Origin of the sequence: Streptomyces luteireticuli (assembly GCF_041519305.1) — a bacterium.
GTDB classification, from domain to species: Bacteria; Actinomycetota; Actinomycetes; order Streptomycetales; family Streptomycetaceae; genus Streptomyces; species Streptomyces luteireticuli.
In genome coordinates, this window is the sequence record NZ_CP167927.1 from 517,964 (window position 1) to 633,306 (window position 115,343).

Annotated in this window: 99 protein-coding genes and 2 pseudogenes (2 of these 101 running past the window's edge); 61 read left to right on the top strand and 40 right to left on the bottom strand. The window is 71.0% G+C overall.

What is annotated here, in order from left to right:
• The 5 genes in view from AB8735_RS02280 to AB8735_RS02300 are tightly spaced (at most 54 nt apart) and all read right to left on the bottom strand, a layout consistent with a single transcriptional unit that may run on beyond the window.
• Positions 1–1,571, bottom strand: partial view of an amino acid adenylation domain-containing protein gene (locus AB8735_RS02280; protein ID WP_372404835.1) — the start only. The gene continues 1,816 nt to the left of window position 1, outside the view; the window shows 1,571 of its 3,387 coding nt (coding positions 1–1,571); the start codon lies at positions 1,569–1,571; its stop codon lies beyond the left edge, outside the window.
• Positions 1,568–6,073 (bottom strand): beta-ketoacyl synthase N-terminal-like domain-containing protein, encoded by a 4,506-nt coding sequence (locus AB8735_RS02285; RefSeq protein ID WP_372404837.1) that lies wholly within the window; start codon positions 6,071–6,073, stop codon positions 1,568–1,570. The genes AB8735_RS02280 and AB8735_RS02285 overlap by 4 nt, the downstream gene beginning before the upstream one ends.
• Complete coding sequence (locus tag AB8735_RS02290; protein WP_372404839.1) at positions 6,070–9,309, bottom strand: amino acid adenylation domain-containing protein; 3,240 nt, start codon at positions 9,307–9,309, stop codon at positions 6,070–6,072. The genes AB8735_RS02285 and AB8735_RS02290 overlap by 4 nt, the downstream gene beginning before the upstream one ends.
• An 8-nt stretch (positions 9,310–9,317) precedes the next feature.
• Complete coding sequence (locus AB8735_RS02295) at positions 9,318–15,731, bottom strand: amino acid adenylation domain-containing protein (RefSeq protein WP_372404840.1); 6,414 nt, start codon at positions 15,729–15,731, stop codon at positions 9,318–9,320.
• Positions 15,732–15,785: 54 nt separating this feature from the next.
• Positions 15,786–18,119, bottom strand: coding sequence for a penicillin acylase family protein (locus AB8735_RS02300; protein ID WP_372404842.1), 2,334 nt, complete (start codon positions 18,117–18,119; stop codon positions 15,786–15,788).
• 1,083 nt (positions 18,120–19,202) lie between these two features.
• Here AB8735_RS02300 and AB8735_RS02305 point away from each other — a divergent pair.
• Entirely contained in the window at positions 19,203–20,087 is an 885-nt protein-coding gene (locus tag AB8735_RS02305) for a replication-relaxation family protein (RefSeq protein ID WP_372404844.1), read from the top strand.
• A 77-nt stretch (positions 20,088–20,164) separates the two neighbouring features.
• On the opposite strand, the gene AB8735_RS02310 is transcribed toward AB8735_RS02305, so the two are convergent.
• On the bottom strand, positions 20,165–20,365 hold the full coding sequence (locus AB8735_RS02310; protein ID WP_372404845.1) for a hypothetical protein: 201 nt from the start codon (positions 20,363–20,365) through the stop codon (positions 20,165–20,167).
• An 883-nt stretch (positions 20,366–21,248) separates the two neighbouring features.
• Between AB8735_RS02310 and AB8735_RS02315 the strand changes: the two genes are divergently transcribed.
• From AB8735_RS02315 to AB8735_RS02360, 10 genes are all read left to right on the top strand, one after another.
• Positions 21,249–21,734, top strand: a complete 486-nt coding sequence (locus AB8735_RS02315) for a hypothetical protein (protein WP_372404846.1) — start codon at positions 21,249–21,251, stop codon at positions 21,732–21,734.
• The gene (locus tag AB8735_RS02320) at positions 21,731–22,042 is read left to right on the top strand and encodes a hypothetical protein (protein ID WP_372404847.1); all 312 of its coding nucleotides are present in this window, start codon (positions 21,731–21,733) and stop codon (positions 22,040–22,042) included. The genes AB8735_RS02315 and AB8735_RS02320 overlap by 4 nt, the downstream gene beginning before the upstream one ends.
• Positions 22,039–22,548 (top strand): hypothetical protein, encoded by a 510-nt coding sequence (locus AB8735_RS02325; RefSeq protein ID WP_372404849.1) that lies wholly within the window; start codon positions 22,039–22,041, stop codon positions 22,546–22,548. The genes AB8735_RS02320 and AB8735_RS02325 overlap by 4 nt, the downstream gene beginning before the upstream one ends.
• Complete coding sequence (locus AB8735_RS02330) at positions 22,548–25,145, top strand: ATP-binding protein (protein WP_372404851.1); 2,598 nt, start codon at positions 22,548–22,550, stop codon at positions 25,143–25,145. Before AB8735_RS02325 ends, AB8735_RS02330 begins: the two co-directional genes overlap by 1 nt.
• Positions 25,142–27,538: a hypothetical protein gene (locus AB8735_RS02335; RefSeq protein ID WP_372404853.1), complete on the top strand. Its 2,397-nt coding sequence runs from the start codon at positions 25,142–25,144 to the stop codon at positions 27,536–27,538. Before AB8735_RS02330 ends, AB8735_RS02335 begins: the two co-directional genes overlap by 4 nt.
• On the top strand, positions 27,535–28,644 hold the full coding sequence (locus AB8735_RS02340; RefSeq protein ID WP_372404855.1) for an NlpC/P60 family protein: 1,110 nt from the start codon (positions 27,535–27,537) through the stop codon (positions 28,642–28,644). The genes AB8735_RS02335 and AB8735_RS02340 overlap by 4 nt, the downstream gene beginning before the upstream one ends.
• A complete protein-coding gene (locus tag AB8735_RS02345; protein ID WP_372404857.1) occupies positions 28,641–29,234 on the top strand; it encodes a hypothetical protein in 594 nt (197 codons plus the stop codon). Before AB8735_RS02340 ends, AB8735_RS02345 begins: the two co-directional genes overlap by 4 nt.
• Complete coding sequence (locus AB8735_RS02350; protein WP_372404859.1) at positions 29,231–31,786, top strand: ATP/GTP-binding protein; 2,556 nt, start codon at positions 29,231–29,233, stop codon at positions 31,784–31,786. Before AB8735_RS02345 ends, AB8735_RS02350 begins: the two co-directional genes overlap by 4 nt.
• A 239-nt stretch (positions 31,787–32,025) precedes the next feature.
• Positions 32,026–32,832, top strand: a complete 807-nt coding sequence (locus AB8735_RS02355) for a methyltransferase domain-containing protein (protein ID WP_372404861.1) — start codon at positions 32,026–32,028, stop codon at positions 32,830–32,832.
• Between the two features lie 151 nt (positions 32,833–32,983).
• Positions 32,984–33,526 (top strand): HIT family protein, encoded by a 543-nt coding sequence (locus tag AB8735_RS02360; protein WP_372404864.1) that lies wholly within the window; start codon positions 32,984–32,986, stop codon positions 33,524–33,526.
• Between the two features lie 7 nt (positions 33,527–33,533).
• Here AB8735_RS02360 and AB8735_RS02365 read toward each other — a convergent pair whose 3' ends face one another.
• The 8 genes from AB8735_RS02365 to AB8735_RS02400 all read right to left on the bottom strand — a co-directional run bounded on the left by AB8735_RS02365 (position 33,534) and on the right by AB8735_RS02400 (position 39,878).
• Positions 33,534–34,172 (bottom strand): HAD family hydrolase, encoded by a 639-nt coding sequence (locus tag AB8735_RS02365; RefSeq protein WP_372404867.1) that lies wholly within the window; start codon positions 34,170–34,172, stop codon positions 33,534–33,536.
• Between the two features lie 43 nt (positions 34,173–34,215).
• Positions 34,216–35,760, bottom strand: coding sequence for a glycosyltransferase family 4 protein (locus tag AB8735_RS02370; RefSeq protein ID WP_372404869.1), 1,545 nt, complete (start codon positions 35,758–35,760; stop codon positions 34,216–34,218).
• Between the two features lie 54 nt (positions 35,761–35,814).
• The gene (locus AB8735_RS02375; RefSeq protein ID WP_372404872.1) at positions 35,815–36,732 is read right to left on the bottom strand and encodes a UTP--glucose-1-phosphate uridylyltransferase; all 918 of its coding nucleotides are present in this window, start codon (positions 36,730–36,732) and stop codon (positions 35,815–35,817) included.
• 100 nt (positions 36,733–36,832) lie between these two features.
• Positions 36,833–37,738, bottom strand: coding sequence for a methyltransferase domain-containing protein (locus AB8735_RS02380; protein ID WP_372404874.1), 906 nt, complete (start codon positions 37,736–37,738; stop codon positions 36,833–36,835).
• Between the two features lie 22 nt (positions 37,739–37,760).
• Complete coding sequence (locus AB8735_RS02385) at positions 37,761–38,231, bottom strand: hypothetical protein (protein ID WP_372404877.1); 471 nt, start codon at positions 38,229–38,231, stop codon at positions 37,761–37,763.
• A complete protein-coding gene (locus AB8735_RS02390) occupies positions 38,228–38,758 on the bottom strand; it encodes a dCTP deaminase (protein ID WP_372404878.1) in 531 nt (176 codons plus the stop codon). The genes AB8735_RS02385 and AB8735_RS02390 overlap by 4 nt, the downstream gene beginning before the upstream one ends.
• Positions 38,755–39,324: a deoxycytidine deaminase gene (locus tag AB8735_RS02395; RefSeq protein ID WP_372404881.1), complete on the bottom strand. Its 570-nt coding sequence runs from the start codon at positions 39,322–39,324 to the stop codon at positions 38,755–38,757. Before AB8735_RS02395 ends, AB8735_RS02390 begins: the two co-directional genes overlap by 4 nt.
• Positions 39,321–39,878, bottom strand: coding sequence for a hypothetical protein (locus AB8735_RS02400; RefSeq protein WP_372404883.1), 558 nt, complete (start codon positions 39,876–39,878; stop codon positions 39,321–39,323). Before AB8735_RS02400 ends, AB8735_RS02395 begins: the two co-directional genes overlap by 4 nt.
• 311 nt (positions 39,879–40,189) lie before the next feature.
• On the opposite strand from AB8735_RS02400, the gene AB8735_RS02405 reads away from it, so the two are divergent.
• The 4 genes from AB8735_RS02405 to AB8735_RS02420 all read left to right on the top strand — a co-directional run bounded on the left by AB8735_RS02405 (position 40,190) and on the right by AB8735_RS02420 (position 43,462).
• A complete protein-coding gene (locus AB8735_RS02405; RefSeq protein WP_372404885.1) occupies positions 40,190–41,533 on the top strand; it encodes an XRE family transcriptional regulator in 1,344 nt (447 codons plus the stop codon).
• Positions 41,534–42,134: 601 nt separating this feature from the next.
• Complete coding sequence (locus AB8735_RS02410; protein WP_372404888.1) at positions 42,135–42,581, top strand: SRPBCC domain-containing protein; 447 nt, start codon at positions 42,135–42,137, stop codon at positions 42,579–42,581.
• A complete protein-coding gene (locus tag AB8735_RS02415) occupies positions 42,578–42,943 on the top strand; it encodes an ArsR/SmtB family transcription factor (protein WP_372404891.1) in 366 nt (121 codons plus the stop codon). Before AB8735_RS02410 ends, AB8735_RS02415 begins: the two co-directional genes overlap by 4 nt.
• Before the next feature lie 45 nt (positions 42,944–42,988).
• Positions 42,989–43,462 (top strand): SRPBCC family protein, encoded by a 474-nt coding sequence (locus AB8735_RS02420; protein ID WP_359595234.1) that lies wholly within the window; start codon positions 42,989–42,991, stop codon positions 43,460–43,462.
• Between the two features lie 67 nt (positions 43,463–43,529).
• Here AB8735_RS02420 and AB8735_RS02425 read toward each other — a convergent pair.
• The 6 genes and pseudogenes from AB8735_RS02425 to AB8735_RS02450 form a co-directional block, all read right to left on the bottom strand.
• Positions 43,530–44,535 (bottom strand): annotated as a pseudogene (locus AB8735_RS02425) (IS5 family transposase).
• Complete coding sequence (locus AB8735_RS02430) at positions 44,532–44,954, bottom strand: hypothetical protein (protein ID WP_372404894.1); 423 nt, start codon at positions 44,952–44,954, stop codon at positions 44,532–44,534. The pseudogene AB8735_RS02425 and the gene AB8735_RS02430 overlap by 4 nt, the downstream one beginning before the upstream one ends.
• Before the next feature lie 2 nt (positions 44,955–44,956).
• Complete coding sequence (locus AB8735_RS02435) at positions 44,957–45,883, bottom strand: DUF6192 family protein (protein WP_372411758.1); 927 nt, start codon at positions 45,881–45,883, stop codon at positions 44,957–44,959.
• 417 nt (positions 45,884–46,300) lie between these two features.
• Complete coding sequence (locus tag AB8735_RS02440; RefSeq protein WP_372404897.1) at positions 46,301–46,669, bottom strand: hypothetical protein; 369 nt, start codon at positions 46,667–46,669, stop codon at positions 46,301–46,303.
• A complete protein-coding gene (locus AB8735_RS02445) occupies positions 46,659–46,919 on the bottom strand; it encodes a hypothetical protein (protein ID WP_372404900.1) in 261 nt (86 codons plus the stop codon). The genes AB8735_RS02440 and AB8735_RS02445 overlap by 11 nt, the downstream gene beginning before the upstream one ends.
• Positions 46,916–47,368 (bottom strand): ATP-binding protein, encoded by a 453-nt coding sequence (locus AB8735_RS02450; RefSeq protein WP_372404903.1) that lies wholly within the window; start codon positions 47,366–47,368, stop codon positions 46,916–46,918. The genes AB8735_RS02445 and AB8735_RS02450 overlap by 4 nt, the downstream gene beginning before the upstream one ends.
• Positions 47,369–47,609: 241 nt before the next feature.
• Here AB8735_RS02450 and AB8735_RS02455 point away from each other — a divergent pair, with 241 nt between their 5' ends.
• From AB8735_RS02455 to AB8735_RS02520, 14 genes are all read left to right on the top strand, one after another.
• Entirely contained in the window at positions 47,610–48,461 is an 852-nt protein-coding gene (locus tag AB8735_RS02455) for a Scr1 family TA system antitoxin-like transcriptional regulator (RefSeq protein WP_372404906.1), read from the top strand.
• 20 nt (positions 48,462–48,481) lie between these two features.
• Positions 48,482–48,673 carry a DUF397 domain-containing protein gene (locus AB8735_RS02460; protein ID WP_372411759.1) on the top strand — a complete coding sequence of 64 codons (192 nt, stop codon included), beginning with the start codon at positions 48,482–48,484 and terminating at the stop codon, positions 48,671–48,673.
• A gap of 637 nt (positions 48,674–49,310) precedes the next feature.
• Positions 49,311–49,844, top strand: coding sequence for a hypothetical protein (locus AB8735_RS02465; RefSeq protein ID WP_372404908.1), 534 nt, complete (start codon positions 49,311–49,313; stop codon positions 49,842–49,844).
• A 536-nt stretch (positions 49,845–50,380) separates the two neighbouring features.
• Complete coding sequence (locus AB8735_RS02470) at positions 50,381–50,743, top strand: ATP/GTP-binding protein (protein ID WP_372404910.1); 363 nt, start codon at positions 50,381–50,383, stop codon at positions 50,741–50,743.
• A gap of 33 nt (positions 50,744–50,776) precedes the next feature.
• Positions 50,777–51,481, top strand: coding sequence for an SAF domain-containing protein (locus tag AB8735_RS02475; protein ID WP_372404912.1), 705 nt, complete (start codon positions 50,777–50,779; stop codon positions 51,479–51,481).
• Positions 51,481–52,302 carry a hypothetical protein gene (locus AB8735_RS02480; RefSeq protein WP_372404913.1) on the top strand — a complete coding sequence of 274 codons (822 nt, stop codon included), beginning with the start codon at positions 51,481–51,483 and terminating at the stop codon, positions 52,300–52,302. The genes AB8735_RS02475 and AB8735_RS02480 overlap by 1 nt, the downstream gene beginning before the upstream one ends.
• Positions 52,289–53,833 carry a CpaF family protein gene (locus AB8735_RS02485; protein ID WP_372404915.1) on the top strand — a complete coding sequence of 515 codons (1,545 nt, stop codon included), beginning with the start codon at positions 52,289–52,291 and terminating at the stop codon, positions 53,831–53,833. Before AB8735_RS02480 ends, AB8735_RS02485 begins: the two co-directional genes overlap by 14 nt.
• Positions 53,830–54,777, top strand: a complete 948-nt coding sequence (locus AB8735_RS02490) for a type II secretion system F family protein (protein WP_372404917.1) — start codon at positions 53,830–53,832, stop codon at positions 54,775–54,777. The genes AB8735_RS02485 and AB8735_RS02490 overlap by 4 nt, the downstream gene beginning before the upstream one ends.
• Positions 54,777–55,664: a hypothetical protein gene (locus tag AB8735_RS02495; protein ID WP_372411760.1), complete on the top strand. Its 888-nt coding sequence runs from the start codon at positions 54,777–54,779 to the stop codon at positions 55,662–55,664. The genes AB8735_RS02490 and AB8735_RS02495 overlap by 1 nt, the downstream gene beginning before the upstream one ends.
• 39 nt (positions 55,665–55,703) lie before the next feature.
• Positions 55,704–55,919 (top strand): hypothetical protein, encoded by a 216-nt coding sequence (locus AB8735_RS02500; protein ID WP_372404919.1) that lies wholly within the window; start codon positions 55,704–55,706, stop codon positions 55,917–55,919.
• Positions 55,920–55,926: 7 nt separating this feature from the next.
• Positions 55,927–56,352 carry a TadE family protein gene (locus tag AB8735_RS02505; protein ID WP_372404921.1) on the top strand — a complete coding sequence of 142 codons (426 nt, stop codon included), beginning with the start codon at positions 55,927–55,929 and terminating at the stop codon, positions 56,350–56,352.
• A 1-nt stretch (position 56,353) separates the two neighbouring features.
• Positions 56,354–56,800, top strand: a complete 447-nt coding sequence (locus AB8735_RS02510) for a TadE/TadG family type IV pilus assembly protein (RefSeq protein ID WP_372404922.1) — start codon at positions 56,354–56,356, stop codon at positions 56,798–56,800.
• A 4-nt stretch (positions 56,801–56,804) separates the two neighbouring features.
• A complete protein-coding gene (locus AB8735_RS02515) occupies positions 56,805–57,269 on the top strand; it encodes a TadE/TadG family type IV pilus assembly protein (protein ID WP_372404924.1) in 465 nt (154 codons plus the stop codon).
• A gap of 2 nt (positions 57,270–57,271) precedes the next feature.
• Positions 57,272–60,328 carry a LysM peptidoglycan-binding domain-containing protein gene (locus tag AB8735_RS02520; protein ID WP_372404926.1) on the top strand — a complete coding sequence of 1,019 codons (3,057 nt, stop codon included), beginning with the start codon at positions 57,272–57,274 and terminating at the stop codon, positions 60,326–60,328.
• A 297-nt stretch (positions 60,329–60,625) separates the two neighbouring features.
• On the opposite strand, the gene AB8735_RS02525 is transcribed toward AB8735_RS02520, so the two are convergent.
• Positions 60,626–60,808: a hypothetical protein gene (locus AB8735_RS02525; protein WP_372404928.1), complete on the bottom strand. Its 183-nt coding sequence runs from the start codon at positions 60,806–60,808 to the stop codon at positions 60,626–60,628.
• Between the two features lie 990 nt (positions 60,809–61,798).
• Here AB8735_RS02525 and AB8735_RS02530 point away from each other — a divergent pair.
• From AB8735_RS02530 to AB8735_RS02545, 4 genes are all read left to right on the top strand, one after another.
• Entirely contained in the window at positions 61,799–62,074 is a 276-nt protein-coding gene (locus tag AB8735_RS02530) for a CU044_2847 family protein (RefSeq protein ID WP_372411761.1), read from the top strand.
• Between the two features lie 13 nt (positions 62,075–62,087).
• Complete coding sequence (locus AB8735_RS02535; protein WP_372404931.1) at positions 62,088–63,383, top strand: trypsin-like peptidase domain-containing protein; 1,296 nt, start codon at positions 62,088–62,090, stop codon at positions 63,381–63,383.
• Positions 63,384–63,630: 247 nt separating this feature from the next.
• Complete coding sequence (locus AB8735_RS02540; protein ID WP_372404934.1) at positions 63,631–63,939, top strand: transposase; 309 nt, start codon at positions 63,631–63,633, stop codon at positions 63,937–63,939.
• Positions 63,936–64,856: an IS3 family transposase gene (locus tag AB8735_RS02545; RefSeq protein WP_372404936.1), complete on the top strand. Its 921-nt coding sequence runs from the start codon at positions 63,936–63,938 to the stop codon at positions 64,854–64,856. The genes AB8735_RS02540 and AB8735_RS02545 overlap by 4 nt, the downstream gene beginning before the upstream one ends.
• A gap of 122 nt (positions 64,857–64,978) precedes the next feature.
• Here AB8735_RS02545 and AB8735_RS02550 read toward each other — a convergent pair whose 3' ends face one another.
• The 3 genes from AB8735_RS02550 to AB8735_RS02560 all read right to left on the bottom strand — a co-directional run bounded on the left by AB8735_RS02550 (position 64,979) and on the right by AB8735_RS02560 (position 67,712).
• A complete protein-coding gene (locus AB8735_RS02550; protein WP_372404939.1) occupies positions 64,979–65,401 on the bottom strand; it encodes a hypothetical protein in 423 nt (140 codons plus the stop codon).
• 296 nt (positions 65,402–65,697) lie between these two features.
• Positions 65,698–67,068, bottom strand: coding sequence for a helix-turn-helix transcriptional regulator (locus AB8735_RS02555; protein ID WP_372404941.1), 1,371 nt, complete (start codon positions 67,066–67,068; stop codon positions 65,698–65,700).
• A 362-nt stretch (positions 67,069–67,430) separates the two neighbouring features.
• Positions 67,431–67,712 carry a hypothetical protein gene (locus tag AB8735_RS02560; RefSeq protein WP_372404943.1) on the bottom strand — a complete coding sequence of 94 codons (282 nt, stop codon included), beginning with the start codon at positions 67,710–67,712 and terminating at the stop codon, positions 67,431–67,433.
• Positions 67,713–67,895: 183 nt separating this feature from the next.
• Between AB8735_RS02560 and AB8735_RS02565 the strand changes: the two genes are divergently transcribed.
• The 6 genes from AB8735_RS02565 (at position 67,896) to AB8735_RS02590 (ending at position 72,628) form a co-directional block, all read left to right on the top strand.
• Positions 67,896–68,696, top strand: coding sequence for a hypothetical protein (locus AB8735_RS02565; protein ID WP_372404945.1), 801 nt, complete (start codon positions 67,896–67,898; stop codon positions 68,694–68,696).
• Positions 68,697–68,988: 292 nt separating this feature from the next.
• Positions 68,989–70,086: a polyprenyl synthetase family protein gene (locus AB8735_RS02570; RefSeq protein WP_372404948.1), complete on the top strand. Its 1,098-nt coding sequence runs from the start codon at positions 68,989–68,991 to the stop codon at positions 70,084–70,086.
• Positions 70,083–71,108 (top strand): hypothetical protein, encoded by a 1,026-nt coding sequence (locus AB8735_RS02575; protein ID WP_372404951.1) that lies wholly within the window; start codon positions 70,083–70,085, stop codon positions 71,106–71,108. The genes AB8735_RS02570 and AB8735_RS02575 overlap by 4 nt, the downstream gene beginning before the upstream one ends.
• A 3-nt stretch (positions 71,109–71,111) precedes the next feature.
• On the top strand, positions 71,112–72,119 hold the full coding sequence (locus AB8735_RS02580) for a hypothetical protein (RefSeq protein WP_372404954.1): 1,008 nt from the start codon (positions 71,112–71,114) through the stop codon (positions 72,117–72,119).
• A 9-nt stretch (positions 72,120–72,128) separates the two neighbouring features.
• On the top strand, positions 72,129–72,323 hold the full coding sequence (locus AB8735_RS02585; RefSeq protein WP_372404956.1) for a hypothetical protein: 195 nt from the start codon (positions 72,129–72,131) through the stop codon (positions 72,321–72,323).
• Positions 72,320–72,628, top strand: a complete 309-nt coding sequence (locus AB8735_RS02590; protein ID WP_372404957.1) for a hypothetical protein — start codon at positions 72,320–72,322, stop codon at positions 72,626–72,628. The genes AB8735_RS02585 and AB8735_RS02590 overlap by 4 nt, the downstream gene beginning before the upstream one ends.
• Here the strand turns inward: AB8735_RS02590 and AB8735_RS02595 are convergent.
• A complete protein-coding gene (locus AB8735_RS02595) occupies positions 72,625–73,863 on the bottom strand; it encodes an MFS transporter (protein WP_372404959.1) in 1,239 nt (412 codons plus the stop codon). The genes AB8735_RS02590 and AB8735_RS02595 overlap by 4 nt on opposite strands.
• 153 nt (positions 73,864–74,016) lie before the next feature.
• On the opposite strand from AB8735_RS02595, the gene AB8735_RS02600 reads away from it, so the two are divergent.
• Entirely contained in the window at positions 74,017–74,382 is a 366-nt protein-coding gene (locus tag AB8735_RS02600; protein WP_372404961.1) for an ArsR/SmtB family transcription factor, read from the top strand.
• Between the two features lie 38 nt (positions 74,383–74,420).
• Here the strand turns inward: AB8735_RS02600 and AB8735_RS02605 are convergent, their stop codons facing one another.
• Positions 74,421–75,617, bottom strand: a complete 1,197-nt coding sequence (locus tag AB8735_RS02605; protein ID WP_372404964.1) for an FAD-dependent monooxygenase — start codon at positions 75,615–75,617, stop codon at positions 74,421–74,423.
• Positions 75,618–75,697: 80 nt separating this feature from the next.
• Here AB8735_RS02605 and AB8735_RS02610 point away from each other — a divergent pair, with 80 nt between their 5' ends.
• The 3 genes from AB8735_RS02610 (at position 75,698) to AB8735_RS02620 (ending at position 78,018) form a co-directional block, all read left to right on the top strand.
• Positions 75,698–76,291, top strand: coding sequence for a TetR/AcrR family transcriptional regulator (locus AB8735_RS02610; RefSeq protein ID WP_372404966.1), 594 nt, complete (start codon positions 75,698–75,700; stop codon positions 76,289–76,291).
• Positions 76,292–76,393: 102 nt separating this feature from the next.
• Entirely contained in the window at positions 76,394–76,630 is a 237-nt protein-coding gene (locus AB8735_RS02615; protein WP_344026657.1) for a DUF6480 family protein, read from the top strand.
• Positions 76,631–77,082: 452 nt separating this feature from the next.
• A complete protein-coding gene (locus AB8735_RS02620) occupies positions 77,083–78,018 on the top strand; it encodes a hypothetical protein (protein ID WP_372404969.1) in 936 nt (311 codons plus the stop codon).
• A gap of 37 nt (positions 78,019–78,055) precedes the next feature.
• Here AB8735_RS02620 and AB8735_RS02625 read toward each other — a convergent pair whose 3' ends face one another.
• From AB8735_RS02625 to AB8735_RS02655, 7 genes are all read right to left on the bottom strand, one after another.
• Positions 78,056–78,967, bottom strand: coding sequence for a UbiA family prenyltransferase (locus AB8735_RS02625; RefSeq protein ID WP_372404972.1), 912 nt, complete (start codon positions 78,965–78,967; stop codon positions 78,056–78,058).
• The gene (locus AB8735_RS02630) at positions 78,964–80,220 is read right to left on the bottom strand and encodes a 4-hydroxybenzoate 3-monooxygenase (protein ID WP_372404974.1); all 1,257 of its coding nucleotides are present in this window, start codon (positions 80,218–80,220) and stop codon (positions 78,964–78,966) included. The genes AB8735_RS02625 and AB8735_RS02630 overlap by 4 nt, the downstream gene beginning before the upstream one ends.
• On the bottom strand, positions 80,217–80,930 hold the full coding sequence (locus tag AB8735_RS02635) for a class I SAM-dependent methyltransferase (protein ID WP_372404977.1): 714 nt from the start codon (positions 80,928–80,930) through the stop codon (positions 80,217–80,219). The genes AB8735_RS02630 and AB8735_RS02635 overlap by 4 nt, the downstream gene beginning before the upstream one ends.
• A 179-nt stretch (positions 80,931–81,109) precedes the next feature.
• A complete protein-coding gene (locus AB8735_RS02640) occupies positions 81,110–82,111 on the bottom strand; it encodes a Gfo/Idh/MocA family oxidoreductase (RefSeq protein WP_372404980.1) in 1,002 nt (333 codons plus the stop codon).
• Positions 82,108–83,553 carry a sugar porter family MFS transporter gene (locus AB8735_RS02645; protein ID WP_372404983.1) on the bottom strand — a complete coding sequence of 482 codons (1,446 nt, stop codon included), beginning with the start codon at positions 83,551–83,553 and terminating at the stop codon, positions 82,108–82,110. The genes AB8735_RS02640 and AB8735_RS02645 overlap by 4 nt, the downstream gene beginning before the upstream one ends.
• Before the next feature lie 58 nt (positions 83,554–83,611).
• Entirely contained in the window at positions 83,612–84,631 is a 1,020-nt protein-coding gene (locus AB8735_RS02650; RefSeq protein WP_344026669.1) for a Gfo/Idh/MocA family oxidoreductase, read from the bottom strand.
• Positions 84,632–84,674: 43 nt separating this feature from the next.
• A complete protein-coding gene (locus tag AB8735_RS02655) occupies positions 84,675–85,598 on the bottom strand; it encodes a sugar phosphate isomerase/epimerase family protein (RefSeq protein ID WP_372404986.1) in 924 nt (307 codons plus the stop codon).
• A gap of 339 nt (positions 85,599–85,937) precedes the next feature.
• On the opposite strand from AB8735_RS02655, the gene iolC reads away from it, so the two are divergent.
• From iolC to bla, 9 genes and pseudogenes are all read left to right on the top strand, one after another.
• Positions 85,938–86,948, top strand: a complete 1,011-nt coding sequence (gene iolC / locus AB8735_RS02660; RefSeq protein WP_344026673.1) for a 5-dehydro-2-deoxygluconokinase — start codon at positions 85,938–85,940, stop codon at positions 86,946–86,948.
• A 30-nt stretch (positions 86,949–86,978) separates the two neighbouring features.
• Positions 86,979–87,857 carry a deoxyribose-phosphate aldolase gene (locus tag AB8735_RS02665; protein ID WP_372404989.1) on the top strand — a complete coding sequence of 293 codons (879 nt, stop codon included), beginning with the start codon at positions 86,979–86,981 and terminating at the stop codon, positions 87,855–87,857.
• A gap of 31 nt (positions 87,858–87,888) precedes the next feature.
• Entirely contained in the window at positions 87,889–88,785 is an 897-nt protein-coding gene (iolB, locus tag AB8735_RS02670) for a 5-deoxy-glucuronate isomerase (RefSeq protein ID WP_372404992.1), read from the top strand.
• Complete coding sequence (iolD, locus tag AB8735_RS02675) at positions 88,782–90,662, top strand: 3D-(3,5/4)-trihydroxycyclohexane-1,2-dione acylhydrolase (decyclizing) (protein WP_372404994.1); 1,881 nt, start codon at positions 88,782–88,784, stop codon at positions 90,660–90,662. The genes iolB and iolD overlap by 4 nt, the downstream gene beginning before the upstream one ends.
• Before the next feature lie 30 nt (positions 90,663–90,692).
• Positions 90,693–92,186 (top strand): CoA-acylating methylmalonate-semialdehyde dehydrogenase, encoded by a 1,494-nt coding sequence (locus AB8735_RS02680; protein ID WP_372404996.1) that lies wholly within the window; start codon positions 90,693–90,695, stop codon positions 92,184–92,186.
• A gap of 58 nt (positions 92,187–92,244) precedes the next feature.
• The gene (locus AB8735_RS02685) at positions 92,245–93,276 is read left to right on the top strand and encodes a zinc-binding alcohol dehydrogenase family protein (protein WP_372404998.1); all 1,032 of its coding nucleotides are present in this window, start codon (positions 92,245–92,247) and stop codon (positions 93,274–93,276) included.
• Between the two features lie 194 nt (positions 93,277–93,470).
• Positions 93,471–93,896, top strand: coding sequence for a serine hydrolase (locus AB8735_RS02690; protein ID WP_372405001.1), 426 nt, complete (start codon positions 93,471–93,473; stop codon positions 93,894–93,896).
• A gap of 124 nt (positions 93,897–94,020) precedes the next feature.
• Positions 94,021–95,280 (top strand): IS4 family transposase, encoded by a 1,260-nt coding sequence (locus AB8735_RS02695; RefSeq protein WP_372405003.1) that lies wholly within the window; start codon positions 94,021–94,023, stop codon positions 95,278–95,280.
• Positions 95,281–95,461: 181 nt separating this feature from the next.
• Positions 95,462–95,980, top strand: a pseudogene (gene bla, locus AB8735_RS02700) (class A beta-lactamase); the annotation flags it as partial.
• Positions 95,981–95,990: 10 nt separating this feature from the next.
• Here the strand turns inward: bla and AB8735_RS02705 are convergent.
• Complete coding sequence (locus tag AB8735_RS02705; RefSeq protein ID WP_372405005.1) at positions 95,991–96,665, bottom strand: YoaK family protein; 675 nt, start codon at positions 96,663–96,665, stop codon at positions 95,991–95,993.
• Positions 96,666–96,722: 57 nt separating this feature from the next.
• Entirely contained in the window at positions 96,723–97,973 is a 1,251-nt protein-coding gene (locus AB8735_RS02710) for an IS110 family transposase (protein WP_372411747.1), read from the bottom strand.
• 535 nt (positions 97,974–98,508) lie between these two features.
• Between AB8735_RS02710 and AB8735_RS02715 the strand changes: the two genes are divergently transcribed.
• From AB8735_RS02715 to AB8735_RS02740, 6 genes are all read left to right on the top strand, one after another.
• Positions 98,509–99,060 (top strand): DUF1697 domain-containing protein, encoded by a 552-nt coding sequence (locus AB8735_RS02715; protein WP_372405007.1) that lies wholly within the window; start codon positions 98,509–98,511, stop codon positions 99,058–99,060.
• Positions 99,061–99,302: 242 nt separating this feature from the next.
• Positions 99,303–100,724, top strand: a complete 1,422-nt coding sequence (locus tag AB8735_RS02720) for a M14 family zinc carboxypeptidase (RefSeq protein WP_372405010.1) — start codon at positions 99,303–99,305, stop codon at positions 100,722–100,724.
• 123 nt (positions 100,725–100,847) lie between these two features.
• Entirely contained in the window at positions 100,848–101,315 is a 468-nt protein-coding gene (locus tag AB8735_RS02725; protein ID WP_372405013.1) for a hypothetical protein, read from the top strand.
• A gap of 495 nt (positions 101,316–101,810) precedes the next feature.
• Positions 101,811–102,836 carry a polyprenyl synthetase family protein gene (locus AB8735_RS02730; RefSeq protein ID WP_372405016.1) on the top strand — a complete coding sequence of 342 codons (1,026 nt, stop codon included), beginning with the start codon at positions 101,811–101,813 and terminating at the stop codon, positions 102,834–102,836.
• 91 nt (positions 102,837–102,927) lie between these two features.
• Positions 102,928–103,896 (top strand): terpene synthase family protein, encoded by a 969-nt coding sequence (locus AB8735_RS02735; RefSeq protein WP_372405017.1) that lies wholly within the window; start codon positions 102,928–102,930, stop codon positions 103,894–103,896.
• Between the two features lie 35 nt (positions 103,897–103,931).
• Positions 103,932–105,404 carry a prenyltransferase/squalene oxidase repeat-containing protein gene (locus AB8735_RS02740; protein WP_372405018.1) on the top strand — a complete coding sequence of 491 codons (1,473 nt, stop codon included), beginning with the start codon at positions 103,932–103,934 and terminating at the stop codon, positions 105,402–105,404.
• A 78-nt stretch (positions 105,405–105,482) separates the two neighbouring features.
• On the opposite strand, the gene AB8735_RS02745 is transcribed toward AB8735_RS02740, so the two are convergent.
• Positions 105,483–106,133 (bottom strand): 1,4-alpha-glucan branching protein, encoded by a 651-nt coding sequence (locus AB8735_RS02745; RefSeq protein WP_372405020.1) that lies wholly within the window; start codon positions 106,131–106,133, stop codon positions 105,483–105,485.
• A gap of 106 nt (positions 106,134–106,239) precedes the next feature.
• Between AB8735_RS02745 and AB8735_RS02750 the strand changes: the two genes are divergently transcribed.
• The 3 genes from AB8735_RS02750 (at position 106,240) to AB8735_RS02760 (ending at position 110,129) form a co-directional block, all read left to right on the top strand.
• Positions 106,240–107,565 (top strand): cytochrome P450, encoded by a 1,326-nt coding sequence (locus AB8735_RS02750; protein WP_372405022.1) that lies wholly within the window; start codon positions 106,240–106,242, stop codon positions 107,563–107,565.
• Between the two features lie 318 nt (positions 107,566–107,883).
• Positions 107,884–109,416 carry an FAD-dependent oxidoreductase gene (locus AB8735_RS02755; protein WP_372405024.1) on the top strand — a complete coding sequence of 511 codons (1,533 nt, stop codon included), beginning with the start codon at positions 107,884–107,886 and terminating at the stop codon, positions 109,414–109,416.
• Positions 109,413–110,129 carry a VIT family protein gene (locus AB8735_RS02760; RefSeq protein WP_372405025.1) on the top strand — a complete coding sequence of 239 codons (717 nt, stop codon included), beginning with the start codon at positions 109,413–109,415 and terminating at the stop codon, positions 110,127–110,129. Before AB8735_RS02755 ends, AB8735_RS02760 begins: the two co-directional genes overlap by 4 nt.
• A 36-nt stretch (positions 110,130–110,165) precedes the next feature.
• Here the strand turns inward: AB8735_RS02760 and AB8735_RS02765 are convergent, their stop codons facing one another.
• From AB8735_RS02765 to AB8735_RS02780, 4 genes are all read right to left on the bottom strand, one after another.
• Positions 110,166–111,596: a hypothetical protein gene (locus tag AB8735_RS02765; RefSeq protein WP_372405028.1), complete on the bottom strand. Its 1,431-nt coding sequence runs from the start codon at positions 111,594–111,596 to the stop codon at positions 110,166–110,168.
• Positions 111,597–111,801: 205 nt separating this feature from the next.
• Entirely contained in the window at positions 111,802–114,168 is a 2,367-nt protein-coding gene (locus tag AB8735_RS02770) for a glycoside hydrolase family 65 protein (RefSeq protein ID WP_372405030.1), read from the bottom strand.
• The gene (locus AB8735_RS02775) at positions 114,165–114,908 is read right to left on the bottom strand and encodes a beta-phosphoglucomutase family hydrolase (RefSeq protein WP_344026710.1); all 744 of its coding nucleotides are present in this window, start codon (positions 114,906–114,908) and stop codon (positions 114,165–114,167) included. The genes AB8735_RS02770 and AB8735_RS02775 overlap by 4 nt, the downstream gene beginning before the upstream one ends.
• 85 nt (positions 114,909–114,993) lie before the next feature.
• Positions 114,994–115,343, bottom strand: partial view of a glycoside hydrolase family 15 protein gene (locus tag AB8735_RS02780; protein ID WP_372405033.1) — the end only. Its footprint extends 1,516 nt past the window's final position; the window shows 350 of its 1,866 coding nt (coding positions 1,517–1,866); the start codon falls outside the window, past its right edge; it ends in the stop codon at positions 114,994–114,996.

The window sequence follows — 115,343 nt, forward strand, 5'->3', positions numbered from 1 at the left end:
CGCTCGACCTCGTGGTGCAGACAGCCCGTTTCCCCCTCCGGGGCCGGGTCGCCGGTCACGGCCGGAGCGGACGGGACCGGGCGGACCGATGCGACGGGCAGGTCCGGATCGGCCGCCGCGGCGCGGAGCACGGCCTCCGTCCCGGCCAGGAGCTCGGCCGCCGTCGCGGCGTGGAGCCGGGACCGGTCGAACTCCAGCTCCAGTTCCAGTCCGTCCGGCAGGGGGGAGACGGTCATGGTGAGCGGGAACTTGGCGGCCACCGGGGGCGAGGGCAGCACCGTCGCGGTCAGGCCGGGCAGTTCCACCCGCGGCGCCGGGGTGTTCTGGTAGGTGAAGGCCGCCTGGACGAGCGGGGTTTCGGCGAGCGAACGCCGGGGGCGTACGGCCTCGACGATCCGCTCGAAGGGGACCTCCTGGTCGTCGAGGCCCTGTCGGACGGCCTCGCGCACCCGGGCCAGGAGTGCTCCGAAGCCGTCGTGGCCCGTCAGGTCGAGGCGCAGCGGCAGCAGGTTGACGAAGCAGCCGACCAGCCCGTCCAGTTCCGGCCGGGGGCGGCCGGCGACCGGGCTGCCGATCACCAGGTCGCGCTGCCCGGACAGGCCGGCGAGCGCCATCCCGAATGCGGTCAGCAGCACCGGGAACAGGGTGGTCCGCCGTTGAGCGGCCAGGTGTCCGAGCCGTCGCACGTCGGCGTCGCCGAGCCGGGACCGCAGGACCCCGGCGACCCGGTCGGCCGGTGGGTGGGGGGCCCTGCCGAGCAGATCCAGTTGTCCGGGTGCGCCGTCGAGTGCCGCTGTCCACCGGGCCAGCCGTTCGGCGAAGCCGGGCTCCCGCGCCCGGCGCCGTTGCCGGGCGGCGAAGTCCCCGTACTGGACCGGCAGCGCGGCCAGTTGTGCGGGGATCCCGGCGACGCATGCCCGGTACAGTTCGGCAATATCGGCCAGCAGCACCCCGAGCGACCACCCGTCGCCGGCGATGTGGTGCCGGACCAGGACGAGTTCATGTTCCGCCCGGTCGAGCCGGAACACCACGGCCCGCAGCACCGGGCCGGTCGTCAGGTCGAACGGGCGGACGGCCAGTGCGGCCGCCCGACTGCGGCTCGCCGCTCGCCGGGCGGGCACCGGCAGTCCGGAGAGGTCCACCACCGGCAGTTCCGCAGGACCGGCGGGCAGCACCTCGGCGACGGGGCCGCCGTCGACGACCGGGTAGCGGGTGCGCAGCACGGTGTGCCTGCGCAGCACCTGCCCCAGCGCCGTGCGCAGGGCGGGCAGGGCGAGTTCGCCGGTGAGCCCGAGGTGCAGCGGGAGGTGGTAGGAGCTGGCCGTCGGGTGGAACCGGTGGGTCAGCCACATGCGCTCCTGCTCGAAGGAGAGCGGCACCCGGGCGCCGTCGGCCACCGGGATGCCGTCGCCCGCGCGCAACTCGCGGAGGATTTCGGCCTTGCGCTCGGCGATTTCCGCCTGGACCTCGGCCGTGAGCACGCCGCGCCGTGCCACGCACCTCAGGCGGTCCCCGTCGGCGGTGACGGTGATCCCGCGCCGGCGCAGCTCCGCGAGATAGGCTCCGCTCACAGCAACACCTCGTCCCCGGTGGCGCGTTCGATCGCGGCGGCCTGGGCCGCGATGGTCGGCGCGTCGAAGAATTCCGCCATCGACAGCTCGACGCCGTGCCGTTCCCGTATCAGGGACAGCAGCCGGAGCGCGATCAGCGAGTCGCCGCCCAGCTCGAAGAGGCTGTCGTGCACACCGATGGGATCGCCGCCCAGCAGGCCCGCCCAGTATCCGGCGAGGCTGCGCTCCAGCGGGGTGGCCGGCGCCCGGTATGCGGTGGACAGGTCGGCCCGGTCGCGGCGGGACGGGGCGATCCTCAGGTCGGCGAGGGCCGTGCGGTGGTCCTCGGTGCTGAAGTCCGCGTGCCTGGCCAGCAGCGCCTGGAGGTCCTGGGGGCAGACCACCACCTGCGGGGCCCCTCCGGTGGCGAGGATGCGGTGGAACAGTTCGACGCCCTCCGCCCGGCTGATCCCGTCGAGCGGGTCGCCGGCCGACGCGGTGTGCCCGGCGGTGGGGCCGTAGCGCGCGATGAGCTCCTTCTGCGCCGAGGCGCGCATGCCCACGTCGGTCCAGTCGGTCCACGCGATCGACACGGTGGTCCCGTCGCGTCGGCAGGCGCGGTGGGCGGCGTAGGCGTTGAGGAACTCGTTCGCGGCCACATAGCCCACTTCGCCGAATTTCAGCTTGTGCAGCACGGTCCCGATGGACGAGCAGAGCACGAAGAAGTCCAGTTCGCGGTCGCGCAGAACGCTGTCGAGCACGACCGGGCCCAGCACCTTCGAGGCGATCGCCTCGTCGGTGGCCTGCTGGTCGCGTCGCTGGATCATGCCCGCGGTGTCGGGGCTCCCCGCGGCGTGGACGACTCCGGTGATCGGCCCGAACAGCTCCTCGGCCTCGGTGACGACCGCCCGCATCCGGGTTTCGTCGGCCACGTCGGCCTGCCGGACCAGGACCGCGGTGCCCTTGGCGGTGAGCGCGGTCAGCCGGCCGATCAGCCGCGTGGTGTCGTCCCCCGCCGGATGGGCCGCCAGATAGCCGTCCCAGTCCTCGGCGGCGGGGAACGGGGTGCGCCGGGTGAGCACCAGTGCGGTGGCGCTGCCCGCGAGGGATTCCGCCAGGCTGAGGCCGATGCCGCCGAGGCCGCCGCAGATCAGGTGGACCCCGCCGGTCGCCATGGTGCGCGGCTCGGCGACCGGGTCCAGCCGCAGGGGGGTGTAGCTCCGTTCGAAGCGCTGCCGCCCGCGGTAGGCGATCTCGGTGGCCGGGTCCGGGGCCAGCAGTTCGGCCACGATCCGGTCCGCCAGCCGGTCCGGGTCGCCGTCGGTGGGCCCGATGTCCATCGCCGTGCAGGACATCGCGGGCAGTTCCCGGGGAATGACCTTGACCGCCGCGGTCACGGTGGCGTGTTCGGGGTGGTCGAGGTCGTCGCCGAGCACGGACTGCGCACCCCGGGTGACCGCCACCAGCCGGACCCGCCGATCTCCCGGGTGCGCGCCGAAGGCCCGCGCCAGGTGCAGCAGGCTGTGCAACCCGCTCAGTTGTCCCTGCCGCACCGTGGCCTCGTCCGGCGTCCCGGCCCCGCTCGCCGCCGTGGCGGTCCACAGGTGCGCGACCAGTTCCGGGGTCCGGCCCTGGGCTGCGAGTTCCGCCAACAGCTCGTGGTAGTGCCGCGGTTCACTCGGTCGTTCGTGCCCGGACGGCACGGTGACCGGGTGCACACCGAGCTCGGTGAGCCGTCCGGCGACCGCCGCGCCGAGCGGGCCGTCGGCGAACAGCAGGCACGTCGCGCCGTCCTGCCGGGCCGGCGGGTGCACCGCGGCGGTGTGCCGCCAGCCGGGCAGATAGCCCCAGTCGTGGAGTTGCTCCCCGGACACCGGCCGGGCGGCGGCCACGGGGGCGGCGGGCCGTACGCCGGTGGCGTCCCCCGGTGCCTCGGACCAGTAGCGCTTGCGCTGGAACGGGTATCCGGGGACCGGGGTGCGCCGGGGCCGTTGCGACCGGTGGAAGGCGGCCCAGTCGAAGGGGCACCCCGAGGTCCACAACGTCCCCACCGCGCGCACCAGGTGCGCGGTTTCCCGTTCTGCCGCCGGGTCGCCGACGGCCGACGGCAGACAGCTCGCGGTCGCCGCCGGGCCGGGAGCCCCGCGGGCCACCAGGCGGGCCAGCCCGGTGTCGGGGCCGAGCTCCAGCAGCGCGGCGGGCTCCGTCTCCGCGAGACGCCGGGCACAGGCGTCGAAGAGCACCGGCCGCCGCATGTGTGCCAGCCAGTATTCCGGGCGGGTCACCTCGGCGGGATCGGCCCAGTCCCCGGTGACGTTGGAGAGGAACGGCAGGCGTGGGGCGGCGAATTCGACCTCGGCCAAGGCGGTACGGAGCCGGGGGAGGATGGGGTCGACGGCGCCGGAGTGGAACGCGTGCCGGACGGCCAGCGTCCTGGTCCACACTCCTTCTCCGTCCAGCCGGGTGGCCAGTGCCGCCACCGCGCCGGGAGCACCGGCGACCACGCACCGGTCCGGGGAGTTGACCGCCGCCAGCGTGAGGCCGTCGTCGAGCATCGGGCGCAGATCGTCGGCGCTCAGCGCGACGGCCAGCATCCGGCCTTCCGGAAGCGTGGCCTGCGCGAGGGCGCGGGCGGTGACCAACCGCAGCGCGGCGGACAGGGAGAACACCCCGGCCACGGTGGCGGCGACGTACTCACCGAGGCTGTGCCCCAGCATCGCGACCGGTTCGATGCCCCAGTCGATCAGCGTGCGGGCCAGGGAGCAGGACACGGCGAACTCGGCGACCTGGAACACCGGCGCGGCACCTTGGGGGCCCGCCTGCTCGGTGCGGAGCATCGCGAAAAGGTCCATGTCCTGTGCGGCGAGCAGCCGTGCGCAGTCGTCGAGATGCCGCCGGAAGTCCGGCTCCCCCGCGTGCAGTCCCAGGGCCATGGCCGGATAGCCGTAGCCGTGGCCGGGGATCAGGAAGGCGGTCCGCCCGGTGCCCCGGACCGCGTGCGCCGGCACCGGCTCGGCCAGAGCCGTGGCGGCGTCCGCGGTCGTGGCGGCTGCCACGGCCCGCCGGTAGCGGTGCGCCCGCCGGCCGCCCAGGGTGGCCGCCACATCGCCGAGGTCGGCGTCCGGCCGGTCGCGCAGCTGCTCGGCCAGTTCCCGGCCGGCCTGCGTCAGGGCCGCCGCGGAGCGGGCGGAGAGCACGACCGGTTGGCATGCCCTGCGCTCGCGGGCGGACGTGGTCGGGGCGGGCGGTTGCTCCAGCACCACGTGGGCGTTCGTACCGCCGATGCCGAAGGAGCTGACCCCGGCCCGGCGCGGGGAGTCCGAAGCGGGCCAGGGCGTGGTCGAGGCGTTGACGTAGAACGGGGAACCGGCGAAGTCGATCGCCGGGTTGGGCCGTCGGTAGTGCAGGCTCGCGGGGATCACGCCGTCGCGCACGGCGCCGACCGCCTTGATCAGCCCGGCGATGCCCGCCGCCGCGTCGAGATGGCCGATGTTGGTCTTCACCGAGCCGAGGGCGCAGAACCCGGTCCGGTCGGTGGTCGTGCGGAACGCCGCGGTCAGTGCCTCGACTTCGATGGGATCGCCGATATTGGTCCCGGTGCCGTGCGCCTCGACGTACCCGACGCTGCCGGCGTCGATCCCGGCCACCGCCTGTGCCTCGATGATCACGTCCCGCTGGCCGTCGACGCCCGGGGCGGTGTAACCCGCTTTGCGGCGGCCGTCGTTGTTCACGGCCGAGCCGAGCAGCACCGCGTGCACCCGGTCGCCGTCCCTGCGGGCGTCCGACAGCCGCTTGAGCAGGACGAACCCGACGCCGCTGCCGCCGACCGTGCCGGCGGCCGACGCGTCGAAGGCCGCGCACCGCCCGTCCGGCGAGTAGATGGCGTCCTCGGCGTAGACATGGCCCTGTGCCTGCGGGACCAGGAGCGAGACACCGCCCGCCACGGCCATGTCGCACTCGAAGGACTGCAGGCTGCGCAGCGCCAGGTGGACCGCGACCAGCGAGGAGGAACACGCCGATCCGACGCACATGCTGGGGCCGGTGAGGCCGAGCTTGTAGGAGACCGTGGTCGCCGCGAAGTCCTTGTCGTTGTGGATCAGCAGCGGGAGACCGCCGAGCGTGCGGAGGAGTTCGGTGTTGGGGAGGAGGTTGCGCACCAGGTAGGAGCTGAGGCCGCAGGAGAGGAACACGCCGACCGGGAAGGACAGTTCCGCGGGGTCGTAGCCGGCGGTGTCGAACGCCGTCCAGGCGGCCTCCAGGCACAGCCGGTGCTGCGGGTCCATCACCTCGGCCTCGCGCGCGGAGTACCCGAAGAACTCCGCGTCGAACTGTGCCGGGTCGCCCAGTGTTCCCTCCGCGCCGACGAAACGGGGCCGGGGCTCCGGCCCCGGGTCGGGGAACCGGCTGATGCTCTCGGTCTCCGCGCGGAGGTTGGCCCAGAAGGCGTCGACGTTCTCCGCTCCGGGGAAGCGGCAGCTCAGCGAGATCACCGCGATCGGCTCGCAGGCGTCCTGCCCGGTCATCGCCCACCCTCTTCCTCGGCGGCCGTGGCCTCCGGGCGGGGGCGGGGCACTCCGCCGGCTCGCCGGCGCCTGCGGCCGCGGGCGAGCGCCGGAGGGTCCGCCGGCGCCGTGCCGGCCCCGGCCCGGCCGAGGTGAGCGGCGAGGCCGGCGATGTCGGGGAAGCGGAACAGGTCGATCAGCCGCAGCCCCGGATGGACGGTGCGGACGAGGGCGCTGTGCAGCCGGAGCAGGCCGAGGGAGTTCCCTCCGACGTCGAAGAAGGCGTCGTGCACACCGATGTGCTCGGTCCCCAGGACCCGCTGCCACTCACTGGCGATGGCCCGTTCCAGTGCGGTCCCGGGGGCCGCGCTCCGCGGGTGCGGCCGGCGGACCTCTGCTGCACGGGCGGTCAGGGCCGCCCGGTCGATCTTGCCGTTGCCGTTGTGCGGCAGGCCGTCCAGCACCACCAGCTCCGAGGGGATCATCACGGCGGGCAGCAGGGCGCGCAGCGCGGCCAGGGTCCGTTCCGGTGGGATCTCCCGGCCCGGTTCCGCGCTGGCGAACGCCACCAGCCGCCGGTTTTCGGCCGTCCCGTCGAGCACGACGGCCGCTTCGCGGACCGGTGCCGCCTTGCGCAGCGCGTGCTCGACCTCCCCGAGCTCGATCCGTACTCCGCGCAGCTTGATCTGGGTGTCCCTGCGCCCCACGAAGTGCAGTTCGCCGTCGTCGCGCCGGCGCACCAGGTCCCCGGTGCGGTAGACGCGGCTGCCGGGCGGACCGTACGGGTCGGGGACGAAGGCCGCCGCCGTGCCGGCGGGGAGGCCCGGATAGCCCCGGGCCAACGCCGGGCCGCCGATGAGCAGTTCCCCGGCCATGCCGTCGGGAACCGGCCGTCCGTGGTGATCGGCCGCCCAGGCCCGCGCCGTTCCGATCGGCGTCCCGATGGGCGGCGGGTCGTCGCCGGCACCGATCACCGCGGCCGTCGCGTAGGTGGTCGCCTCGCTGGGCCCGTAGAGGTTGCGCACCACGGTGCGGACGCGGCGGCGGTGCAGCCGGTCGGCCAGCTCCCGGGACAGCGGTTCTCCGGCGAGGTTCACCGAGGTGACCGAGTCGGGAATCCCGTCGGCGTCCAGCAGGGCGGCCACCGCGGACGGGACGGAGTTGAGCAGGGTGGCCCCTGCCGCGGCGGGGGTTTCCGGCACCCTCAGGGCGTCCTCGGCCAGGACCACGGTGCCCGCGTGGACCAGTGGCGCGAACAGTTCGAAGAAGGCGAGGTCGAAGCCGGCCGAGGTGGTGGCCAGGACCTTGTGCAGTTCGGCCGGGTCGAACGCCTCGCCCGCCCAGCGCAGGAACGCCGCGGCGCTGCGGTGTTCGATGGCCACTCCCTTGGGCCGGCCCGTGGATCCCGATGTGTAGAGCACATAGGCCGGCGCCGTCGGCGGCACCGTCGCCCTGCGCGGCGGGGACGACCGGCCGGGCGGCAGGGCGGACACCCGCACCACGGGCGGAAGCCGGACGGCTCCGGCACCCCGGCGGGCCAGTAGGCCGTCGTCCCCGACCAGCAGCCGGGCACCGGTCTCGGCCAGCATCGGCAGAACCCGTCCGACGGGCTGTTCGGTGCCGATCGGCAGGTAGGCCGCCCCGGTCTTGAGCACTCCCAGCAGGGCCACGAGCAGTTCCGGTGTCCTGGCCAGCCAGACCCCGACCACGTCGCCGGGGCCGCATCCCCGGGCGAGCAGGTCCGCGGCGAACCGGTCGGACCACCGGTCCAGTTCGCGGTGGCTCACCTGGCGGGAGCCGTGCACCACGGCCACCGCGTCCCGGTGGCGCGCCGCGGCGGCGGACACCAGCCGGTGCACCAGCTCTCCCTCCCCGGGATCGATGGCCGCCGGGGTGCGCACCCTGCGCCACTGGCGCGCGGTCAGCAGCGACCGGCGCGACACCGGCTGTTCCGGTTCGGCCGACGCGGCGGCGAGCAGCATCCGGAACTGCCCGCAGAAGAGGGCGAGTTCGGCGGCAGTGCACCGTCCCCCGTCCGCCTCGAAGGTCAGTTCCAGGCCGTCGGGGGTGTCCGCCGCGGTGACGGTCAGCTCGTACTTCGCCGCCGCCGCGGGCACGTCGACGAGCCGTGTCCGGATCCCCGGCAGACCGGGGGGCCGTGGCGGCTGCTGGTAGGCGAACAGCACCTGGAACAGCGGGGAGGTCCCCAGTTCCCTGGGCGGTCCGAGGGCGTCGACGATCCGCTCGAAGGGCAGCAGCCGGTGTTCGAGCGCGTCCAGGAGCGTGTTCCTGGTCCTGCGCAGGACCTCGGCGAAACCCGGCTCGCCGTCCAACCGCAGCCGCAGCGGCAGGGTGTTGATCAGCAGGCCCACGGTGCCGGTGGCCGGCTCCCCGTCGCGCAGCTCCACCGGTGAGCCGATGACCACGTCCTCCTGCCCGCAGTACCGGCCGACCAGGCAGCCGAGTACGGCCAGCAGCGCCATGTACGTGGTGCTGCCGGTCAGCCGGCACACCCTTTCCAGACCGGCGAGTTCTGCTCGGCCGAACCGTTCGATCCGGCGTACCGGGCGGGCCTGGCGTCCGCCTCTGCCGCCGCTGAACGGGGTGCTGTGCAGCGGCGCCGCGTCGAGCTGCTCCCGCCAGAACTCGAACGATCCGGCCGCCTCCTCCGCCATCTCGCCCTGTCTGGCGACGAGTTCGGAACAGCTCGCGGTCCGCACCGACGCGGGCGGTGCGCTGCCGGTGACCGCGCAGCGGTACAGCGCCTCGATCTCCTCGCGCACCACGGCGAGCGATCCCCCGTCGAACACCAGGTGGTGGACGGACAGGACGAGCAGGTGTCGCCGCGCTCCCAGGCGCAGCAGGAACCAGGCCGCCGGCGGCCCCGCGGCCAGGTCGAAGGGCCGGGCCGCGATCGTGGCGAGCAACCGGTGCGCTTCCTTCTCCGCGCTCCGGTCCCCCGCCCCGGACAGGTCGACCAGCCGCAGGCGCGGTGGCGCCGCCGTGATGTACTGCGCGGGCTCCGCACCGTCGTCGCTGAACGCGGCGCGCAGCATCGGGTGCCTGGCGCCGATCCGGTGGACCGCCGAGCGCAGGGCGAGCGGGTTCAGCGGTCCGGTCAGCTCGATCGCGGTGCAGATGTTGTACGCCGGGTTGTCCGGCTCCAGTTGTTGCAGCAGCCACAGCCGCTGCTGGGCGGCGGACAGCGGCAGCCGGCCGCCGCGGTGGCCACCCCGCGTCCCGGCGCCGTCGGTCATCGGCACGTTCATCCCCGGCCGCTTTCGGGAGCCGCGGCGAACACCCCGCCGGACCGGGCCGTTTCCGCGCCCGAGGTCCTGGCCTCGTCCACCACGGACGCGAACTCGGCGATGGTGGGCGCGTCGAACAGCCTGCGCACCGACAGCCGGGTCCGGAACAGCTTGTTCGTCGCCGCGATCGCCTGCATCGCGCGCAACGACTCGCCGCCGACGTCGAAGAAGTGGTGGTGCACACCGACCCGGCCGACCTTGAGCACCGCGGACCAGATGTCGGCGAGCAGGCGTTCGGTCTCGGTCCGCGGTGCCACATACGGCAGTTCGGCCACCGGATCCGGGTCGGGGAGCTGCGCCCGGTCGACTTTGCCGGTGCTGGTCAGCGGCACCGCGTCCAGCACGGTGAAGGTGCTGGGCACCATGTACCTCGGCAGCCGGTCCCGGACGTACTTCTGCAGTTCCGCCCGGTCCGGCCGCTCACCCGGTTCCGGAAGCACATAGGCGACGAGCTGCTGTTCACCGGTCTCCTCGCCGCGGGCCATCACGATGGACCGCTGGAGCGAGGGGTGGGCGTCCAGCACGGCCTCGATCTCCATCGGTTCCACCCGGAAACCGCGGATCTTGACCTGGTGGTCGTTGCGGCCGAGGAACTCCAGGTCGCCCGTGGGCAGGAACCGGCCGAGGTCGCCGGTGGCGTAGCGGCGGGCGCCGGGGGCCGCGCCGTCGGGGTCCGGCCGGAACACGGCCGCGGTGGCGGCCGGTTGGCCCAGATACCCTCGGGCCACGGTGGCCCCGCCGATGTGCAGTTCGCCGGCCACCGCGATCGGTGCCGGCCGTCCGTGCTGGTCCAGCGCCTGCACCCGGGTGTTGGCCACCGGGCGGCCGATGGGCAGTTGGGGCTGTTCCACCGGCTCCGTGGCCGTCCACACGGTGCTCCACACCGTCGTCTCGGTGGGGCCGTACTCGTTGGCGAGCCGGGATCCGGGGACCTTCGCACGGAGCTCCTCGTACAGCGCCGACGGAGCCGCCTCCCCGGCCGTGATCACCCTGGCCAGGGATGCGAGCTCGGCCGGGTCGGACTGCTCCAGCAACGGGCCCAGGAGGGACGGGACGGCCAGGGTGTGCGTCGGACGCTGCCGGGCGATCACGGTGGCCGTGCTCACCGGGTCGAGCTGGGTGCCCTCCCTCGGCAGCACCAGGGTGCCGCCGGTCGACAGCGTCCAGAAGATGCCCGCCACCGAGCTGTCGAACGCGAAGGAGGACAGCAGCAGGAACCGGCCGGCCGGCTCCTCGTAGGCCGTGTTCCTGGCGTCGACCGAGGCCACCGCGTTGCGGTGCTCGACGACGACCCCTTTGGGCCGGCCGGTCGAGCCCGAGGTGTAGATGACGTACGCGGCGTCGGCCGGGCCGGTGCCGACGGCCGGGTTGTGCACGGGTTCGTGGCCGACCGCCCGGAAGGCGCGGTCCACCGCGAACGGCTCCGCCGCCGGCGGAACACGGCCGGCCAGGTGCTCCTGGACGAGCACGACCCGCGCCGCGCTGTCCGCCACGAGGAGCGCGGTGCGCTCGTCCGGTTGTGCCGGGTCCAGCGGGAGGTAGGCGGCTCCTGCCTTGAGGACGCCGAGCAGGAAGACGATCTGGTCGACGGAGCGCTCGGCGAGCACGCCGACGACGTGTTCGCGCCGGACCCCCCTGCGGCGCAGCCCGTGCGCGATCCGGTTGGCGCGCTCGTTGAGGGCCCGGTAGCTGACGGCCGTGCCGTCGAACTCCACGGCGACCCGGTCGGGGGCCGCGGCCGCGCGTTCTTCCACCAGCGCGTGCAGACAGTGCTGCGGCACAGGGCGGCGGCCGCCGTCGGTGAACCCGTCGAGCAGTTCGCGGTCCCGGGCGGGCAGGAGGTCGGCGGTCCCGTATTCCGCGGCCGGATCGGCGGCGATCGCCGTCAGCACCCGTACGTAGCAGTCCCGGACGCTTTCCATGATCTCGGCGGAGAACTGCAGGCTGTCGTACTCGATCCGCACTTCCAGCCGGCCGGTCGTCCGGTTGAGCCGGAAGATGCCGCAGAACGGGAAGGTCGACTCGCCGTAGAGCTCGTTGGCCACGTGCTCGACGCCGGCCTCGATCCACCGGTCCAGCACGTCGAACACGTGGTAGTTGGTGAAGAAGAACAGCGTCTCGGCCAGCGGCTCGTTGCCCTGGTGCCGCTTGAGTTCCGCCATCGGCAGCCGCCGGTAGGGCATCGACTGCCGCTCGGACCGCAGGGTGTCCTCGATCAGCTCCAGCCAGCTGCCGCCGGCCATCCGGACCCGCAGCGCCAGGCTGTTGACGAACAGCCCGATGGCGGTGCTGCCGTCGACGGCTTCGGGGCGGCCGTTGGTCACGGTGTAGGTCAGCGTGTCGATATTGCCGCCGTAGGCCGACATGACGGCGAGATGGGCGGCGAGCAGCACGCTCTTGAGCGGCACCGCGTGCGCCGTGGCCACCTGCTGGAGCCGGTCGGACAGTTCCCGGGCCACCGGGACGACGATCCGGACGATCTCCCGGTCGCCCTTGTCGGCCCGCGGCCCGGCGGCGGCACCGGTCCTCGGCAGCCGCATCAGCGTCGCGTCGGCGAGATAGCCGTTCCAGAAGTCGTAGTTCTCCTTGCGCCCGAGCGCCTCCAGTTCGAGGGCGACGGCGTCGCTCATGCCCGTCTTCGGCGGCCGGATCGTGATCGGTTCGTCGAACATGAGCGAGAAGTAGTGGCTGAAGAGCTCGGTGATCATCAGGGCCTCGCTCCAGCCGTCGACGATCTCGTGGTGGAAGCCGTAGGTGAACTGGAACTCCTCGTCGCTGCGGCGGTGCACCATGAACCGGATGAGCGGGTAGTCGTGCAGCTCGAAGCCGCGCAGCTTCTCCCGGTCGATCCACGCGCCGACCTTGTCGTCCTGTTCCCGTTCGGACAGCCCGCGCAGGTCCTCGGAGTACAGGGGCGTCTCGAAGCTGCCGTGCACGATCTGCAGCGGCCTGCTGAAGGTCGTCATGTCGAACGACGTCCGCAGCATCGGGTGGCGTTCGACGAGTTGCCGGACGACGGTGCGCAGCACGTCGAGATCGAACGGGGCGCGCAGTCGCACCGAGGCGATCGCGTGGTAGACGGCCGACTTCGCGGCGAAGTCGCGGTGGAAGATCATCCCTTCCTGGAGCAGGTTCAGCGGGAAGGCGTCCTGCACTTCGCCGGGGAGCCGCTCGCGGTCCTCGGCGTCGATCAGGGCGAACGGGGCGGTGGCCGGCGCGTCGGATTCCGGGCGCCTTCGGTCCACGGCGGCCGCGCAGTCCCCGATGACCGGGTTCTGGTGCAGTTCGGCGACCGTGAGGTCCAGCCCTCGGGACCGGGCCCGGCTCACGACCATCACGCTGCGGATCGAGTCGCCGCCGAGGACGAAGTAGTTGTCGGCCGCCCCGACCCGGTCCACCCCGAGCACCGTGGCGACCGCGCCGGCCAGGATCTCCTCGGTGTCGGTGCGCGGGACGACGTATGCGGCGTGTTCCGCCGCCGACCGGCTCACGGCCGCCGGCACGGGCAGTGCGGCCCGGTCGAGCTTGCCGTTGGCCGTCATGGGCAGTGCGTCGAGCACCACGACGGCGGCGGGCACCAGCGGTTCCGGCAGCCGGGTACGGCAGTGCTCGACCAGCGCACGGGGGTGCGGGGCCGGACCGCCGGTGTCCTTCCCGGGCACCACATAGGCCACCAGCCGCAGTTCCTCCGCCAGCGGCGAGGAACCGCCCGGGTCCTCGTCCCGTCGGGCGACGACCACCGCGTGCCCGACTCCGGGGTGGGCGCGCAGCACGCTCTCGACCTCGGCGGGCTCCACCCGGACGCCGCGGATCTTGACTTGTCCGTCGGCACGGCCGAGGAATTCGAGGGTGCCGTCGCTGCGTCGGCGGACCAGATCGCCGGTCCGGTACAGCCGGGAGCCCTCCGTCGCGAAGGGATCGGGCACAAAGCGTTCCTCGGTGAGCCGTGGCTCGTCGAGATAGCCGTCGGCGACGCCCGCGCCACCGATGCAGAGCTCGCCGACCGCCCCGTCGGGAACCGGGCGGCGGCGCGGATCCAGCACCTGCGCCCGGGTGTTGGCGATCGGTGTCCCGATCGGCACCCGGCCGTGCCACGGCCCGTCCGCGTCGATCCGGTGGGCGGTGCTGCCGACCACGGTCTCGGTCGGACCGTACTCGTTGACGACGGTGGCACCGGCGGCGTGGAACAGCGCGGCGCTCTCGGCCCGCAGCGCCTCGCCGCCCACCACCACCGTGCGCACACTGCCGGTGATCTCCTCGGGAGTGACCAGCTGGGCGACGATGTCCAGATGCGTCGGTGTCAGCTTGACCAGGCTGAGGTCCCGCATCCCGCGCAGTGCCGACACCAGCCCGATCACTCCGGCGGCTTCGGGCAGCAGAATGACCCGTTGGCCGGCCACCAGCGGGCCGAGCAGGCCGGTCAGCGTCAGATCGAAGCCGATCGAGGTGTGCACCAGCGCGCCGTTGCCCTCGGCCATGGCGTAGGCGGTGGCCGCCCAGGAGAGGTAGTTGGTCAGACCCCGGTGCGGGACGACGACGGCATGGGGTTTCCCGGTGGTGCCGGAGGTGTGGAGCAGATAGGCGGTGTCGTCCGCGGTCACCGGCACCTCGACGGGGGTCCGCGGCAGGGCGGCGAGCCCGTCGGGGTGCCCGTCCATCACCAGTGCCGGCAGCCCCGGGTCGCCGAGCCGGTCCAGCACCGCCCCGGTGGCCAGCAGCATCTTCGGCGCCACGTGCTCCAGGACGAGCTCCGTCCGGGCCCGCGGATGGCCGATGTCGACGGGGACGAACGCGGCACCGGCCTTGAGCACACCGAGCAGCGCGACCATCAGTTCCGGGGACCGCCCGACGGACACCACCACCTTGTCGCCGCGCTCCACCCCGGAGGCGATCAGGTGACGGGCCAACTGGTTGGCTCTCGCGTCCAGTTCGGCATAGCTGAGTTCGGTGCCCTCGAACTCGACGGCGATCCCGTCCGGCCGCCGGGCCGCCTGCCTCGCGAACAGTTCGTGCACGGCCTCCGACGGGACCTGGGCGACCGGACCGACGCCGGAGGCGAGCACCGGGCCCCGTTTCCCGGCGGGGAGCAGCTCGATCTCCCCGATCCGGACCGTCCCGTCCGCGAGGACCGCGCGCAGCGCGGCCGCGAAGCCGTCGGCGAGAGCCGTGGCGGTGGCGGGATCGACCAGGGCGGCGTCGTACCGGACCTCGATGTCCAGAGTGTGACCGGCCCGCACACAGCCCAGTTCGATGTCGGCCGTGCCCGTCCTCGTCTCCTCGACGATCGTGCAGCGGACGCCGTCCGCAAACATCGGCTCCGCGGCGACGCGGAAGTCGAAACAGGCGAGGGCGCTGAGCCCGGCGGCCCGGTGCCCGGCCGGCACGGCCGGGTCCAGGTGGTCGATCCGGTGCTCGGCGTCGCGACGCCGGTCGGCGGTCTCCCTTGCGACGGAAAGGAATTCTTGTTCCGCCGTGAACCGGCCGCGAAGGGGTAACTCCCTTTCCAGCGCACCCACCGTGCGGTCGACGGCAGGGTGGCTCCGGCCGGACGAGGTCAGCAGGACCGGAGCGCTGCTCTCGCCCGCCAGGCGCCACACCACCACCTGGAACACGGCGTCCAGCACCGATTCGGCGTCAACCTTGTGGGACGTGGCGAATTCATCGAGCGCGGTGGCGACCGGGATCGGCTCCGGACGGTACGTCCGCCGGTCGGGTTGATGCCCGGAGGGCCGGTCCGCGCGGCTCGGCAGGGAACCACCGTCGCCCTCGGCCAACTGGTCGGCCCAGACGGCGCGCTCGGCGGCACCGTCCGCGGTGGCGAGGAGGTCGTTGTGCCAGGCCGCGAAGTCGGCGTACTGCACGATGTCCGCCACGGGCGGCAGCAGTTCGTCGCCCGCATAGGCGGTGGCCAGTTCCCCGGCGACCAGACGCAGCGAACTCCGGTCGGCGATCAGCGCGTGCGCGGTGAGGACGAGGGCCGCCCGGTCGGTCCCGATGCCGACGAGCAGCGCCCGGAATCCCCGACCGGGCCCGGGGCCGACCGCCGCCCTTTCCCCGGCCCCGAGTTCGTCCAGCGCCGAGGCGAGTGCCGCGTCCGGTCCCGGGGTCACCTCGGTGACGCGCAGCTCGACGTCGGCGGGATCGTCGATGACCTGCGCGGGTGACGACCTGCCCTCGCCGACGACGAGGCCCGTGCGCAGCGACTCATGGCGACGCACCACGGCGGACAGTGCCGAGCGCAGCCTGGTGCGGTCCAGCTCACCGTCCAGTGCCATCCGGATCTGCACTTCACGGTGCGGTCCGACGGGAGGGAGTTGCGACCAATAGTGGCGCTGCTGCGGGGAAACGGCAAACCCTGGTTTGTTCGTCACTACCGTCAGTCACCTCCGCTACAAGTGCGTACGCTGTCGGCTCGATTACCGCCCTTACCGCCCCGCGACGACCGTGGTTTCCAGTGCGGGGTCCGCGAGGACATCCGCCCGGGTGAACAAGCACTTCCGTACTCCGCCCCGGGCGAACATCCCTTGCTGGTCGGCGGAGTGCGGCGAGCCCGGGACATCGGACTCCGAGAAGGTGAGCAATCCCTTGGCCACCGGCCCGTGTCGGGTGAACTGCACTGCCAGCAACATGCTGGTGCCGGTGTTGACCTGGAAACCGTCCGACGGCTGGACCGGTTCCGTCGTGGTGCCCGGTTCCGGGGTGTACTCCACCACATTGAGCCCGCCGAGCGGGTCGGTGGTTCCCGGCATGGGCAGCCGCTTGCCACCTTTGCTCTCGTACTGCACGGCGCCGAGCGGGACGTCGAGCGGAAGGCCGGCCGCCTCGATGGTGTGCTGCGCGCCGGCGATCGCCCGTCCCAGGACTGCGGGATCCGGTTTCGGCACACCCGGGGTGTGCACGGGATCGCGCGGATCGAATGCCTTGCTGAACAAGGGGCCCGCTGACACCAGGGCGTCGTGGTCGACGGCCAACACGTTCGACATCACCTCGCGCCACAGCACGGCTCCTCTGCTGTCGACCGAGAACCGGCCGTCCCAGGTGTCGAGCACGTGGCAGGCCTTCGCCTCTCCGATGTGCGCATGGCACAACTCGCGTACCGGGCCGAGCAGCAGCCGGGAGCTCAGCGTCTCGTCGGACAGCACCGCGGACACGAGGTCATCGAGACCGAAGCGGTGATCGGGCCCCCGCCCGGAGTCGGCGAGCAGGAGGGCGTTGAACCGGGCCCTGGCCTCCAGCGCTGTCCGCTGTTCCCCCAGCAGCGCGGGAAAACCCTCGAGAGGGTGCCGCGGATTGGCGATCCACGGGCTGTTGTTCGCGTTGAAGACGTAGTCCCTGCAGGCGAGTTGAGGCCACCGGTTCGGCGGCAGCAGTCCGGGTGCGGCTGCTCCGGAACTCTCCTGCCAGTCCTGCCGGGGATCGCTGCCGTCCAGGAGACCGATGGGGCTCGCCAACCACGCCTCGGTGGCCGCCTTTCCCAGATCGGGAGTGCTCGCGGGGTCCCCGTACCACGTGTCCCCGTTGCGGTCGGCGGCCAGGGTGTTCAGCCACGGTGTGCCGTACTTCGCGTTGACGGCGGCGACTTCGGCGACGCTGCCGGACCGCGCCATGGCGAGCCAGAAATCGAGCTGCCGCGTGTTGCCCGCGTTAGCGTCACGGAAGACGATCGCGCCGGTGGTGCTCCACCCGTAGCCCGGATCCAGCGAGGAGAGGTCGACGACCGGCCCGTAGCCGGTCGACCACAACGTCCTGGTGACCGTGCCGAGTCGGGAGCCGGCGAGCTTGACCCGGACCGACAGGGTGGTCGGCCGCAGGCGCTCCACGCGGTCACCGTGGCGATAGCCCGTCGGGTCTCCCTCGGCCAACCGGAGCTTGGCGAAGGTGTAGCGGGCGCCCGGTGCCACCGTATGGGTCCAGGCGACCTTCTCGTTGAAGCCGATCTGGACTCCCGGCAGTCCGCCGACCCCGGCGCCGTAGACGTTCAGCTCGCCGGGGACCGTGAGCTGGCACTCCCATAATTGGAGCTCTCCCTGCCAGGGGAAATGCGGGTTGGCCAGCAGTGCTCCCCGGCCGGTGGACGACCGTTCGCCGCCGATCGCCCAGCCGTTGCTGCCCGGCGCCGGACCGTGAGGACCCCGTAGTGCCTGCCGGACCGAGGCCGCCACCGCGGCCGGTGGAACCCGCAGCGGATCGGAGGGACGGACGACCGGTGGCTGCGCCGCGGCGATGGCGGGCAGCACCGCCCGCCCACTGGATACGATCGCGAGATCCTGCTCGTAGGCGAGGAGATCCACAGCGGTGATGGGCGCGATCCACGGCTGCCCCGCGCACCACCCCCGGACGCCTGCCGGCCCGACACCGGCCAGGTATCGGTTGTACCCGGCGGCATAGCCCTCGAGCATGGACCGGGCACGGCCCGACAGCGTCGGGAGCGCCTGTCCTGCCCGGTCCGTCAAACGCAGGGCCCGATACCCGAAGTCGGACGCCAGATACCGGTCCCCCGGTCCGCGTCCGAGCCACCGCGAGCGCTCGCCCCGGACCTTGACCACCTGGTCCGCGAGATCGCACAGCCGGTCCTCGGCATAAGCCCAGCCCTGGCCGAAGGCCACGCTGCCGAGATTCGCCGCCCGGATATGGGGGATCCCATAGCTTGTCCGGCGTATCTCGGCGCGATAGCCGACCGCGGCGACGGACGACAGCGACGCATCCCTCGACACCGGCCCCGGCGGGACCGCCGGCACCAGCCATGCGATGACGATCACCACGGCCGGTAAAGCCAGCGAGGCTCGTCGCCGGCGTTTCCTGGCGTCAAGGACCGTGGACAGGGCTTCTCGCCTCCAACAGGCATAGCTGTGCCTCGATCACGAAAGCCTTTCGGCCCGCAGCGGAGTCTCACTCCCGGACCGCGCGACTCGGACTGATAGAAACTTCTACACACCGCCATCCACGGATACAAGAGGACCGTATGATCGCTTTCCGGTCCTTGTCCCGCCGGCGCAGGCAGCAGTCGTGCCGACAGAACGAACGGCGACCGCGACCCGAACTCCCCACCGGATCGCAGGGCTTGAGGCTTCAGAGGAAACAGTGCCGGATGGGAAGCAAGCGCACGAAGCGTTGCACTGTGGTGTTCAAGCGGGGGCACGATCGCGCCCGTTGGAGGCACAGGACCTGCGTGGCGATCCGGTCCAACTCTCGGGGACGTTGCGGACCCCTGCGACGATCCTCGCGCGACCGGTCAGCGCGTGGGACATATCGCGCGGGCTCGGCGCTCGCCAGAGCCCTCAGCCACCGGCTGAGCGACGAGGCCGTCGCAGTCGACAGCCCGTGCAGGGCCTGCAACGTGACCGCCGCGGCCAGGATCTGCGGCGGCATGGACGACCTGTCGTTCGCCTACGGATACATTTCCGCCGGGAACAGCACGCCACGGTGCTCGGCCAGGAACGCGAACACGCTCCCCTCCGGGATCAGCTCCAGGCAGTTCTCCCGCATATCAGGCCCGACCGTCTCCCCGGCGCATGCTGCCGCCGCGCTCCTCAGCCCCCTCGCCTCAACAATCATTCATGGGACAGGAGCAGCATTCGGAGGGGATGTCGGGGTGCAGTTCCTGCTTTCCATGCCTTCCTGCCTGCGGCATTACGCGGTGCGGTCCTTGGCCGCGCAATTCCTTGGGGAAGCTCTTGGAGAACCTCCATGAGAACGGTATCGGGACCTCGGACGTCTTGGTTGTCCGGCGTGGCCGTACTGTTCCGTTCGCGGTTGTCTGTTGTAAGCAATGTGGTCCATGGGCTGAGGAGAACAGAGAGGACCGCTCAGCAGGTTCATGACTCTCTCCGAAGGGTTCTTCCATGCCCGAGATCTCATCCACATCGAAGGGGACGGTGAGCGAGCAGCTCCTGTCGGTGCTCTTCCAGCACCGGGCCGCCACCACGGCCCAGTTGCACCGCTTGCTCTCGCCGCAGCCTCATCTGGTGTACCTGCGCCGCTGTTTGCGCGCACTGCGCGAGGCCGGACTCGTCGACTCCGTCGATCGTGCTTACCACCCCAGCGTGTGGGCTCTGACCCGTCGTGGTCAGGTGACGGTCCTCGGCTGGCCGCAGTTTGCCGGTCGGCGTGCTTACCGGGCCGGTGCCGGTGTGCACAGTGTCCACACGCTTACCGTGACGCGTACCGCGGTCGTCTTCCTGCAGGGTGCCCGTCTTCTGGGGGACGAGTTCGGTCCGTTGGACTGGCGGGTCGAAGTCGCCCATCCGGTGCGCGACGGGGCCGGCGACGGCGAGCGCATGCTCATCGCCGACGCGCTGCTGCACTACACCCGTACGCAGCCGCACCGGGCGCTGCTTCGCGCGCTCGTCGAGGTCGACCGGGCGACCGAGTCGAGCGAGCGGCTGGCCTCGAAGTTGATCACCTATGCCCGGTACCACGGGCACCATGGCACTCCGGGTGGACGGCGAGGTGGCGGCCCGCAGTTGTCGGTTGCTTCCTGGCAGCGGGCCTACCCGGTGTTCCCCCGGGTGCTGTTCGTCCTGACCGGCGCCGGGCCGCGCGCGCTGGCGCAACGTATCGCCGATCTTCGGGCAATGGCTCGGCAACATCCTCTTGCGGCTCCCTTCGCCGCCCAAGTGCCGGTCGGGGCCGCTGTGCTGGAAGACCTTGAGGAGCAGGGTGCTTCTTCTCCGGTCTGGTCGTCCTTGAGTACGGGCCGCGCGTCGTGCACCTGGATGGATGTCTGAGGCCGGCGACAACAGAACTGCCCCGGTGAGCAGCGCTGCTCACCGGGGCAGTTCTTTCGTGGAGCGGTTACGTGTCCTCAGGAAGCTCGGTCGCGGTTCGGGGAGTCGGGCATCAGGTCGGCGAGGGTTCCGTGGCCGGCGGTAGCCGCGAGGTAGCCGGCCTGGATATCGCGGATGAGGTGTCGGGCGATGAGCCTGTACTCCTCGGCGTAGTTTTCCCGTGCGGCGAGCCACGGCAGTCTCGTGGTGTGCTGTGCGATGGCCAGGAGTTCGGTCATCAGCGGTCCCCGGACGGGGATGTGCGCGGCCGCATTGTGGCAAGCCGGTAGCGGGCCTGGTTCGGATCGGTACGAGCGGCTGGACCGTGCGGCGATCCATGTGCGGATCAGCTTCATCAGGAGTCCTCTCGCTGGACGGCTCAGGTCTGCAATTTCCACTTTCCATCTCGGCGTTGACCGGATGGCTTACCACGCACTGGTCATCGTCATCTCGTTCTGTTTGCAAGCGGTATGAGGTGAGCGTCTGCGCATAGTCTTGTTTCTCACGCTCACTCACCATGAGCCGTAATGGCTTTGTGCTGTCGTGGCCGATCCAGCGGAAGGGGTTCTGGTAAGTCCTGGCCGAAGAGTGGGGGTATCGCATTCCCGATTCTCGAGGAGTCTGTCGATGCCTATTTCCTTTCGTCCGCGTCGAGGCCGCGCGCCTGATTCCGGAACCCCCGCCGAGCCGGTCCCGGCGCACGTCCGTCCGTTCCGTTCCCGTCGTCTGCTGGCGGTCCGTTCGGTGGTGTGGGGAGCTGTGTTGTGCGGGCCGGTCGCCCTGGGTGCCGTGGCGTGTCTGCCGCATTCCGCGGCCCGTGGTGATTTGCCGCAGCCCCGGTCTTCATCTCCCGTACAGGCACGTGGGGTTCAGGACCCGTCCGGCTATGCCGAGTTGTTCGTCTCCTTCTGGTTGGGCGGCGACGCCCAGCAGGACGGGAGCGCGGCTGCCAAGGCCCTTCGCGCGATGGCGCCGGAGGTGTCGCCGCCCTCGTGGGGGCGCTCGGCCCCGGCGGTGGATCGTGTCAGCGCCGTGGGATCCGTACCGGCCGGCGGGGGACGGTGGTCGGTGACCGTGGCGGCCCAGCTGCGCTTTGGCCAGGGTTCTCAGGAGCCGGTGGGCGTGCGGTACTTCGTGGTGCCGGTGGCCGTCGCCGGATCAGGGGCGGTGCGGCAGGTGACCGTCGTTCGGGCTCCGGCGGAGGTCGCTGCTCCTTCTGCCGCCCTCGCGCGTTCGACGACGGATTCGCTCTCGGTGCCTCCGGATTCGCCGTTGGCGCGGACTGCCGGCGAGTTCTTGTCGGCCTACCTGGGCGGCGGGCCCGGTGTCTCCGACCGCTTCCTTGCTCCGGGGGTGAAACTCCCGCCGGTCAGCCCGGCTCCCTACCGCACGGTCCAGTTGGAGCGGGTGGCCGTGAGCCGAGGAAGCGGAGAGAGCTCGGACGGTGCGGTCGGTCGTGACGGGGAGGTCGCGCGAGTCGCCGCGCAGGTGGTGGCTCGTGACGGCGCGGGGCGGCAGTGGCCGCTGGCGTACGACCTGCGGTTGACGGCCCGCGGCGGTCGCTGGGAGATCGCCGGGCTGGGCTCCGAGCCGGAGGGGGCGCGGTGAACACGACGGTGACCCTCGCCGGTGCGTTCCAGGACATCGGCGATCATCTGCTGGGCATCGGCACGGGCTGGTCGGAGAAGGCGCTGAAGCTGGCGTTGATCGTGATCGTGGTCGTCAACGTGGTGCGGAAGTTCAGTGTGAAGGCCGGGATCGGCGCGCTGCTGGGGCTCGTCGTCTGCCTGGGGATCTACAACGCCCGCAACGACCTCGGCAACGCGTTCAAGAACGAGGTCCTCAACAGCGGTGCCGGAACGACGTCGCATGTGAAGGTGGTCGACAGCGCTGCCGAGGGCGGTGGTGCGGCATGAGTGCGGAAGCAGCGGTCCAGGCCCGTGTGGGCCGGAGTTACACCCAGGCACGGCGATATCCGTGGGTGCTCGGGCGTATCGGCGACTGGACGGTGCCGTTCGGTCCGTACACCCCGGCTCAGATCGTCGTCGCGGTCGTGGGCGCCTTCGTTCTGATCAAGACGTTCTCGTGGTGGTCGTTCCTCGGTCCGGTCCCGGTCGTGGTGTGGGCGGTGGCGATCTGGGCCGTGCGGGGTGTGCAGATCGGTGGCCGGTCCCCGTTCAACGCCGCTGCCGGGCTGGTGGAGTTGGCGCTTCAGCCGTCGCGTGGCCGGATCCACGGTCGAGCTGTGCGGGAGAGCCGTTCCCGCGTGCTGTACGGCGGTTTCGCTCTCGAGGAGGTGGAGGAGGCAGGCGAGGGGACGCCGCTCCGGGCGCCGAAGGCACACGCGGGCGGTGTTCCCGGACCGGCCCCCACCACCCTGCAGAGCCTGCTGCGTCAGGGCCCGGGACGGAGGGGGTGGTGATGCGCGTGATGATCCGGCACATCTCCGGTCACCTGATGTGGTCCGTCGCAGGCGTGGTGTGGGCCTTCTGGCGGGTCGAACCGGTCGGCGGCCGCTACATGGGCGTGCGCGAGCACAGCGAGGTCATCGACCGGGTCACCGGTCTGGTGCGCTCGCTGCCGTACGCCGCCCGGGTGTTCAGTCTCAGTGCGCAGCGGGATCCCGGTGAGGTCGTGTTGCGGACGCTGGAGTCGGTGGATCTGGAGGCGTGTCCGTTCTGGGCGCAGGTGGCGCGGGCGCAGTTGGATCTGCTGTCCGGGATGGAGGTGCAGCAGCGGACGGTGTGGTTGGCGGTGCCGTTGACGGTGTCGGGGGCTCGGGCTCAGGTGTCGGCGGCGTTGGGGTCGGCGTGGGCGGAGGTGTCCGGGTTGCTCGGGTTGCGGCCCGCTCCCGTGCCGGCTGCGGAGGTGGCGGAGTTCCGGCAGCGGGCGCTCCAGGTTGTCGCGGACCTGGGTGGTGGTGTGGTGCTGCGTCCGGCGCGGGCGGCGGAGATCGTGTGGATGCATCAGCATGCGGTGCATCGCGGTCTGGACGAGCCGCTGCTGGTGGAGGCGGCCTCTGCCGACACCGCGTACGAGGGAGCGGTCGTCGGTGGCGTCCTACGCTCCCCGTCCTATGCGGATCTTGGGCAAGTGCGCCTGCTCGAGGGCGGTATGGAGCCGGTTGGCTCCGGTTCGGAGGCCGACGGGGGTCCTTCCGTAGCGCGGGCGCGGCCCCGTGGAGGCCGTGCTCGCGGTCCGTCTCCGGTCAGGCGGCAGTGGCTGGAGGTCGAGTGCGAGGCCGGGACCGGCTATCAGGCGCAGTTGGCTGTGGCGCAGTTGCCGCGGGCGGTGACGGAGTCGCGGGCGGACTGGCTGGCCCAATTGGAGCGGATGCCGTTTCCGGTGGACGTCGTGTGTGATCTGCGGCTGGTTCCGGCGGCGAAGGTCGAGCAGGAGGTGGCGAAGAAGAAGCGGGAATTGGTGGACCAGGCCGAGCAGTACGCCGCGCACAGTGCGACGGGTCTGCCGGAGGGGATGCGGGATGCGGCCGGTGATCTCGGCGAGTTGGGTGCGCGGGCCGCGCAGTCGCAGGTCGAGGTGGAGGTGCAGTCCGTCACCGTCCTGTCCGTGTGGGGGCCGGATGCGCGGACGTGCGAGGAGCGGGCGAGGGCGCTGGCCGGTGAGGTGAAAGGGGCGGGCTACCGTCTGGTGCGGCCGATCGGTGGGCAGGAGAAGCTCTTCTCCCTCTTCCTGCCCGGGAGTACGGCAGCGGCGTCGGTGCGCGAGTTCACCCAGTTCCAGCTCTCGGAGGACTGGGCGATGGGCGGGGCGTTCGTCTCGGCGTCGTTCGGCGATCCGACGGGGCAGCTGATCGGGATCTCCCAGGATGCGGGCACCGTCGTACCGGTGCTGCTGGACGTCGCGAACGCCCCGCGCGCCAACGCGAGCGCGTCGTTCGGGGTCGCCGGCGATCTGGGCGGGGGCAAGAGCGTCCTGCTCAAGCTGATCACGTCCGGTGTGGTGGACCGGGGCGGCCGGGCGATCGTCATCGACCGTACGCCGATGCGCGAGTGGGAGCGCTTCGCGCGGACCGCCGCGCACGGGCGCTGTCAGATCGTGGACGCCGCCCGGGCGGAGCTGTCGATCGATCCGTTGCGGATCTTTCCGCCGGCCGTCGGCGCGCACTATGCCCTGTCCTATCTGACCTTGCAGTTGGGGGTCGGTCCGATGACCGCCCAGGGCGCCCTTCTGAACCGGGCGGTCCAGCAGGCCACATCCTGCTCCGCGCCGTCGATGGCGCGCGTGATGGAGGCGCTGGACGAGATGGCCGCCGAAGAGGCGGGGCCGCGCTCTCAAGAGGCGGGCACGCTCCTGGATCTGCTGCGGATCGTGGCCGACCGGCCGCTGGCCCGCATGGTGTTCGACGAGGCGCTCCCGGCGATCGATCTGGAGGGGGAGCTGGGCTCCTCGGACTTCGTAGTCATCACGACGGCCGGACTGACGTTGCCGCCGCGGGAGACCGTGGGCCATCCGGAGTTGCTGCGGACGCAGCCGTTGGAGGCGCTGATCGGCCGGGCGGTGCTCTACCTGATCGCGGCGATGGCGCGCCAGGTCGCCTTCGCGCAGGACCGTTTCACCTTGGTCACGGTGGACGAGTGCTACTGGCTCACGTCGTCCGCCGAAGGGCTGGCGCTCGTGCACGAGATCGTCCATGACGGCCGCAAGCACCGTGCCGGCATCGGTCTGGGCGGGCACGACGTCCTGGAGCTCGGCAACGAGGTCATCCGGGGGCTGCTCGCCTATCGCTTCCTGGCCCGTACCAGCGACCCGGTCCTGGCCGCGCGCGGGCTGGAGTTCCTGGGCCTGCCCGGCGACGACGAGGACCTGCTCCGGCAGGTCACCAGCGACCTCTCCCCCATCGGGCGGGAGGGGCGGGAGGGAGAGATGTTCGGGCGCGATGCGCGCATGCAGATCGGCCGTTTCCAGGTGGTGGTTCCGCCGTTGCCCCGTCTGCTGGACGGCATCTTCACCACCCCGGACGCGCCCTCCCCCGCTCCGGACGGAGGACGTCGATGAACCGCCGTCACGTCCACCGGGTCGGCGTGGTGGTCGTGCTGCTCGCGGCCGACAGCCTGGCCGTTGCCCCCGCGCAGGCCGCCGAGACCGGTGGCGGGCTTCTGAGCCCGTTCAATGTCCTCACCGGTGATGGTGTGCCGCTGGATCGTTACCAGTTGACCGGCGGGGGCGAGAGTCCGGTCGAGGATGCGACCAAGTTCCTGATGGGCGGCCTGTTCGCGCTCGCCCGGACGCTGGTCGGCGCGGCCTGCTGGCTGATCGACTGGGCGTACCGGTTCCCGGTCCTGGCCCAGCTCACCGGTCCCGCCCAGCGGATTTCGGATGCCTACCAGCAGCATGTGCTCGCCGCTCTGGGGCTGGGTGGTCTCCTCTTCGCCTGGGCTTTCGTCTTCGGTCTGATCATGGTGATACGAGGGCGGCCCGGCCGCGGCTTCGGTGAAATCCTCCTCACCCTGCTGATCTCGGCCGTCGCCGCCACCGGTCTCGTCCGCCCGGATGTCCTGCTCGGCCCGAACGGGCCGCTGCGGCAGGCCGAGTCCGCGGCAGCGGAGGCCGCGGTCATCACGGCGCGCAGCGGCGGCCTGGAGCACAGCCCGGTGACAGGCCCTTGCGCTCTGGTCACCGGTCCCGCCCAGCAGGTCTGCGTCGACCACCAGAACAAGGAGGGCCCGGACCGCAACAGCCCCAAGGGGGAGGATCCGTGCGATCTGGTCAGTGGCCCGGCGCGGGACGAGTGCCGGGCCGGGCGCCGTTCTCCGGCGGCGGCCGAGGTCTCCGGTCCGCTTACCCGGATCCTCACCGACACCCTCGTCGTCCAGCCCTACCAGCTCCTGCAGTACGGGCAGTTGGTCGACAAGGACAGCCGCATGTATCAGACCTACTTGAAGGGGTTGGGGAAGGGCGCCCTCGACGGGACGAAGGAGAAGCCGGACGCGTGCGATCTGATCGACGGCCCGGCCAAGCGATACTGCATCCGGGACGGCGAGAGCGCCGCGGACCGTCCCGGCCCCCGGCTGCCGGGGAAACTCGGAGCGATCGCCCGGCTGCTGGAGAACGACGGCGACGCCGGGAAGGCGGCCGCCGCCTTCATGAGCGAGGTGTCCTGGGAGCGCGTGCTCGGCGCCCTGCTGCTCCTGGTCGCGGCCGGCGTCGTCTTCGCCTTGGTCGTGTCGATGGTCCTGGCGCTGATCGGGGCGCAGTTCGGGTGCGTGCTCGCGGCGGTCGTGGGCTGCGTGGTGCTGGTCTGGGCGCTTTTGCCAGGGCCGAACCGTGGGGTGCTGTGGCGGTGGGTCGGGACGTTCGGGGCCGCGGCGGTGCTGATGTTCGCGGTCGCGGCGTTCATCCCGCTGTTCGGCGTCGCGGCCCAGGCTCTGCTAACCGGTGCCGACCACACGGTGCTCGTCGAGCGCCTGGTGCTCCTGGACGGGCTCGCGATCGTCGGCCTCGCCCTGCACCGGCGCATGCGCCGCAGCATCAGCGGCCTCGGCCAGCGGTTCGCGACCCGTATGCGCTTCGCGAAGGTCGGCGGCAGTCACATGCTGGGCGATGACGCGGCCGCGACCGGTCTCGCGCTGGCCTCCTTGGGTGGCGGCGCCCCTGCCGTCTCCCCCGGCGGCGGGCTGTTCCTGGGAGGAGGCCGTTCCGCGGGGTCGTCGGCTCACGCCCGGCTCGCAGGGCGCCGCGCCGCCCTCGCCGCCGGGTGGCGGGCCATGACGACGTCCGGTAACCGGCCGGGGTTGTTGGCCGAGGCCGGTGCGGAAGCCCGTCGTGGCCTGGCGCCGCTGACGGTGGCCGGGCGGGCGGCCCAGCTCGCCTGGACCGGCCCTCCCCCCAACCACCGCCGGGCCGGCCGCGACCGCGGTCCGCGACGCGACAACCGGCTGCCGGTCGTCATCGACGGCACGACGGGCGAGATCCTCAGCCACCCCGACCGGCACCCCACCGGGCCGTTCACCCCGATCGGGATCCGGCTGCAGGAGCGCATCGGCTCCACGCGCGGCGGACGCGTCCTGCTGCGCACGGGCAAGACGCTGTGGCACTCGACCGTCGGCCTGCCGGCCGCGTACACCCGTGTCCGCGAAGGCCGTACCGAACTCAGCCGACGGCTCGCCCGGCAGCTCGATCACTACGAGCTGGTGGCCGCGGAGTGGCGCCGGGACACCCGTACGGGCCGCCAGGATCTGTCCCGCCCGGCCCGGGAGGTGTACGAGCGCGCCCGTGAGGGAGTCGTCGGCCCGATCCGTACCGCGAACAACCTGCGGCGCGAGAAGGAGCGTTGGCGGGGCGAGCCCCGCTACCGCGGCGGTCTGCCGCAGGATTGGTTCGACCGCTACGTGAACGAGCCGGACCCGCATTCGCCCGGTGGCGAAGGGCGTACGGGAGGCCGGCCGTGAGGAAGCTCGGCTGCACCACCGTCGTTCTGGGGCTGCTGCTCCTCGGGGTACCGCTCGCCCTCGTCCTCGGCGCCCCTCGCAGACCCGCTGCCTCCGCGGACATGAGCATGGTCTCCTCCGTCTCCGGCATCCCGCCCCGCATGCTCACCGCCTACCAGTCGGCCGCCGCCCAGACCCCGCGGGAAGCACCCCGGTGCCGCGGCATGCGCTGGGCAGTCCTCGCCGGCATCGCCGAGATCGAGTCCCACCACGCCGCCGGACACCGCATCTCCGCCACCGGGGACATCAGCCCGCACATCATCGGTCCCCGCCTCGACGGCTCGGGCGTCGGCGAGAACACCACCCCGGTCGCCGACAGCGACGGCGGCCGCTGGGACGACGACCCGCACGGCGAACACGCGGTGGGCCCCTTCCAGTTCCTCCCCTCCACCTGGACCGGCGGCGCCGCCCGCGACGGCAACCACGACGGCGTCAAGGACCCGCACAACGCCGACGACGCCGCCCTCGCCGCCGCCGTCTACCTCTGCGGCAACGGCCGCAACCTCACCGACCCGGCCCAACTGCGCGCCGCGATCTACGCCTACAACCACTCCGACAGCTACGTCCAGGAGGTCACGGACTGGATCAAGCGCTACACCCAACTCGGCACAGCGACCGCATCACCGACGACCGGGAGCGCCGCCGCCGTTCTGCGCGCCGCGCTCTCCCAGACCGGCGTGCCCTACTCCTGGGGCGGCGGCGGGCCCGACGGCCCCTCGTACGGCGGGTGCTGCTCACCGGCCGGGCGGTCCGGTGCTGCCATCCGCGGCTTCGACTGCTCCGGGCTGACCCAGTACGCCTTCGCCCGGGCCGGGATCGTCCTGCCGCGCACCGCCGACGCCCAGGCGGGCGCCGGACGGCGCATCCCCGCCGACGCCGGTGTGAGCGCCCTGCGGCCGGGCGACCTGGTGTTCTTCGCGTACGACCCGGGCAACGACGCGACGATCTATCACGTCGGGATCTCTCTCGGCTCCGGGCAGATGGTCAACGCGCCGAGACCGGGCGCGGAGGTGCGGTCGGAAGCCGTGTGGACTCACGGCTACGCGGGAGGAGCCCGGCTCCTATGACGCGTCCCGCCGCCCGGCTGCGTCGCTCCGGGCTCCTACTCCTTGTCCTGGCCGCCGTCCTCGCCGTGCTCGGGCTCTTCCTGTTGGCCCTGCGCCCGCCCCCGGCCGCGCCGCGGGGCAAGGCGTCTGTGGTGCCCGCGAGCACTCCGTCGAACGGGCCCCGGAAAGTTCCGGGTTCCCGCCCATCGGCATCACGGCCCGCGCCTGCCGCGCCGTCCGGGATTCCCGTACCCGGCGACGGCCCGGCGGGCGACCGGGCCGTGCAGCGGATGCTCGACCGTTCCTCTTCGTCCCGTCTTCCCGCCGAGCAGGAGCGCCGGATCGTCGCGCTCGCCGAGCGCGTCTGGCGTGCCGACGTCACCGGCACGAGCCGCTCCCCGTGGCCCGGATACTTCACCGACTCCCCTCCCCCACGCCCCCGTTACACCGGCATCCGGCTCCAGGGCACCGCCGTACGAGCCGCCGACCGCGGCCGCGTCGGCGTCCTGCTCGTGTGGGCCGGCACCGACTCCACCGGCCGGCAGACCGACGGCCTCACCACGCGTCTGCTGTTCAGCAGGACCGCGCGCGGCTGGGAACCCGTCCGGTGAGCGCCTCCGTCGTGGTCGGTATCGTGTCCTTCCTGGGGGCGGGCGCATGGACCGTCCTGCGATCCTCGATCACCGCAGCCCTCTGGATCGGCGACAACCCGGTGCTGACCGTGCTCCTCATCGCGCTCGTCCTGGTCCCGGTCCGGTACCTCCTGGCCCGGCTGGCCCGCCGGGTCGCGCGACGACGGGTACGGGTCCGGATGGAGCCCGGCTCACGGTTCGACCCGGATGCCGAGCAGATCTGGCGCCAGGCCCTGCTGCTCGCCCGCGCGGCCACCACCACACCCTGGTGGGTTCCTCGCCGCGCCCGTACGGTACGCGTCCGCCTGCGCGCGGACGGCACCCGCCCGCTGGACTACCTCGTCGAGGGCCCCGCCGGCGCCCGGCACCTGCTCACCGCCACCCCGTACAAGACCGTCCAGGTCGCAACAGCCCAACTCCCGGCGGAGAGGAAGCGCAAGCACGAGGTCCGCGCCGAGTTCGTCCTGCGCGGCAACCCCGCCCGGCGGCTGCGCGATGTTCCCCTCGAACCCGACCCGCTGCAGCCCTTGGTCGATGCCGTCGCCACCGTCCGCACCGACCTCGGCGACCGGGCCGAGCTCTGCCTCGACCTCCAGCCCGTCCCCCGCTGGCGCATCGTCCTACAACGCCGGGAACTGCTCGCCCAGGCCCGGGACCGGGCCCGGCGCGAAGCCTCCGCCGCCTGGCGCGAGACCCTGCAGGCCGAGGACACCTGGCGCCACCAACTCGCCCGGCTCCTCGGCGGCGACCACAACCGCCGTCTGCTCCTGCCACCCCGTCCACGGCCCGTGGACGACGTCCAGGCCCTCGGTCGCATCGGCGAGGACACCGGGCTGCTGCGCATCCAGTTACTCGTCCGCTGCTCCTCCGACCAACGCGGCCGCGCCAAGCGGCATCTCCACCACATCGCCGCCGCCCTGGAGACCTTCACCGGCGGCAACCGGATCAGCCAGGTCGCCCGCCGCATCGGCCCTTTCCTCTGGAGCGCGGACTCCCGCCCGTACCGTCGCCGGTTCGACCGGCGATGGTCCACCGGACAGATCACCGGACTGCGCGCCTCATGGGCCCGCGCCGACGAGATCGCCGGCCTCCTCAAACCGCCCACCCTGCACTGCCGGTTGCCCCTGCTCACCCATGAGCTGCCCGAATACCGGCCCGGGGGCGGAGGGCTGATGCCGCACGGCTGGTACACGGCGCAGGACGGTACGGAGCGTCTGATCGCCACTCCGCTCAAGGAGACACTCTTCTCGCTCCGGGTCGGCAGGTCCGGCTACGGCAAGACCGAACAGGCCCTGGTCCAAGCCGTGGCCCTGGCCCACGCCGGCGAAGGGCTGGCCTTCGTCGACCCGCACGGCGACGCTCTCAAGCGTGCCCTTCCCTATCTCGCCCACCGCCACGTCGCGCAGCGCATGTGGCACATCGACCTCGCCGGTGACCAGGCAGCACTCGGCACATGGAACCTCCTCGGCGTCGAGCGCGGCCAACGCCCGGAGGACGTCGTACGCGCCGTCTGCGATGCCTTCGCCACCGTGCTCGGCTGGAGCGACTCGAACGCCCCCAGGGCCCTGACCATCCTCGCCAAGGCCACGGAGGCCCTCGTCGCGCTCAACGCCGCCGCGGTCGCCACCGGCCGCCCCGAACAGCAGGCCACGCTCTTCCAGATCCCCACCCTGCTGACCGACCCCCTCTGGCGCACTCAAGTCCTCTCCGGACTCCCCGAGGACCAAGCCGCCTGGTGGTTCACGGCCTTCCCCCAGACCCCGGCGGACGCCCTGCCCACCGTCCTCAACCCGATCGAGCGCCTCGCCGCCAACCCGGCCGCCCGCACCTTCCTCTCCTCCCCCACCAGCACCTACAACATCCGCCAGGCCATGGACGAAGGCCTGGTCGTCTGGATCTGTCCCCGCGCCTCCGGCCCCACCGACCGCCTCCTCGTCTCGCTCCTCCTCCACGACCTCTTCCGCGCCGGCCTCTCCCGCCGCGACACCCCCGAATCCCGGCGCCGTCCTTTCCACGCCTTCGTCGACGAACTCATCTCCGTCGACAGCGCCTCCTCCAGCACCCTGGCCGCCGTCAGCGAGGAACTCCGCAAGTTCGGTATCCGCCTCCACGCCATGACTCAACTCCTCCAGCGCATCAGCACCGCGACCCGTGACTCCCTCCTCCAGAACGCCAGCACGCTCTCCAGCACTTCAGGCGCCATCGACGCGGTCGCCGTCCTGGCGAAGGAGTGGGGCAACACGATCACCCCACCCGAAATCGCCGAACTCCCCCGCTACCACCACTACATCACCCTCACCGTCGACGGCCGCCGCATCGGCCCGCTCCGCATCCGCGGCCCCGAACTCGACGAGGTCTTCCACGACCTCGCCCGCCCCCGACACGTCCACCTCCTCCGCCGGTCCATCGCAGAGAACTTGACGCCCCGTGCCCTCCCCGCACCCCACTCCGCAGTTGCCCGGCAGCGCGGCACTCCCCAGGATTCGCCGCCTCCGGACAACGCCGGGCCGGTGGAACCACGACTCCTATGACACCTTCCGCTCCCCGAGGAACGCCTGCGCGGACTACGCGGCATGCTGCGCCGCCTGCTCGGCGGCCAGTAGGCGCCTCCGGGGGCACGTCGTCGAACTCACGGTGCGGTGCGCGTGGGATACGCGCACCGCGCATCCCATCAACACGTTCCGGCTCAGTGCACCACGGGTGTCGTGGTCGAGGCGTAGCTGTGACGATTTGGCCTGCGCAGCAGGGCTGCGGGCCGTAAGGTCCGGCCATGGGCGACTTCTACGTACCGCACGCCTTCTCCAACATCGACGCGCATCCCCACCCGGTCCGGCTGGTCAACGCGCTGTTCCGTCTGCGGACCGAGCCGTTCTTCGTCTCCTACAAACAGCGCTTACGCCACCTGCTCCAGGCCCAGCCCGGCCAGCGGTTCCTCGATGTCGGAGCCGGCACCGGAGACGCCGCCCGCGAACTCGCCGACGAATCCGGCGCCCAGGTCATCACCTGCGACCTGTCCCGGACCATGTGCGAGACGATGAAGCACACCGGCCTCAAGAACGTGGCAGTCGCCGACAGCCACCACCTGCCGTTCAAGAGCGCGGCGTTCGACGGGGCCTGGGCGGACCGCGTCCTGCAGCACGTCGAGGATCCCGACCGGGTCCTGGAGGAGATGCTGCGGGTCGTCCGTCCCGGTGGCCGGATCGTCGTCTGCGACCCGGACACCGCGACCCAGGCCCTGAACATCGAGGACCACCGCCTGGCCGCCAGGATCCTGGGCCTGCGCCAGACGGCCAGCATTCGCCACGGCACCTTCGCCCGCCGCGTCCCCGGCATCCTCACCGCACGCGGCCTGCTCGACGTCGAGGTCGAGCCGCATACTCTCGTCGTCCGCGACAAGCGCACCATCGACGACACGATGGGCGTCCGCGACTGGGCCGATGTCTTCGCCGACCGCGGCTACATCGACCGCACCGAAGCACACCGCTTCAACACCCTCCTCAACGAGGCAATCGAGAGCGGCCAGTTCCTGTATTCGGTGACCTACTTCCTCACCTCCGCCACCGTGCCCCGTACATAACAGCGAGCGTTCAGACCACCAGCCGGAGGACGTACGGCGGGACCGGGACATACCCTGCTGTGGGCGGCGCGTGCGCATGGACCTCCGGATGAGTGAATGACGCAGCGACTGCAGGGCGAGCGCTTGAGGTGCGGCCGTAGGGTGACCGTTCATGGGCCAGCAGCACATGGATCTTGAGGCGTATGTCGAGCGTGCGCAGTCCGGCCCCTGTTTCATCTGCGCCTTTCTCCGCGGACATCCGGACTACCCTCACGAGACCATCTTCGAGGACGAAGACCACATCGCCTTCCTGGACCGCTGGCCCACACTGCCCGGGAAGATCCTCGTCGCCCCGAAGCGGCACGTCGAGCATGTCGTCCGTGACCTGGACGAGACGGCCTATACCCGGCTCATGCTGTTCGTCCGCGAGACCGCTCTCGCTGCCGAAGCTGCCCTTGGCCCTGAGCGGACGTACCTGTACTCGCTTGGAAGCCAGCAGGGAAACGCCCACCTTCACTGGCACATCGCCGGGCTGCCTCCCGGTGTCCCTTACCAGAAGCAGCAGTTCCACGCCCTGATGAGTGAGAACGGAATCCTGTCCTTCTCCCCGGAAGAGGCAGCCGACACGGCGGAGCGCATCCGCACCGCGATGGGCGCCCTCCGCGGCGACGCGTTCCGGGAGTCAGCACATCAGTCTGTGCGCCGCAGCGTGTAGCTGGGTCTCACTGGCGAGGGTTCTGGCCTTTGGATGTATCGGTCAAGGGCACGCCGAGGTGGCGTAGGCGGGTGGTGAAGTCGTCTGTGCCGTTGAACCGGTGCGCTCGCATGCCGACGGACCGTGCGGCCTGGACGAAGGTCGGCTCGTCGTCGAAGTAAGCCAGGGTGGTTGGGGGGATGCTCATGAGGTCGGCGGCGGCCCGGTATGCGAGGGGGGAGGGTTTGTCGACTCCCAGGTCTGCGGAGGGGAAGACGAAGTCGAATTCGATGCCGTGGAGCTTGAGGTCCGTGTGGAGGGCGTCGGTGCAGTTGGACAGGACGCCGACGGGAAGGTGTTCACGGATTGTCTGCAGGAGGGCGGTCATCGTCTGGTCCGGTTCTCCGCGGTCGGCTCGCCAGGGTCCGAGGTGGTCCCGGATGGCCGGGCCGTAGTCGTTCGCCAGGCGGTCGGCGACGTCGGAGGCCCACTGCTGGTCGGTGAGGACGCCGACCCGTGCCAGGCGGTAGGACGGGTGATCGTACGCGTAGCGGTCGATGGTTCCGGTGGGGAGGCCGGCACGCTGCTCGCTGGTGCGGGCGCCGGTGTTGTGCCAGTGCCGGAAGAGGCCGTTCATGTCGAGGAGCAGGCCGTTGATGCTGGGCATGGGACTCCTTCGGGGTACGGGCCGGATACGGCTTGGCCCGGGGTCAGTGCGCTGTGGCCTGGTGGTAGGCGGCGGTGTAGCGGTCTGCGGTGCGGCTCCAGCTGTAGGTGTTCTCGATGCGGGAGCGGCCGTTGGTACCGCGCCGCCTGCGCTCTGCGGTGTTGGCCAAGGCGGTGATAAGGGTGTCGGCGAGGTCGTCGGGGTCGTCCGGTTTGACGAGCCAGCCGGTGGCGCGGGGGCCGTCGGGGACGATGGTGTGGAGCGGGCCGCCGGTGGCGGTGGCGATGGGCGGGGTGCCGCAGGCCATGGCTTCGAGGTAGATCATGCCGAAGGGCTCGCCCACGGCCGGCGCGACCATGAGGTCGGCGACGGTCAGTCCGGTGGGCAGTTCGTCGTGCCCGCGCCATCCGGCGAAGAAGACGTCGTCCTCGGTCCCCAGGTCCTTCGCGAGGTCGAAGGGGTGCTGGCTTTCGCATTCGCCGGGGTAGCCGCCCCACATGAGCAGGACCGGGGCGGGGTCGAGGCGGGCGCGGGCGGCGGCGAAGGCGCGCAGGAGGACGGGGACGCGTTTGAAGTCGAGGAACCGGCCCACCCAGAGCAGCAGCGGCCGGAGGTTGCCGACGGGGTCGTGGAGGCGGCGGAGGTCGGTGTCGGTGTAGCGGAGGGAGCCCGGCGTGCCGCCGGGGGCCCAGCCGTGCGGGTCGGTGACGAGCCAGTGCCGTAAGTGTTCCAGGCGGTGCTGCTGGTCGAGCTGTTGCGGGCGGAAGGTGCGGGTGTCGACGCCGTTGGGGATGACGGGGAGTTCGTGGTCGAGGTCGAGCAGGCGCTGAGCCAGGTCCCGGTCGTGCTCGGAGACGGCCAGGAGGTGGCCGGCGTGGAGTACGGACTGCCGCAGTCGGGTGAGCCAGTACGGGGAGTAGAGCCACTTCTGCCATGCGGTGACCGTGAGCAGTTCGGTGTCGGCGGCATCCAGGGCGGCGGCTGCCGCGATGCGCCGTGCTTCGGCGCGGCGGTGCGGATTGTCTGTGTGAAGGCGGCGGGCGAGGTCGTGCAGGGAGATGCCGAGGCGTTGAGCGAGGTTGACGCGTCGGGCCATGCCGTCGATGAGTTTGAGTTCGGTGCCGTGGAGGGTGGTGACCACGGGGGTGTTCGGGTAGGCGGCGCGGACGCTGGTCTGGAGGTGGCTGAGGTGGTGCAGGTGCATCAGGTCGGTGCCGGTGCTGCGGTGCGCGGCCAGGTGACGGGTCCAGGCGCGGGTGAGGCGGTCGGCGTCGCGGGGCGGGACGGCGCTGAAGAGCGGGTCAGGGCAGTGGCCGCGGTCCTCGTACGAGGGGTGGAAGGGCAGCGGGGTGTGCTGGGGGTTGCCGCCGCGGCGGAAGGCGGCGAAGGCATCGTTGTAGTCGTACGGGTGGAGGTCCAGCCCTTGGTAGAAGGACGGTCCGTGGGAGGGGTCGCCTAGAGTGCCGAGGGATCCGGCGTGGAGGCGGTTCGTCCAGCCGCGGGTGTTGAGTTCGCGCAGGAGGTAGCGGATGACCTGGGCGCTGCCGCCGCGGGGGTAGAACAGCGCGACGGTGTCCATGGACGGCATGGGTGCTCCCTTCGGGCCACTCGCCAGGGGCGTGGGCCCGAAGGGAGCGGCGGGTCAGGTGGTGGTGTCGGTGGAGGGCCGGGTGCTGATGTCGGTGGCGAGCTGGCGCAGGATCGGCCCGTAGTCGGGGTGGGCGAGGGCGTGGGCGAACTGGGCGACGAGGTAGGCGGCGGGGTTGCCGGTGTCGTACCAGCGGCCTTGGATGACCTGGCCGTACACGGCCCGGCGGGCGGCGTAGGCGTTGATGGCGTCGGTCAGGTAGACCTCACCGGTGCGGTGCTCGTACCAGCGGCGGGTCAGTTCGCGCAGTTCCTCGACGATGGCTGGGGTGATGACGTAGCCGCCGATCGCGGCGAATACCGACGGCGCGTCTTCGGGCTTGGGCTTCTCGACCAGGCCGGTGATGCGCAGCAGGCCGTCGTCCAGGTCCTCTTTGACCACGGGCACGCCGTAGCGGGGGGCGTCGGCCGGGTCCATGGGCATCAGGGCGAGCACGGGGCAGTGGGTCGTCTCGTAGGCGCGGATCAGCTGCTGGGCCCGGGGGATGTCGGAGACGAAGACGTCGTCGGGCCAGAGAACGAGGCATGGTTCGTCGCCGAAGTTGCGGGTGGCGTTCAGGACAGGGGTGCCGTTGCCGTAGGGGCCGTGCTGGTCGAGGTAGGTGATGTGGCCGCGGCGGGCGAGCTCGGCGACTTCTTCGACGGCGTCGGCGTAGTCGTCCTTGCCGTCGGCGCGCAGTTGCTCGGCGAGGGCCGGGTTGGGGCGGAAGTGGTCTTGGATGAGGTTCTTGCCGCCGGAGACGACGATGGTGATGTCGGTAATGCCGGAGGCCACCAGCTCGCGCACGGTGTGCTCGATGACGGGCTTGTCGCCTACCGGCAGCATCTCCTTCGGGATCGCTTTCGTCAGCGGCAGCAGGCGGGAGCCCAGTCCAGCGGCGGGAATCACTGCCCTGCGGATCGTCGTGCCCATCGGTTCTCTCCCGGTCTCGTCCCCGTGCCGCGCCGGCCGGTGCGGCACGGGCCGACGCTAGCGAAGCGCCGGCGCGTGCCTTGCCGGAACGGCGGGAAGTTCATCGGCACAGGAAGGAGCCGGTGTACTTGGTCACCGCGAAGTACCCGTTGGTCTTGATCGCGCGTTCCACCTGGGTGTTGACGCGGTCGCGCAGCTCGGTGAAGAAGTCGTCGTCGAGGCGCTTGTCGGGCTCGGAGGAGGCGCAGCAGTGGTTGTGGCCGACCTGGTAGAAGCGCATGAACGGTGCGGGGTCGGTGAAGCGCAGCTGGTCCTGCCAGGTGACCGTCTCGACGTTCTTGAAGTGCTTGCGCAGTTGTGGGGCGCCGTTGGCGAGGGAGAGGCGGCCCTTGGGGGTGGCCTTGAACAAGTCCTCGGGTGCGCCCATGGCTTTGAGGGCCGTGAAGTGCACGTCGTACATCTCGAGCATGCTGTCGGTGCGGTCGGTGGTGAGCTGGAAGAGCCCTCCCGGGCGCAGGACTCGGCGGACTTCGGTGAAGCACCGGTCGACGTCCGGCACGTAGTGGATCATGTAGTTGGCCATGACGCGGTCGAACGTGTCGGTGTCGAGCATGGACAGGTCGTCGGCGCTGCCTTCGATCCACCGGCACGGTGTGGCGGTGCCCTTCAGCCGTTCCGCGGCGGCGGCCAGGACGGCGGGCGCTTTGTCGAGCCCGGTGATGCTGCCGTCGGCGAGGTGGGGCCGCAGGTGCTCGAGGATGAAGCCGTTGCCGCAGCCGAGGTCGAGCAGGTCCTCGTTGCTGGTGAGGGCGAGGTTGCCGAGCATGTGGTCGAGCATCGACTTCGGATTGGTGCGGAAGCGGTTGTGGACGTCCTGTTTGACGTCGAGCATGCGGGTGTCGTTGAAGAACCGGTCCCGGGCGGTGGCGGCCGAGAATTCGAAGTGCTGCTCGGGGATGATCTCCTCGGCCAGGGCGTCCAGGGCAGGGGTGCGGAAGTCCATCATCTTCTCCCTTGATCGCAGGTGTTCAGGGGCGGGACGGGTTGGCGGGCCACTTGGTGCCCACGTACTTGTGCGGCAGCAGGCCGGCGAGCGGTACGAGCCGGGCGTAGAGGCCGTTGACGATGACGGCACGCACGTCGGGGGCATGGTCGAGAAGCAGCTCGCGACACAATCCGCAGGGCGGGACGATGCGGGCGCCGCAGGACTCGGTCGGTTTGGGGTAGCGGACGGCCGCCACCGCGATCAGCGGCGCGTTGGTGGCCAGGCGGGCGGCGGACAGGGCGCCGGCCTCGGCGCAGACTGCGGCCCGGCCGACCATGGCGTCGACGTGCAGCCCGAGGTGGATCCCTTGGTCGGCGTCCAGGATTGCGGCGGCGATCTGGTGCCGGGCCTGGACGTAGCGCTCGCGGATCGTGGTGAAGGCCGCCGAGACCAGCAGGCGCGAGACCGGGTCGGTGCACAGGGAGGCGGGGTCGTCACCGGTGCGGCCGTTCATGCCCTCTCCTGCGGGGCGTCGCGGTGGATCCGGGAGGGCTGGGGCCCCACGGAGCCCTGGTATTTGCCGGTGTAGAGCACGACCTTGCCGCGGGGGCGCCAGAACGTCACCTGGGCCAGACGGTCGCCGGCATAGACGCGTACGGGCTGGACGGCGTGAAGCTGGAAGGTGGATTGCCCTGTCGAGCCGATGTCGATGAGGTCGGCGGTGACGTGGACGAACATCCCCAGGCGCGCGGCGCCGGACCGTGCACGGATGATGGGCACGTAGTGGTCGCTGCCCAGGACCTCGACGCTGGCCCCGAGGTAGATGCGGTCCGGCCGCAGCACCAGCCCTTCGTCGGGGATCGTCGTCGTCTCGAACGCGTTCTCCTGGCGGGTGTCCAGGACGGTGCCGGTGTAGTGGATGAGGGCGGGTCCCAGGGCGAGGTTGTAGGAGTTCGGCTGGACCTGCTCCTCGTCGAACGGGTCGAGGACCAGGCGTCCGAGAGCGTGCTCGTGGGCGATCTGCGGGCCGGTGAGGATCACGGCAGCCTCCGTGTCCGGTGCGGTACGGGGAGCGGCAAGCGTGCCGTCGGCTCCGTCAGCAGGCCGGCGGGCGGGACGGCGGCTTCGTCGATGCGCCCGAAATACCCGGCGTAGGGCCGGCGGGCGCCGGTGACGGTCCAGAAGCTGACCTGGCCGGTGATCATCTCCGCGTAGACGCGCAGGGGTTGAACGACTTTGATCTCCAGCGTCCAGCGGTGGCACGCTCCCAGGTTGCCCAGGTCAGCGCTGTACTGGAGGAACATGCCCAGACGGCCGAGCGAGGACCGGCCGATCAGCGACGGGACGAACTGCGTGCTGCCGATGGCCTCCACCGTGGTGCCGAGGTAGACCCGGCCGGGCTGCAGTACCACGCCGCCGTCCGGGATGGCGAACTCCTCCAGCTCGTGCGCGGCGTGCGTATCCATCACGGCTGCCCGGTGCGTGCGCAGGGTGTGGCCGAGTCGGTAGTTGTAGGAGACGGGGTTGAGCTGGCGGGAGTTGAACGGCTCGATGGTCAGGGATCCCAGGCGACGCTGCCGGACGATCTCCGGTCCGGTAAGGATCACTGCAGGACCTCCCGGACGATCCGGGCCGCCTGCGCGTGGAGGTCGTCGAGGCTGCCGGAGTTGTCCACGCGCAGCCACGGCACGGCGTCGGTCGCGGCTTCGGTGGGGTGCTGGTCGTCTCCCGCGGACAAATCCCCCCGCCCGCTCTTGCGCTCCCGTCGTACGGGGTCGGGTGCCGTGATCTCGACCAGGCGGAACCCCAGAGCCGTGACCGCGCCGATGTCCGCGGCACGCACGTCGTCGCACAGCACAACAGCCTGCGGGGTGTCGCGCTCCACCTGCCGCACCCGTAACCCGAAAGCCTCGGTGAGGGCATCGGGGTTGATCCGCCTGAGGTGGAAGCCCAGGGCGTTCAGCAACTGGCCGTCCTGCACACGCCCGTCCGGCAGCGGGCGGCCCGCCATGGCGTAGATGACGGCCTGCAACTCGTACAGCGGCGCGCCGACTTTGAGCATCCGCGCGGCTGCGCCCGCTTCCTCCAGCTGAAGCGCGAGCAAGCCGCTGAGCGTGGTCTTCCCGGCGCCGGGCCAGCCGAAGAGCGCCAGCTTGGGCATCGCAGTCCTCCTTCGAGGGGCGCACGAGTGCGCGCAGCACCAGGCCATACGGCCCTGTGATCGGGGATCAGTACCAGCCGGGGCCGGTGGTCGATGCCACCGTCGTTCCGGCCTGGCCCAGACAAGCGCACTCGGCCCCGGCACCAGAAGGGCACAGGCCGGTGTAGGCGGTGTACCGGGTGGATACACCCTTGGCGTGTACGGACACAGCCGGTGTACCTACACCAACCCGATCACCCCGCCCGCTGCTGCCCGTCCCCGCCCGCTGCTACGTTCCTGGTTACCCCGACCGTCGGCCCCGAGGGGGAACGATGGCACCACTCGCCCAGGCCACCGGCAACCCGCTCGCCGCCCTCCTGCAGCGGATCAGGATGCGCCCAGAGCAGCTCATCGCCCGCGTCAACGAGCACCGGGCCCGCCGCGGCTCCCCGCCCCTGGACCTCAAGAGCGCCTACCCCTGGCTCCGCGATCCCCCGGTACGGCCCGCCAAGGAGAACGAGGCCGACGCCCTGACCGTCCTGTCCACACGTGCCGGCCGGACCGTCACCGCGGCCGAGCTCGGCTGGACCGGGCCACGCCGCCGCCGACACCCCCGCCGCCTCGATGCCCCATGCGAGGCCCTCGCCAGCGAACTCCTCCACGAGATCACCCAGGGGGACCACATGGACCGCCGCCACTTCATGCTCCTGACCGGAACTGCCGTCACCGCCCCGGCCCTCGCCCTCCTCATCGGAGACAACTCCCCCGCGCACGCGGCCGAGAGCAGCGGCCGCCTCTCCCCCGAGCTCGTCACCACTATCGAGAATTCCGTCCGCGAACTGCGCGTCCTCGATGACAACACCGGCAGCACCACCGGCCTGGTTTGGGCCGGAGGTCTGTGGCAGAGCGTCAGCCGCGTCGTCCTCAACGCCCGCTCCCCCGCCGCAGAAGGCCGGCGTCTGCGCACCGCTTTCATCGAACTGTCCGAGCTCTACGGCTGGATGCTCTTCGACGCCGACCAACACCCCCAGGCCCAGCGTGTTTACCAGACCGGCATGCGCCTCGCCCACGAAACCGACCTCACCCGCGACACTGGACTCGCCACCCGCAACCTCCTCGCCTCCGCCGCCTACCAAGCCTCCTGGCTCAGCCAGCACACCGAAGCCAAGACCCTCCTCGACATCGCCGGCCACAACCCCCGCTCCATCCCCCCGCGCGTCCAGGCCGTCATCGCTGACCGCCAGATCTTCGCCGCCGGCCGCCGCGGCGACACCGAAAGCCTCCGCCGCGCCCGCGACACCGCACACGACCAGCTCCAGGCCACCGGCGCAGACGAACCCTGGTGGGCCCGCTGGCTCAGCCACCCCGCCATCGACGCCGCCACCGGCCGCGCCTGGCTCGCCGCCCACCAACCCAAAGAAGCCGAGCCCTTTCTCACCCGCCGGCTCGAAGCCGCCCGCGACACCTACCCGCGCGACCGTATGCTCGCCACCCTAGATCTCGCCGACACCCACCGCCTCACCGGCGACCATGATGCGGCTGTCGCCCTCATCGACCGAGCCGCCAGCCTCGCCCACCACGTCGACTCGCAACGAGCCCAAGTCCGGCTCCACGAGATCACCACCGCCTTCGCCACGCCTCCCTCCACCCGCGCTCGCCGTCCCGGCACGACATAGCCATCATGACCGCCGCGACGGCAAGGGCCTGTTCAGTGAACGGTGGTTCTGGAGTTGTCAGTAGGTCAGCGGCGAGCTGCGGAGAGCCGTCCGTCAAAGGTGACTTCGAATTCACGGTGTTCTTCGAGATGCCCAGATGCCGCTCGATCGCCCGGATCGGAATCTCCTCCGCCCGGTGCAGAAGACAGATCTCAGCCCAGTCTTTCACGAAGATCACCCTTTCCTCCTGGCCTTGATCAGCAAGGCCAGAATGATATGAAGGTCCACGAATAGGTCGATATTGGTACGCCGTCACCAGCTGTGCTTAATCCCCTGATCTGTGACGCTCGGTGAGTGCAGGCTGGGGGAGCTGTTCTGAAGGGAAGCGCGGGCGCTGAGGCGTTCGTCGAGAGCGCACGCGGTGGGCCGGGCTGCCATAGACGAATTCGCCATCGGTCCCATCGCACCGCTCCGTCGCCGACGTCGCCGCGGCTGTGACGGGGCCCCACGGGTGGCAGTGAATCGGCGGACCCGATCAATGTGCAACCTTCCGGTTGCACTCAGCGCCATGACGTGCAACCCTGGAGTTGCATCCAATGCTGGCGGTGAAGGGAGTCCCCACATGAGCGAGGACCGGATCGAACGCGAGACCTTGATCGAGGCGTCTCTGGAGCGGGTCTGGTCGCTGGTGGCCGAGCCCGGTTTCTGGGTGGCCGACAAGGCGAGCCTGCCCGGCACGGTGGCCAGGGAAGGCGAGACGATGGTGGCGAAGAACCCGGAGTACGGCGACTTCCCGGTGCGGGTGGAGAAGGTCGAACCGCCGACCTACCTGGCCTACCGCTGGGCCAGCGCGTTCCCGGGAACAGAGCTCCGGGAGGACAACAGCACCCTCGTGGAGTTCACGCTGACGCCGGAAGGCGACAGGACGCGGCTGCGCGTGGTCGAGAGCGGGTTTTCGGCGCTGGCCGGGTCCGAGGAGCTGCGCGGCAAGGCGGTCAAGGACAACACCGGCGGCTGGCAGCAGGAGCTCGACGCACTCAAGACGCGCGCCGAGCAGCCCGCCGCGTGACCGACGAACCCCGCGCCGTCGAGGCGGTCGACACCGTCCTCGCGGCTCTGGCCGACCCGACGCGGCGCCAGCTGCTCGAACTGCTCGCCGCCAAGGGCGAGGCCACCGCGACGACGCTCGCCCAGCATCTTCCCGTCTCGCGTCAGGCCGTAGTCAAACACCTCGCTGTCCTGGACGCCGCCGGGCTGGTGACCAGCGGCCGCATCGGGCGCGAGGTGCGCTATACGGTGCGGCCGGCGGCGCTCGATGCGACGGCGCAGTGGATGGCCTCGCTCGCCGCGGACTGGGACCGGCGCCTGGCCCGCATCAAGGGCATCGCCGAGGCGGCAGAGCGGGATGCGCAAGCCCGACCGGACAAGTAGTAACAGGTCACGTCCACCGGCGTGACCCCGTAAAGGAGCATGATCATGCCTATGGAGAACCGACACCTCACACACGCCCCTGCCGCATACGCCTGCATGATGGTGCGCAGGCCCGCGGCAGAGGCGTTCCGGGCCTTTGCCGATCCGGCCGTCACGACCCGGTTCTGGTACAGCAAGAGCAGCGGACCCATGGTCACAGGGGCCGAGGTGCGCTGGGAGTGGGAGACCTACGGGGCATCGGCCGACGTCCGCGTCCAGGAGGTGCGGGAGGGACGTCTGATCCGGTTCGAGTGGGGCAACTACGAGCAGCCGACCACGGTCGAGCTGAAGTTCACCCCGCACACGGAACAGGTCACCTTCGTCGAGGTCACCGAGACCGGCTTCCAGGGCTCGGGGGACGACACCGTCCGCTGGGTGAACAACACCGTCGGCGGCTTCGCCACCGCTCTGTGCGCGATGAAGGCCCTGCTCGAACACGGCATCGAGCTCAACGCCGTCCCTGACCACCACCCCGTCTGACCACCCCCTCAGAGCTTCAAAATCAGCCCCTTGCCCCTTTGGCCCACATCTCGGCGATATCCCAAGATCACGTCATGGCGGTCGGCGTGATTTCGGGGCTGTCAGGCGAGGGCGGTGGGTGCGAGGCGGATGGTGCGGTTCTGCCGCTGGGCCTGGATGCGGATTGGCTTGGGCTTGTCGACGATTTCGGGCCGTTCGACGGGGTGAGGCTCGGTGCGTGGTGGCCGGGGTGGGCAGGTGAGGCGGCGGACCATGAGGGTGATCATGGTCCAGGTGAGGTGGGCCTCGCTGTGGGAGATGAGCCGCTCGTAGTCGCGCACGTTTCTGCGGGCTCGCATGACCCACGAGATCGCGCGTTCGACGCGCCACCGTTTCGCGAGGACGGCGAAGCCGTCCTGGTCCTTGCGCCGGGGGACGGTGTTCAGGGTGATGCCGAGGAAGGACTTCGACCAGCGCACGAGTTCGCCGCCGTAGGCGGAATCCGCCCAGGCGACGGTCACCTCGGGGTGGGCGAGGCGAAGGCGGAAGAGGAGATCGCGGGCGGGGTGGTCGTCACGGTTGGTGGCGGGGGCGACCATGAACGTCAGGGGCATGCCGCGCATGTCGACGGCCAGGTGCCGCTTCCTGCCGTTGATTTTCTTCCCTGCGTCGTAGCCGCGGGTTGCGGCCCCCACCGTCTCAGCGCCCTTGACGGACTGGGAGTCCAGGATCACCGCAACCGTACGGGGATTGAGCCCATCATGGAGACGAACCCTCTGGTGAAGCTCACTGTGGATACGGGACAGGACACCGCGCTCACGCCAGCGCTGGAAGAACCCGAACACGGTGCGCCAGGGGACACCGAAGTCGACGGGGACGGACCTCCACTTGCAGCCGTTGTCGTTGACGTAGCGGATGGCGTCCACGATGTTGCGCCGCGGGTGCGTCTCCGGCCTTCCGCCCGTCGGGAGGGTGCAGGCCGGCGGCGGCAACAGGGGCTCCAGGACGGCCCATTCTTCGTCCGTGGTGTCGCTCGGGTAGTGCCGCGGCCGGACAGCCGGAGCCACCAGGGCCCCGGTGGCGGTCTGGATCATGATGAGCGTTCCATGCGGGTGAGGACTTCCAGGGTGGCCTTGACGCCGCCGAGCTGGTCCAGGACCAGGCGCGCCCACTCGTCCTCGGGAGCCTTTTTGGCGTGCGGGGCGACGATCCCGGCGATGAAGTTCGTGATGCGGTGCAGCTCGGCCCGGAAGATCGCCCGTTCATAAGCGATCCAGACCTCGGGCTCCTCGGACACCTGGAAGCCCTCAGCACGGCTGAAAGTCACGGGCGGGAGCTCGGCCTTGACCGCGACCTTCCGCAGGAACCGGATACCCGTCCACACCTGCGCCGGGGTCCGCCGGGTCGCCTTCACCAGCTGCTTCAGCGTCAGCCCGGCCGGCTGGGCCTCCAGCAGGGCCTTGCGGACCGCCTTTCCGTGCTCATGAGCGGGCTGTCCCGCTCGCCGCTTCATGGCTACTGGCCCCGCAGCAGCTCGGCCAGGGCCTCATCCAGGTCCACCCTGCCCGTGGAGACCGCCGTCTCGATCCAGTCAGCCGTCGCCCTGACCTTCTCCACCTGCCGCGTCACGAGACCGAGCTGCGACTCGGTGAACTCCCGGCCGCGCAGCTTCGGCACCAGCCGGCTGGCCCCGGCCACAAACCCCTGGCAGACCCCGATCAAGTCCGTGAACTCCATCGCCCGGTGGAAGCCCCGCACGATCCGGGCCGGATCACAATCATCCCCGTCGTCCTCGTGCTCGCCCTCGGGCGGATCCCACCAGTCCTCCTCGCCCTCGTCCTCGGCGAGCTCGGCCTGGTCGTACTGAGCCTGGTTCACCAGCTCCCTGGCCTGCCGGTCCCGCATCGTACGGAACGCCACCTCCGGTCGGCGCAGCAGATCGCAGGCCGCCAGGGCCGCCACCGTCTCGTCGGCGGCGAGGTCCCGGATGGCGTCGACCTTCTCCGCAACCGTCACCGGCGTCGCGGTCGACCAGCCCGCCGCCCGCTTCGCCGCGTCCCCGCTCCACTGGCTCCGGCCCGTCCGCTCGTTGACCGGCGGGCTCTTGATGAGCTCGTACGCGTCCGGCGCCGACGCCAGGATCCGGTGTACTTCGAAGGAAACCCCCTCCTGCCGCTGGTCCTGCGGCCACCGCGCGGCCACCCACCGATACGTGCGGACGGTATGGAAAGAGAGTCCGATCGCCTGGGCGAACTCACGTAAGGAGCCCTCCACCCCGAGCTCGTCCTCTCCCAGCGTCATGTCCCCGCCGTGGGAGCGCAGCGGAGCGATCTCCAGCGCGATGTCCCCCAGCGCGAACTGGCACCCCGACATCACCCGGACCAGCTCCACCGACCGGTCCACCAGAGCCTCGAACCGCTCACACGGCACACTGCCGACCATCTCGGACACGGTGCCCTCCCCAAGCGGGTCGGAGAGCCGGCGCTCCACCGGCCGAAGGAAACCCGGCCCGCACCTACTCGCAGAGTCCGCCGACCACCCCAAGGTCACCACGAACGACCGAAAGAACACCGCTCACGCACGAACCGTCCCAGTCTCGCCCGAACGTATATCCAGTTCTGACGCACTCCTGAACGACCCTGTCAACCGTCGCCGAGCGTCACCGATCAGGGGATTAGGCACAGCTAGTCAAAGGGTCAGACTCGACCGTCGCCGAGACTGAGGGCGGGAGAGGGGAGCGAGATTCGACACATGCGTTCCACGTTCCCCCAGGTTGCTTCTCTGACTGTGCTGGGGGCGTTGCGGGGTGGGCAGCGGTGAGTCCCCGACCGGTTGACGGTCGGGGACTCACTTGGGGGTTCACCGTACGGGTGCGCCTTCACCGGCTACCGGTGCGGGATGCTTCCCCCCTCTTCTTCCTGTTCCGCCCGCCCCCTCGTCGCCGGGCGGTACAGGACGGATATGGCGCCGGATCCGGGCAAGGCCCTTGGGGCGGGCACGCCGGTCGGGTGGATACGTGATCGTGGCGCCCTCGGGAACGATCTCCACGACGACGGGGTGCTCATAGCACCAGCAGCGGTAGCGCTTGCCCGGGGAGTCGAGCGGTGGTGGCGTGCACGCGGTGTGCGGGTTCGGCGTCGCCCACCAGGTGATCAGCAGGGAGAGGAGCAGCAGGGAGCCGGTGATCACAGACGCCCCGATGAGTACCTGCAGCATCTCATCGTGCACGGGTCCACCCCCGTTGCACGGCCCGCCGTAACCGGCGCCACCGCGCCCGCGCCCCGCGCTGCGCGGGGAACCCGTTCTTGGGGTGGACGACGAACTTCGCCTCGTCCGCCAGCTGGTACAACAGGTCAACGGCCTGCCTGGGCGTCAGTTCAACGAGCACTCGCGCATCGAAGTGGAGCCAGAAGACGCGCTCTTTCACGGCGAATTGGCGCCCCAGGACGCTCACGTGCACCATCGTCGGCTTGATCACGGGCTCACCAGCCCGGTTTCCAGGGTGAACCACACTCGGGTGATGACGGTCCGGCGGTGCGCATCCCAGGACCAGGAGACGCCCGAGGCGGCCGACAGGCGGCGGACGAGCGACAGGCCGCTCGTCTCCTTCCGCAGATCGCGGCGGTTCAGGACTCCCGTGCGGTCGCTGTCCCCCACCGAGACGACGACGCGACGCGCCAGGACCGAGACATCGACATGCAGGTAGGCGCCGGTGGTGTGGCGCAGGACGGCGGTGACGGCGTCCGAGGTGCAGAGGCGGGCGTCATCCACCAGGGCGGGGATGTCGCGGGCCAATATCGCCCGGACGAACTCGCGGGCCACGCGCGGGGCCGCGTCGTCGGCCGGTGCCGTGACACGGTAGGTCGAAGGGGACGTGAAGCCACGTCTCGTAGTGCGGGGACTGGGGCTGAGCAGGGTCGAACTCACGGAGTCGCCTCCCTCACGGTCAGGTCCCGCGCCCGCCGCCGTCCGTGGCTCGGCCACCTCCCGGGATGCCCAACAGGCATGCAGATGGCTGCACTTCGGGTCTTCCCGGCGTGCTGCGCGGTGCTGGGATGACAGTAGCGGGTGCGTATCACTTGTTGTACCCGTTCGGCTCAAAGTTGGAACTAGATGGACCCCAGTAGGGACACCGGCCACACTGAGACCCGACAGGGAGGGGAGACGGATGCCACCGAGGAAAGTCCCCACGGCTCGCCAGCGACGGTTGGGTAGTGAGCTGCGGAAACTACGCGAACACGCCGGCCTGCAACTCGGCGAGGCCGCCGCGCTACTGAGCACCGACCGAACCAGCATCAGCAACACGGAGAGTGGGCGGTTCGGCGTCAGCGGGCAGCGGGTTCGAACATGGGCGAGCCACTACGGCTGTTCTGACGCTGCGTACGTTGACGCTCTGGCCACCATGGCCGAGGAGCGCGGCAAGGGATGGTGGGAGGAATACCGTGGTGATCTTTCAGCCGGCGCTCTGGATCTTGCCGAACTGGAGCACCACGCCCACGCACTGCGTGCCGCACAAATAATGCACATGCCCGGACTGCTCCAAACCGAGGATTACGCGCGGGCTGTTTTCGAAGAGGCAGTTCCTCCCGTAAGCCCGGTAGTCCTTCGACGCCGACTCTCCCACCGACTGAGGCGCCGCGACGTACTCGATCGACAAGAGCCGCCCATTTGTACCTTCTTGATCCATGAGGCTGCACTGCGCCTCCAGTTCGGCGGGCCGAAGGTCGCTGGCGCCCAGCTCAACTACCTGTTGAACCAGTCAGAACGAGACAACGTCACCGTACGAGTCATCCCTTTCAGCATCGGCGGTTTCCCCAACGCCGGAAGTTCGACACTCTATGTATGCGGTCCAGTGTCGCAACTCGACACCGTGCAGACGGACACTCCGAACGGGAGCGCGTTCCTGGACGCGGAAACACGTCTCGCGAACTACCGGGCCGTTCTGGATCGGATCGAAGAGAGGTCGCTTGACCCCGACCAGTCACGTGACTTTATCCTCGACGTAGCACAACACCTGTGAAGACATGAGGCGTGGGTAACGTGGAAATAGAGTGGCGGAAGTCTTCGAAATCAACAGAGACTGAGGGCAACTGCCTCGAAGTCGCCACATATGGGGGAGAAATACTCATAAGGGAAAGCGACTACCCTGACGTGATCATCAGGACAACCTCGGCCAAACTGAGAGCTTTCATCGATGGCGCCGCAGAAGGCGAGTTCGACGACCTTCTCTGACGCGACCGCCCTTGCCGCAGCCCCTCGCCCTCGGGAAGCGAGGGGCTGCGGCATGTGCCAGGGACCGGCGTATCCGTCTCACTCTTTAGACCTTCAATACCTTGCTCCGCATCCTCCAGCCCACCTTTGGGAGGCTTAGCATGGCCCCTTACCGCGAGGCGACACGCCCGGCACGGAAGCCTCTTCTCCATCCTGTGACCGTCGAGTGTGTCTGCGGTAAGTGATCCGGTAAGCCTCTAACGGACAGTGAACGAGATCGCCCCCCACACACCATTCACAACACGCGTAACAACGCTTCGCGCGAACCATCTACGCAGGGCTACACGCGGCAGTAACCCCACAGCCGATTTGAATCTTGCACCACTCGGACGTTGCGCGTCGATATGCGCCAACTTGTGGCTGCCAGTTGCCAAGAAACCCTGGAAACACAGGCCTCATCATGCGTAATGTGCACCCCCGACTCCGCTCCGGGGTCTGCACCCGCTCACGGCGGGCAGTGGCGATCGCTTCCTGCCCACCATCCTGAAGTCGAGAAGCGCGAGCACCAGAGGCACACCAGGAGGTCATAGTGGCAGCATGTCCGTTAGGCCCTCGGAGCACGGCTCGCCGCATCGTCATCCTGACGATGACATGCGGTTTGGCGCTTGCACTTACCGACTGCGGAAGCTCAGGCTCCCAGACCGGTGACGACAGACACCCTTCGTCCAGCTACCACCCCCTGACCGCGCCGCCTACCTCTTCGCCGACAGATCCCCACGCTGCGGAGAAGAAAGAAGTACTGCAGTCGTACTCGCGCTTCTGGGAAGAGCAGATAAAGGCCTACGCCAAAGCCAGTCTGGAAAATACCTCCTTGACGAAGTACGCCACCGGGGATGCCCTAGCGCGGGCTGAAGGCGACCTCATGAGCCTCAAGAAAGCAGGCAACGTGATGGAGGGACGCCCCATCAACAACCCCAAGGTTGCGGTATTTTCCACACAAAATCACACCTCGAAGGCTAAGGTGACTGACTGCATCGATGTTTCTCGTTGGCACGTGGTTAATACCAAGACCGGCAAGACAGACCCGCCCCCGAGGGGGCAGCTCACACGCTATGTCGCCAATGTGGCGGCGGAGAAGTGGGGTAAGCAATGGATGGTCTTGAAAGTCTCGCTTCAAGAGCGAACCTGTTAACGCGCCATCTCATACCCACCGCCGTTGCGGTGGTCTTCATCCTCGCACTTCATGGCCATGCACGTGCTGACGATCCGGAACATGGCACAGCTCATGCCGAGAACGGCTGTCAAGGGCATGCTTCTTACGTTTGCGTCAGCGTTGGCACGCCTGGCAGCCAGGCAAGTTCTCGTGGAAGCAATGGCGACTCCTCGGGCAAGGAGAGCGACGATGTGCAGCCTGGGCGAGACGACGCCCTCGGGAAGATGGACTGCGCGATCCGGAAGCTCGAGCCACAGCCGCCCGCCGGCAACCCGCTCTGGGAAGGACACAAGCCCGGTGACGGCGCCGTCTACATCAACCCGTGCCCTTTCAATGGACCGGTCGGGACAGTCACCGATGACATTCTCGGATCCGCCTTCTGGTCTGCCGCTCCCCCACCCACCGTGAACCCAGCCGTCCTGGCCCAAGAAGCCATGGACAAAATGAAGTTGACCGGACCCGATATTCGAAGCCCGCGGGCGGGTGGCACGTACACGGTCGGTGTGCCGGTATGGATGGAGCTCGGGCAGTCCCCCACCACCTGGGGGCGGAACTCCGCGTCCGCGAGCGCGGGCGGCGTGACCGTCACGGCGACCGCTCACGTCACCAAGGTGGTGTGGGCGATGGGCGACGGCCAGACGGTGATCTGCACCGGCAGGGGCACCCCGTACCGCGCCTCCTACGGGATGAGCACGTCCCCCGACTGTGGGCACCTGTTCACCCACACTTCAGCACAACAGCCGCGCCACGCCTACACGGTGACAGCGACGTCGACCTGGACCGTCGACTGGCAAGGCGCGGGCCAGAACGGCCAGTTGACCACCACCCGGAACTCGCAGGTGCAGATCCCGGTGGGCGAAGTACAGGTCGTCGGCTGACGAAACCGCACGCGCACGGGGAAGCGGGGAGCAATGTTGAGCAGAACAAAAACCACGGCCACCAGCGCACCGCAGGCAGGGGCTGCTCCGGCCGGTCGGCCGTCGGGGCCCGTCGTCCCGCCGCGGGTGACCGCGCGGCGCCGACGTCCGGGGCTGATCGCGCTGAGCGTGGCGTTGATCGCCGGGGGCGGGCTCGGCGGTGCGGTGTTGTGGATGAACAGCGGGCAGCGCACCGATGTGATCACTGTGACCCGGCACGTACCGGTCGGCCAGACGGTCACGGACCAGGACCTGGGCACAGTGTCCATGACCCTGGACCCGGGCGTCAGGACCGTGCGGACCACGGATCGGGAGTCCGTGGTGGGCAAGCGGGCCGCGGTCGAGTTGCAGCCGGGGTCGTTGCTGTCGGCCTCCCAGGTGACCGCCAGTGTGTTGGTGAACGGTGGTGAACAGGTGGTGCCGTTGGGGCTCAAGCCCGAGCAGGTGCCGGCCACCGAGCTGACGCCGGGGACGAAGGTCGCGGTGGTCGCCGTACCGGGCGGGGAGCAGCAGGGCAAGCAGCCGGAGGCCGTGCGGACGATCGCCGCGCGCGTGGTGAAGGTCGGCGATCCGGCTCCGGGGACGGGGTCCCGGGTCGTGGACGTGGCGGCATCGCGGGACGAGGCGGCGCCGTTGGCGGCGTGGGCGTCCACGGGCAACGTGCGGCTGGTCCTCGACAACGCGCCGGGGGGGTCGTGATGGCCGTCGTTGCGTTGGCGGGGTGCAGTGGGGCTCCCGGTGTGACAACGACGGCGTTGGCGTTGCTGCTGGCGTGGCCGGCGGAGCCGGGGCGGCGGATGGTGCTGGCCGAGTGCGATCCGGACGGCGGTTCGGTGCTGTACGGGTTGTTGCAGGGGTCGCTCGGGGACCGGTACGGGCTGCGGAACTTGTCGGTGGCGGCGCGCAAGGGCGAGTTGCCGGAGGCGTTCTGGCGGCAGTTGGTCGATCTGACCGACGATGCCGGCGCCGTACCGCCGCGGCGCGACCGGTTGCTGCTGCCCGGGATCTCGGACCCGGCCCAGGGTCCGGCGTTGGCGCCGGCCTGGGAGCAGCTGGCGGATCTGTTCGCCGGGATCGGGGCGTTGGCGGAGCATCCGCACGACGTCCTCGTCGACTTGGGACGGCATGGTGCGTTCGGTCCGTCGGGGGTGCTGGCTCGGCGGGCGGACGCGGTGGTGGTTGTGGCGCGGTCGACGGTGCGGGGGTTGCATGCGGCGCGGTCGCGGGTGGAGGCGTTGCAGGAACAGGTCGGGGAGGTGCGGTTGGTGCTGATCCAGGAGGGTCGGTACGCGCCGGGCGAAGTGGAGAAGGTGCTGCAGGTGCCGGTGGTGGCGACGTTGCCGTTCCGTCCGGAGCAGGCGCGGGTGCTCTCCGAAGGGGTGCCGCAGCCGCGGAAGTTCGCCTCGTGCGAGTTGTTGCGGGCGGCGCAGCGGGCGGCCGGTTCGCTGCGGCAGCACGTTGCCCTGCGGCGGTCCCACTTGGCGACGGACGGGGCGGGGGTGAGTCATGGTGCGCGGTAGGCCCTTGCACCCGGATCCGACCGTACGTCCCGCCGCCGCGGGACGCCCCGCGCACGCTCCGTCCTCGTCCTCGTCCTCGTCCCGGAGTCACGCTCGTCCCCGTGCTGGCGGCGACGGTGCCGTACGCCCGTCCGCGCTGGGCGAGGCCCTGCCTCAGGTGGTCGTCGACCACGGTGTGGTGGCGGGGCTGCGGCAGCAGGTGGCCAAGCGGATCGAGGACGCGCTGAAGGTCAACCCGTCGATGAGCGCGGCGAGTCGGGAGCAGCAGGCGCGTGGGTGGATCAACGAGGCGGTGGCGTTGTGGGCGGACGCGGCGGCGGGCGAGCGCGGGGTGAGTCCGTCGCGGGCGGAGGAGGCGGCGCTGGCGCAGGCGGTGTTCGACCGGCTGTTCCGCGCGGGGCGGTTGCAGCCGTACCTCAATGACCGGCGGGTGGAGGACATCCTGATCAACGGGCACGACGAGGTGTGGCTGGACTACGGGGACGGGGTGCGGCGGCGGGTGGCGCCGGTGGCGGATTCCGAGGAGGAGTTACTGGAGTTGCTGCGCGATCTGGCCCGTAACACGACCGGGCAGAGCGAGCGGACGATCTCCACCGCGAACCCGTTCCTGGCGCTGCGGTTGCAGGACGGGTCGCGGTTGCAGGCGATCACGGGGGTGAGCCCGAAGACGTACGTGACGATCCGACGGCACGGCGTGCGGGACGCGGACCTCGAGGAGATGGTCCGGCTGGGCACGATCAACCCGACGTTGCAGGCGTTCCTGGCCGCGTGTGTGAAGGCGCGGAAGAACCTGATGATCGTGGGTCCGCAGGCGGCGGGGAAGACCTCGTTGATGCGGGCGCTGCTCAAGGAGATCGCTCCGCAGGAACGATTCGCCACGATCGAGACGGAGTTCGAGCTCTTCGCCCACGCCAACGGCTTCCACGAGCAGGTCGTGGCCATGGAGGCGCGGGAGTCCAACGGCGAACGCGGCCCGGACGGCCGCGCGGTCGGCGAGATCACGCTGATGGACCTGGTCTACCGGGCGCTGCGGATGTCGCTGGCGCGGATCGTGGTGGGCGAGGTCAGGGGGCCGGAGATCGTGGCGATGATGTCCGCGATGACCAACGGCAAGAAGGGCAACCTGTGCACACTGCACGCCAGTGAGCCGACCGTGGTCTTCGACCGGATCGCCGAGCTGTATCTGCTGGCGCGCGGCAACCTGTCCGAGGCGCTGGCGTACCGGCAGACGGCCAACGGGCTGGACTTCATCGTCTTCCTCTCGATGATCGACGAAGAGACGGTCGGGGGCGGCCGCCACCGGTTCGTCTCCCATGTCTGGGAGATCACCGGCGTCGGCGAGAACGGCCGCCCCGCGGTCAACCAGATCTTCACCCCCGGCACCGAGACCGGCGACCCCCGCGCCGTCCCCCGGATGCACCCGGCCTGCGCCGACGACCTGCGCCGGGCGGGCTTCCCGGTCCATCTGCTGGATGTGCCGTCCGGGACCTGGGGCGGGCAGCCGCTGGCGCTGAAGGTGACGACCCCATGAGCCTGGTGTTCGCGATCCTGTGCGGCATGGCCGTTGTCGGCGGTCTCGTCGGCACCGTCACCGGCGCCCTCGGCACCACCGCCCCGCCACGTCCCGGCCCGGTGGCCCGGTGGCGCGCGGCGCGCAACGGTCCCGACGGGGCCGGGGCGCGGATGCGGCGACAGGTCCGGTGGGCGAATGCCGGGGTGCTGGGCGCCGGGTGCTGGCTGGTCACCGGGGTGTTCATGACCGGGGCGCTGCTGGCCCTGGCCGTGGTGGGCGTGCCGTGGCTGCTGTCGGGCACCCGCCCGGTGCAGGCGCGGATCGCGCAGTTGGAGGGCCTGGGTGAGTGGACCCAGCGCCTGGCGGACGTACTGCGTCTGGGCATGGGCCTGGAACAGGCGATGATCAGCAGCCGCAAGAACGCACCCGCCGCCCTGGAGGGGCCGATCGGCCGTCTGACCGACCGGTTGCGGGCCGGGTGGCGGCCGCAGGACGCGCTGCGCGCGATGGCGGACGAACTCGCCGACGTCACCGCCGACAAGGTGCTGGCCGCGCTGATCCTCTCGGTCGCCGACCGGGGCCCGGGCCTCGCGCAGGCGCTGGAGGACCTCGCGGAGTCGGTGCGCGAGGAGGTCGCCAAACGCCGGGGCATCGAGGCCGACCGGGCCAAACCCCGGCAGACCGTACGCTGGATGACGCTGATCACCCTCGGCGTCGTCGGCGCCGGCTTCCTGGCCCCCGGCTACACCGCCCCCTACGGCACACTGCTCGGGCAGCTCGTCCTGGGCCTGCTGTTGCTGGCGTTCGTCGGAGTGCTGGCCTGGATGCGGCAATTGGCCGATCACCGGCCCGTCCCCCGCTTCCTGGTCCACGACCCGCGCAGCCGTGTCCGCCCCACACTCCCGCCGGCCCGCGGGGACGAGACCGCGTCGGCCGGGGTGGGACAGGAGCCGGTCCGATGATGCTCAACGCGTCGGCGGTCCTGGCCGGCTGTATGGTGGGGGCGGGCGTCGCCCTGCTCGTCCGCGAACTCTCCCCGTCCCAGCCCGCGTTGGACGCAGCCCTGCAGCGCACCCCGCCCGGCGGCAGCCTGGCCGCGGCCGAGCCGGAGCCGACCGGCCGGGACGAGGTCTGGGGACGCTGGCTCCTCGACCGCCTCGGTCACGTGCCCGGCGTCCGCGTCCCCACCACGGACCTGGCCCTGCTCGGCCAGGCACCCGGACGGTTCCTGCTGACGAAAGTCGCGCTCGCCGCCCTGGGCCTGCTCGCTCCCGCGGTCGCGATGGTGCCGTGGCTCGTGCTGGGCACGATGCCGTTCTACCTGCCGCCCGTCATGGGCCTCGCCGCGGCGGCGGTGCTGTGGTGCGTCCCGGACTGGTCGGTGCGTGACCAGGCCAAGCGGGCACGGCAGGAGTTCGCCCACGCCATCGCCGCCTACCTGGACCTGGTCGCGCTGAAGCGGGCCGGGGACGCCGGCCCGACCGAGGCCCTGGAACGCGCCGCCCAGGTCGGCACCGGCTGGGCGTTCACCCGCCTCCAACAGGCTTTCCTGCGCGCCCGGCTGGACAAGATTCCGCCCTGGCAGGCGCTGGAGGACCTGACCGGCGAGCTCGATCTGCCGGCGCTCGCGGATGTCGCCGACATCATGCGGCTGTCCGCCCACGACGGCGCCGCCGTCTACACCACCCTGCGGGCCCGGGCCCGCAGCCTGCGCGCCGAACTCCTGGCCACGCAGGCCGGCGAGGCCAACGCCGACAGCGAGAAGATGACCGCCCCCGGCGCGCTCCTAGCCGTCCTGGTCATGCTCCTGATCGCCTTCCCCGCCGTCATCCGCATCCTCACCACCTGACCTCCCTGCCCCTCCTCACTCGCACAGGAGACCGTGCCGATGCGCTCCACGATCACCCGAGCAACCACCGCGCTCTCCCTCCTCGTCCTGTTCCTGCACACCCGCTTCGACGAGGCCCGCCGCCGCCCGGACCGGGGCGACATCAGCATCACCACCGTCATCATCTGGGTCGCCGCCATCACTGGAGCCATTCTCATCGCCGGCACCATCGCCGCCGTAGTCGCCAAGTACAACGGCAAACTCACCGGCATCTGAACCACCCATGACCTCCACAACCACCCAACGCACCCACACCCGGCGGCAGTTGCGGCAGGACCGAGGAGAGACCTCGATCCAGATGGCGATCGTCTTCCCGTTCGTCATCGCCGCGACGCTGCTCGTCGTACAGGTGAGCCTGTGGTACTTCGCCCGCGAGGCTGCCCTGACGGCCGCCCGCGAAGGCGCCGGCACCGGCCGGACCTACCGCTCCACGCCCGCCGACGGCGCGGCCCGGGCTCGCAGCGTCCTGGACCGTACGGCCGGTGACCTGCTCCAGGATGCCAGCGTCTCCACCACGGGCAGCACCGCCCAGCGCGTACGGGTCCAGGTCCGCGGCACCGCCCTGTCCGTCCTCCCCGGGGTACCCGGGCTGCGGATCACCCAGTCCGCGTCCGGCCCCACCGAGCGCTGGACCACCCCCGGAGGCTGACATGCCGGTACGGACTCTGTGCAGCCGCCTGCGCGACGACCGGGGCAGCGAAGCCGTCCAGGCCGCCCTCCTCACCCCCGTCCTCATCGCCTTCGTGTGCCTGGCTCTGGCCGCCGGACGCCTGGCCATGGCCGGATCGAAGATCGACGCGGCCGCCGAGGACGCCGCCCGGGCCGCCTCCCTCGCCCGCACCGCCGCCCAGGCCCAGCACGACGCCCACCAGGCAGCCCGCGAATCCCTCGACGACCGGGGCGTGCACTGCACCGATGCCAGCGTCACGGTGAGCACCGACGGACTCGCCGCACCCGTCGGCCAGATCGGCACCGTCACCGCCACCGTGCGCTGCACCGTCCCGCTGACCGACCTCTTCCTGCCCACGCCCGGCTCCCGCACGCTCACCTCCACCTTCACCAGCACCGTCGACCAGTACCGGCAACGAGGGGCCTAACAACATGAGCAGGTGGCGTTCCTGGTGCCGCATCCGACGCCGGCACCTGTCCGGCGACCGGGGTGGCATCGCCGTCTACACGGCGATCTGTGCCCTGGTTCTGCTGGGCATCATTGGCCTCGTCCTCGACGGCGGCGGCAAGCTCCGCGCCACCGAACGCGCCGACGCCCTCGCCACCGAGGCAGCCCGCGCCGGCGGACAAGCCATCGACCCCGCCCGGGCCGTCCCCGCCCGCGCCATCGCCGCCGACCCCGCGGCGGCCCGGGCCGCCGCCCACGCCTACCTCGACCGCGCGGGCATCCCGGGCGACGTCACCGTTGCCGACGGCGGCAAGACGCTCACCGTGACCACCCACAGCACCTACACCACCCGGTTCCTGCCCGCCGTCGGCATCACGTCCCTGACCGTCACCGGGCACGGACAGGCCACGCTCCTGCACGGCGTGGCCGCACCTGAGGAAGGCCGCTGACCATGCCCGCTCCCGCTCCGCGCCGAACCGCGGCCACCGTGCTGCGCGGCCTGACCAGCCTCGCCCTCCTCACCACCGCAATCGGCGCCCTGCCCATCCTGCTCGCCTGGGCAACACCCACCGTGTGGAACGCGGGCAGCAGCGGCCTCCGCCACCTCCTGGACCAACAGGACAGCGGCGGAGCCTTCCTCCTTGTCCTCCTGCTCCTGGCCTGGGCCGGCTGGGCCCACTTCACCCTCAGCGTGCTCGTCGAACTCCCCGCCCAGCTGCGTGGCCGGGCTGCCCGCCGCCGACGCGGCCTCGGCCTGAGCCAACGAGCTGCCGCCACCCTGATCGGCAGCATCCTCGTCCTGCTCCCCGCCACCAACGCCCTCGCCAGCAGCAGTTCCCCGGCCGCCGCGGCCCCCACGAACCCCTCCGACTCCCCGTACCCGGCACAACGGACCACGATCGGCCAGCAGGAGAACGCCTCCTACCGGCTGTACACCGTGCGTGACGCCCGCCCCGCCGAAAGCCTCTGGAGCATCGCCGAACACGAACTCGGCAACGGCGAACGATGGCACCACATCGCCGAGTTGAACGAGGGCAGCTCGATGAACGACGGCTCGGTCTTCCACGCCGACACCTTCCTCCAACCCGGCTGGCAACTCCGCCTGCCCCACCGCTCCCCCGCCGCCGCTTCCGAGCCCCGCACGGTGACCGTACGCCCCGGCGACGACCTCTCCTCCCTCGCCGAACGCCACCTCGGCGACGCCACCGCCTGGCCGAAGATCTTCGAACTCAACAAAGGCCAACCCCAGCCCGACGGCAGCCACTTCACCAACCCCGACCTCATCCACACCGGACAACAACTCAAACTCCCCGCGCCCCCTTCACCCTCACCCCCGCACAGCACCCCAACCCCGCCAACCCCTCACAAGACAGCACCCAGCACTCCCCCACCACCGCGCAAACGCTCCACGCTGGCGCCGCACCCCACCTCCCCACCTCAATCACCCACCACCGACCACCACATCGGCATCTGGCAGATCACCGGTATCGGCAGCCTGCTCGCCGCCGGCCTGCTCGCCACCCTGGGCACCAAGCGCATCCTGCAACACCGCCGCCGCAAACCCGGTGAGACCATCGCCGTCCCCGACGAACCGGCCCACCTCGAGCAGGTCCTCTCCACCACGGCCGAGCCCGCCAGCGTCACCCTCCTCGACACCGCCCTGCGCACCCTCGCCCACCACGCCACAACAGCCGGAACAGCACTGCCGGTCCTACGCGGCGCACAGGTCACCGCCCACACGGTCGCGATCCTCCCCGAGGAGACCACCGCGGCCCCCGTACCCCCGTTCAACACCGGCGTCGACTCGTGGTGGATCCTCACCGACCACGACAGCCTGCTGCCACCGGACGAGGCCCGCCGGATCCCGGCCCCCTATCCCGGACTGGTCACCCTCGGTACGGACGCCGACGGGACCCACCTCCTGGTCAACCTCTCTCAACTGCCCGCCCTCCTCCTCGACGGCAGCCCTGAGGACATTCGCCAGGTCGCCCGCGCCCTGGCCGCCGAAGCCGCCACCAGCTCCTGGAGCGACCACGCCGACATCCTCACCATCGGCCTCGGCCACGACGTCGAACTCGCCGGCCTGCTCCCCCAAGGACGTCTCCACACCGTCCCCGACCTCCGCGCCGCCCTCCGTGACCTGGGCGCCTTCCTCATCGAGGCTCATCAGAACGCAACCGACCCCGACGCTGCCCAGCCCCTGCCCTGGATGCTGATCTGTGCCGCCGAGATCGACCCCAACCACGTCATGGAGTTCGCGGACGCCCTGGCCGCCGCCCGGAACATCCCCGTCACCGCCATCCTGCCCACCACCCCCAGCGAGGCCTACTTCCCCGACGCAGAACACCTCGACACGTCTCAAGAAGGACCCCAGCCCTGCCCCCTGCTCAACACCCCCATCGTCCTCCAACGCCTCAACGACCAGGATTTCCATACCCTCCTGGACACCCTGCGCACCGCTGAAAACCCGCCCCGCCCTGCCAACGGCGACTGGAAGAACGTCCCTGCCGCTCCCGCACCAACGGCACCCAGCGCCGCCACCCCTTCCGTTCACCCCGCGACCGCCCCAACGTCTCTTGCCGATCAGGTGACTTCATCGCCCATCCCCAAGAGCGACACCGTGTTCCCGGCGCTGATCTCCGCCCTGGGAGGCACACGCAGCGTCCGCCTGTCCCTCAACCCCTCGCAGGAGACGATCCCTCCGCCCGCAGCGCAGGAGGACACCACCATTCCCTCCCCCGCCCAACACCCCGACCAAGACCTCGACGACCCTACCGAGACCCCCAAGATCCAAGTGCTCGGCACGCTCGCCGTCACCGGTGTCCAGGCTTCGGGCCACGGCCCGAAACTCGCCGCCCTCGCCGCCCTGATCCACTTCAAACCAGGCCGCAGCGCCGAGGAACTCTGCGAGGCCATGGACCCCGCCTCCCCCTGGTCGAAGAACACCCTCCAGGCACGCATCTCCGAACTCCGCAAACGCCTGGGCACCGACCCCGACGGAGAGCCCTACCTCCCCCGTGAACGCACCACCGGCTACCGCCTCTCGCCCGCTGTCCGCTGCGACTGGGACGTCTTCCAACTCCTCGCCCAACAAGGCCTCCGCAAAGGCCCGGACACCGGGCTGCCCGACCTCGAAGCCGCCCTCGCCCTCGTCCGAGGACGCCCCCTCAACGCCGGCACCCTCCCCTGGGCCACCTCCCTCTACCACGAGATCATCGCCCGCATCACCGACACCGCCCACACCATCGCCACCTGGCACCGCACCGGCCCCCGACAAGACCTCGACGCCGCCCGCCGTGCCGTCGCCACCGGCCTCGACGCCGACGACACCGCCGAACTCCTCTACCAGGACTGGATCCTCATCGAAGACGCCGCAGGCAACAGAGCAGGAGTCCTCCACGCCATCGACGCCCTCCAAACCGTCAACCGCCGCCTCGACATCGACCTGCAGCCGGACACCGAAGCCATCATTTCCTCAATCTTTGGCACGGGCCTCTCGCGCACGTAGGTCATGACAACATCGATCAGCAAGCGATCGAAGCCCCCGCTCAGTCGTTGCCGGATACCTGTGGACGCTGCGACCTGCCCCAGCATGGCGTATCCGTTCAATCCAAACGGGTCTGCACGACCAACGACAGTCCCCCAGAACGCGGTGAGCTCGGTCTTGACGGCGCGGGCCACCCCTTGCGGGGTAGCCCGCCGCTCTCTCCCTATCTATCAGCGGTATGCCGGTTGACTCCCATGCAGAACCCGGCGTCGTCGTGCTCCTGGAAGGACTCATCCGACCAGGTCGTGCTCGTCGTGCTCACTCGTCGGCATCCTCGCCGGGGCCGTAGCGGCGGTCCCAGCGGGCCTTGAGGACCTCGGCTCCTGCGCCGGCGGCGCCGCAGTGCAGGTCGGTGATGGCGTCGACCAGTTCCTGGTGCCCGTCGAGGGACCCGACGGTGGGCAGGGGTGGTGGCGTTGCGGGTCTCGGCGAACATCGCATGCACGTCGTCCCTTTCGATCACCCTGGTCAGAGCTGCCGGCCAGTGGGCCGGGGTGTAGGGCGGCCGGGGGAAGATGCGTCGGTTGAGGCCGTCCTGGACAGTGCGCTCGCTGCCGTCGGCGCGCTCCTGTAGGTCCTCGACGGCGGCGAGGCGCACCGCGAGGGCGCGGATCTCGGCGGCGTGGTACTCGATCCATTGCCGGTGGGCCCGTTGCTCGGCCTGGCTGTCGCGTTCGTTCCCAACCCGCTCGCGCTGGGTGCGGCCCGGGTGCGAGGCAAAGGCGTCGCCGCGCAGCCGCAGGTAGCGGGGCAACCGACGAAATGGCGGGTCTCGCAGTGACGAAATGGGCGGCGGGCGTTACTTGGTGGGGCGACCACTGCGGGTGCGACGACGTTCGCGCTGGGGCCGGTTCCCAGTCTGGGAACGCCGAACCTGTCGGGGGATCTCGGGGCGTTCCTGGTTGTCCTGAGCCGTTGAGCTTCCTCAGCCTGACCTCGTGAGGGTGGCGGGGCTGCCGATGTTGACACCGCTCTGACCTCGGCCTGCGCAACACTGGCATCACGTCCGCTGGGCGCTGCTGTCACCCGATTGGCCGAGCCCATCCGCAATGCATCCGCAACGCCATGCTGGCTGCATGACGGTACATGGCCGACCGACGTGACCTGAGCTCCGAGGCCAGCCGCCTGTGTACCTGCAGGCACGACCCAGATTCACGCCTGAACAACAGTGCGAGGCCCTGCGGACGTCCATCCGTCAGGACCTTGCACTGTCGTCAACTCGCCACCATCTGCTACTCACAGCTAGCGACAGACTGTGTGCGAGCCAGGACTGATCGTCACTATCCTGGCGATCCACCCAGCGCGACAGCGGAACAGCCAGCGTGCGCACAAGCAGTTGAATGCCCAGGGGGATCAATGACGCATTTCGTGGAGCTGCCAACTCAACGGGGCCACTCAGTGCTGATCGAGGTGGCGGAATCCGATGACGAGATGACCCGGGTTGCCCGGCCAGGCGAGGTTGTGGCGCGGCTCGGGGAGTCTCTTGAGGAAGCTCTCGAACGGGTCCGCACTGTTGCGGCGGCGTTCGGCGACCGGCTCCGAGACTTGCCTCGCCAACCCCAGACAGTAGAGCTCCAGTTCGGCCTGAACCTGCACGCCGGGGCGGGCGTGGTGGTCGCTCGAACTGAAGCCGGAGCGAGCTTCACGGTCCGCATCGTCTGGGACCAGACTACGGCGACCGACCTCGTACAAGATGGCGCTGACTAGCGCAATTACTGTGATGTCTGCACAAAACCAGCTCACCTCGGCGCTGCTGCGGGTACGGATCAGCAGCGTTCGGACGCCCTCACCAGTCGGCGTGGCCGTACTCGTCGGAGGCCGAACGGCCCTCACCTGCGCGCATGTGGTCAACTGTGCGCTGGGCCGGGCCAAAACGGCCCAAGAGCCGCCGACAGCAGATGACGTCATCTCCTTGGACATGCCGCTGCTTACGACCGGTGAGGGACACTGTCGCGCGCTACGCGCTGTCGTCAGCGACCAGGGGTGGTTCCCGCTTCAGGATGACCAGCGCGGAGACCTCGCCGTGCTTCACCTACTGGACGCCCCGCCTCCACAAGCATCCCCCGTCCTGATTCACCGTGCGCGCGACCTGTGGGGCCACCCCTGCAGGGTCTACGGCTACTCGATGAGAGACGGAGCATGGGCCAGCGGCATCATGCGAGACAGGCAGGACGCCGGGCTGTTGCAGATAGAATTCGCCCGCCCTGACGGCATCTTGGTGGCGGAGGGATTCTCCGGCTCCCCTGTGTGGGACGAGCAAGAGCAGGCAGTCGTTGGCCTGACAACCGCTGCCCTGGCCCCGGCACGCCGCACCGCATACCTGCTGCCAGGCGACGAGATCGCTCAACTGTGGCCTGACCTGCCCGAGCACGTGCCGACCGAACTCCCCCAGAGGGCGCTGCTGCCGTTAGACGCAAGCGACACGCCAAAGTCCAGGCTGCGAATGGGCAGGCTCTCGAAGCGCATGAGGTGGATCTTGCTGGCCGCCGCAGTCGCGGTTTTTTGCGCTTGCGGACTGCTGGTCCTGCACCTGAGTCAAGTGTCCGATCAGTCCCGTGCTCCCGGCGCGACTCGTCCCACCACGACCACCGCCGCCGGGATTCGCTTCAACCCCGTCACTTCCGGCGTCCCACACTGCGCGACGTTTACCGGCACCGGTGTCATTCCTGAGGGCTTCGACGTCGCGATCTTCGACACAGATGTTGAAGCAAACGGCGAGGCGGCGCCGGATGCCTTGATCAATTTCGACGGCAACGCCGTTCCCACCTCGGATGGCCACGGGTGGGTCGCTAGCGAGAAGACCATCGGCTCCGGTTCAGGCGATGCAGGGGAACGCGCCCTGATCATGGCTGTCCTCATGCCACATGAAGAGTACAACCTGCTGAGGCAGCAGGCACCCCATGCTAAGCCGTACTGGGGGGCTATGAAGCGGCTACCTGATTCACCGCAGGTCAGGGTCGTGGATCAGATTGTTGTGACCCGAAATGATTCGAATGCGCCGTGCCCTGGTCAGTAACAACGTGAGCAGGGCACGGTGTGGGCTTTGAGTGCGTGTTGGATCCCGGCCCGTCGTTGGAGGAGCGGCTACCCAGGGCCGAGATCGATCTGTGGACAGGCGTCTCCCGGGGGACACTGGTGGCCTGCGTGGAGACACTATGTACGTGCTGCGTGCTGAAGCATTCGGTGAGACGGATTGAGCTTCCCCCGAGATGCGGAGTCAGTTGACAGAGGGTCAGATGGGACTCATGAGAGGACCTTCGACCATGGCTGCCCCGAGAAGATATCCGCTGGAGTTGCGTGAGCGTGCGGTGCGGATGTACCGCACCTCCGACCCGAGGCCGCAGATCAAGAAACTGGCCGTCGACCTCGGCGTGCATCCGGAGGCCCTGCGCGGCTGGATCCGCCAGGCCGAGGCCGATGCCGGCGAGCGCGACGACCGGCTCACCACCGACGAGCGGGCCGAGCTCACGGCCCTGCGCAAGGAGAACGCCCAGCTCAAGCGGGCCAACGACGTGCTGCGGACGGCCTCGGCGTTTTTCGCGGCGCAACTCGACCCGACCCGGCCCAGGTGACGGCGCTCGTTGACGAGCATCCCCGCCTGGGGGTCGAGTGCGTACTCCGGGAGCTCCACATCCCTTCCGCCACTTACTACCGCTGGCGCCGCGCGGAGAAGGAGCCGTGCGAACGGCGCCGCCGGGACGTCGAGCTGACCGAGCAGATCCGCACGATCCACGCCGACTCCGGCGGGATCTACGGCTCGCCGCGGGTGCACGCCGTCCTCAAACGGGAGGGCGTCCGCGTGGGCCGCAAGCGGGTCGAACGGCTGATGCGCGAGGACGGTCTTGCGGGCGTGAGCCCACGCCGCAAGAGCGGCTTCACGCGCCGGGACCCGAAGGCCACCTTGGCCCCGGACCTGGTCAACCGGGACTTCACCGCACCCGCGCCGAACCGGCTGTGGGTCACCGACCTCACAATGGTTCCGACCGGCGAGGGGCCGCTGTGGCTCTCGGCGATCCGCGACGCGTTCTCCCGCCGGGTGGTCGCCTGGGAGACCTCCGCCCGCGCCGATGCGGACCTGGTGCTGACCACCCTCGAGTACGCCCTCTCGTCCCGCGAGGTCGAGCCGGGCAAGCTCATTCACCACGCCGATCACGGCTGTCAATACACGTCCATCAAGCTCACGACCCGGTTGGTGCGGGCGGGAATTGAGGCGTCCATGGGGTCCGTGGGGGACTCGTACGATAACGCCCTCGCGGAAAATCTGTGGATGCTGATCAAGACCGAGGGCCTGCGCGGCCGCACCTTCGCCACACGTGCCGAGGCGAACCTCGCGCTCTTCGAGTACATCGACGGTTTCTATAACCCCCGCCGCATCCAAGAACGGCTCGGCTACCTCAGCCCGATCGAGTTCGAGGAGAAGCACTACACCGACCAGGCGACGGCCGAACCAGCGAACCTGAACACCCATCAACCCGTCCCGACCTGCTGATCAGCAACTCTCACGCAGCGGGGGAACCTCAGATCCTCCTTCGAGCCCGAACCATGAAAACTTCAGCGCGCAGGTCAGAAGGCATCCGTGCTGAAGGACTGAATAGAGCCCGACACCGACGGTCAAGGAGCCCCTGGCACCTCAACACGGGGCCCTGCAGGGGTGGTCAGGGAGAGCAGCCATCGCCAACGTCGGCACTCTGTGACCAGGGTGGTGGCGGCCAGGAACGTCACGGCGATTGCTGCCCAGGTGGGCCAGGTAAACCACGAGGAGAGCACGGCCGCTGCGAGCTGGAGCAGTACCAGCAGGATCGTGACCCAGCCCGGCACAGCGATGATCACGCTGGTCTTGTCGCCCGGAGTGGAGAAGAGCGTTGGCAGGCCGATCAACACCACCATGGACAGGGCGGCAAGCAGCCACGAGTGGCTGGCCAGAGCCCAGGGAGTGGCCACCCACGCGATGAGTTCCGTCGCGAACCTCAGGGCGGACGCAGCGCGGTCGTCCGGCCGCCCTGAGGTCGTCTCTCCAACAACAGCATCGATCACATGCCGACAATCTCACGGCGCGCGGCACGTCCCCCAACAGGATGCGCCCGTGATCGTCGACCTTCTCGGCCATATGGATGGCCTCCGCCATGCCGGCCGCCTTGTCCACGGGCTGACTGTCGATGCGGTACTGGCTGCGCTCACGGCGCGGTTTGTTCGCTTTGAACCTTCCCACGGGAGTTGTCCCCCTCCTCTATGTAGGTGCCCGGCGGCGGCATCGGCTGAAGTGCGCCGCCGGGCCCGTCCAGTCTTGCCGACCGCACCGACATTCCGTCGGGAATGGTCATCGGTGTCGGTCAGTGCTCTGCGGATGTCGGGGGTAGGACGCGGTCAAGGAACTCGTTGCGCGCGTCCTTGTCGAGCTTCCCGTCGAGGCCGAGCGCGGTGCGCAGGGACTGGGCGGTGACGTTCCGGGGGATCTGGAAGCGGCGTTCCGCGTCGCCGATGAGTTCGCCGATCATGTACTGGGCCGTGGTGGGGTGGTGGCGGATGAGCCAGTCGAGCATCTTGGCCACGTCCGGGATGATGGCGTAGAAGACGGGGTCGCCTTCGTCGCCGAGGAGGTCCTTGCAGCTGGCGAGTTCGTCCAGGATCGCGTGCCGGATGGTCGCGGCGAGCGCGTCAGTGGGGAGGATGCCGTCCAGGTCGACGGCCACGGACCAGGCGAGTTCGCCGGCAACCTCCCGGACCGTGGCTTCGTTGCGCTGCCGTACGACCCAGCGCTTGCGGCGCGCGGGCGGCTCCCACAGCCGGTTGAAGAACTCGTCGGTGTAGCGGTCGCGTACCTCGGCGGCCCCGATGGAGAGGTTGGCGTTGTCCTTGGCGGCCACGGTGGCGGCGACGCTCTCCGGTGAGCGGCGGCGCTGCTCAACCCAGTCGTGGGCGACCGGTCGGGCCCATGCGCTGCGGCCGCTGATGGTGGCCTGGGGCGGAGGGACATCGCCTTCGCCACGGGAGATGTAGGAGCGCAGCGTGGAGGGGGCGATGCCGCCGAGCTCGGCGAGTTCGGTAGCGCCGATGAGCTGGTCGCCGGCCAGCTCGGGGGCGGAGAGCTTCACGACGCAGCGGGAGAGCGGCAGTTGCTCTTCGTCGCCGCGCTGCTTGCGGCGGTCAGCCCACAGGGCGAGGTGGTCCTGCCAGCGGCCGGGGAGGGGGGTGTCGGCGGTGAAGTTGGCGATCTTGATGATCTGTGCGTTCGCGGGTTGGGCGCTGTCGTCGAGGAGGTCGGCGGCGGTGACGGTGATGGCGGAGCGGACCGGGCGGCGGTCGAAGTCCTCGCTGGCCGCGTCCCAGACCTGGCCGGGGCGGTACCAGGTGGTGCCGTCCCACCAGTAGCCACCGAGGCGGAAGAGGAGGGGGCCGTAGTGCCACTCCATGTGCATGTGTGCGGCGTCCTCGTCGCGCATCAGCAGCACGGAGCGGCCGTGCTTCGGGTGGTAGCGGACGCACCAGGCCAGGTCGTGGCGATAGCGGTCGGTGGTGAACGCCCGCCAACCATCCTCGCGGTCGTTGTCCTCGCGGCCCCACATACCTTCTCCGGCGTGGCGGCCGATCGCTTCGATGGCGACGCGGTCGTCGACAGGGATGTGCGCGTCGTCGACGAAGGGCAGGTCCGGGACGGGATGGTCGGTGCGAAGGCCGTTGGCGACAGGGCGCAGAGTGTGCATCAGATCGCTGTGTCCTTTCACAACTCGATGCTGTAAAGAGCTACAGCGTAGCGATACCCGGAACTACAGCACCATCAAACCTGCGGATTCTGCGGGAAGTTGAAGGTGGATCCTACGAGGAGCATGCCGCCTCGGGCCTGCGGAGACGTCGGCAGGGCTCGGCGAAGCAGCGGTTATCTCGGGCGCGAATTGACCGTCAGGCATGTTGGTCATGGGGTCAGAGGAGCCTGTGCCTGACGGATATCCGATGGGTCATCAGGCACGTACGGCACGCGCGTAAGCGTTGTAGGAGCGCTGCTACTTTGCGGAGCTTGACGAGGACACCCGTCCGGACCCAGCGAGCCCAGCTCCGCCAAGCGGCATCAGCTGCTCCGGCGGGCAAGGCGTTCGTGGTGGCGGCGCCGGTCGCGCCACCACTCCAGCCGGTCATGGGAGTTCTGCGGGATAACGGCGCTGGCGAGAAGCGCCGCGGCGCCGGGCAGCGAGGTGAGCAGCAGCGTCCACCAGGGGGCTCCGGCGAGGGCGGCGGAGGGCAGGGAGGCGATAACCCCGAGCAGGGACAGGCGGCTGCCGGTGTTTCGTACCACGCTGGCGCCGGTCGGCGGGCGGCCGTGGGCGGTCTCCGGGTACGCGTCGTACGGCATCGTGCATGCCTCCTTGTGGCGGGAGAGGAATCCGACGCGCACAGATCAGCCCGGGAGGGAGGTCAGTTGCCGCAAAATGAGCCGTCTTGCGGATGCTTGTCGCGAGCTCGGTAAAGGCTGTGGTCAGCGGTGGCGAGGGTTTCTACGATCGGTTCAACACTGGCGGGGGTTGAGGAGGACGGTGTGGTGGATCCGGCGGGGATACGGACTCCGGAGCAGCTGATGCACCAGCTCCGCTCGCTCCTTGAGCACAGCCGGGTCGCGCCGCAGCAACTGGCCCGGTCAGCGGGGGTGTCGGAGAACACCGTCCGGGCGATGACGCGGGAGAACGCCCCGTTCCCCCAGCAGAGCACCCTGGAGGCCGTGGTCACCGCCTGCGGCGCGAACGCCAAGCTTTGGACGGACGCCTGGCACCGGGCCAACGATGCTCGCCCACGGCCCGACCGGAGCGGCGGGGTCCAGGCCGTGCAGGCCCAGCTCGATCGCCTCACGGAGACGGTGAAACGGCTGGCCGCACAGGTGGAGCAGCTCACCGCCGAACGGGCCACTGCGAAGAACGAGGACCGCATCCGTGAGGCCCGGCAGGAACGGGCGTACCGCCGGTTCCTCCTTGCTCTGCCCGAGCCCCGCTTCACCGAAGTCACCTGGGTCCCACGTGGCGGAACCTCCAGCATCCCGATGTCGGGGCACACGTTCTGGGAGCCGGATCAGCCCTCCTACCTCAGCGGGCCGGTGTACCGGGACTTGGAGGCAATCAGAAATCTGGCCGCGAAACAGGATGGCCTGCCGAAGCTGTTTGCCGCCGTCGACGCACTGTCCTTCCCCGTCGTCGAACCGCGTTACCGTAACAGTCCACCGGGGGCAATAGATGGGGTGATGCCGGTCCACCGGGCCGGAGTCGACGCATACTTCGCTGCGGTGCGCGCGTGTGCGCGCCGCTACTTCGCGGAGCTCGACGAGGACACCCCGCCCGGACCACGGTGAGCCCACCAGTCCCAAGACCGCGGGGCGTTGCCCAGCGACGCGCTCACGGCCACCAACTCCTACATCCGTGAGATCTCCCCGCCCCATGAACCGAGATCATCCACAGCTCAAGATCCGCTTTCGATGCACTGAGGGGTCCCGGGCGGCCGGCGAATGACCTGAACATGGCTGGTCGAGGGTGGCGGGGACCCTTACTCTCCGGGTTCGAACGGCTGTACCTCAGTACCGCCGGGCCGCCGGATGTCCGGCTCCGGTGTCCGCCCGCCCTGCCCGACAGACGCGAGGTGCTGCCATGACAGCCTGCGCGACGGCCGTCACAGAGCCGATCGACCTGGCCGGCCTCCGGCTCCGGATCGACGCGGAGCTGGCGGGGTTCCTGGACGGCCGGGCGCGGGCTGCGGCGGCCCAGGAGTTCCCTGGCGAAGTTACGTCGCTGATCCGGGACTTCGTGCTCGACGGCGGCAAGCGGCTGCGGCCCCTGCTGTGCGCGCTCGGCTGGTACGCGGCGGCGGACGCAGAGACGCCGGCCCCGCCGCGGCCTCCCCTGCCGGTGGTGCGGGCCGCGGCGTCGCTGGAGATGTTCCATGCGTTCGCGATGATCCATGACGACATCATGGACGGCTCCGACACTCGGCGCGGCGCCCCGTCCGTACATCGCGCGCTGGCCGCCCGGCACGCGGAGCGCAGCGACGCGGACCGGTTCGGGACGCACGCCGCGATCCTGCTCGGTGACCTGGCGCACGCGTGGTCGGACGCGCTTCTGCACACGGCGGGCTTGCCGCCCGGCCGGCTCGCGGCCGCCCGGGGCGTGGTGGACACGATGCGGTGGGAGGTGATGTACGGGCAGTACCTCGATCTGACCGCCACCGGCCGTCCGACGGCCGACCTCGGCCGGGCCCTGCGGATCGTGCGGTACAAGACCGCGAAGTACACCGTGGAACGCCCGCTCCACCTCGGCGCCGCCCTCGCCGGGACCGCACCCGCGCGCACCGCCGTCCTCTCCGCCTACGCCCTGCCGCTCGGCGAGGCGTTCCAACTGCGCGACGACATCCTGGGGGTGTACGGCGATCCGGCGGTCACGGGCAAGTCCGTCCTGGACGACCTGCGTACGGGCAAGCAGACCGTCCTGCTGGCCGTCGCCCTGGCCCGGGCCGACCCCCGCCGGCGGGACTGCCTGAGATCCCTGGTCGGCCGGCCGGACCTAGACGAAGACGGCGCTCGCCAAGTCCGCGCCGTCATGCGGGAGTCCGGGGCACTGGGGGAGGTCGAGCGGCTGATCGGGGAACGCCGCCGGCAGGCGCTGCGGGCCCTGGACCGGGCCCCGCTGTCACCGGCGGTCGCCGACGCCCTGCGCCGTACCGCGCACGCCCTCACCGGACGCCGCGCATGACCACCGCCGCCCCGCACATCGCCCCCGGTGCGCGCTACCGCCTGGCCCGGCTGCCCCGGCTCCTCTCCCTCGGCAGGCACCCCCGCACCGCCCACCTCGAACAGGCCCACGACCAATGGCTGCGCGCCTACTACCCCTTTGCCACGGCCCACGAACGGGAACGGTTCCTCTCCCACCGCAGTACCCTGTGGACCTCGGTCTGCTACCCCGTCACCGACGACGAGCACTTCCACGATCTCTCGCGGCTCACTTCCTTCCTGTTCGCCTTCGACGACCTGTTCCTGTCCGCTGGCCCGACGAACCGGCGGCAGGCGGAGGCCGCCCTCGACGACAGCCTCCGGGTCCTCGACGGCCGCTGCCCGCGCACGCCGCACGGCACGGCACTCGCCGACATTTGGGCCGACATGAGCCGCCGGATGTCCCCGGAGCAGCGGGGCCGGCTGACCGCGGCCGTCCATGACTTCAGCCGCGGCTGCCACGCCGAGACGGCCGCCCGGTCCGGCACGGTCGCGCTCGACTTCGACGGCTACGTACGCCTCAGGACGGAACAGAGCCTGGCCGCCTGGGTGTACTTCGTTCTGACCGAGTACGCCGCCGGCATCGCCCTGGACCAGGACACCCGCTCGGCCCTGCGCCCCCTGCACCTGGCCTGCGCCGAGCACTTGCTGTTCGCCAACGACCTGTTCTCCTTCCGCGCGGAGCACTTCGCGGGCGACCACATCAACGCGGTCTGTGTGCTGACCCGTTCGGGGACCGGGCTCCAGGAGTCCGTCGACCGTCTGGTGTCCCTGGTCGCGGACCGGGAGCACCGGGTGGCCGCCCTCCTGCGCGCCTCCGCCGACGCTGCCGGCCCCGACGTGCGCCGTTACCTGACCGCACTGGAACACGTCGTTTCCGGCAACCTCGCCCAGTCCCGCTTCGCCCCCCGATACCACGGCACCACCGCCTTCATAGGCCGGCCCATCGAAGCAGGGACGGTCACGCTGTGGCCGGACCGGACCGCGTACCAGCCCGAGGAGTGAGCGATGCCGCGTCCCGACGCACGGCTCCCGCACCTGCCGCCGGACGGATTCCGGCTGCCGGACCGCTACTACGGCGGCATCTGCCCGTACGCCGACCGCACCCGCGCCGCGTACCGGCGGTGGTGCGCCGAGCTGACCCATCTCAGCGAGGACGACCGGGAGCGCTACGTACGCCAGAACATCTGCCGCTCGGCGTCCCTCTCCTTTCCGCACCCGGCGTCCTACGAGCGGGCGGTGGCCTGCAACCTGTCCTTCCTCTGGCTGACCGCGTTCGACGACTTCTACGGGCTGTACGATGCCACGGAACTCGCGGACCTCCGGGACCGCTGTGTGGACCTGCTGCAAGGGGCCCGTCCCCGGCCGGCGGACCCGCCGGTGTTCCGCAAGGTGGCCGAACTGCGGGCGATGTGCGCCCCGTTGATGCCGGAACGGTGGCTGGACCGCTATGCGGCCGCGATCGACGACTACTTCCGTAATGGGCTGGAGCCCGAAGCCGCCTTCCGCCGTGCACACCGGATGCCGACCGTGGCCGAGGCGTGGGAGTTCCGGCCCCACACCATCGGTATTTTCCCGAGCCTGCGCATGGTCGAGATGGAGCTCGACCTGCCGTTGCCTCCCGAGGTCACGGACCACCCGGTCGTCCGGCGCATCGAGAGCGCGCTGACGCGCATCGCGGTCTGGCACAACGACGCCTATTCCTATCGGAAGGAGACGGCCAGGCCCGAGGAGGTCGCGGACACCGTCAACCTCGTCCTGCTGCTCCAGCGCGAGGGCGGGAGCGAGGACGACGCCTGGGCGGAGCTGCGGCGCATCCACGACGCGGACGTCGCGGAGTTCACCGCCCTGGCCGACGACCTCCCCGACTTCGGCGCCCGGCAGGCGGACGTACGGAGGTACGTCGAGCACCTGGCACTGGTCGTGAGCGGGGTCGAGGTCTACTACCGGGACGCCCGGCGCTACACGGTCGGCGGGGACTGGGTGGACGAGTACGCGCTCCCGACCGGCTCGTGAGGGGGATCTGTGGCCCGGCACCCACGCACCATCCTCGTCGCACCCGGCCGGTGGGCGCTCCTCGGCCACACCCCGGCCTTGTGGCGCGACACGCTTGACTTCCTCCGGTCGCTGCCGGAGACCGGCCGGATCGTCCGTGTCGGCCTGGGCAGACTGCCCGTGCACTTCCTCACCTGCCCGGACCTTTCCACCAGATCCTGGTGACTGATGCCCACGAGGTCGACAAGGGCCGGATCTTCCAGCGGATACGTCCGCTCCTCGGCAACGGACTGCCCAACTCGGAGGGCGAGTTCCAGCGTCGGCAACGACGGCTGATCCAGCCGGTGTTCCACCCCGCCAGGATCGCCTCGTACGCCACCGTCATGGAACGGCACGCCCGTGCGCTGGCCGGCTCTTGGCACGCCGGCCAGGTCGTCGCGGTGGACCAGGCGATGAACGAGCTGGCCCTGACCACGGTCGTACGGACCATGTTCTCCCCGGGCCTCACCGCCACCACGGTCGAGTACTAGCCCGGGATCCCCTTCCGCCGGGCGAGGACCGTCAACCCTCCGGCCACGGCCACCAACGTCAGGACGACGCCGAACACGGTGGCGCCGGTCGGCAGTCCCGCCGCGTCGCTGAGGAATCCGGCGGCGACGGGCAGCGTGCCGGCGGGGACGTAACCCCCCACGTTCATCGCGGCGTTCGCCTCGGCGAGCCGCCGGGCGGGGACGCCCGCGTTCAGCAGGGAGAGTCCGCCGAGCTGGCCCATGCCCTGCCCGGCACCGGCCAGGACGGCAGCGGTGGCGAGGAGGGCGACCGAGGAGAGGTTCACGGCCGCGACGAGGGCCGTCATGGCCAGCGCCGTGCTGACGGCGCCGGCGAGCAGGACGGTGCCGAGCCTCAGCCGGCGGACGGCGAACTGGACGCCCGTGGCGGCGAGGAACATCACGAAGGCCATGGCGCCGGCGACGATCCGGTTGGTGGTGCCCAGCAGGCCGGAGAGCAGGGAGGGGCCGAGGGAGAGCACGAACGAGGTGGCCGTGATGCCCGGGGCGAAGACGGCGATGCCCAGTGCCAGGTCGCCGCCGCGGCCGCGCGGGACGCCCGGGACGCGGATCCACGACCCGCCGCTGCTGCCCGCGGGGCGGGGCAGCGGCATGCGCAGGATCACGGCGAGGGCGAGGAGCAGCAGGACGGCCTCGACGGCGAAGACGGCCGTGGTGGGCGCGGGCAGCGTCTCGGAGAGCACTCCGGCCAGCAGCGGGCCGAGGCCGGCGCCGAGGACCATCGCGCTGGAGGCCAACAGGGCGGCGAGGCGCTTGCGTTCGGGTCCCGCCACGTCCGAGACGGCGGCCATGCCGGCGGAGACGACGGCGCCGACGGCGATGCCGGTCAGGAGCCGGGCGGCCATCAGGGCCGTGACGGAGGAGGCGGTGGCGAAGATCCCGCAGGCGACCAGGCCGAGGGCGACGGCGGGAACGAGGACGGGCCGTCGGCCGATGCGGTCGGAGAGCACGCCCGAGACGAGGAGCGAGCCGATCAGTCCGGCGATGTAGAGGGCGAAGACGACGGTCAGCGTGCCGCGGGAGAATCCGATGTCCCGCTGCCACAGGACGTAAAGCGGCGTCGCGGCGTTGGACAGGACGAACACGGCCGTCACGGGCCAGGCGGCCAGCCACACCCACCACCGGGGCGCGGACGCCGGCGCGGCCTCCCTGGCGCTGGGGCGCGCTGGCGCGGGAGCGAGCTGAGTGTCCGTCATCGGGTCCCCCTTTGGCGTGGTGCGGTGCGTCGGGGCAGGCCGACGCACCGCCGGCGGCGCTCGGATGCGCCGCTGTACGAGTTGATTCGAACCTAGCACGTAGTACGATCGAACTCGTACAGCGTTGCGCGAACGGCCGACCGAGGAGCCCCGATGACCACCGCCCCCTTCCCCGTCCGTCCCGAACCCGCGGACCTCCCCGCCCCCCTGCCGGAGCCCGCCGTCGCGGAGCTGCGGCTGGAGGTGGTGCTCGGCGCGCTGAGCGACCCCCTGCGCATGGGCATCGTCCGCAAACTCCTCCTGGAGTCCGAGGCGTTCGACCACCCCTGCGGCTGGTTCGGCCTCGACCGCCCCAAGTCCTCGCTGACCCACCACTTCAAGGCGCTGCGCGAGGCCGGCGTCACCCGCCAGCGCCAGTACGGGCTGGAGCGCCGCAGCCACGTCCGCGTGGCCGACCTGGAGGCCCGCTTCCCGGGACTGCTCCGGCTCGTCGCGGACTGGACGCCGCCGGCCCCCTGAGGCGCCGGGACCTCGGTGACGACCCGCCTCCGCGGGATTCAGCCGACCCGGGACGCGACGAGATCGCCGCTACCGGGCGGCTGCCAACCGAGGACCGGAGCGAGCGCGTTGAGCGCGGCCGAGCCGGGAGTCAGACGGAGCATCAGGTCGCGCAGCGCGGCGGCGGGTGCCGGGCGGCATTGCGCGGCGACGCCGATCCAGTGGGAGCGACGGGCGATCAGCTGGGTGCGGGGGCGCCGGTGCCGGTCGTAGGCGGCCAGCGCGGACTCCACGTCGGGGTACGCGTCCAGGAGCGCGGCCAGCGTGACCGCGTCCTCCACGGCCTGGTTGGCCCCCTGGCCCAGGTTCGGGGTCATGGCGTGCGCGGCGTCGCCGAGCAGAGCGGCGCGCCCGGTGACGAAACCGGCCAGCGGCGGCAATTCATAGATGTCGTGGCGCATCACCGCTTCCTCGTCGGCGGCCGCCAGCAGCCGGGGAACCGGGTCATGCCAGTGTCCGAAGCGCCGTCGCATCTCGGCGAGTTCGCCGCCGGGGCTGCGCTGTCCTTCGGGGGCGTTGGCGACACAGAACAGGTAGGTGCGGCCGTCCGCGAGCGGGGCGATTCCCACCCGCTCGCCACGTCCCCAGGTCTCGCCTCCGGCCGACAGCCGTCCGGCGTCGACGACGGTACGCCACGCGGTGTACCCGGCGTACCGCGGCGCCGGAGCCTGCGGCCACAGCGAGCGGCGCACCGTGGAGTTGATGCCGTCGGCGGCCACCAGCAGGTCGGCCCGTGAGACGCCTTCGCCGTGCTCGACCTCGACCCGTCGGCCGCGGAGGCGGATCCCGGTGACCTCGGCGTCCGTGCGCAGCGCCCCCGCCGGGAGGGCCGTACGCAGGATGTCGATCAGCCGGGCGCGGTGAATCATCACCAACGGGCCGAACCGTCCGGCCAGTTCCCGGATGTCGGTCCGCGACAGCCAACGGCCGGACGTGTTCCGGATGCCCGCCCGGGTCTCCATCAGGGCCTGCTCGCGCACCCGGTCGCCCACGCCCAGCGCGTCCAGCGCGCGCACTCCGTTGGGCCACAGCGACAGCCCCGATCCCACCTCGCCGAAAGCGGCGGCCCGCTCCAGCACCTCCACCTGCCAGCCGCTCCGCGCCAGCGCGACGCCGGCGGCCAGACCGCCGATCCCTCCGCCGACCACGATCGCGGAGCGCTCCCCGGCGCCACCGGCATGTCCTGCCTTGCCCATCAGAACTCCCTCTACATCTGTAGTGGACACCGGCGACTCTACACTTGTAGAGCAAGAGGTCGAGACGAGGGAGAGAAGCAGTGGCCCAGACCACGCTCCGACGGCAGCAGCTGGCCGACGCGGCGATCAGCACCCTGGCCCGTTCCGGCATGCGCGGACTCACCCACCGCGCGGTCGACCAGGCCGCCGAAGTCCCGGTGGGCTCGTGCTCGTACTACTTCCGCACGCGCCGGGAGCTCCTGCAGGCCACCGTCGAGCGCCTGGCCGAACTGGACATCGCCGAGATCGACGAGCACCCCGCCCTCACCGGGCCCACGAGTATCACCCGGATCGCCGAGGCCGGCGCGGACCTCGTCGAGCACTGGACCACCGCCGGACGCGAGCGCATGCTCGCCCGCTACGAGCTGGCCCTGGAAGCACCCCGCCGACCGGAGCTCCGCGCCGCCCTGCACACCGCGGGCAGCCGCTTCCGCGCCGTGGCCGAGAACATGCTCGCCGCCGCGGGCGCCCCCGACCCCGCGGCACAGGCGAACACGCTCGTGGCCCTCCTGGACGGCATACTCTTCAACCAGCTGACCGCGGCGCCCGCACACCGGCTCACCCCCGAGCAGCTGCGCCCGACCCTCCTCGGCCTGATCCGCACCTGCACGGACCGCACCGTTCCCGGCCCCTGAACCGAGCGGCCGGCCACAGCCGCCCGGCCGCCGTCCCCTGGCCCCCGCGCCCGTCGCGATGCACCCTGAAACCACAGGGGGGACCACGCGAAAGGCGCCACCATGTCCTCCATCTCCCCCATCAGTCCCGACCCCGACCCCGATCGCCCGCCCGGTTCCGTGACCGGCGGCGGGGTTCCGCCGGGTGAGACGCCGCCCGGTGAGGACAGCACCGCGGGTGCGGGTCCGCTGGAGACCTACAACCCCACGCGCGGCTGGGCGGCGGCGCCGATCATCATCATCGGCGCCCTCGTCGTGATCTTCGCCGTGACGGTCATCATCTGGGCCGCGATCGTCTGAGCCGCCGGGAGCCCGGGCGCAGGCGACGGGTCGGCGTACGCCTGCGCCCGCTGTTCGTCACCGTCCGCGGGACGGTAGAGAGGCGACGCCGCGGTCGCGGGTGACGGGGGGGAGAGGTGCTGCACCGGCGGCGGGAGCCAACACCGGTTCGGGGCCGCGTCGTTCGGCGGCCCCGGTAGCGGGCCCAACCCATACGGGTGAACCGGATCCGGCCTTCGGGGCCGCCCGTGACGGCCCTCACGGAGCGTCGTTAGCCCAAGCGGCCGCAGGGCGGAGTACACGGGGTGGTGAGGTCGGGGCGGGAAGCCTCCTCCCGCCGCCCGCCGAAGCCCGGCTCCTCCCCGTCCCCAGCCGTCGCAGCGAAGGCCGAGAGACACCCGTGACCTCCACCTCCGAGAAGGCCCCGGCCCCCTCCCGCCCCTGTCCCCCAACTGCCGGTCCCGGACCGGGCAGTGGTCCGTGACGCGTTCGCGCACGCCTTCGCCGTCACCACCGCCGGGGCCGTCCTGCTCACCGCTGCGGGCACATGGTGGGCCCTGCGCCGGGCCGGGACGCCGCTCCCCCGCCACGCCGTCCCACCCCGAGAGGACCCTCCCATGCTGTGGCCCCTGCCCAAGTCCCCGACCGGGGACTGCGTCCCCCGGCAGTTCCCCGTCGCCGACGGCCCCGCCTTCGACGCGGAGGACGCCCGGCGGCTCGCGTCCGTCGTGACGCGCGCCCGGCACGCGCTCGTCGGCGCCCCGCCCCTCCCCACGACGGCGCATGACGGCCCGTCGGCGCGGCTCGTCGCCGGGAACTGCGCCTTCGCCCACTGCGCCCTCCTGCTCTTCCCGTCCCGACTCGGCGCGGCCATGGAGCACTTGACGCATCAGGGCCTGGTGCCGTCGGCGCCCGTGCCGAGCGTCGTCGTCAGGCGCCGGCTCGGCGACCGCTACGGCGTACCGGCCGCCGACTGCGACGTATGGATCACCCGGCTCCATCTGACGGCCGGGGACCGGGGCAACGCCCTGCCCGCGGTGGAGGTCTTCCTCTTCCCGCGCACGGCACCCGCCCTCGACCACCGGATCGTGGAGAGCGAGCGGCTGCGGCGCTTCGAGGACCACACGGCACTCCAAGTACACCGTCCGACACGGACGTTGATGGAGGAGTTGTTCGACGCGTGGTGCGGCGACGGCGGGCTGCTGTGGGAAGGCGGCGGGTACAGCCCGCACGAGGGGCAGGACGGCAGCACCGTGCTGTACTTCGTGCGCGACCGGGGGCCGGACCCGGCTCCCGCCGCCCTGGAGCGCTGGGAGCTCAACTGCCCGGGGGACTTCCGTACGTTCCTGGCGGACCGGCCGGTCGACACCGCGGCCGTGGCCCGCGCCTACGGCCGCTTCGGACAGTGAGAGCGGCGGCGCGAAGACCGGCGGCGCGAAACGGCGGTCAGCGCAGCAGGAGCGCCAGGGCACAGGCCGCGAGCACGCACGGAGGCTGGAAGCTGGCGCGGTTGAAGAGGCCCAGCGCGGTGGCGGCCGAGGGACGGCGCAGCAGGGCGACGCCGGGCACGAGGAGCAGGAACACGGCGCTGAGCGCCGCGCCCAGGACACCGAGCGGCCCGAAGGACGGCCGGGCGGCCACGGCGAGCGCGATGCCCGCGGCGGACGCGACGACGAGGCAGGCGAAGGCGGTCTGCGCGCTGCGTCGCGGGCCGTGGACCGTGGGCAGGGTCGTGATGCCGAGTTCGGCGTCCTCGTCTGCGTCGGCGAGGTCGTTGGGGATGTTGCGCCCGCCCATCTCCCAGGCGGCCATCCACAGCGCGAACAGCCCGAGCCGCACGGGGTCCGGATCGCCGGAGAAGGCGAACCAGCCGATGCAGGCGCCGAGGGTGACCAGCGCCCCGCTGACCAGGAACTTGTAGGAAGTGACCCGGGCGAGCAGACAGTAGACGACCTCCAGGGCGGCGCCCGCCAGGAAGAGCGCCACGCAGGCCCGTCCGAGGGTGGCGAACGCGGCGACGGCGACGGCGCCGAGGGCGACGGCCCAGACGACCCCGGCCGCGTAGGGGAGTTTGCCGTCGGCGAGCGGGTGCAGGCCGGCGCGTTCCAGGTCGAAGCCCTGCGCGGGTCCGGTCCGGGTACGCCGCAGCCGGTCGAGGGGGGCGTCGAGGAGGTCGTTGACGGCGAAGACCGCGAAGAACCCGGCGAGGACCGCCGCGGTGGCCAGGGCGAGGCGGGCCGGTGCGGGATGGTCGTCCGCGAGGAGCATCGCGATGACGGGCTGGGCGATGCTCAGCGTCGCCTGGGTGCCGCGGGACAGCCCGTACAGCGCCTTGGCCTGCTGGAGGACGAGGGTCATGGACGGTTCTCCGGGCCGGTTGCGGGGAGGGACGCCGGGGCGGGGACGCGGCCGGGGGGCAGCAACTCCCCGGCGCCGGCGTACTGGTGGGCGAAGTCGGTGCTGAAGGGACCGGTCTCCGCGAGGCGGCGGATGTGCTCCAGCTTCAGGCGCAGGTCGAAGCGGACGTCCCCAGCACCCGTCGTGCTCGTGTTGAGGAGGCCGAGGAGCCGGTCGGAGAACGCCTGGACGCGCCACACCTGCTCCAGGCGGCGCGCGCTGTAGCCGGCGAGGGGGGCGTCGTCGCCGTCGTGGTAGTGGCGGACGAGGGAGTCGGCGAGGTCGGCGGCGTCGGCGACGGCCGCGTTCATGCCCTTGGCCCCGGCGGGGGCCAGCAGGTGGGCGGCGTCGCCGGCGAGGAACACCCCGCCGTGGCACAGGCGTTGGCTGATGGTGCTGCGCATGCGCAGGACGCCGATGTCGGTGAGCCGGCCGATGTGCGGGAGGCCGCCGTGCGCGGTGCGGAGCCGGGCGTCCAGTTCCCTGCGCACGCGTTCGTCCGGCCAGCGCTCCGCGCCGTCCTCGGCGGGGATCTGTACGTAGCAGCGGGCCAACTGGGCGGTGCGCGGCATCATTCCGGCGAAGCCGCGTTCGTGCACGGCGTAGACGACTCCCTCGACGGGGCGGTCCACTTCCGCCAGGACGGTGAGCCAGTCGTACGGGTAGCGGTGCGAGAGGTCGTCGCGGACGGCGGCCGGCAGCGCGGCGCGCGTGACGCCGTGCTGTCCGTCGCAGCCGACGAGGTAGTCGGCCTCGACGACGAGCCCGGGGCACCGGAGGCGGGGCCGTCCGGCGGCGGGGGCGTGCACGGCCGTGACGGGACGGGCGAAGTGCGGTCGTCCGCCCGCCGTTTCGAGGGCGTCGATGAGGTCGCGGACGAGGAACTGCTGCGGATAGACCCAGTGCGCGGCGCCGCCGGCACGGGCGGCGTAGTCGACGCGCAGCCGTTCGCCCAGGCCGAGGAAGTCGCACCAGCCGTGCCGGACGCCGTGGGCGACGAGCCCGTCCGCGAGGCGGTGCGCGCGCAGGTACTCGACGACGCGGTGCTCCACCAGCCCGGCCCTGGCCCGCCGTTCGACGGCCTCGCGGGTCTGCCGCTCGACGATCTCGACGGATATGCCGGCCCGGAGGAGGACGCAGGCCAGCACGAGCCCGGCGGGACCGGCGCCGACGATCGCGACCTGCGTGCGGACGGTCCGCTGTGCGCGGGTCACGGAGCGGCGGCGAGGGAGGCGACGAGGTAGCCGGGGAGGCTGAAGCGGCAGCGCACCGAGACCGGCGTGGCGCACCGGGCCGCCATGGCTTCGACGGCCCGTGCGCTGTAGCACTTCCGCAGGCTGATCACGCCGTCGTGCGCCTGGGTCAGGCCGCCGGTGAGGACGAACAGCGGGGTGATCGCGAGAAATCCCGGGTTGCGCCAGCCGTCGATGATCAACAGCCGGCGCGCCACCCGGGTGCCCTCGGCCATCAGCTTCTGCACGAGGTCGGGTGTCAGGTGGTGCAGGGCCATGCAGAAGACGGCGACGTCCCAGGTGTTGTCGGGTGCGTCGATGTCCGTGGCGTCCACCACGCGCAGGTCCACGCGGGGGTCCGAGCCCAGCGGCCCGGCCCGGAGGACCTCGACGGATGCGGCGTTCACGTCGCTGACCGTCACCCGGGCCGTGGGGTGGTCGGCGAGCAGACGCTGCGTCATCCTGCCGCGTCCGGCGCCGAGTTCGAGGATCCGGGGCCGTTCGGCTCCGGCGGTCTCCGCCAGGGTGAGGCGGCTGCAGACGCGGTAGGCGCGGGTCATGAGCTGGAAGCGGTCCAGGCCGCGCAGCACCTTCCCCGTCTCGACGGTCCGCGCCGGCTGGTCGATGTACTCCGGCCGGTCCGTCTCGTACAGCCGGTCCCACCACGGCGCGTCGGGTCCTCCCCGCGGCATGTGCGCACCCACCTGCTCCGACTCCCTTCCCACGCGACGACGACGGGTCGCCCTGCCATGGGCCATGGGCAACCCGGCCATCTCAGCGTCGTGGACGGGGTGTTGGGCGGAGCTCCGGGGCGGTTCACCCGAATAGGTCCATGGCCGGCAGCGGCACGACGCCGATGAGGGGCGGCCGGTCAGCCCCTGACGTCGGCGATCTCCACCGGGCGCCCCGTGCGGCGCGAGAGTTCGCAGGCCTCGGCGACGTACAGGGCTTCCAGGGCCTCGGCCGGCGGGCACGGATTCTCCCGGTGGCCGGTGGCGACCTCGGTGAAGGCCGTGAGTTCGGCGACATAGGCGTCGTGGAAGCGTTCCATGAAGGTGGCGTACGGGGTGGCCCGGTGCCAGGACAGGTCCCGTTCCGCGGTCGGCATGGGGGCTCGGTCGTCGAGGCCGACGAAGCGGGCGCCCTCGGAGCCGCAGATCTCCAGGCGGACGTCGTGGCCGGCGCCGTTGTAGCGGGTGGCGGTGACGGTGGCGAGCACGTCGTCGTCGAGGCTCAGGAGGGCGGCGCAGGTGTCGACGTCGCCGCCCTCGGTGAAGAAGGGCGCGCCGCGGTTGGCGCCCTGGGCGTAGACGGAGACGATCTCGCGGCCGGTGAGCCAGCGCATGATGTCGAAGTCGTGGATGGAGCAGTCCCGGAAGAGGCCGCCGGAGGTGGGGATGAAGGCCGGGGGCGGGGGTGTGACGTCGCTCGTGCAGGCGCGCAGGGTGTGGATCCAGCCGAGTTCGCCGGCGCGGAGCGCGTCGCGGGCTGCGGTGTAGCCGGCGTCGAAGCGGCGCTGGAAGCCGATCTGGACGGGGACGGATCCGGCGGCGGCGCGTTCGACGACGCCGAGGGTGCCGGGGACGTCGAGGGCGACGGGCTTTTCGCAGAAGACCGGGACGCCGTGGTCGAGGGCCTGGTGGATGAGGGGGGCGTGGGCGCTGGTGGCGGCGGTGACGACGACGCCGTCGAGGCCGGCGGCGTACATCTCCTCGATGCCAGCGGCGGCGTCGAGGCCCAGTTTTCCGGCGAGTTGGGCGGCCCGTCCGGCGTCGAGGTCGGCGACGATCACGGTGTCGACGCCGGGGACGGCGGCGAGGGTCTCGGCGTGGAAGGCGCCGATGCGGCCGGTGCCGATGAGGCCGATCTTCATGGGGAGTTCTCTTTCGTGGCGGTGACGCGGTCGGCGGCCTTGCGCAGTTCGTGTTCCAGGTCCTCCAGCGCCATGCCCTTGGTCTCCGGGGCCCAGCGCTTGCAGAAGGCGAAGGACAGGACGCAGGCGACGGCGAAGAGCCAGAAGGTCACGCCGGCGCCGACCGCGTCCAGCAGGACGGGGAAGAGCAGGGCGACGGCGAAGTTGACCATCCACATGACGAACACGGCGGTGCCCATGGCCAGTCCGCGGACCTTCAGCGGGAACATCTCGGCGAGCAGCAGCCAGACCCCGGTGTTGAGGGTGGCCTGCATGAACGCCATGTAGAGGACCATCAGGGCGAGGACGAGGACGCTGACGGCGGTGGAGTGCGGGAGCCGGAAGGCGGCGCCGAGGGCGACGAGGGAGACGGCCATGCCGGCCAGGCCGCCCATGAGCATGGGGCGTCTGCCGAGCCGGTCGATGAGCGACATGCCGATGGCGGTGGCGACGACGGAGATCGCGCCGACGGCGATGGTGGCGGTGATGGCGGCGTTGGTGCCCAGGCCGGTGGATTCCAGGATCTTGGGCGCGAAGTAGATGACGGCGTTGACGCCGGTGATCTGCTGGACGACGGCGAGTCCGACGCCTATGAGGAGGATGCGGCGGATCCAGGGGGTGCGCAGTTCCTGCCAGGCGCCCCGGCGGGCGTCGGCCTCCAGCGCGCGGGCGTGGTCGATGCGTCCGAGCTCGGCCTCGACCTCGTCGGCGGGCAGGGTGCGGCGCAGGACATGCCCGGCGTCGTCCGTGCGCCCCTTGCTGATGTACCAGCGCGGGGTGTCGGGCAGGAAGAACATGCCGACGAAGAGCGCGACGGCGGGCAGGGCGGCGAGGCCCAGCATCCAGCGCCAGGCTTCCCAGCGGGCGAGGATCGCGTTGACGACGTAGGCGAGCAGCTGACCGCTCACGATCATCAGGGAGTTGAAGGAGACGAGCCGGCCGCGGATGTGCGGCGGGGCGATCTCCGAGAGGTACAGCGGGGTGATGACGGAGGCGCTGCCGACGGCCAGTCCGAGGACGAAGCGTGCGGCGACCATGACGGGGACAGTGGGTGCGACGGCCACGGCGACGGCGCCGCCGATGAAGACGGCGCCGGCCCACAGCAGGGCCTTCTTGCGGCCCAGGGTGTCGGCCATGCGGCCGCCGGCGAGGGAGCCGAAGGCGGCGCCGATCAGGAGGGCGCTGGTGATGACGCCCTCGCCGAGGGAGGAGAGGCCGAAGTGGTCCTCCATGAAGGGCAGGGCGCCGGAGACGACTCCGGTGTCGTAGCCGAAGAGGGCGCCGCCGATGGCCGCGACGGCGGCGATGGCGAGGATGAAGCGTTTGGCGTTGCGGGGGGCGGGAGTTGACGCGGCCGTGGTGGGCGGGCGGTCGGCGGACGACGGGTCGAGGGCGACGTTCATCGAGGGGGAGGTGCCTTTCGGGTCGTGCCTTTCGGAATCGTTGTGCTGCGCGTCCGGTTCAGCGGTAGAGGTCCGGCCGTTCGGCCAGTTCGACGGTGGCGCGGGCGCCGGTGGTCTGGGCGCGGACGCCCGCCGCGCAGGCGGCGGCCGCGGCGTAACCGTCCCAGCAGCCGGGTCCCTTGACCACGCCGCGGCGGGTGGCGTCCACCCAGCGCTGCACCTGCCGGTCGTAGGCGTCCGCGAAGCGCTCGACGTAGCCGGGCGGGATGGTGCCGCCCCAGCGGCCGTCGGCGTTGACGAGGAGGCCGTGGTCGTCGCCGGTGCGGGCGGTGCCCGTCTCGCCGACGGCCTCGCAGCCGACCTGGTAGCCGAAGCCGCAGTTCTGGAAGAGCTCGGTGTCGCAGATCTGTCCGTCCGCGGTCTCGAAGAGGACGAGCTGCGGGTCGCCCAGGCCCTCGGGGGCAGCGGAGGAGGGGGTGGGGCGCAGCACGTGGACGGCGGTGATCTCGGTGCCGAGGAGCCAGCGGGTGACGTCGATCTCGTGGACGACCGAGTCGTTGATGAGGTTCGCGTCGGTGAAGCCGGGTGGGGTGGCGGGGTTGCGGTGCTTGTGGTGGAGCATGAGGGTGCGGCCGTGGGCTCCGGAGTCGAGGAGCTGCTTGAGCCGGAGGTAGCCGGTGTCGTAGCGGCGCATGAAGCCGACCTGGACGAGGCGCCGGCCGAGCCGGGCCTCGGCCTCGACGACGCGCAGGGCGGATTCCGCGTCGGGGGTGAGGGGCTTCTCGCACAGGACGGGCAGGCCGCGGTCGAAGGCGGCCATGAGGGCGGCCTCGTGGGCGGCTCCGGGGGAGGCGATCAGGACGGCGTCGACGGCGGGGTCGGCCATGGCGGCGGCGGGGTCGGTGTAGGGCGTGCAGCCCTCGATGCCGTGGGCGGCGTGGGCGGCGCGGTCGGGGTCGATGTCGGCGACGGCGGCGACGCGGGCGCCGTTGGTGACGGTGTCGATGCGGCGGATGTGGTCGGCGCCCATGCGTCCGGTGCCGATGACGGCGATGCCGAGGGGTGTGTCGGTGCTCATGCGGGGGTGTCCGGTTCCTTGGTCGGTGACGGGGTGGGGGTGGTCAGGCGCCGCAGGAGCGCAGGAAGTTCCGGGTGCGTCGGGCGATGGGCAGGGGCCGGTCGGGCGGGCAGGGGTACATGTCCTGTTCGACGATGGCGAAGAGGTCGACGCCGAGGGCCTGGGCGGCTTCGAGGACGGGCGGCAACTCCGGTACGCCGAGCGGGGGTTCGCACATGACGCCCTGGCGGACGGCGGGACCGAAGGGGGTGCCCTTGGCGGTGACGTCGGCGAGGACCGCGGGGTCCACCTGCTTGAGGTGGAGGTAGCCGATGCGTTCGCCGTAGGTCTTGATGAGCTTGACGCTGTCGCCGCCGCAGTAGGCGTAATGCCCGGTGTCCAGGCAGAGGTTGACGAGGCCGGAGTCGGTGGAGTCGAGGAAGCGCCCGACGTGTTCCTCGGTGTCGATGTGGGTGTCGGCGTGCGGGTGGACGACGATGTCGAGCCCGAACTCCTCGCGGACGCGGCGGGCGAGGCGTTCGGTGCCGGTGGTGAGGTGCTTCCACTGCTCGTCGGTGAGTTCGCTCGGTTCGAGGAGCTCGGCGGTCTTGTCGTCGCGCCAGAAGGAGGGGATGACGACGAGGTGCCTGGCGCCCATGGCCCGGGTGAGGGTGGCGACCTCCGTGACGTGGGCCCAGGTCCTGTCCCAGACGGCGGGGCCGTGGTGGAGGGAGGTGAAGATCGTGCCGGCGGAGACCTTGAGGTCGCGGCGGGCGGTCTCGTCGCGGAGGACGGCGGGGTCGGTGGGCAGGTAGCCGTACGGGCCGAGTTCGATCCACTCGTAGCCGGCCCCGGAGACCTCGTCGAGGAAGCGCTGCCAGGGGACCTGCTGCTCGTCGTCGGGGAACCAGACCCCCCAGGAGTCGGGGGCCGAACCGACGCGGATGCGGTCCAATGCGGGCGGGGCGGCGGCGCTGGATGCGGACATGCTGCGGCTCTCCTCTCGCCGGTCGGCGGTGACCGGGAGGCGCTGATGGGTTGCGGGGCACAGCCTCCATGGCGGTCAAGTGAGTGTCAAGACTTCGTCCTGACATACGGACTTAAGGACTTTGCCACCGCGAGGACATGTGCGAGGACATGGCGAGGACACACAAGGGTCCGGTCGCCACTCCCGCGGCATCACGTCAATATGTAAGGACAAAGTATTGACAGGGCTTGATCCGCCCGGTTAGACCTGTGGTCGGAGCCAACGAGCCGCACCGGCCGAACCGGCCGAACCGGCCGAACCGGCCGAACCGGCCGAACCGGCCGAACCGAAAGGGCGCACATGACCGATCCGTACGACCTGATCACCATGGGCCGCATCGGAGTGGACATCTATCCGCTGCAGACCGGCGTGCCGCTGGACCGGGTGGAGACCTTCGGGAAGTTCCTGGGCGGCTCGGCCACCAACGTCGCGGTCGCCGCCGCCCGGCTCGGCCGCCGCACGGCCGTCATCAGCCGCACCGGCCGCGACCCGTTCGGCGACTACATCCACCGGGCGCTGCGCGAGTTCGGCGTCGACGACCGGTGGGTGACCCCCGTCGAGCAGTACCCGACGCCCGTCACCTTCTGCGAGATCTTCCCGCCGGACGACTTCCCGCTGTACTTCTACCGCCGCCCCAAGGCCCCCGACCTGGTCATCCGCCCCGAGGAGCTGGACCAGGAGGCCGTCCGGGCCGCCCGCGTCTTCTGGATGACCGGCACCGGCCTGTGCGAGGAGCCCAGCCGCTCCGCGACACTGGCCGCCCTGGAGGCCCGCGGCAAGGCCGGCACCACCGTCTTCGACCTGGACTGGCGGCCGATGTTCTGGGGCGGCGAGGGCGGCGCCTCCGGCGACGGCGGGGCCACCGGCCCCCGGGCCATGGCCGCGGCCCGGCCGTACTACGAGGCCGCGCTCGCCCACGCCACGGTCGCCGTCGGCAACGTCGACGAGGCCGAGGTCGCCACCGGGCTGCGCGACCCCGGGGACTGCGCGCGGGCCCTGCTCGACATGGGCGTCGAGCTGGCCGTCGTCAAACAGGGCCCCAAGGGCGTCCTGGCCGTGCACCGCGACGGCCGCGTCGCCGAGGTCCCGCCCACGCCCGTCGAGGTCGTCAACGGCCTGGGCGCCGGCGACGCCTTCGGCGGCTCGCTCTGCCACGGCCTGCTGGCCGGCTGGGACCTGGAGACGGTGATGCGGTACGCCAACGCCGCCGGCGCCATCGTCGCCTCCCGCCTGGCCTGTTCCTCCGCCATGCCCACGGCCGCCGAGGTCGAGGAGTTCCTCGCCCGGCACCCGGCGGAAACCCTCCGCTGACCCACGCACTTCGAGAAGGCGAGTCACCCCTTGACCACTCGGATCTCCGACATCCCGGCGCTGCGGGCCCGGCACCCCGAAGCCGTCGCGGAGGCCGCCGCCCGCCGCGCCCGCCGCCCCCTCGTCGGCGACAGCGGCCGGCTGATGATCGTCGCCGCCGACCACCCGGCCCGCGGCGCCCTCGCCGTCGGCGACCGCGCCCTCGCCATGGCCAACCGCGCCGACCTGCTGGAGCGGCTGTGCCTGGCGCTCTCCCGCCCCGGCGTGGACGGCGTCCTCGCGACCGCCGACATCCTGGAGGACCTGCTGCTCCTCGGCGCCCTGGAGAACAAGGTCGTCATGGGCTCGCTCAACCGCGGCGGCATCGCCGGGGCCTCCTTCGAGATGGACGACCGCTTCACCGGCCACCGCCCGCAGGACCTCGCCCGGCTCCGCTTCGACGCAGGCAAACTGCTGCTGCGCATCGACTACGACGACCCGGGCTCGGTGGAGACCCTGGAGTCCGCCGCCCGCGCCGTCGACGCGATGGCCGCGCTGCGGCTGCCCGTCTTCGTCGAGCCCTTCCTCTCCCGCCGCGTCGACGGCCGGGTCCGCAACGACCTGGGCGCCGAGGCCGTCACCACCTCCGTGGCCATCGCCTCCGGCCTCGGCGGCACCTCCGCGTACACCTGGCTGAAGCTGCCGGTCACCGAGGACCCCGACGACATGGCGCGCGTCTGCGAGACGTCCACACTGCCGACGGTGCTGCTCGGCGGGGAAGTCTCCCGGGACCAGGACAGGACGTACGAGAAGTGGCGCAAGGCCCTGCGCCTGCCGTCCGTGCAGGGGCTGGTCGCCGGCCGCTCGCTGCTCTACCCCGGCGACGGGGACGTGGCGAAGGCCGTGGACACCGCCGTCGGACTGCTGTGACATCCGGACTGCTGTGACATACGGAGAGACCATGAACTTCCGCGGGTTCCACCTCAGGGCGGGGCAGGCCGCCGACGGCCCCTACGCCCTGGACATCACTCCGGAGAAGGCCGGCTGGGGACACTCCTCCCTCCGCGTCCTCGAACTCCCGCCCGGCGGCGGGCACTCCTTCCCCACCGGGGACAGCGAATGGATCGTGCTGCCGCTCTCCGGCGGCTGCACGGTCACCACCGCCTCCGGCGAGACCTTCGAACTGGCCGGACGCAAGGGCGTGTTCGACGCCGTCACCGACTTCGCCTACGTACCGCGCGACGAGGAGGTCCGCGTCGAAAGCGCCGGGGGCGGCCGCTTCGCCCTCACCGGCGCCCGGTGCCGCAACCGCCTGCCCGCCCGCTACGGCCCCGCCTCCGGCGTCCCCGTCGAACTGCGCGGCGCCGGGTCCTGCTCCCGCCAGGTCAACAACTTCGCGGCGGCCGGCTCGTTCGCGTGCGACCGGCTCATCGCCGTCGAGGTGCTCACCCCGGGCGGCAACTGGTCCTCCTACCCGCCGCACAAGCACGACGAGTGCCGGCCCGGCGAGGAGAGCGAGCTGGAGGAGATCTACTACTTCGAGATCGCCGACGCCGCGGGCCGGCCGGGCCTCGGGTACCAGCGCGTCACCCCCTCCGGCCACGGCCGCGGCACCGATGTGCTCGCCGAGGTGCGCGGCGGCGACGCGGTGCTCATCCCCGACGGCTGGCACGGCCCGTCCATCGCCGCCCCCGGCCACGACATGTACTACCTCAACGTCATGGCGGGCCCCGGCGAGACCCGCGAGTGGCTCATCTGCGACCACCCCGACCACGGCTGGATCCGCTCCACCTGGCCGGACCAGCCCGTCGACCCCCGCCTTCCCCTGTACAACGCGCCCGCAGGAGACGCCCGATGACCGCTTCCGCGACCCGCCGCCTGACCGTCGCCCAGGCCCTGGTCGAGTTCCTCGCCCACCAGTACACCGAACGCGACGGGCAGCGGCGCCGCCTGATCAACGCCTGCTGGGGCATCTTCGGCCACGGCAACGTCGCCGGGATCGGGCAGGCCCTGCTGGAGTCGGGCCCCGGCGCGATGCCCTACCTCCAGGGCCGCAACGAGCAGGCCATGGTGCACGCCGCCGTCGGCTACGCCCGGCAGAACGACCGGCTCGCCGCCCAGGCCGTGACCACCTCGATCGGCCCGGGCGCCACCAACCTCGTCACCGGCGCCGCCCTCGCCACCGTCAACCGGCTGCCGGTGCTGCTCCTGCCCGGCGACGTCTTCGCCACCCGCCCCGCCGACCCCGTCCTCCAGCAGCTCGAAGTCCCTTGCGCCGGGGACGTGTCCGTCAACGACTGCCTGCGGCCGGTCTCCCGCTATTTCGACCGGATCACCCGCCCCGAGGCACTGATCCCCGCCGCCCTCCAGGCCATGCGCGTCCTCGCCGACCCGGTGGAGACCGGGGCCGTCACCCTCGCCCTGCCCCAGGACGTCCAGGCCGAGGCGTACGACTGGCCCGAGGAGTTCTTCGCCGACCGCGTCTGGCACGTCCGCCGCCCCTCCCCCGACGCCGACGCGCTCGCCGAGGCCGTACGCGCCGTACGCGCCGCCGAGCGCCCCCTGGTCGTCGCGGGCGGCGGCGTCCACCACAGCGAGGCCGAGGACGCCCTGCGCGCCCTCGCCGACGCGACCGGCATCCCCGTCGCCTCCACCCAGGCGGGCAAGGGCTCCCTGCGCCACGACCACCCGGCCGACATCGGCGGCATCGGCCACACCGGCACCGCCGTCGCCGACGACCTGGCGCGCACCGCCGATCTCGTCATCGGCGTCGGCACCCGCTACACTGACTTCACCACCGCCTCGTCAACCCTCTTCGCCCGCCCCGGGGTTCGCTTCCTCAACCTCAACATCGCCTCCTTCGACGGCCACAAACTGGGCGCCCTGCCGCTGGTCGCCGACGCCCGCGCCGGACTGGAGGCGCTGACCGCCTCCCTCGCCGGGCACCGGGTGGACGCGGCGTACGAGGCCGAGTACCGTGCGGGCAAGGCCCGTTGGGAAGAGCTCGTGGACGCGGCCTACGCGGTCGGCGACGACTCCGTACGGCCGTCCCAGACCCAGGTGCTCGGCGCGCTCGACGCGGTCGTCGGCGACGAGGACGTCGTCATCAACGCGGCCGGCTCGCTCCCCGGCGACCTGCACAAGCTGTGGCGGGCCCGGTCCCGGCGCCAGTACCACCTGGAGTACGGCTACTCCTGCATGGGTTACGAGATCCCCGCCGCCATCGGCGTACGGCTCGCCGCGCCCGACCGCCCGGTGTGGGCGCTGGTCGGCGACGGCACGTATCTGATGATGCCCACCGAGCTGGTCACCGCCGTCCAGGAGGGCGTCAACATCAACGTGGTGCTTGTGCAGAACCACGGCTACGCCTCCATCGGCGGGCTGTCCGCCGAGACGGGCGGCGAACGCTTCGGCACCGCCTACCGCTTCCGCGACAAGGACGGGACGTACACCGGTGCCCCGCTCCCGGTCGACCTCGCCGCCAACGCCGCCTCGCTCGGGATGACCGTCCTGCGGGCCTCCACCGTCGGCGAGTTGCGCGCGGCCCTGGCCGAGGCCCGTGCCTCGGACCGGCCCACCTGCGTGTACGTCGAGACCGACGCCGATGCCCCGGGGGCTCCCGGCGCCCAGGCGTGGTGGGACGTGCCGGTGGCCCAGACCGCCACCCGTCCGGCGGCCGTGGAGGCCCGCGCCGCCTATGAGCAACAGGCGGCCGCCCGCCGCCACCATCTCTGAACCCCCTCATCGGAAAGGCCCGCACGCACCATGCAGACGATCAACCACTGGATAGGCGGCAAGCCCGTCGAAGGCGTCTCCGGGAACCACGGCCCGGTGGTCAATCCCGCCACCGGAGTCCAGGAGAAGCAGGTCGCCCTCGCGTCCGCCGGGGACGTGGACGCGGCGGTGGCCGCCGCCCGGGACGCGTTCGCCGCCTGGGGCACCTCCTCCCTCGCCAAGCGCACCGGCGTCCTCTTCCGCTACCGGGAACTGGTGCACGCGCACCGCGAGGAGATCGCCCGGCTGATCACGGCCGAGCACGGCAAGGTGCACGCCGACGCGCTCGGCGAGGTCGCGCGCGGGCTGGAGATCGTCGAACTCGCCTGCGGCATCACGGAGAAGCTCAAGGGCGAGCTCTCCACCCAGGTCTCGACGCGCGTCGACGTCGCGGCGATCCGGCAGCCGCTGGGCGTCGTGGCCGGCATCACGCCCTTCAACTTCCCGGCCATGGTGCCGATGTGGATGTTCCCGCTCGCCGTCGCCTGCGGCAACACCTTCGTCCTCAAGCCCAGCGAGAAGGTGCCCTCCGCGGCGATGCGCCTCGCGGAGCTCGCGGCCGAGGCGGGGCTGCCGGACGGCGTGCTCAACGTCGTGCACGGCGACAAGACGGCCGTGGACCGGCTGCTGGAGCACCCGGACGTCGCGGCCGTCTCCTTCGTCGGCTCCACTCCCATCGCCCGGTACATCCACGCCACCGCCTCCGCCCACGGCAAGCGCGTCCAGGCGCTCGGCGGCGCCAAGAACCACATGCTCGTCCTGCCCGACGCCGACCTCGACCTGGCCGCCGACGCCGCCGTCAACGCCGCGTACGGCTCGGCGGGCGAGCGCTGCATGGCCGTCTCCGTGCTGGTGGCCGTCGGCGGGACCGCCGACCCGCTCATCGAGAAGATCAAGGAGCGCACGGCCGCGCTGCGCATCGGCCCCGGCGACGACCCGGCGTCCGAGATGGGCCCGCTGATCACCGCGGCCCACCGCGACAAGGTCGCCTCGTACGTGCACGGCGCCGCGGCACAGGGCGCCGAGGTCGTCCTCGACGGCACCGGTCACACCGTCGAGGGGTACGAGGGCGGCCACTGGATCGGCGTCTCGCTCCTCGACCGGGTCACCCCCGGGATGGACGCCTACCGCGACGAGATCTTCGGCCCGGTGCTGTGCGTGCTGCGCGCGGAGACGTACGAGGAGGGCCTGGCGCTCATCAACGCCTCGCCCTGGGGCAACGGGACGGCCGTCTTCACGCGGGACGGCGGCGCGGCCCGCCGCTTCCAACTGGAGGTGCAGGCCGGGATGGTGGGGGTGAACGTGCCGATCCCGGTGCCGGTGGGCTACCACTCCTTCGGCGGCTGGAAGGACTCGCTCTTCGGCGACCACCACATCTACGGCAACGACGGCGTCCACTTCTACACCCGCGGCAAGGTCGTCACGACCCGGTGGCCCGACCCGTCCGACCGGGGCGTGGACCTGGGCTTCCCCAGCAACCACTGACGGGTTGCCCCTTTCCCGCCCGGGACGCACCGTGGAAACGGGAGCGGAGGTGGAGGCGATGGCCACAGGCATCCCGCCGGAGAACCGCACCACGGCCTGGGTGGTGGACCGCACCGCACCGGCCGCGGAACGCCCGCTGCGCCGGGTGGAGCGTCCCCTCCCGCCGCTCGGGCGGCACGGACTCCTCGTCGGGGTGGGCGCGTGCGGGGTGTGCCGTACCGATCTCCACCTCGCCGAGGGCGACCTCCCGCCGCATGTGCCGCGGTGCACGCCCGGGCACGAGGTCGTCGGCCGGGTCCTGGCCGCCGGGCCCGACGCGGCGGGCTTCGCCCCGGGGGACCGGGTCGGCGCGGCGTGGCTGGCGGGGACGTGCGGCACGTGCCGGTACTGCCGTGCCGGGCGGGAGAACCTCTGCCCCGCCTCCCGTTACACCGGCTGGGACGTCCACGGCGGCTACGCGGAGCACACCGTGGTCGACGCGCGGTTCGCCTATCCCCTGCCGGAGGGCCCTCCGGACGAGGAGCTGGCGCCACTGCTGTGCGCGGGCATCATCGGCTACCGCGCGCTGGAACGCGCGGAACTGCCGCCCGGCGGCCGGCTGGGCCTCTACGGCTTCGGCGCCTCCGCCCATCTGACGGCACAGCTGGCCCTCTCGCGCGGCGCCACCATCCATGTGCTGACCCGCTCGGCGGAGGCCCGGAGCCTGGCCCTCGGTCTCGGTGCGGCCTCGGCACGCGGCGCCCGCGACGCCCCGCCCGAACCGCTCGACGCGGCGATCCTCTTCGCGCCCGTCGGCGACCTCGTCCCCGTGGCGCTGGAGGCCCTCGACCGCGGCGGCACGCTCTCCGTCGCCGGCATCCACCTCACCGATATCCCGGCCCTGACGTACGGGCGCCATCTGTTCCAGGAGCGCACGCTGCGCAGCGTCACCGCCAACACCCGTGCCGACGGCCGGGCTTATCTCGCCGAGGCGGTGCGGCACCGTCCCGTGGTGCACGTACGGCGCTATCCGATGGGCCGGGCCGACGACGCCCTCGCGGACCTGGCGGCCGACCGGGTCACCGGGGTGGCCGTGCTCGTCGCGGACTGAAGTGCGGGGATTGTCGCCGATCTCACAATTCCGGACGATCCGCAACCGCCGCGCCTTTGCACTGGGTCCAGACCCATGTATGCACGGAATCCGTGTCTGCATTTGTCCACGTCCCAGCAGTGCCGAACCCAGCAGTGCCGAACAAGGAGTACTCGACATTGGCAACGCCACCCGTTCGACCGACTCGTCGTTCCATGCTCGCGTTCGGAACCGGAACGGCGTTCGCGGCCGCCCTCGGTTCCGCTCCGGAGGCATTCGCGGCCGACAGACCGGAACGAGCCGCCGGGGCGGGAATCACCGCCGCCCTTGAGCGGCTTGAGGCCACATACACCTCCCGCCTCGGCGTCCCCGTGCGACTCGGAGTTTTCGCCTACAGCCCGGCAGGCGGTAATCCGGTGTGCTATCGGGAGACGGAACTCTTCCCGATGTGCTCGACGTTCAAAACGCTCGCCGTCGGCGCCGTGCTCCAGGGGCTGCGCACGGGCGACGGATTCCTCCACGAACGGATCCGCTACACCGAACAGGACACCAAGTCCTCGGGATACGCCCCGATCACGGGCCTGGCCGAGAATCTGCGCGACGGCATGACCGGCGCCGACCTGTGCGGCAATGCCGCGTAGTTAAGAAACTCGGCGTTCCGTGTCCACATTTTCACAGCGACACGCCGGGGATGGTTGTGGACAGTCAACCTGGGGCGGTTCTGCTCTTTCGCTGTGGCCACGAATCTGGTTATGTTTCTCGTTCATGGGTGGGATTCGAGATGAAGGGGCCATCTCCGGCGAGCGTTTGACTGACCGGGTGGGTATCGGGGTTCTGACGCGTCTGGTGCACCGTGACCTGGTCGATGAGGTTCTCGCGGAGACGGGGCGGACGGAGAAGAGATCTCGTCTGCTGCCTGCACGTGTCGTTGTGTATTACGTGATGGCCATGTGCCTGTTCTTCGGCGAGTCGTATGAGGAAGTGACCCGTCTGCTCGTCAACGGCCTGCGGTTCCTGGGGACATGGCGGAAGGAATGGACGGTTCCCACGTCCAGCGCGGTCTCCCAGGCGCGCCGGCGTCTGGGGCCTGAGCCGCTGAAAGCGCTGTTCGAGCGGGTGGCGCTGCCGTGTGCCCAGCGCGGTACGCAAGGGGCATGGCTGGGGAATTTTCGGCTGATGGCTATTGACGGTTTCGTACTGGACCTCCCCGACACGCCCGCGAATGACGCGGAGTTCGGGCGTTCCGGCGGGGAGAAGAATCCTGCCCCGTTTCCACAGGTGAAGATTGTCGGGCTGGGAGAATGCGGCACGCATGCCGTTGTGGCTGCACGGCTGGGGCCCTGGCGTACGGATGAAGGGACACTGGCCCGGGATCTCGTGGCGGATTTCGAGCCGGGCATGCTCATCACTGCTGACCGGGGATTTTACGCCTACCGGCTGTGGGAAGCTGCTGCGGCCGCGGGGGCGGATCTTCTGTGGCGGATGCCCGACGGACCTCATCTGCCGGTGGTCCGACCGCTCAAGGACGGCTCGTACGAGTCATTTCTGCTGGACCCGAAAGTACGCCGCCGGCGTGCCGTCCAGCGTCACCGAGGGGCAGCACACATCGAAGAGCCGTCCGGCATCCCGGTCCGGGTCGTCGAGTACGAGGTGACCAACCGTGAAGGCAAAGGAGAAATCTTCTGCCTGATCACCACCATCATGGACCCGGACGACGCCAGTGCTGCCGAGCTCGCGGCGGCGTACGCGGAACGCTGGGAATTCGAGTCCGGCCTCGACGAGATCAAAACCCATCAACGCGGCCGCGGCGCCGTACTGCGTTCAAAATCCCCGGACATGATCGAGCAGGAGATCTGGGCGCTCCTGCTCACCCACTATGCGGTCCGGCACCTGATGTGCGAAGCCGCCGACCAAGCCGATATCGACCCCGACCGGCTATCTTTCATCCGCTCACTGCGCATCATCCGCCGTCAGATCACTGACCAGGCGGGCTTTTCCCCCTCACCGTCTCGCGAAAGCTCTTGAATCAGCTTTCACAGAAATTCTGGAGAGGCCCAACCCCAGCCGGCGCCACCGCACCAGCCCACGAGCCGTCAAACGCATCCACGTCCACGCCTACAGGAAAAAGAAGCGCACCGAAACCACAGTCCACCACCCAGACCCACCGGACATCAAAATCCTCGCCGTTTCTTAACTACGCGGCATTGACCTGTGCGGTGCCGCGATTTCCCACAGCGACAACTGCGCCGCCAACCTCCTGCTGCGCAGGCTGGGCGGCCCGGATGCCGTGACCCGTTTCTGCCGCTCCGTCGGGGACGAGCACACCCGTCTCGACCGCTGGGAGCCCGAGTTGAACTCGGCCGAGCCCGGGCGGGTGGAGGACACCACCACGCCCCGCGCCATCGCCCTGACGTATGCGCGGCTGGCGCTGGGCAACGCCCTCCCGGCACGGCACCGGGAGCGGCTGACCGGCTGGCTGCTCGCCAACACCACCAGCGGCAAGCAGTTCCGCGCGGGGCTGCCCCGGGACTGGGCGGTCGCGGACAAGACCGGTGCCGGCAAGTACGGCACGAACAACGACGTGGGCATCGCCTGGCCTCCCGGGCGGCCGCCGGTCGTCATGTCCGTCCTGACCACCACGGGCGGGCGGGACCTGGAGAAGACCAGGACCGATGCGCTGATCGCCGAGACCGCCGCGCTGCTGGCCGGGGAATTCGGGCGGTAGGACTCCCCCGTCACCGGACCGCCGGGGTGGCCTCGGCGGTCCGGGGGGCCGGCTGCCGCTGCAGAGCGACGGGCAGCGCGACGGCGAGGGCGGCGACGGCCAGTGCCACGGCTCCCAGCGCACCGGCGAGGCCCAGGTGCGTCAACGCCGTGGCCCCGGCCGCGGCACCCGCCCCGGTGGCGCCGACGATGCCGATCCGGCGCGCCGTCTGCACGGGCGAGCCGGATCCGGCGCAGAGGTCGTGGAGCAGGGCGATCAGGGCGCCGGTGAGGGCGAAGGTCGTCTGGAGTTCGGGGACGGCCAGGCTGCGCAGGGCGGCACAGCGCATACCCATGGTGACCGCCAGGACGGTGATCACGGCGTTGCGGCCCGCCGCGGCTCCCGGGGCCGTGCTGATCAGCGCCGCGGCCAGCAGCAGGGTGATCTCCAGGGCCAGCACGGCCGTGAACCAGCCCGCGCGGCCCGCCACTTGGTGTCTGCGGACCACTCGTGCCGTCGACGCGACTCCGGCCCCGAATCCGATCAGGGCGAGCAGCGGGCCCAGTTCCGTGAAGTGCGGGGCGCCTCCGAGGGCGAATCCGAAGGCGATGACGTTGCCCGTCATCATGCCGACGAAGACCTGGCCGAGTCCCAGGAAACTGATGGCGTCCAGCATTCCTCCGGTCACGGTCAGAAGCACGATCACGGTGGGCAGCGGGTCGGCGGCGTTCCGGGCGCGGAAAAGGTGCCCCTATGGTTTTCGTCAAGCGGCGATGGCGGTAGGGGGCGCGTAGAAGGTGCCGTCGCGGAGCATGGCGAAGAGCACGTCGATGCGCCGCCGGGCGAGGCAGACGAGGGCGGCGACGTGGTGCTTTCCCTGCCGTCGCTTCTTGTCGTAGTAGGTGCGTGATTCGGGCTGGGACAGCGATGCGAACGCAGCGAGGTAGAAGGCTCGTTTGAGCTGTTTGTTGCCTCGTCGGGAGGGATGCTCGCCGCGTATGGAGGAGCCGGAGCTCCTGGTCACGGGTGCCAGTCCGGCGTAGGCGGCCAGGTGGCCGGCCGTGGGGAAAGCGCTGGCGTCGCCGACGTCGATGAGGATGCGGGCTCCGGTCCTGACCCCGATGCCGGGCATGGAGGTCAGGACCGGGGAAAGAGGGTGGGCCTCCAGCAGTTCCTCGATGCGGGCGGCGAGGAGTTTGCGCTGGTCGAGCACGGAGGTGAGTGAGCCGGCGAGGCTGGGGACGATCAGCGAGGCTGCGTCGGTGCCGGGCACGACGACGCTCTGCTCGTCGAGGGCGTCGAAGACGTCCTCGACCAGGCGCTCGGCCAGCCGCGGGGCCTTGGGTCTGAGCAGGGTCACCAGTCGGCGTCGCCCGGCTTTCCTCAACTGGGCCGGGGATCCGTGACGTTCGAGGAGTGTCAGGACGGCGGGATGATCCAGCCTGGGACCGAGGACCCGCTCCAACGACGGGTGGATCTGGGTGAGCAGGCCACGCAGACGGTTCTTGATCCGCGTGGACTCGGTAGCCAGGTCGTCGTCGAAGCCGACGATCATCTCCAGCTCGGCAATGGTCTCGTCGGACGGCGCCAGGTTTCGCAGCGTGTGCGGCATCGTCCGCGCGGCATCGGCGATGATCGCCGCGTCCCGGGCATCGGTCTTGGCCTCACCGGCGTACAGATCGGCGATCCGTCGCATCGTCAGGCCGGGCAAGTAGGCGACGCTGCAGCCCATGTCACGGGCCACCGCCAGCGGCAGAGCTCCGATCGAAGCCGGCTGGTCGACCACCACCAGCACAGTGCCGTGCTTGGCCTGGAGCTTGGCGAACACCTCACGCAGTTTCGGCTCGGTGTTGGGCAGCCGCTTGTCGAAGACCCGCTTGCCCACCGGAGTCAGGGCGGTGGCATGGTGCTCGCCCTTGCCCACGTCCAGGCCCAGGTAGACGTCGATGTCACCCGTGTCGATCACGTGCACTCTCCACAGCGGTCGCGCCCTCCCCGGCCTCACCTGCGGCATCAGCGTGCCGGCATCCACGTTACGAAGAGACTGCCTCACCCGGAACAGGATCGGCGCTCGTGCCCCTAATCAGCGGTCTGCCAATGCCTCCGGTACCCGGTGACACCACCTTTTCGATCATGATCGACAGGGGCTGCAAGTCATGCCGGGACCAGAGGCCGGGAACCCCGTTGCGGGGCCACGAAAAAGGTAACGGGCTTGGGGCTTTGCACGAATCACTCCAGCGGACGGGCGGCGGACAGCGAGACGGAGCAATGCGGAGCGGGGGCCGGTCGGCCGTTCCCCCACCCGGGCCGACGGCAGTCCGCACGCGGCGGACTAACGCCGGCCTTCCCCAAGGTTTTTCATCACGCCTCTTTCTTCCGTCGCTCTCCCGGCCCGTCGGCCCCGCGGGATCGGCGAATCCGTGGAATCTGCGGAATCTGCGGAATCCGGGCCTCCGCCGAACGATCTTCTTGACGGTCCCCTCTCCCCGCAACCCCGCCCGGCGTTATCCCGCCACGGCCCGGGGACCACCGCCCCATAGGGTGGTCCCGTGACGACGACGTACGCCGCCCTCCTGCGCGGGATCAACGTGAGCGGCAAGAAGAAGGTGCCGATGGCCGAGCTCCGGGAGCTTCTCTCCGGGCTCGGACACGGCGCCGTGCGGACCCATCTCAACAGCGGCAACGCCGTCTTCAGCAGCGACTCGGACGATGAGGACGCCCTCGCGGCCGGGCTGGAGGCGGCGATCGAGCGGCACTTCGGCTTCCCGGTCGCCTGCCTGGTGCGGAGCGGACCGTATCTGCGGGCCGTCCTGGACGCCTGCCCCTTCCCCGCCGAGGACCTCGCGGGCAAGCAGCTGCACGCCGTCTTCCTCTCGCGTCCGGTCACGTCCGAGCGGTTCGCCTCCGTCGGCCCCACGGAGTACCTCCCCGAGGAGTTCCGACTCGGGGACCGGGTGCTCTACCTCCACACCCCGCTCGGCCTCGGCGTCTCGCGCCTCGCCCCCGCCCTCCTGCGTCCCGCCCTCCTCCAGGGCGTCGAGGCGACGTCCCGCAACTGGAACACCGTCAAGTCCCTGGTGGAACTGACCGCGTCGCCCTGACCGGTACGGCGTCCCCGAACGCCTCCCGTCGTCCCGAGGACGGCTGTCCCGAGAGCGGCGCGCCTCCTTCCCGTCATGGCATGAACATGGCACCATACCCTCCGGTTGGTCCGACGGCACCAGCCGAGGCGCCCGGAGCGCCGAACAGTCCGGCTTCCCGGGAGCCGCCGCGGGCGAGGTGCGGGAACCCCGCGTCCCGCTCCGCGGGCACGTGCCCGAATCCCCCCACGGAAGGCCCTTCCATGTCCCGGAAGATCCTCGCGGCCCTGGCCGCAGGAGCGACGGTCGTGGCGCTCACGGCCCTTTCCCCCGCCACCTCGCCCGCCTTCGCCGGCGCTCCCCGGCACACGCCGACGTCCACCGAGCGCACCGTGGTCGTCTACCGCGTCCCCACGCACGGCGGGCAGGACGCGCAGAAGCTGATCACCTCCGGGTTCGACCTCATCGAACGGCGTCAGGGCGACGACCTGTTCGTCATGGGCGACCCGTCGACGGCGGCCGAGCTGCGCAGACTCGGCTTCTCCCCCACGGCCGTGGAGACGATGAAGAAGCCGCTCCCGCACAAGGTGCCCGCCCGGCACGGCGCCGGAAGCGTGAACGACACCTACTACGGCGGCTACCACACCGTCGACGCGCACTACGCGCACCTCGACCAAGTCGCCGCGCAGCACCCGGACATGGCCACGGTGGTCACCTACGGGAAGTCCTGGCTCAGACAGCAGGGGCGCGGCGGCCACGACCTCAAGGCCATCTGCGTCACCAAGAAGAAGCAGGGCGACTGCGCACTCGACCCGAACTCCACGAAGCCGCGGTTCTTCCTCATGAGCCAGATCCACGCACGGGAGATCACCACGGGCGAGGTCTCCTGGCGCTGGATCGACGCCCTGACGGACGAGTACGGCAAGGACCCCGCGATCACGGCGCTGATGGACTCCACCGAGATGTGGGTCGTGCCCATCACCAACCCGGACGGCGTCGACATCGTCGCCCAGGGCGGCGACAACCCGATCCTCCAGCGCAAGAACGCCGACGACTCCCGCGGCACGAACTGCAGTTGGACCGGCCAGATCGGCGTCGACCTCAACCGCAACGCGGGCACCCACTGGGGCGGCGCGGGCACCTCCACCCAGCCGTGCAGCGAGATCTACCTCGGTCCCCGCGCCGACTCCGAGCCGGAGAACGCCTCGCTGGAGGGCCTGTTCAAGCAGCTGTACCCGGCCGTCCGCACCGGCACCGGCGACAGCGACCCCGCACCGGACACCGCCAAGGGCCTGATGATCAGCCTCCACAGCGACGCGAGCATGGTCCTGCTCCCGTGGGAGGCCGACCGCCGCATCCACACCGGCAACGACGCCGCGCTGCGGGCGCTGGCCGGACGGCTGGGCTCACTCACCGGCTACCAGTCCGGCCAGGCCGGCGAGATCCTCTACGACGCGTCCGGCGGCTCCGACGACTGGACGTACGACAAACTCGGCGTGGCCAGCCTGACCATCGAGATCGGTGACAGCGACGGCCGCGGCTGCTCGGGCTTCACCCCGGCCTTCTCCTGCCAGGACAGCTACTTCTGGCCCAAGCTGAAGCCGGCCCTGCTGTACGCGGCGCAGCAGGCGACGGCCCCGTACCGGACGACGGACGGCGGCGACACGCCTTCCGCGCACCGATAGCCGCCGACCGCACACGGTAAGCGCCCTTCCGGCCGTTTCTACGGCCGGATCGGCGCTCCTGTACGACGCGTGTCCGCCGGTAGGTTCCGCCCTGTCGAACATCTCCGCGAGAGGGAGGACAACATGCGTACCGTGCGCCGCGCCTTCACCAGACCCCGGGCCCTGGTGTCCGTGTTCGCGGCCGCCCTGGCCGCCGCGTTCGCCGTCGGGCCGGCCCCCGCGGCCCAGGCGGGGACGCAGGACCTGGACAACACCTGGGCCTGTTCCGTACCGGCCGGCTACACCTACGACCAGGTGCAGAGCCGCCTCAACACCTGTGGTTCCGGTTTCACGACGCAGTACCACCTGCGCCGGGGGCAGGACGGGATCCTGGTGTGCTCCCTGCTCCCCGGCTTCACCTACGACCTGGCGCAGAGCCGGCTGAACTCCTGCAGCACGTCCGGCTTCTCCACCAGCTACCGCATGCGGACCCCGGCCAACGGCCTGTGGGCCTGCGACGTACCGCCCGGCTTCACCTACGACTTGGTCCAGAGCCGCCTCAACACCTGCAGCATCTCCGGCTTCGCCAACAGCTACCGGCTGCGGGGCTGAGAGAAGCCGTGCCGCATCCTCGCCGTGGGTGACCGGGATCACCGGGAGAAGACGGTCTCAAGGCCGAAGGCCCAGGTCAGGCTCCAAGTCCGTTATGTGTGCGGGGCCAAGGCCTTGTCGGCCGGGATACGGCGGCTGGTCGCAGGGCCGAGTGGGTAGAACTCCCGTGCATGTCACGGCGGCGAGGAGGTGGGCCCCATACCCCGACAGGCCGCCCGCGTACTCGCGAACACCCGCTCCACAGAAGGAAAGTGGTCGTGCCCGGCCGGCAGGCGATCATCGATCCACCACTGCTCCGGGCCATGACGCAGGGCAGCGGTCCGTCCGGGCCGCTGCGTACCCCTGCCGCTTCCCCTCCACCACTCACACCCCTGCCCATCCGCTCCCCTGGCCGACGTGGCCCGACGGCACCGGCCGGCATGCGCGTGCTGCGCTCCTGAGAACAAGTCGCTCACCCATCCGAGCGTGCGGCGGTCCGAAGGAGGAACGGAAGCCATGCGTTCATCCAGCCACATGATCAAGCATCAGCGGATCAACCGGGCACAGGCCGATATCGAGCTCGCCTTGCAGGAGGCAGTCGGACGCCTGGATCCGGCGGCGGCCGGCATCGTCGCCTACCACTTCGGCTGGTGCGACGAGAACGGCACGCGCGTAACCGCCGGCAGCGGCCGGCACCGGGCAGGACTGCTGGCCCTGCTGTGCGCGGCCGCCGACGGCGCCGGCTGGCGGCCGGCACTTCCCGCGGCCGTCGCCTGCGAACTGGCCTCCAACGCGGCCACGATGCAGGACGACATCATCGACGAAGACACCACACGCCGGGGCCGCCGCGCCGCATGGTCAGTATTCGGCACCGCCCGGGCGCTGCTCGCCTGCACCGCGATGAACAGTCTGGCCATGGAAATACTGGCCGAACAGCCGCGCCCGGACGCCGCCTTGGCCGCCCGCAAACTCGCACAGACCGTGGTGAAGCTCAATGGGGCACAGCTCCAGGACATCGACTTCGAGCGGCGCGATGACGTCAGTCTGAGCGAATATCTGCACATGGTGGAGGGCAAGGCCTGCGGCACCTTCAGCTGTCCCTGTGTTCTGGGCGCCATGTTCGCCGGGATTCCCGATGTCGATGGTCTGGCCGCATTCGGCAGTCAGCTCGGCCTGGTCTGGCAGCTGCGCAACGACCTGCTCGGCATCTGGGGTGACCCCGACCAGACGGGAAAGCCCGGACTGGCCGACCTCAAAAAACGCAAGAAGACCTTTCCGGTCATCGTCGCGCTCGAATCAACGGGCAGCGATCGCAACGAACTCGCACAGATACTCACCCCGGGAATCCAGCCTTTGGATATCGAGGAAGCCGCACGTGCTGCGGTTCTTGTCGAACGCTGCGGGGGGCTACTGCGTACCGAGCGAGAGATCCGGAGCCGGCTTGAGGTTGCCATCAGACCGCTGAATCACGTCATGAGTGATGACACTGCCCGCGCCGATGTCATTTCGCTGGCTCGGTTCTTTGCAAAGAGCACTCGCTGAACGCTACCTCCCGCACGGCCCTCACCGGCAGAGCGCCTGTCACGGCCTCTCCTGAACGTTCCCCCTACGGAAGCAACCATGAGGAGGCCTCGTGAACTCAGCACCTTCGTATGACCCGCTCCTTCAGGAACTGAAAGCCCAATTTCCCCCGCTGGAAATTTCCGTCGACTTCGACCGGGCCGAGGATCTGTACAGGGGCACGCGAGAGTTCACCCGCCGCCACGGCCTGGCCGGTTCCGAAGCCCCTGGAAATCTACGCAAAACCATGATGGGATCCCCGCTGTTCCTCGCAACTGCCTACCCTGAGGCAGGCCGGAAGGATTTACAACTCACCGTCGACGCTCTCGTGTGGTACGTCTCCTTCGACGAAGCCCATGTCGAATGCGTCCGCAGTGAAGGAATCGACAGTCTCGCTCGACGCGTTTTTGAACTGCTCGATGTCCTCGACGGCGGCGATCATCGCGCTCAGGGGTTCGGTACTGCACTGGCCGAGATTCTGCATCGGTCCGAGGACTGGACCAGTGGCCAGCAAGACGGTCTCCGGAATGCCTTGTACGGAGTGTTGCTGGGCTGGCAATGGGAAGCGCAGCTTCGTGCTGCGCGCAGCCAGCCCAGCCTCCGCACATACCTGGATGCACGCCTGTATGCATGCGGGGGCGTTCTGGTGTGGGCATGCGCCGAGCCCCTCGGCGACTACGTGCTGCCTGACATTGCGCGTCGGAACCCGCAGCTCATCAGGCTCAAGCGGGCCGCTGCCAACCTTGTCGGATGGGTGAACGACCTGTGTTCTTACACAAAGGAAAGAAGACAAGAAGGGGACTGCTCGATCAATCTCCCCAATGTCTTGATGCAGAAGAAGAACTGCGACCTGAGTGGCGCACTCACGGACACCTGCGAGCTGATCGGTCAAGAGGCAAAGGTGGCCACCGAGATGATTCAGCACCTGTCGGAGTCATCTCTCCCTGAACTGCGTGCCTACGCACGCGACACCCACCGCATGCTCAGAGTGCAAACAGAGTTCTACGTCAAGGGGGGGTTGGGCCGTTATACGGACGGCTAACCCACCACCTCGTACCGGGATGATGAGGAGGCTACGTGCACAAGCCGACCGAGGAAGAAGTGCCGGAGCGCGTGAAGGCACTCGTAAGCGGGCTCGGTACCTGTTCCATGCAGTCCTCGGCCTACCCCACCGCCTGGGCCGCCCGGCTGCGCGACGAGCACGGCCGGCCGGTGTTCCCCGAGACGCTGGAGTGGCTCCGCCGCCACCAGCACGCAGACGGTTCCTGGGGAGGCTCCGTCCCGGCGGCCCAGGACCGGTTCCTGTGCACCCTCGCGGCCGTCACCGCGCTGCGGAACGGGCCCGGCCCCTGGGTGCAGGACGCGATCCAGGCAGGAATCACCTGCCTCAACAACCATCCTGACCCCTGGGCGGACGGGCAGGACGACATGCTCGCCTTCGAGTTGGTCGCGCCGCCCTTGGTGGCCGAGGCGCAAGAGCTGGGCCTCCAGCTGCCACCGCACATCGTCGACGCCCTGAGCGACCTACGCGAACGCAAGCTCGCGAAAGTCCCCGCGGGCGTCCTGACCGTTCACCAGACACCGTTGCTGCATGCGCTGGAGGCCTTGGCGGACATCATCCCAGTGCAGGCGGTGGGAAAACTCGCCTCACAGGACGGCTCCATCGTCAACAGCACCATCCCGACCGGGGTGTACTGGCAGGCAACCGGCGACCGGGCGGCACTGGACTTCCTCAGGAAGGCAGCCGGCTCGACGGGCGACGGCGGCCTGCCCGAGCACTATCCCATCGACGTCATGGAACCGGCCTGGGTGCTGTACGCGCTCGGACGAGCAGGCCTGGATTCCACGACGATGCGCAAGCAGGCAGATCAGCTCGCGGCACTGGCCGCACAGGCGCCCCACGGTCTGACGGCCATGTCCGGCAATGACCTCGTCGACGCCGACGACACGGCCATGACCGCCACTGTGCTCCGTATGTTCGGCTACGAACACGAACCACTCCAGCAGACTCTGCTGGCCTTCGAGGATGAGCAGTACTTCCGGGCCTTCGCCTACGAACGCCACCCCGCGATCAGCGCCAACGGCCACGTACTGGAAGCGTTGGCACCCGACCGTGAACGCTTCCCCCGACAGGTCGACAAATGCAGGGACTTCCTGCTCTCCACCCGGTGCGAAGAGGCATGGTGGATCGACAAGTGGCACCTGTCCCCCTACTACGCCACCGCCCACGTCGTCCCCGGGCTCAGCCAAGTGGCACCCGAATCCCTCAGTGGGACATGGCACTGGCTGCTGGACACCCAACACCCCGACGGATCCTGGGGAACCGGCCCGGGCCGCCCCGAAGAATCCGCGTGGGCCGTCCTCGCACTGGACTCTCTGACGCCCCGGTTCGGTCCCGCCCCCGACAGCACACGCCACCGGGCGCACCAGTTCCTCGCCTCCTCCCTCGACCGGGAAGACCACGCCGAACTATGGGTCGGCAAAGCCCTCTTCCTGCCACCGGCATTGGTCAAATCCGCCGTCCTCGCGGCATACATCCTGACGCGTTAGAGCTCTTCCGACGACGACCGCGCGGGGACAGTCGTACGGCAACCGCCCACCTGCCCCTCCCCGGAACGGGCTCCGGCGTCAGTCCCGCCCGGCCGTACGCAGGACAGCGAACGCGCCGCGCGCCCGGGTCCCATCCAACTGCCGCCACCAGCCGGTGACCTCCCCGGCCGCACCCTGCACGGGGGCACCGGAGCGCAGGACGCGGTTCAGCCGCAGGGTCGCACCCTGAGCGGCGTCGTGGAGCTCCGTGGCGTCCCGGCCGTCGGTCACGGCGGTCGGAGCCATAGCGACCGGGCCCTCCCCCGTGAAGGAGCGGCCGATCCCGTCGTCGGGGAGATCGCTGGCGTTCTGGTCCTGTGCCCGGGCGCGGCCCTCGATCAGGGCGAGCAGCTCGGCGACGAGCACCGGGTCGTGGCAGCCGTCGTAGGCCCAGCGACGGCCCAGCACGCCGTGTTCCATCGTGCCGACGAGGGCGTCCTCCGCGCCCTCCAGTGGGGCGCCCCGGTAGGTGAGCGGCACCAGATAGCTCACGGGCCCGTCGCCCGCCGTGTCGGTCACCACCATGAACTCGATCCCGACCTCGCCGGCCGGGTCGTCCAGCCGGAAGCCGCCCGCCCGCTCCAGCCGCGGGCCGCCGGCGGCGGGGCGGTACCAGGGGCGGGTGGGCAGCCAGGCGGTGAGCAGTTCGTCCTTGGACGGGACGATGGTGGTGTGGTGGATGACGGCCATGCCGTGCGTTCTCTTTCGTCGGGCGTTGGTTGACGCCTCATCCTGTACTGCCGGGCCGTGACGCGCCAGAGTGTTCATGTCCGCACCCTCTCTCCCAGGAGCGTCCATGGACATTCCCGGTCCCGCACCCCGGGCGGACGGCGGAGCCGGCGCCGTCGCGGCGGCGGGCGGGCTGCACGCCTACCAGTTGTGGCTGCATGCCACGTACGGCCCGGTCGTGCGGTTCCAACTGCCGGGCGCGGAGACGGCGGTGTCGGTCGCCGACCCCGTCCTGCTGGAGGCGACGGCACATCTCGACGAACGGCCGGAGCGGCTGTTCGCGTTCCTGGAGCCACTGTTCGAGGCGGGCAATCTGCAGGTGCTGCCAGCAGGCGAACACGCGCCGTTGCGGCGCCTGCTCCTGTCGGTGCTGGCCGGACGCCCGTCCCACGAGCGGTACTTCGCACGGTTCACCGAGCTGGTGACGGAGCTCGCGGACCGCTGGGCCGGGAAGGCGGCCGCCCATGAGCCCGTCGCGTCGCAGAAGGACCTCACCGCACTGTCTCTGCGGATGATCTGTACGTACGCGCTGGGAGGCGCCTCCGTGGATCCGGACGGCGTGGTCGCCGCGTTCGAGGAGGTGCTCACCGAGCATCTGGGACGGCTCTACCGGGTGCCTCAGCCGGGCGACGGGGAGGAGCGGGGCAGGCGGGCCCGCGACGCCCTCGCCTATCTGCGGGCGCGGGTCGACGAGGTGATCGCGGCGCACCGCCCCGGCAGCCGTACGGACCGCAGCGACCTGATCGGGGCGCTCGTGGAGGCCGGCGAGAGCCCCGCGCGGATCCGCGACACCGTCATGATGACGATGCTGGCCGCCCACCACACGACCGGGGTGGCCGTCTCCTGGACCCTCCACCTGCTCGGGCACCACCCCGAGGCTGCTGCACGCGTCGCCGGGGAGCTGGACCGCGTCCTCGGCGACCGGGCGGCACCGGAGTATGCCGACCTGCGACGGCTGACGTATCTGGAGAGGGTGCTCAAGGAGTCGATGCGGCTCTACCCGCCGGGCCCGTACGGGGCCCGGCTGACGACCGGGGCGCTCGTCCTGGGGGACTACGAGATCCCGGCCGGGGCGACGGTCTTCTACCCCTTCCGGGCCCTCCACATGAACCCCGCCCACTGGCCCGAGCCGGAGAAGTTCGTGCCCGAACGGTTCGCCCCCGAGGAGACGGCCCGGCGGCCGAGGCTGGCCCACGTGCCCTTCGGACTCGGGCCCCGCAGCTGCGAAGGCGCCGCCCTCGCGACGGTGGAGGCCGAACTGATCCTCGCCGTGCTGCTCAAGCGGTTCCGCTTCCGGCCCGTGCCGGGACACGAGGTGATCCCGGTCGAACGGTTCGTCCTCTGGGCGGCCGACGACATCCGCCTGCTGGCCGACCCCCGGACCCCGGCATAGACCGGGGACACCTCACTCCCCCGACAGCCCCAACTCACCTGCTCCTCCACCCGTCCTCGGGCTCGGAACGGTGCAACTCCTCCAAGTCCGCGCGCGCCGGCCGGTGGACCGTGGCGGCCGCGGACGCCAGGCGCGGCACCCGGTTCTCCTGCGGCTTCGGCCCGACCGCGGCGAAATCCGGCGTCCGGGCCGCGTGCTCCGGGTCCGGGCGACCGGCGGCACGCCGATGTCCACGTCCGGTGGACGCGGCGCCGCCGAACGGAGGAACCCCGGCCGCCGCTCCGGGTACCCCCGGGCCGGCCGGGAATCCGTCTCCGCATGGTGACGCAGCCTTCCGACGAGCCGTACTGGATGTCCACGACCCCCGCCACCGCCTATCCCCCGCTGGCCACGGGGGCGGGTGTCGACGTCGACGTGGCCGTGATCGGCGGGGGGATCGCCGGGCTGAGCACGGCGTGGGAGCTGGCGCGGGCCGGGCGGTCGGTGGCCGTGCTGGAGGCCGGGCGGATCGCCGAGGGGGTCAGCGGGCGGACCACCGCCAAGGTGACGGCGCTGCACGGGCTGGTGTACGCCCGGCTGCGGCGTACCCGGGGGCCGGAGGGGGCCCGGCTGTACGCGCGCTCGCAGCAGGGCGCGGTGGAGCGCGTGGCCGAGGTCGCGCGGCTGCTGGACGTCGACTGCGAGCTGGAGCGGCGGACGGCGTACACGTATGTGACGGAGGCGGCGGGGCGGTTCGCGGTGCGCGAGGAGGTCAACGCGGCCGAGCAGGCCGGGCTGGAGACCACGTTCACGGAGCGGACGGGGCTGCCGTTCCGCGTCGAGGCGGCCGTCCGCCTCCCCGGCCAGGCGCAGTTCCATCCGCGGAAGTACCTGCTGGCCCTCGCCGAGGACCTGGTGGCGCGGGGCGGGGCGGTGTTCGAGCACACGCGGGTCACCCGGCTGCACGAGGGCACGCCATGCCGGCTGGGCGCGGAGAACGGGGCCGTGGTCACCGCCCGGGACGTGGTCGTGGCCACGCACGCCCCGGTCTTCGACCGGGCGCTGCTGTTCTCCCGGCTGTCGCCGCGCCGGGAGCTGGTGGTCACGGGGGCGATCCCGGACGGGCAGGACCCGGGCGGGATGTTCCTGACGGAGGAGGGCACCAGGCGGTCGGTGCGCACGGCCCCGCTGTCCGACGGGCAGCGGCTGCTGATCGTCACCGGGGAGAGCTTCGCGCCGGGGGCCGCGGACGTCGAGGCGCGCTTCGGCCGGCTGGCGGCCTGGGCGCGGGAGCACTTCCCCGGGCTGGAGCCCGGGGTCCGCTGGGCGACGCAGGACAACGACCCGACCGATACGGTGCCGCTGATCGGCCCGTTCCATCCGCGGGCCCGCCACACCTGGGTGGCCACGGGGTTCGGCGGGTGGGGCATGAGCGGCGGTGTGGCGGCCGGGATGCTGCTGGCCGAGCTGATCGGCGGGCACCGGCCGCCGTGGGCGGAGCTCTACGACCCGAGGCGGCTGTGGAGCGCGGTGCGCGAAGCCCCCGCGTTCCTGCGCCATCAGGCCGGTGTGGCACGGCACTTCGTCGCGGACCGGCTGCGCCCGCCCGGCGCGGAGCACGTGGCCGGCATCGCCCCGGGCACGGGCGAGGTGGTCCGCATCGACGGCCGGCACTGCGCGGTGTACCGGGACGAGCACGGCACGGTGCACGCGCTCTCCGCGCGCTGTACGCACCTGGGGTGTCTGGTGGCGTTCAACGCGGCGGAGCGGTCGTGGGACTGCCCGTGCCACGGCTCGCGGTTCGCCACGGACGGCTCGGTCCTCCAGGGTCCCGCGGTACGGCCGCTGGAGGAACGGGACGCCGGGGAATGAACGACGCGCACCCGCCCCGGCACACGACCGCGAGCGCGAGCAGCACCGGGGGACGGCTGAACTGGCTCCGGGCGGCCGTTCTCGGCGCCAACGACGGCGTCGTCTCGACGGCCGGTCTCGTCGTCGGCGTCGCCGGTGCGACGGACCGCCGTGGCACGCTGCTGACGGCGGGGCTGGCGGGCCTGCTGGCGGGCTCGATCTCGATGGCGGCGGGCGAGTACGTGTCCGTGTGCACCCAACGCGACGCGCAGCGGGCCGCGTTGGAGCTGGAGAAGCGGGAGCTGCGCGCCCATCCCGAGGAGGGCCGGGACGCGTTGGAGGAGGAGCTGGAGCGGCGCGGGCTCAGTCCCTCGGTGGCCGACGCGGCCGCCCGGGAGCTCAGCGCGAAGGACGCCTGGCGGGCCCATGCCCGGGTGGAGCTGGGCATCGATCCGGACGAACTCACCGATCCCTGGCGGGCGGCCGCCGCCAGCTTCTGCGCCTTCACGGCGGGCGCGCTCCTGCCCCTCCTCATGATCGTCCTGCTGCCGGCGGGCGGACGGCTGCCGGTCACCATCGCCTCGGTGCTGGCCACCCTCGCCCTGACGGGCTGGACCGGCGCCCGCCTGGGCGCGTCCCCCGTCCGCCCGTCCGTGCTGCGCAATGTGCTGGGCGGGGCACTGGCGATGGGGGTGACGTACGCGGTGGGCTCGCTCCTGGCGTCAGTGGTGTGATCGGCGTCGGTGGTGTGATCGGCACCGGTGGTGTGATCAGTGGGGCCCGGGCCGGGCGGGGATCCGGTCCGCGGGGTTCAACTCCCCGTCCGGCGGCGGTTCCTGTCCGTCGCGCGGGAGGGGGAACCGGACCGCCCCCGTGCCCCGGGCGAGCTGCCGTTCGTGCCGCAGCCCCGGCAGCGGTCCGGGCGCGGGCTCCGGCGTGCCGAAGACCTTCAACTGCGGGAGCAGGGACCCCTGGAGACCGGTGCCGCCGAACAGCTTCCACGCACCGGCGCGGTCCCCGGCCTTCGTCCGTACGTAGGGGGTGGAGAGGTCGGCGGTGACGACGGGTCGGCCGTAGAGGCCGAGGGACACCTCGGTGCCGAGGCCGGACTTCACGGCGGCCGGTCCGTCGATCGCGGCCTTGACGGGCGAGGTGCCGAAGTCGGCCTTGGTGTCGGGGGTCCAGCCCCTGTCCGCCCGGTAGGATCCCCCGATCCTCGAATCGCCCTTCACCTCGCTCTGTTGGATGTCGACGACCGTCTTCCCGTCGGCGTCGATCAGGGCGTAGCAGGTGAGATCGAGGTTGACGACGACGGGTATCCCGGCGACGGACAGGACGGGATCGGCGTGGAGTTGGGCGAACGGCACGCGCAGGGGCCTGCCGTGGGCGGCGGGGGGCCGGCCCTTCAGTTTCCAGCCCGTGGTCCAGTCGCCGGAGAGCGCGAGCGAGGCGGCCTTCGGACCGCCGCCGGAGGTGCCGCCTTCGTAGGAGAGGCCGACCCGCGGGGCAAGTCGGACGAAGCCGGTGACGGTCGCCGCGGCGGGGCCTTCGGCGTCCTTGCCCGGGGCGAGGGCGGTGTCGACGTCGACGCGCAGGCCGCCCGGCCCCGTGCGGTCGCCGTGTGCGGGCCGGGAAACCCTGACGCCCGGGACGAGCGGGCTGACCTTGATCGCGGAGGGGTCGACGGAGACCTCGCCCGAGGTCCTCGCGTCGCCGAGCACGGCGTCGAGGGTGGCCGGGACGGTACGGACCTCGGCGCCGTGCGCGGTCCTGCGCAGCACTTCGACGACCTCGGCCAGGACGCCCCCGGGGGCGCCGGCCACGGGCGGACTCGCGATGAGGTCACCGGTCCGGACCGGTCCGCCGCGGCCCGGCGCCGGAGAGGCCGGAGGGGGGAAGGAGAGGACGGCCCGTCCGGTGCGGGAGTCGAAGGAGGCGACCTTCAGGTCCGGGTCGGCCTTCGGTCGCGCCGCGGCCGTCGTGCGATCGCCGTCGGCGGGGGCGGTCGTGGTGCTCCGCGGTGCGGGCTCCGTGGGGTCCGGGCCGAGCTGCCACTCCGTGGAGCCGACGAGCGGGGGCTTCTCCCTCGGCACGTCCTCCGCGGCGGCGGTGCGGTGCGTGCCGGACGGCGAGCAGGCGGCGAGGGTCAGGGAGGCGGCGGCCAGCGCCGGTACGAGCACTCTCCGGCCGGTTTTGCGCATGGGGGTCCTCATCGGAACGTGAGGGTGGGGTCGGATCCGCGGGAGAACGACACCGCGGGACCGGACACACAGCGGTAGGGACACGATCTACATGCCGGTAGACCCGGCCCGGATCATGTCATGCGCGGGCCGGGTCGGAACAGCCCCTTCCGCGGCCGCCGTTGATGACCTGGGTCACAGCCGTGCCGTCGAAGGCCCGGGGCTCCTACCGTTTGGGCCGCTGCGGCGCCTTGCGGGTGGCGGGGCAGCGGCCGTGCGGCTGTTCGGGGGGCGGGCCGGCGGGCAGGGGCGGGATGCGGCGGGACTCGGCGCTCTCGGGGGTGAGTTCGAAGGCGTCGCCGCAGTGCCCGATCTCCAGGGCCTCACCCTCCAGCAGGGTGTACACGGCTGTGGTCCCGGTGATCTCCACCCGCAGCCGGCGCTGCCGGTAGACCGTGGTGAAGGCGAGGCGGCCGATCTGTTCGGGCAGCCGGGGGGCGAAGGAGAGCACTCCGCCCTGGTGGCGCATCCCTCCGAAGCCGGCGACCAGGGCGTACCAGGTGCCGCCGAGGGAGGCGATGTGGATGCCGTCGCGGGTGTTGCCCTCCAGGTCCTCCAGGTCCATCATCGCCGCCTCGCCGAGGTAGTCGTAGGCGAGGCGCATCTGGCCCACCTCGGCGGCCATCACGGCCTGACCGCAGGCGGACAGCGAGGAATCGCGGACGGTCAGGGGTTCGTAGTAGGCGAAGTTGCGGGCCTTCTCCTCGGCGGTGAAGGCATCGCTGCGCACGGACATGGCGAGCACCAGGTCGGCCTGTTTGATGACCTGCTTGCGGTACAGGTCGAAGTAGGGGAAGTGCAGCATCAGCGGGTACTGGTCGGGCTGCGTCCCGGCGAAGTCCCAGACCTGGTGGCGGGTGAAGCCGGCCGATTGTTCGTGAACGCCCAGTTCCTCGTTGTAGGGCACGGTCATCCGCATCGCCGCGTCGCGCCAGGCGGCGGTCTCCTCGTCGTCGACGCCCAGCACGGCGGCCGCGTCCGGGTGCCGTTCGGCGGCGGCCGCCGCTTCGTCCAGGTTCTGCTGGGCCATCAGGTTGGTGTAGAGGTTGTCGTCGGCCACGGCGCTGTACTCGTCGGGGCCGGTGACCCCGTCGATGTGGAAGTTGCCGTGGTGGTCGTGGTGGCCGAGCGAGCGCCACAGCCGGGCCGTCTCGACCAGCAGCGGGAGACCCACCTCCTGTTCGAAGGTCTCGTCGCCCGTGGCCTCGACGTAGCGCACCACGGCGTAGGCGATGTCGGCGTTGACGTGGAAGGCCGCCGTGCCCGCGGGCCAGTAGGCCGAGCACTCGTCGCCGTTGATGGTCCGCCAGGGGAACGCGGCGCCCTGCAGGCCGAGTTGGCGGGCGCGCTCCTGGGCGGCGGGCAGGGTGCTGTGGCGCCAGCGCAGGGCCTGGTCGACGGCGTTCGGGGCGGTGTAGGTGAGGGCGGGCAGGACGAACATCTCGGTGTCCCAGAAGCAGTGGCCGTCGTAGCCGGGTCCGGTCAGTCCCTTGGCGGGCAGGGCACGGGCCTCGCCGCGCGCACCGGTCTGCAGGACGTGGAAGAGCGCGAACCGTACGGCCTGCTGGATCTCGGCGTCGCCGTCGACCTCGACGTCGGCGCGGCTCCAGAAGTCGTCGAGGAATTCCCGCTGTTCGTCGGCCAGCCCGGCCCAGCCGGTGCTGACGGCCCCGGCGAGGGCGGCGTCCACCTGGTCGCGCACGGCCGGCACCGAGCGGGCCGCCGACCAGCCGTGGGCGACGAACTTCTCCAGCCGCAGCCGCTCCCCCGACCGCAGCCGGGAGGTCACCGTCAGGCGGGCCACGTTCTCACTGGCCTCGGCCGCCAGCACGGTCCCTTCCGGCCCTTCCACCACGTGGTCGGCGGAGGCCGCGACCTTCAGCCCGCTGCGGGCGGTGCAGTGCAGCAGCCGGATGCGCGCGTTCTCGGCGTGGCACTGCTCGGGCACCAGCGGGTTCTCGAGCTCGGCGGCCGTGCGCGGGTCGGTCCCGTTCTTCGGCATCGGCTCGTTGGCGACCAGCTCGGACTGGACGACGATACGGACGTCGCCGTCCAGCGGTTCGACCTCGTAGGCGATGGCCGCCACCGCGCGCTGGCTGAAGGAGACCAGCCGGGTGGAGCGGACGCGGACGCTGCGGCCGCTGGGCGAGGTCCACTCGGCGGTGCGGTACAGCAGGCCGCTGCGGAAGTCCAGCATCCGCTCGTGCCGGTGCAGTTTGCCGTAGCGCAGGTCGAAGGGCTCGTCGTCGACGAGGAGGCGGATCACCTTGCCGTTGGTGACGTTGATGACGGTCTGGCCGGACTCGGGGTAGCCGTAGCCGGCCTCGGCGTAGGGCAGCGGGCGGAACTCGTAGACGCCGTTGAGGTAGCTGCCGGGCAGGCCGTGCGGCTCGCCCTCGTCGAGGTTGCCGCGCCAGCCGACGTGCCCGTTGGAGAGGGCGAACACCGACTCGCTCTGGGAGAGGATGTCGAGGTTGAGCTCGGTCTCGCGCAGGCACCAGGGCTCGACGAGATAGGCCGGATGCGTGATCACTTGGCGTCCTCCAGCAGGTCGGCGAGGTCGTCGACGACGGTGTCGGCGCCGTGTCTGCGGAGCGCCTCGGCCTGTCCCACCCGGTCGACGCCGACGACGTAGCCGAAGTCCCCGGCGCGGCCGGCCTCCATGCCGGCCAGGGCGTCCTCGAAGACGGCGGCTTGGCCGGGCTCGACGCCGAGCTCCTCCGCGGCGGCCAGGAAGGTGTCGGGGTGCGGCTTGCCGGGCAGGCCGCGCTCCTTGGCGACGATGCCGTCGATGCGCACCTCGAAGAGTTCCTCGATGCCCGCCGCGGCCAGTACGTCGCGGCAGTTGGCGCTGGAGGAGACCACGGCCCGGCGCAGCCCCGCGTCGCGGACGGCCCCGGCATAGCGGACGGAGCCGGGGTACGCCTCCACGCCCTCCTTGCGGATCTTCGCGAGGACGAGGAGGTTCTTGCGGTTGCCGAGGCCCTGGACGGTGTCGGCGTCGGGCGGGTCGGTGTCCGTGCCCTCGGGGAGGGTGATGCCGCGGGAGGCGAGGAAGGTGCGCACTCCGTCGGCCCGGGGTCTGCCGTCGACGTACTCGTCGTAGTCGGTGAGGGGGTCGAAGGGCCGGAAGCCGGGGCCGTCGCGCTCGGCGAGGAAGGCGTCGAACATCTCCTTCCACGCCGCGGCGTGCACGACGGCGGTCTTGGTCAGGACGCCGTCGAGGTCGAACAGGCAGGCACGGACGTGGGTGGGCAGGCCGAGTGCGGTCACGGTGTTCCCCTTTCCCGGGTTGCCGCGCACAGCCTGCCCCCGGGGTGGGCGAATCACTCGTTCGCCCTTTCGCCAGTCGGGCCCGTCAGCCTCCGCAGCGGCGCGCCGAGGCCGTGCCCTGGTGCGCGGTGATGGCGCGGTCGAGGTTGGTGGCGGCGCTGATCAGCGCGAGGTGGGTGAAGGCCTGGGGGAAGTTGCCGAGGGCCTCGCCGGCGGGGCCGATCTCCTCGGCGTACAGGCCCAGATGGCTGGCGTGGGTGAGCATCTTCTCGAAGATGTAGCGGGCCTCTCCGACGCGGCCGGCGCGGGCGAGGGCCTCCACGTACCAGAAGGAGCAGAGGTTGAAGGTGCCCTCGTCGCCGGGCAGGCCGTCGGCACCGCCCTCGGTGCGGTAGCGGCGGACGAGGCTGTCGCTGACCAGTTGGTCCTCGATGC

Coding starts and splice junctions, on each gene's coding strand:
- AB8735_RS02525 (WP_372404928.1), bottom strand. CDS start 60,808: ATGCGATGTTCGCCGAGACCCGCAACGCCACCACCCCTGCCCACCGTC.
- AB8735_RS02640 (WP_372404980.1), bottom strand. CDS start 82,111: ATGAAGATCGGCCTCATCGGCACCGGCCGCATCGGCGCCTTCCACGCC.
- AB8735_RS02645 (WP_372404983.1), bottom strand. CDS start 83,553: ATGAACGTCGCCCTCGACCCGTCGTCCGCCGACCGCCCGCCCACCACG.
- AB8735_RS02615 (WP_344026657.1), top strand. CDS start 76,394: ATGTCCTCCATCTCCCCCATCAGTCCCGACCCCGACCCCGATCGCCCG.
- AB8735_RS02690 (WP_372405001.1), top strand. CDS start 93,471: ATGCTCGCGTTCGGAACCGGAACGGCGTTCGCGGCCGCCCTCGGTTCC.
- AB8735_RS02485 (WP_372404915.1), top strand. CDS start 52,289: ATGGTGCGCGGTAGGCCCTTGCACCCGGATCCGACCGTACGTCCCGCC.
- AB8735_RS02285 (WP_372404837.1), bottom strand. CDS start 6,073: ATGACCGGGCAGGACGCCTGCGAGCCGATCGCGGTGATCTCGCTGAGC.
- AB8735_RS02365 (WP_372404867.1), bottom strand. CDS start 34,172: ATGCCCAGCATCAACGGCCTGCTCCTCGACATGAACGGCCTCTTCCGG.
- AB8735_RS02510 (WP_372404922.1), top strand. CDS start 56,354: ATGCCGGTACGGACTCTGTGCAGCCGCCTGCGCGACGACCGGGGCAGC.
- AB8735_RS02385 (WP_372404877.1), bottom strand. CDS start 38,231: ATGAACGGCCGCACCGGTGACGACCCCGCCTCCCTGTGCACCGACCCG.
- AB8735_RS02600 (WP_372404961.1), top strand. CDS start 74,017: ATGACCACCGCCCCCTTCCCCGTCCGTCCCGAACCCGCGGACCTCCCC.
- AB8735_RS02530 (WP_372411761.1), top strand. CDS start 61,799: ATGACCCGGGTTGCCCGGCCAGGCGAGGTTGTGGCGCGGCTCGGGGAG.
- AB8735_RS02635 (WP_372404977.1), bottom strand. CDS start 80,930: ATGCCGCGGGGAGGACCCGACGCGCCGTGGTGGGACCGGCTGTACGAG.
- AB8735_RS02375 (WP_372404872.1), bottom strand. CDS start 36,732: ATGGGCACGACGATCCGCAGGGCAGTGATTCCCGCCGCTGGACTGGGC.
- AB8735_RS02505 (WP_372404921.1), top strand. CDS start 55,927: ATGACCTCCACAACCACCCAACGCACCCACACCCGGCGGCAGTTGCGG.
- AB8735_RS02400 (WP_372404883.1), bottom strand. CDS start 39,878: ATGCCCAAGCTGGCGCTCTTCGGCTGGCCCGGCGCCGGGAAGACCACG.
- AB8735_RS02650 (WP_344026669.1), bottom strand. CDS start 84,631: ATGAGCACCGACACACCCCTCGGCATCGCCGTCATCGGCACCGGACGC.
- AB8735_RS02750 (WP_372405022.1), top strand. CDS start 106,240: ATGGACATTCCCGGTCCCGCACCCCGGGCGGACGGCGGAGCCGGCGCC.
- AB8735_RS02730 (WP_372405016.1), top strand. CDS start 101,811: ATGCGTTCATCCAGCCACATGATCAAGCATCAGCGGATCAACCGGGCA.
- AB8735_RS02345 (WP_372404857.1), top strand. CDS start 28,641: ATGACGCGTCCCGCCGCCCGGCTGCGTCGCTCCGGGCTCCTACTCCTT.
- AB8735_RS02470 (WP_372404910.1), top strand. CDS start 50,381: ATGGAGCTCGGGCAGTCCCCCACCACCTGGGGGCGGAACTCCGCGTCC.
- AB8735_RS02405 (WP_372404885.1), top strand. CDS start 40,190: ATGGCACCACTCGCCCAGGCCACCGGCAACCCGCTCGCCGCCCTCCTG.
- AB8735_RS02685 (WP_372404998.1), top strand. CDS start 92,245: ATGGCCACAGGCATCCCGCCGGAGAACCGCACCACGGCCTGGGTGGTG.
- AB8735_RS02480 (WP_372404913.1), top strand. CDS start 51,481: ATGGCCGTCGTTGCGTTGGCGGGGTGCAGTGGGGCTCCCGGTGTGACA.
- AB8735_RS02360 (WP_372404864.1), top strand. CDS start 32,984: ATGGGCCAGCAGCACATGGATCTTGAGGCGTATGTCGAGCGTGCGCAG.
- AB8735_RS02495 (WP_372411760.1), top strand. CDS start 54,777: ATGCTCAACGCGTCGGCGGTCCTGGCCGGCTGTATGGTGGGGGCGGGC.
- AB8735_RS02540 (WP_372404934.1), top strand. CDS start 63,631: ATGGCTGCCCCGAGAAGATATCCGCTGGAGTTGCGTGAGCGTGCGGTG.
- AB8735_RS02560 (WP_372404943.1), bottom strand. CDS start 67,712: ATGCCGTACGACGCGTACCCGGAGACCGCCCACGGCCGCCCGCCGACC.
- AB8735_RS02570 (WP_372404948.1), top strand. CDS start 68,989: ATGACAGCCTGCGCGACGGCCGTCACAGAGCCGATCGACCTGGCCGGC.
- AB8735_RS02595 (WP_372404959.1), bottom strand. CDS start 73,863: ATGACGGACACTCAGCTCGCTCCCGCGCCAGCGCGCCCCAGCGCCAGG.
- AB8735_RS02515 (WP_372404924.1), top strand. CDS start 56,805: ATGAGCAGGTGGCGTTCCTGGTGCCGCATCCGACGCCGGCACCTGTCC.
- AB8735_RS02435 (WP_372411758.1), bottom strand. CDS start 45,883: ATGGTCGGCAGTGTGCCGTGTGAGCGGTTCGAGGCTCTGGTGGACCGG.
- AB8735_RS02745 (WP_372405020.1), bottom strand. CDS start 106,133: ATGGCCGTCATCCACCACACCACCATCGTCCCGTCCAAGGACGAACTG.
- AB8735_RS02765 (WP_372405028.1), bottom strand. CDS start 111,596: ATGCGCAAAACCGGCCGGAGAGTGCTCGTACCGGCGCTGGCCGCCGCC.
- AB8735_RS02535 (WP_372404931.1), top strand. CDS start 62,088: ATGTCTGCACAAAACCAGCTCACCTCGGCGCTGCTGCGGGTACGGATC.
- AB8735_RS02710 (WP_372411747.1), bottom strand. CDS start 97,973: ATGCCGCAGGTGAGGCCGGGGAGGGCGCGACCGCTGTGGAGAGTGCAC.
- AB8735_RS02555 (WP_372404941.1), bottom strand. CDS start 67,068: ATGCACACTCTGCGCCCTGTCGCCAACGGCCTTCGCACCGACCATCCC.
- AB8735_RS02290 (WP_372404839.1), bottom strand. CDS start 9,309: ATGACCGACGGCGCCGGGACGCGGGGTGGCCACCGCGGCGGCCGGCTG.
- AB8735_RS02720 (WP_372405010.1), top strand. CDS start 99,303: ATGTCCCGGAAGATCCTCGCGGCCCTGGCCGCAGGAGCGACGGTCGTG.
- AB8735_RS02420 (WP_359595234.1), top strand. CDS start 42,989: ATGCCTATGGAGAACCGACACCTCACACACGCCCCTGCCGCATACGCC.
- AB8735_RS02625 (WP_372404972.1), bottom strand. CDS start 78,967: ATGACCCTCGTCCTCCAGCAGGCCAAGGCGCTGTACGGGCTGTCCCGC.
- AB8735_RS02330 (WP_372404851.1), top strand. CDS start 22,548: ATGCGCGTGATGATCCGGCACATCTCCGGTCACCTGATGTGGTCCGTC.
- AB8735_RS02760 (WP_372405025.1), top strand. CDS start 109,413: ATGAACGACGCGCACCCGCCCCGGCACACGACCGCGAGCGCGAGCAGC.
- AB8735_RS02455 (WP_372404906.1), top strand. CDS start 47,610: ATGCCACCGAGGAAAGTCCCCACGGCTCGCCAGCGACGGTTGGGTAGT.
- AB8735_RS02325 (WP_372404849.1), top strand. CDS start 22,039: ATGAGTGCGGAAGCAGCGGTCCAGGCCCGTGTGGGCCGGAGTTACACC.
- AB8735_RS02335 (WP_372404853.1), top strand. CDS start 25,142: ATGAACCGCCGTCACGTCCACCGGGTCGGCGTGGTGGTCGTGCTGCTC.
- AB8735_RS02655 (WP_372404986.1), bottom strand. CDS start 85,598: ATGTCCGCATCCAGCGCCGCCGCCCCGCCCGCATTGGACCGCATCCGC.
- AB8735_RS02305 (WP_372404844.1), top strand. CDS start 19,203: ATGCCCGAGATCTCATCCACATCGAAGGGGACGGTGAGCGAGCAGCTC.
- iolB (WP_372404992.1), top strand. CDS start 87,889: ATGAACTTCCGCGGGTTCCACCTCAGGGCGGGGCAGGCCGCCGACGGC.
- iolD (WP_372404994.1), top strand. CDS start 88,782: ATGACCGCTTCCGCGACCCGCCGCCTGACCGTCGCCCAGGCCCTGGTC.
- AB8735_RS02680 (WP_372404996.1), top strand. CDS start 90,693: ATGCAGACGATCAACCACTGGATAGGCGGCAAGCCCGTCGAAGGCGTC.
- AB8735_RS02430 (WP_372404894.1), bottom strand. CDS start 44,954: ATGAAGCGGCGAGCGGGACAGCCCGCTCATGAGCACGGAAAGGCGGTC.
- AB8735_RS02410 (WP_372404888.1), top strand. CDS start 42,135: ATGAGCGAGGACCGGATCGAACGCGAGACCTTGATCGAGGCGTCTCTG.
- AB8735_RS02355 (WP_372404861.1), top strand. CDS start 32,026: ATGGGCGACTTCTACGTACCGCACGCCTTCTCCAACATCGACGCGCAT.
- AB8735_RS02370 (WP_372404869.1), bottom strand. CDS start 35,760: ATGCCGTCCATGGACACCGTCGCGCTGTTCTACCCCCGCGGCGGCAGC.
- AB8735_RS02490 (WP_372404917.1), top strand. CDS start 53,830: ATGAGCCTGGTGTTCGCGATCCTGTGCGGCATGGCCGTTGTCGGCGGT.
- AB8735_RS02580 (WP_372404954.1), top strand. CDS start 71,112: ATGCCGCGTCCCGACGCACGGCTCCCGCACCTGCCGCCGGACGGATTC.
- AB8735_RS02695 (WP_372405003.1), top strand. CDS start 94,021: ATGGGTGGGATTCGAGATGAAGGGGCCATCTCCGGCGAGCGTTTGACT.
- AB8735_RS02725 (WP_372405013.1), top strand. CDS start 100,848: ATGCGTACCGTGCGCCGCGCCTTCACCAGACCCCGGGCCCTGGTGTCC.
- AB8735_RS02500 (WP_372404919.1), top strand. CDS start 55,704: ATGCGCTCCACGATCACCCGAGCAACCACCGCGCTCTCCCTCCTCGTC.
- AB8735_RS02575 (WP_372404951.1), top strand. CDS start 70,083: ATGACCACCGCCGCCCCGCACATCGCCCCCGGTGCGCGCTACCGCCTG.
- AB8735_RS02605 (WP_372404964.1), bottom strand. CDS start 75,617: ATGGGCAAGGCAGGACATGCCGGTGGCGCCGGGGAGCGCTCCGCGATC.
- AB8735_RS02755 (WP_372405024.1), top strand. CDS start 107,884: ATGGTGACGCAGCCTTCCGACGAGCCGTACTGGATGTCCACGACCCCC.
- iolC (WP_344026673.1), top strand. CDS start 85,938: ATGACCGATCCGTACGACCTGATCACCATGGGCCGCATCGGAGTGGAC.
- AB8735_RS02380 (WP_372404874.1), bottom strand. CDS start 37,738: ATGATGGACTTCCGCACCCCTGCCCTGGACGCCCTGGCCGAGGAGATC.
- AB8735_RS02475 (WP_372404912.1), top strand. CDS start 50,777: ATGTTGAGCAGAACAAAAACCACGGCCACCAGCGCACCGCAGGCAGGG.
- AB8735_RS02310 (WP_372404845.1), bottom strand. CDS start 20,365: ATGACCGAACTCCTGGCCATCGCACAGCACACCACGAGACTGCCGTGG.
- AB8735_RS02520 (WP_372404926.1), top strand. CDS start 57,272: ATGCCCGCTCCCGCTCCGCGCCGAACCGCGGCCACCGTGCTGCGCGGC.